The 111,335-nt window shown below is 68.4% G+C and carries 108 protein-coding genes, 1 tRNA gene and 1 riboswitch (1 of these 110 only partly in view); of the genes, 56 read left to right on the forward strand and 53 right to left on the reverse strand.

Features of this window, described 5'->3' with window-relative positions:
- Window positions 1-89: 89 nt before the first annotated feature.
- From urtE to FB547_RS19095, 4 genes are all read left to right on the forward strand, one after another.
- The gene (urtE, locus tag FB547_RS19080) at window positions 90-779 is read left to right on the forward strand and encodes an urea ABC transporter ATP-binding subunit UrtE (RefSeq protein WP_145745216.1); all 690 of its coding nucleotides are present in this window, start codon (window positions 90-92) and stop codon (window positions 777-779) included.
- Window positions 780-806: 27 nt separating this feature from the next.
- On the forward strand, window positions 807-2,039 hold the full coding sequence (gene fmdA / locus FB547_RS19085; RefSeq protein WP_145744930.1) for a formamidase: 1,233 nt from the start codon (window positions 807-809) through the stop codon (window positions 2,037-2,039).
- Between the two features lie 11 nt (window positions 2,040-2,050).
- Window positions 2,051-2,398: an FmdB family zinc ribbon protein gene (locus FB547_RS19090; protein ID WP_145744931.1), complete on the forward strand. Its 348-nt coding sequence runs from the start codon at window positions 2,051-2,053 to the stop codon at window positions 2,396-2,398.
- A 147-nt stretch (window positions 2,399-2,545) separates the two neighbouring features.
- Window positions 2,546-2,896 carry an alpha/beta hydrolase gene (locus tag FB547_RS19095; protein ID WP_145744933.1) on the forward strand — a complete coding sequence of 117 codons (351 nt, stop codon included), beginning with the start codon at window positions 2,546-2,548 and terminating at the stop codon, window positions 2,894-2,896.
- 76 nt (window positions 2,897-2,972) lie between these two features.
- Here FB547_RS19095 and FB547_RS19100 read toward each other — a convergent pair whose 3' ends face one another.
- From FB547_RS19100 to FB547_RS19135, 8 genes are all read right to left on the reverse strand, one after another.
- Entirely contained in the window at window positions 2,973-3,251 is a 279-nt protein-coding gene (locus FB547_RS19100; RefSeq protein ID WP_145744935.1) for a lipocalin family protein, read from the reverse strand.
- 19 nt (window positions 3,252-3,270) lie between these two features.
- Window positions 3,271-5,550 (reverse strand): glycoside hydrolase family 3 N-terminal domain-containing protein, encoded by a 2,280-nt coding sequence (locus FB547_RS19105; RefSeq protein ID WP_145744936.1) that lies wholly within the window; start codon window positions 5,548-5,550, stop codon window positions 3,271-3,273.
- A 69-nt stretch (window positions 5,551-5,619) separates the two neighbouring features.
- The gene (locus FB547_RS19110; RefSeq protein ID WP_145744938.1) at window positions 5,620-6,600 is read right to left on the reverse strand and encodes a tripartite tricarboxylate transporter substrate binding protein; all 981 of its coding nucleotides are present in this window, start codon (window positions 6,598-6,600) and stop codon (window positions 5,620-5,622) included.
- A 91-nt stretch (window positions 6,601-6,691) separates the two neighbouring features.
- On the reverse strand, window positions 6,692-7,918 hold the full coding sequence (tcuB, locus tag FB547_RS19115) for a tricarballylate utilization 4Fe-4S protein TcuB (RefSeq protein WP_145744940.1): 1,227 nt from the start codon (window positions 7,916-7,918) through the stop codon (window positions 6,692-6,694).
- Window positions 7,902-9,329, reverse strand: a complete 1,428-nt coding sequence (gene tcuA / locus FB547_RS19120; protein WP_145744942.1) for an FAD-dependent tricarballylate dehydrogenase TcuA — start codon at window positions 9,327-9,329, stop codon at window positions 7,902-7,904. The genes tcuB and tcuA overlap by 17 nt, the downstream gene beginning before the upstream one ends.
- A gap of 77 nt (window positions 9,330-9,406) precedes the next feature.
- Window positions 9,407-10,333: a LysR substrate-binding domain-containing protein gene (locus tag FB547_RS19125; RefSeq protein WP_145744944.1), complete on the reverse strand. Its 927-nt coding sequence runs from the start codon at window positions 10,331-10,333 to the stop codon at window positions 9,407-9,409.
- A gap of 87 nt (window positions 10,334-10,420) precedes the next feature.
- Window positions 10,421-11,188: a class II aldolase/adducin family protein gene (locus FB547_RS19130; protein ID WP_145744946.1), complete on the reverse strand. Its 768-nt coding sequence runs from the start codon at window positions 11,186-11,188 to the stop codon at window positions 10,421-10,423.
- 23 nt (window positions 11,189-11,211) lie between these two features.
- Window positions 11,212-11,802 (reverse strand): HD domain-containing protein, encoded by a 591-nt coding sequence (locus FB547_RS19135; protein WP_145744948.1) that lies wholly within the window; start codon window positions 11,800-11,802, stop codon window positions 11,212-11,214.
- Window positions 11,803-11,905: 103 nt separating this feature from the next.
- On the opposite strand from FB547_RS19135, the gene FB547_RS19140 reads away from it, so the two are divergent.
- Window positions 11,906-12,625, forward strand: a complete 720-nt coding sequence (locus FB547_RS19140) for a Crp/Fnr family transcriptional regulator (RefSeq protein WP_145744950.1) — start codon at window positions 11,906-11,908, stop codon at window positions 12,623-12,625.
- A 118-nt stretch (window positions 12,626-12,743) separates the two neighbouring features.
- On the opposite strand, the gene FB547_RS19145 is transcribed toward FB547_RS19140, so the two are convergent.
- The 5 genes from FB547_RS19145 to FB547_RS19165 all read right to left on the reverse strand — a co-directional run bounded on the left by FB547_RS19145 (window position 12,744) and on the right by FB547_RS19165 (window position 17,807).
- The gene (locus FB547_RS19145) at window positions 12,744-13,904 is read right to left on the reverse strand and encodes an ABC transporter substrate-binding protein (protein ID WP_145744951.1); all 1,161 of its coding nucleotides are present in this window, start codon (window positions 13,902-13,904) and stop codon (window positions 12,744-12,746) included.
- A 100-nt stretch (window positions 13,905-14,004) separates the two neighbouring features.
- Complete coding sequence (gene trmB, locus FB547_RS19150) at window positions 14,005-14,742, reverse strand: tRNA (guanosine(46)-N7)-methyltransferase TrmB (RefSeq protein ID WP_145744953.1); 738 nt, start codon at window positions 14,740-14,742, stop codon at window positions 14,005-14,007.
- Window positions 14,739-15,665 (reverse strand): tRNA glutamyl-Q(34) synthetase GluQRS, encoded by a 927-nt coding sequence (gene gluQRS / locus FB547_RS19155; protein WP_145744955.1) that lies wholly within the window; start codon window positions 15,663-15,665, stop codon window positions 14,739-14,741. The genes trmB and gluQRS overlap by 4 nt, the downstream gene beginning before the upstream one ends.
- Window positions 15,666-15,672: 7 nt before the next feature.
- Window positions 15,673-16,755 carry an NAD(P)/FAD-dependent oxidoreductase gene (locus FB547_RS19160; protein ID WP_145744958.1) on the reverse strand — a complete coding sequence of 361 codons (1,083 nt, stop codon included), beginning with the start codon at window positions 16,753-16,755 and terminating at the stop codon, window positions 15,673-15,675.
- Between the two features lie 98 nt (window positions 16,756-16,853).
- Window positions 16,854-17,807, reverse strand: a complete 954-nt coding sequence (locus tag FB547_RS19165) for a LysR family transcriptional regulator (protein WP_145744960.1) — start codon at window positions 17,805-17,807, stop codon at window positions 16,854-16,856.
- 177 nt (window positions 17,808-17,984) lie between these two features.
- Between FB547_RS19165 and FB547_RS19170 the strand changes: the two genes are divergently transcribed.
- Genes FB547_RS19170 through FB547_RS19185 form a run of 4 tightly spaced genes read left to right on the forward strand, consistent with a single transcriptional unit; the run spans window position 17,985 to window position 20,722 of the window.
- Complete coding sequence (locus FB547_RS19170) at window positions 17,985-18,686, forward strand: pirin family protein (RefSeq protein ID WP_145744962.1); 702 nt, start codon at window positions 17,985-17,987, stop codon at window positions 18,684-18,686.
- A 15-nt stretch (window positions 18,687-18,701) separates the two neighbouring features.
- Window positions 18,702-19,190 (forward strand): DoxX family protein, encoded by a 489-nt coding sequence (locus FB547_RS19175; RefSeq protein WP_261380337.1) that lies wholly within the window; start codon window positions 18,702-18,704, stop codon window positions 19,188-19,190.
- Window positions 19,191-19,221: 31 nt separating this feature from the next.
- Window positions 19,222-19,773, forward strand: coding sequence for a flavodoxin family protein (locus FB547_RS19180; RefSeq protein WP_145744966.1), 552 nt, complete (start codon window positions 19,222-19,224; stop codon window positions 19,771-19,773).
- 25 nt (window positions 19,774-19,798) lie between these two features.
- Window positions 19,799-20,722: a pirin family protein gene (locus FB547_RS19185; RefSeq protein WP_145744968.1), complete on the forward strand. Its 924-nt coding sequence runs from the start codon at window positions 19,799-19,801 to the stop codon at window positions 20,720-20,722.
- 31 nt (window positions 20,723-20,753) lie between these two features.
- Here FB547_RS19185 and FB547_RS19190 read toward each other — a convergent pair whose 3' ends face one another.
- Window positions 20,754-21,545 (reverse strand): sulfurtransferase, encoded by a 792-nt coding sequence (locus FB547_RS19190; RefSeq protein WP_145744969.1) that lies wholly within the window; start codon window positions 21,543-21,545, stop codon window positions 20,754-20,756.
- Window positions 21,546-21,606: 61 nt separating this feature from the next.
- On the opposite strand from FB547_RS19190, the gene dnaE reads away from it, so the two are divergent.
- On the forward strand, window positions 21,607-25,125 hold the full coding sequence (gene dnaE / locus FB547_RS19195) for a DNA polymerase III subunit alpha (RefSeq protein WP_145744972.1): 3,519 nt from the start codon (window positions 21,607-21,609) through the stop codon (window positions 25,123-25,125).
- Window positions 25,126-25,176: 51 nt separating this feature from the next.
- Here dnaE and tolA read toward each other — a convergent pair whose 3' ends face one another.
- From tolA to ribD, 10 genes are read right to left on the reverse strand one after another with little or no spacing between them, the layout of a single operon-like run.
- Window positions 25,177-26,103, reverse strand: coding sequence for a cell envelope integrity protein TolA (gene tolA, locus FB547_RS19200; protein WP_018904627.1), 927 nt, complete (start codon window positions 26,101-26,103; stop codon window positions 25,177-25,179).
- Window positions 26,104-26,106: 3 nt separating this feature from the next.
- Window positions 26,107-26,544 (reverse strand): ExbD/TolR family protein, encoded by a 438-nt coding sequence (locus FB547_RS19205; protein ID WP_012748215.1) that lies wholly within the window; start codon window positions 26,542-26,544, stop codon window positions 26,107-26,109.
- 15 nt (window positions 26,545-26,559) lie between these two features.
- A complete protein-coding gene (tolQ, locus tag FB547_RS19210) occupies window positions 26,560-27,282 on the reverse strand; it encodes a protein TolQ (RefSeq protein ID WP_012748214.1) in 723 nt (240 codons plus the stop codon).
- Window positions 27,279-27,737 (reverse strand): YbgC/FadM family acyl-CoA thioesterase, encoded by a 459-nt coding sequence (locus tag FB547_RS19215; protein ID WP_145744974.1) that lies wholly within the window; start codon window positions 27,735-27,737, stop codon window positions 27,279-27,281. The genes tolQ and FB547_RS19215 overlap by 4 nt, the downstream gene beginning before the upstream one ends.
- The gene (locus FB547_RS19220; protein WP_145744976.1) at window positions 27,734-28,930 is read right to left on the reverse strand and encodes a pyridoxal phosphate-dependent aminotransferase; all 1,197 of its coding nucleotides are present in this window, start codon (window positions 28,928-28,930) and stop codon (window positions 27,734-27,736) included. Before FB547_RS19220 ends, FB547_RS19215 begins: the two co-directional genes overlap by 4 nt.
- Window positions 28,927-29,472, reverse strand: coding sequence for a transcription antitermination factor NusB (nusB, locus tag FB547_RS19225; RefSeq protein WP_145744978.1), 546 nt, complete (start codon window positions 29,470-29,472; stop codon window positions 28,927-28,929). Before nusB ends, FB547_RS19220 begins: the two co-directional genes overlap by 4 nt.
- Window positions 29,469-29,939: a 6,7-dimethyl-8-ribityllumazine synthase gene (gene ribH, locus FB547_RS19230; RefSeq protein WP_145744980.1), complete on the reverse strand. Its 471-nt coding sequence runs from the start codon at window positions 29,937-29,939 to the stop codon at window positions 29,469-29,471. Before ribH ends, nusB begins: the two co-directional genes overlap by 4 nt.
- Window positions 29,940-29,944: 5 nt before the next feature.
- Window positions 29,945-31,099: a bifunctional 3,4-dihydroxy-2-butanone-4-phosphate synthase/GTP cyclohydrolase II gene (gene ribBA / locus FB547_RS19235; protein ID WP_145744982.1), complete on the reverse strand. Its 1,155-nt coding sequence runs from the start codon at window positions 31,097-31,099 to the stop codon at window positions 29,945-29,947.
- A complete protein-coding gene (locus tag FB547_RS19240; protein ID WP_145744983.1) occupies window positions 31,096-31,761 on the reverse strand; it encodes a riboflavin synthase in 666 nt (221 codons plus the stop codon). Before FB547_RS19240 ends, ribBA begins: the two co-directional genes overlap by 4 nt.
- 55 nt (window positions 31,762-31,816) lie before the next feature.
- Window positions 31,817-32,944, reverse strand: a complete 1,128-nt coding sequence (ribD, locus tag FB547_RS19245; RefSeq protein WP_145744985.1) for a bifunctional diaminohydroxyphosphoribosylaminopyrimidine deaminase/5-amino-6-(5-phosphoribosylamino)uracil reductase RibD — start codon at window positions 32,942-32,944, stop codon at window positions 31,817-31,819.
- A gap of 198 nt (window positions 32,945-33,142) precedes the next feature.
- Here ribD and FB547_RS19250 point away from each other — a divergent pair, with 198 nt between their 5' ends.
- The 6 genes from FB547_RS19250 to FB547_RS19275 are packed head-to-tail and all read left to right on the forward strand — an operon-like array spanning window position 33,143 to window position 39,555.
- Window positions 33,143-33,670, forward strand: a complete 528-nt coding sequence (locus FB547_RS19250; RefSeq protein WP_145744987.1) for a GspH/FimT family pseudopilin — start codon at window positions 33,143-33,145, stop codon at window positions 33,668-33,670.
- Complete coding sequence (gene pilV / locus FB547_RS19255) at window positions 33,616-34,215, forward strand: type IV pilus modification protein PilV (RefSeq protein ID WP_261380338.1); 600 nt, start codon at window positions 33,616-33,618, stop codon at window positions 34,213-34,215. The genes FB547_RS19250 and pilV overlap by 55 nt, the downstream gene beginning before the upstream one ends.
- Window positions 34,212-35,009 carry a PilW family protein gene (locus tag FB547_RS19260; protein ID WP_145744991.1) on the forward strand — a complete coding sequence of 266 codons (798 nt, stop codon included), beginning with the start codon at window positions 34,212-34,214 and terminating at the stop codon, window positions 35,007-35,009. Before pilV ends, FB547_RS19260 begins: the two co-directional genes overlap by 4 nt.
- Complete coding sequence (locus tag FB547_RS19265; protein ID WP_145744993.1) at window positions 35,006-35,692, forward strand: PilX N-terminal domain-containing pilus assembly protein; 687 nt, start codon at window positions 35,006-35,008, stop codon at window positions 35,690-35,692. Before FB547_RS19260 ends, FB547_RS19265 begins: the two co-directional genes overlap by 4 nt.
- Before the next feature lie 2 nt (window positions 35,693-35,694).
- A complete protein-coding gene (locus FB547_RS19270) occupies window positions 35,695-39,084 on the forward strand; it encodes a pilus assembly protein (protein ID WP_261380339.1) in 3,390 nt (1,129 codons plus the stop codon).
- 24 nt (window positions 39,085-39,108) lie between these two features.
- Window positions 39,109-39,555 carry a type IV pilin protein gene (locus tag FB547_RS19275; RefSeq protein WP_145745220.1) on the forward strand — a complete coding sequence of 149 codons (447 nt, stop codon included), beginning with the start codon at window positions 39,109-39,111 and terminating at the stop codon, window positions 39,553-39,555.
- A gap of 12 nt (window positions 39,556-39,567) precedes the next feature.
- Here FB547_RS19275 and nrdR read toward each other — a convergent pair whose 3' ends face one another.
- The 3 genes from nrdR to FB547_RS19290 form a co-directional block, all read right to left on the reverse strand.
- Window positions 39,568-40,011, reverse strand: coding sequence for a transcriptional regulator NrdR (gene nrdR, locus FB547_RS19280; RefSeq protein WP_012748200.1), 444 nt, complete (start codon window positions 40,009-40,011; stop codon window positions 39,568-39,570).
- Window positions 40,012-40,030: 19 nt separating this feature from the next.
- Complete coding sequence (glyA, locus tag FB547_RS19285) at window positions 40,031-41,275, reverse strand: serine hydroxymethyltransferase (RefSeq protein ID WP_145744994.1); 1,245 nt, start codon at window positions 41,273-41,275, stop codon at window positions 40,031-40,033.
- 41 nt (window positions 41,276-41,316) lie between these two features.
- A riboswitch (ZMP/ZTP riboswitch) is annotated at window positions 41,317-41,443 on the reverse strand.
- A 17-nt stretch (window positions 41,444-41,460) separates the two neighbouring features.
- A complete protein-coding gene (locus FB547_RS19290; protein ID WP_145744996.1) occupies window positions 41,461-42,324 on the reverse strand; it encodes a lytic transglycosylase domain-containing protein in 864 nt (287 codons plus the stop codon).
- A gap of 578 nt (window positions 42,325-42,902) precedes the next feature.
- Between FB547_RS19290 and FB547_RS19295 the strand changes: the two genes are divergently transcribed.
- Window positions 42,903-46,721, forward strand: coding sequence for a DUF748 domain-containing protein (locus tag FB547_RS19295; RefSeq protein WP_145744998.1), 3,819 nt, complete (start codon window positions 42,903-42,905; stop codon window positions 46,719-46,721).
- A gap of 129 nt (window positions 46,722-46,850) precedes the next feature.
- On the forward strand, window positions 46,851-49,763 hold the full coding sequence (locus FB547_RS19300) for a DUF349 domain-containing protein (protein WP_225612837.1): 2,913 nt from the start codon (window positions 46,851-46,853) through the stop codon (window positions 49,761-49,763).
- Window positions 49,764-49,849: 86 nt separating this feature from the next.
- Here FB547_RS19300 and FB547_RS19305 read toward each other — a convergent pair whose 3' ends face one another.
- The 6 genes from FB547_RS19305 to FB547_RS19330 all read right to left on the reverse strand — a co-directional run bounded on the left by FB547_RS19305 (window position 49,850) and on the right by FB547_RS19330 (window position 54,124).
- Entirely contained in the window at window positions 49,850-50,143 is a 294-nt protein-coding gene (locus tag FB547_RS19305; protein ID WP_145745002.1) for a GYD domain-containing protein, read from the reverse strand.
- A gap of 231 nt (window positions 50,144-50,374) precedes the next feature.
- Window positions 50,375-51,166, reverse strand: a complete 792-nt coding sequence (locus tag FB547_RS19310) for a zinc-dependent peptidase (protein ID WP_145745004.1) — start codon at window positions 51,164-51,166, stop codon at window positions 50,375-50,377.
- A 269-nt stretch (window positions 51,167-51,435) separates the two neighbouring features.
- Window positions 51,436-52,206 carry a UDP-2,3-diacylglucosamine diphosphatase gene (locus FB547_RS19315; protein ID WP_145745222.1) on the reverse strand — a complete coding sequence of 257 codons (771 nt, stop codon included), beginning with the start codon at window positions 52,204-52,206 and terminating at the stop codon, window positions 51,436-51,438.
- Between the two features lie 102 nt (window positions 52,207-52,308).
- The gene (locus FB547_RS19320) at window positions 52,309-52,821 is read right to left on the reverse strand and encodes a peptidylprolyl isomerase (RefSeq protein WP_012748192.1); all 513 of its coding nucleotides are present in this window, start codon (window positions 52,819-52,821) and stop codon (window positions 52,309-52,311) included.
- Window positions 52,822-52,851: 30 nt separating this feature from the next.
- Window positions 52,852-53,451, reverse strand: coding sequence for a peptidylprolyl isomerase (locus FB547_RS19325; RefSeq protein WP_145745006.1), 600 nt, complete (start codon window positions 53,449-53,451; stop codon window positions 52,852-52,854).
- 82 nt (window positions 53,452-53,533) lie between these two features.
- Entirely contained in the window at window positions 53,534-54,124 is a 591-nt protein-coding gene (locus tag FB547_RS19330; RefSeq protein ID WP_145745008.1) for a tetratricopeptide repeat protein, read from the reverse strand.
- A 191-nt stretch (window positions 54,125-54,315) separates the two neighbouring features.
- Between FB547_RS19330 and cysS the strand changes: the two genes are divergently transcribed.
- The 13 genes from cysS to fae (FB547_RS19395) all read left to right on the forward strand — a co-directional run bounded on the left by cysS (window position 54,316) and on the right by fae (FB547_RS19395) (window position 66,737).
- Window positions 54,316-55,692, forward strand: a complete 1,377-nt coding sequence (gene cysS, locus FB547_RS19335) for a cysteine--tRNA ligase (protein ID WP_145745010.1) — start codon at window positions 54,316-54,318, stop codon at window positions 55,690-55,692.
- A 17-nt stretch (window positions 55,693-55,709) separates the two neighbouring features.
- Window positions 55,710-56,363 carry a DNA-3-methyladenine glycosylase family protein gene (locus FB547_RS19340; RefSeq protein WP_145745012.1) on the forward strand — a complete coding sequence of 218 codons (654 nt, stop codon included), beginning with the start codon at window positions 55,710-55,712 and terminating at the stop codon, window positions 56,361-56,363.
- A 16-nt stretch (window positions 56,364-56,379) separates the two neighbouring features.
- On the forward strand, window positions 56,380-57,360 hold the full coding sequence (locus tag FB547_RS19345; protein WP_145745014.1) for an acetyl-CoA carboxylase carboxyltransferase subunit alpha: 981 nt from the start codon (window positions 56,380-56,382) through the stop codon (window positions 57,358-57,360).
- Between the two features lie 32 nt (window positions 57,361-57,392).
- Entirely contained in the window at window positions 57,393-58,370 is a 978-nt protein-coding gene (gene tilS, locus FB547_RS19350; RefSeq protein WP_145745016.1) for a tRNA lysidine(34) synthetase TilS, read from the forward strand.
- A gap of 70 nt (window positions 58,371-58,440) precedes the next feature.
- Window positions 58,441-59,709: an aspartate kinase gene (locus FB547_RS19355; RefSeq protein ID WP_145745019.1), complete on the forward strand. Its 1,269-nt coding sequence runs from the start codon at window positions 58,441-58,443 to the stop codon at window positions 59,707-59,709.
- A 26-nt stretch (window positions 59,710-59,735) separates the two neighbouring features.
- Window positions 59,736-59,828 (forward strand) — tRNA-Ser (locus FB547_RS19360).
- A gap of 228 nt (window positions 59,829-60,056) precedes the next feature.
- On the forward strand, window positions 60,057-61,100 hold the full coding sequence (locus FB547_RS19365) for a beta-ribofuranosylaminobenzene 5'-phosphate synthase family protein (protein WP_145745021.1): 1,044 nt from the start codon (window positions 60,057-60,059) through the stop codon (window positions 61,098-61,100).
- A 68-nt stretch (window positions 61,101-61,168) separates the two neighbouring features.
- The gene (locus tag FB547_RS19370) at window positions 61,169-62,086 is read left to right on the forward strand and encodes an NAD(P)-dependent methylenetetrahydromethanopterin dehydrogenase (RefSeq protein ID WP_145745023.1); all 918 of its coding nucleotides are present in this window, start codon (window positions 61,169-61,171) and stop codon (window positions 62,084-62,086) included.
- Between the two features lie 14 nt (window positions 62,087-62,100).
- A complete protein-coding gene (locus FB547_RS19375; protein ID WP_145745025.1) occupies window positions 62,101-63,243 on the forward strand; it encodes an ATP-grasp domain-containing protein in 1,143 nt (380 codons plus the stop codon).
- Window positions 63,240-64,247, forward strand: coding sequence for a methenyltetrahydromethanopterin cyclohydrolase (gene mch, locus FB547_RS19380; protein ID WP_145745027.1), 1,008 nt, complete (start codon window positions 63,240-63,242; stop codon window positions 64,245-64,247). Before FB547_RS19375 ends, mch begins: the two co-directional genes overlap by 4 nt.
- Before the next feature lie 2 nt (window positions 64,248-64,249).
- Entirely contained in the window at window positions 64,250-65,200 is a 951-nt protein-coding gene (locus tag FB547_RS19385) for a RimK family alpha-L-glutamate ligase (RefSeq protein ID WP_145745029.1), read from the forward strand.
- Between the two features lie 2 nt (window positions 65,201-65,202).
- On the forward strand, window positions 65,203-66,141 hold the full coding sequence (locus FB547_RS19390; RefSeq protein ID WP_186454208.1) for a triphosphoribosyl-dephospho-CoA synthase: 939 nt from the start codon (window positions 65,203-65,205) through the stop codon (window positions 66,139-66,141).
- An 83-nt stretch (window positions 66,142-66,224) separates the two neighbouring features.
- The gene (gene fae, locus FB547_RS19395; RefSeq protein WP_012748178.1) at window positions 66,225-66,737 is read left to right on the forward strand and encodes a formaldehyde-activating enzyme; all 513 of its coding nucleotides are present in this window, start codon (window positions 66,225-66,227) and stop codon (window positions 66,735-66,737) included.
- Window positions 66,738-66,815: 78 nt separating this feature from the next.
- Here fae (FB547_RS19395) and FB547_RS19400 read toward each other — a convergent pair whose 3' ends face one another.
- Entirely contained in the window at window positions 66,816-67,247 is a 432-nt protein-coding gene (locus tag FB547_RS19400) for a dihydroneopterin aldolase (RefSeq protein WP_145745224.1), read from the reverse strand.
- A 300-nt stretch (window positions 67,248-67,547) separates the two neighbouring features.
- On the opposite strand from FB547_RS19400, the gene FB547_RS19405 reads away from it, so the two are divergent.
- The 5 genes from FB547_RS19405 to FB547_RS19425 are packed head-to-tail and all read left to right on the forward strand — an operon-like array spanning window position 67,548 to window position 73,010.
- Window positions 67,548-69,602: a sigma-54-dependent Fis family transcriptional regulator gene (locus FB547_RS19405; RefSeq protein ID WP_145745033.1), complete on the forward strand. Its 2,055-nt coding sequence runs from the start codon at window positions 67,548-67,550 to the stop codon at window positions 69,600-69,602.
- Between the two features lie 18 nt (window positions 69,603-69,620).
- A complete protein-coding gene (locus FB547_RS19410; RefSeq protein WP_145745035.1) occupies window positions 69,621-70,274 on the forward strand; it encodes a flavoprotein in 654 nt (217 codons plus the stop codon).
- Window positions 70,253-71,731 (forward strand): DUF6513 domain-containing protein, encoded by a 1,479-nt coding sequence (locus tag FB547_RS19415; RefSeq protein WP_145745036.1) that lies wholly within the window; start codon window positions 70,253-70,255, stop codon window positions 71,729-71,731. Before FB547_RS19410 ends, FB547_RS19415 begins: the two co-directional genes overlap by 22 nt.
- Window positions 71,728-72,309: a DUF447 domain-containing protein gene (locus tag FB547_RS19420; RefSeq protein WP_145745038.1), complete on the forward strand. Its 582-nt coding sequence runs from the start codon at window positions 71,728-71,730 to the stop codon at window positions 72,307-72,309. Before FB547_RS19415 ends, FB547_RS19420 begins: the two co-directional genes overlap by 4 nt.
- Window positions 72,306-73,010: a (5-formylfuran-3-yl)methyl phosphate synthase gene (locus FB547_RS19425; RefSeq protein WP_145745040.1), complete on the forward strand. Its 705-nt coding sequence runs from the start codon at window positions 72,306-72,308 to the stop codon at window positions 73,008-73,010. The genes FB547_RS19420 and FB547_RS19425 overlap by 4 nt, the downstream gene beginning before the upstream one ends.
- A gap of 3 nt (window positions 73,011-73,013) precedes the next feature.
- Here the strand turns inward: FB547_RS19425 and FB547_RS19430 are convergent, their stop codons facing one another.
- The 3 genes from FB547_RS19430 to FB547_RS19440 are packed head-to-tail and all read right to left on the reverse strand — an operon-like array spanning window position 73,014 to window position 75,689.
- Entirely contained in the window at window positions 73,014-73,613 is a 600-nt protein-coding gene (locus FB547_RS19430) for an aspartate kinase (protein WP_145745041.1), read from the reverse strand.
- A complete protein-coding gene (locus tag FB547_RS19435) occupies window positions 73,613-74,713 on the reverse strand; it encodes a hydantoinase/oxoprolinase family protein (protein ID WP_261380340.1) in 1,101 nt (366 codons plus the stop codon). The genes FB547_RS19430 and FB547_RS19435 overlap by 1 nt, the downstream gene beginning before the upstream one ends.
- The gene (locus tag FB547_RS19440; RefSeq protein WP_145745045.1) at window positions 74,700-75,689 is read right to left on the reverse strand and encodes an ATP-grasp domain-containing protein; all 990 of its coding nucleotides are present in this window, start codon (window positions 75,687-75,689) and stop codon (window positions 74,700-74,702) included. Before FB547_RS19440 ends, FB547_RS19435 begins: the two co-directional genes overlap by 14 nt.
- A 38-nt stretch (window positions 75,690-75,727) precedes the next feature.
- On the opposite strand from FB547_RS19440, the gene FB547_RS19445 reads away from it, so the two are divergent.
- From FB547_RS19445 to FB547_RS19480, 8 genes are all read left to right on the forward strand, one after another.
- On the forward strand, window positions 75,728-76,462 hold the full coding sequence (locus FB547_RS19445; protein WP_145745047.1) for a HisA/HisF-related TIM barrel protein: 735 nt from the start codon (window positions 75,728-75,730) through the stop codon (window positions 76,460-76,462).
- A 232-nt stretch (window positions 76,463-76,694) separates the two neighbouring features.
- The gene (locus tag FB547_RS19450; protein WP_145745049.1) at window positions 76,695-77,918 is read left to right on the forward strand and encodes a formylmethanofuran dehydrogenase; all 1,224 of its coding nucleotides are present in this window, start codon (window positions 76,695-76,697) and stop codon (window positions 77,916-77,918) included.
- Window positions 77,915-79,597: a formylmethanofuran dehydrogenase subunit A gene (locus tag FB547_RS19455; protein ID WP_145745050.1), complete on the forward strand. Its 1,683-nt coding sequence runs from the start codon at window positions 77,915-77,917 to the stop codon at window positions 79,595-79,597. The genes FB547_RS19450 and FB547_RS19455 overlap by 4 nt, the downstream gene beginning before the upstream one ends.
- Window positions 79,597-80,547, forward strand: a complete 951-nt coding sequence (fhcD, locus tag FB547_RS19460) for a formylmethanofuran--tetrahydromethanopterin N-formyltransferase (protein ID WP_186454204.1) — start codon at window positions 79,597-79,599, stop codon at window positions 80,545-80,547. The genes FB547_RS19455 and fhcD overlap by 1 nt, the downstream gene beginning before the upstream one ends.
- Window positions 80,544-81,374 carry a formylmethanofuran dehydrogenase subunit C gene (locus tag FB547_RS19465; protein WP_145745054.1) on the forward strand — a complete coding sequence of 277 codons (831 nt, stop codon included), beginning with the start codon at window positions 80,544-80,546 and terminating at the stop codon, window positions 81,372-81,374. The genes fhcD and FB547_RS19465 overlap by 4 nt, the downstream gene beginning before the upstream one ends.
- 127 nt (window positions 81,375-81,501) lie before the next feature.
- The gene (gene fae / locus FB547_RS19470) at window positions 81,502-82,035 is read left to right on the forward strand and encodes a formaldehyde-activating enzyme (RefSeq protein WP_145745056.1); all 534 of its coding nucleotides are present in this window, start codon (window positions 81,502-81,504) and stop codon (window positions 82,033-82,035) included.
- A 2-nt stretch (window positions 82,036-82,037) separates the two neighbouring features.
- Window positions 82,038-83,930 (forward strand): chorismate-binding protein, encoded by a 1,893-nt coding sequence (locus tag FB547_RS19475; protein ID WP_145745057.1) that lies wholly within the window; start codon window positions 82,038-82,040, stop codon window positions 83,928-83,930.
- Window positions 83,931-83,967: 37 nt separating this feature from the next.
- A complete protein-coding gene (locus tag FB547_RS19480) occupies window positions 83,968-84,639 on the forward strand; it encodes an HAD family hydrolase (protein ID WP_145745226.1) in 672 nt (223 codons plus the stop codon).
- On the opposite strand, the gene FB547_RS19485 is transcribed toward FB547_RS19480, so the two are convergent.
- The 3 genes from FB547_RS19485 to FB547_RS19495 are packed head-to-tail and all read right to left on the reverse strand — an operon-like array spanning window position 84,636 to window position 87,651.
- Window positions 84,636-85,283, reverse strand: coding sequence for a response regulator transcription factor (locus FB547_RS19485; protein WP_021007691.1), 648 nt, complete (start codon window positions 85,281-85,283; stop codon window positions 84,636-84,638). The two genes, FB547_RS19480 and FB547_RS19485, sit on opposite strands and share 4 nt — an antisense overlap.
- Complete coding sequence (locus FB547_RS19490) at window positions 85,280-86,659, reverse strand: histidine kinase (protein ID WP_145745059.1); 1,380 nt, start codon at window positions 86,657-86,659, stop codon at window positions 85,280-85,282. The genes FB547_RS19485 and FB547_RS19490 overlap by 4 nt, the downstream gene beginning before the upstream one ends.
- Window positions 86,656-87,651: an alpha/beta fold hydrolase gene (locus tag FB547_RS19495; RefSeq protein WP_145745061.1), complete on the reverse strand. Its 996-nt coding sequence runs from the start codon at window positions 87,649-87,651 to the stop codon at window positions 86,656-86,658. Before FB547_RS19495 ends, FB547_RS19490 begins: the two co-directional genes overlap by 4 nt.
- A gap of 171 nt (window positions 87,652-87,822) precedes the next feature.
- Between FB547_RS19495 and pqqA the strand changes: the two genes are divergently transcribed.
- The 6 genes from pqqA (at window position 87,823) to FB547_RS19525 (ending at window position 92,923) form a co-directional block, all read left to right on the forward strand.
- Window positions 87,823-87,897, forward strand: coding sequence for a pyrroloquinoline quinone precursor peptide PqqA (gene pqqA / locus FB547_RS19500; protein ID WP_010100094.1), 75 nt, complete (start codon window positions 87,823-87,825; stop codon window positions 87,895-87,897).
- A gap of 223 nt (window positions 87,898-88,120) precedes the next feature.
- Window positions 88,121-89,044 (forward strand): pyrroloquinoline quinone biosynthesis protein PqqB, encoded by a 924-nt coding sequence (gene pqqB / locus FB547_RS19505; protein ID WP_145745063.1) that lies wholly within the window; start codon window positions 88,121-88,123, stop codon window positions 89,042-89,044.
- Window positions 89,045-89,060: 16 nt separating this feature from the next.
- The gene (gene pqqC / locus FB547_RS19510; protein WP_145745065.1) at window positions 89,061-89,825 is read left to right on the forward strand and encodes a pyrroloquinoline-quinone synthase PqqC; all 765 of its coding nucleotides are present in this window, start codon (window positions 89,061-89,063) and stop codon (window positions 89,823-89,825) included.
- A gap of 61 nt (window positions 89,826-89,886) precedes the next feature.
- Window positions 89,887-90,180 carry a pyrroloquinoline quinone biosynthesis peptide chaperone PqqD gene (gene pqqD / locus FB547_RS19515; RefSeq protein WP_145745067.1) on the forward strand — a complete coding sequence of 98 codons (294 nt, stop codon included), beginning with the start codon at window positions 89,887-89,889 and terminating at the stop codon, window positions 90,178-90,180.
- Entirely contained in the window at window positions 90,177-91,328 is a 1,152-nt protein-coding gene (pqqE, locus tag FB547_RS19520; RefSeq protein WP_145745069.1) for a pyrroloquinoline quinone biosynthesis protein PqqE, read from the forward strand. The genes pqqD and pqqE overlap by 4 nt, the downstream gene beginning before the upstream one ends.
- A gap of 188 nt (window positions 91,329-91,516) precedes the next feature.
- A complete protein-coding gene (locus FB547_RS19525) occupies window positions 91,517-92,923 on the forward strand; it encodes a GAD-like domain-containing protein (protein WP_145745227.1) in 1,407 nt (468 codons plus the stop codon).
- Between the two features lie 50 nt (window positions 92,924-92,973).
- Here the strand turns inward: FB547_RS19525 and FB547_RS19530 are convergent, their stop codons facing one another.
- The 13 genes from FB547_RS19530 to FB547_RS19590 form a co-directional block, all read right to left on the reverse strand.
- Entirely contained in the window at window positions 92,974-93,966 is a 993-nt protein-coding gene (locus FB547_RS19530) for an MxaL protein (protein WP_261380341.1), read from the reverse strand.
- A complete protein-coding gene (locus FB547_RS19535) occupies window positions 93,963-94,514 on the reverse strand; it encodes an MxaK protein (protein ID WP_145745071.1) in 552 nt (183 codons plus the stop codon). Before FB547_RS19535 ends, FB547_RS19530 begins: the two co-directional genes overlap by 4 nt.
- Window positions 94,511-95,518, reverse strand: a complete 1,008-nt coding sequence (locus tag FB547_RS19540) for a vWA domain-containing protein (RefSeq protein ID WP_145745073.1) — start codon at window positions 95,516-95,518, stop codon at window positions 94,511-94,513. Before FB547_RS19540 ends, FB547_RS19535 begins: the two co-directional genes overlap by 4 nt.
- 15 nt (window positions 95,519-95,533) lie before the next feature.
- Window positions 95,534-96,454: a calcium incorporation protein MxaA gene (locus tag FB547_RS19545; RefSeq protein WP_145745075.1), complete on the reverse strand. Its 921-nt coding sequence runs from the start codon at window positions 96,452-96,454 to the stop codon at window positions 95,534-95,536.
- A complete protein-coding gene (locus FB547_RS19550; RefSeq protein WP_145745077.1) occupies window positions 96,451-97,326 on the reverse strand; it encodes a DUF58 domain-containing protein in 876 nt (291 codons plus the stop codon). The genes FB547_RS19545 and FB547_RS19550 overlap by 4 nt, the downstream gene beginning before the upstream one ends.
- Before the next feature lie 4 nt (window positions 97,327-97,330).
- Window positions 97,331-98,350 (reverse strand): AAA family ATPase, encoded by a 1,020-nt coding sequence (locus FB547_RS19555; protein WP_145745079.1) that lies wholly within the window; start codon window positions 98,348-98,350, stop codon window positions 97,331-97,333.
- 22 nt (window positions 98,351-98,372) lie between these two features.
- Window positions 98,373-98,918: an SRPBCC family protein gene (locus FB547_RS19560; protein WP_145745081.1), complete on the reverse strand. Its 546-nt coding sequence runs from the start codon at window positions 98,916-98,918 to the stop codon at window positions 98,373-98,375.
- Between the two features lie 51 nt (window positions 98,919-98,969).
- Window positions 98,970-99,953: a cytochrome D1 domain-containing protein gene (locus FB547_RS19565; RefSeq protein ID WP_145745083.1), complete on the reverse strand. Its 984-nt coding sequence runs from the start codon at window positions 99,951-99,953 to the stop codon at window positions 98,970-98,972.
- Between the two features lie 26 nt (window positions 99,954-99,979).
- Window positions 99,980-100,354, reverse strand: coding sequence for a hypothetical protein (locus FB547_RS19570; RefSeq protein WP_225612820.1), 375 nt, complete (start codon window positions 100,352-100,354; stop codon window positions 99,980-99,982).
- A 38-nt stretch (window positions 100,355-100,392) separates the two neighbouring features.
- Window positions 100,393-101,076, reverse strand: a complete 684-nt coding sequence (locus tag FB547_RS19575) for a hypothetical protein (RefSeq protein WP_145745084.1) — start codon at window positions 101,074-101,076, stop codon at window positions 100,393-100,395.
- A 15-nt stretch (window positions 101,077-101,091) separates the two neighbouring features.
- A complete protein-coding gene (locus FB547_RS19580) occupies window positions 101,092-101,982 on the reverse strand; it encodes a substrate-binding domain-containing protein (RefSeq protein WP_145745086.1) in 891 nt (296 codons plus the stop codon).
- Window positions 101,979-102,383: a c-type cytochrome gene (locus tag FB547_RS19585; protein ID WP_012748141.1), complete on the reverse strand. Its 405-nt coding sequence runs from the start codon at window positions 102,381-102,383 to the stop codon at window positions 101,979-101,981. Before FB547_RS19585 ends, FB547_RS19580 begins: the two co-directional genes overlap by 4 nt.
- A gap of 115 nt (window positions 102,384-102,498) precedes the next feature.
- On the reverse strand, window positions 102,499-104,271 hold the full coding sequence (locus tag FB547_RS19590) for a methanol/ethanol family PQQ-dependent dehydrogenase (RefSeq protein ID WP_370878909.1): 1,773 nt from the start codon (window positions 104,269-104,271) through the stop codon (window positions 102,499-102,501).
- 576 nt (window positions 104,272-104,847) lie between these two features.
- Here FB547_RS19590 and FB547_RS19595 point away from each other — a divergent pair.
- The 6 genes in view from FB547_RS19595 to FB547_RS19620 are tightly spaced (at most 39 nt apart) and all read left to right on the forward strand, a layout consistent with a single transcriptional unit that may run on beyond the window.
- Window positions 104,848-105,561 carry an ABC transporter ATP-binding protein gene (locus tag FB547_RS19595; RefSeq protein WP_145745090.1) on the forward strand — a complete coding sequence of 238 codons (714 nt, stop codon included), beginning with the start codon at window positions 104,848-104,850 and terminating at the stop codon, window positions 105,559-105,561.
- A 39-nt stretch (window positions 105,562-105,600) separates the two neighbouring features.
- On the forward strand, window positions 105,601-106,599 hold the full coding sequence (locus FB547_RS19600; RefSeq protein WP_145745092.1) for a PQQ-dependent catabolism-associated beta-propeller protein: 999 nt from the start codon (window positions 105,601-105,603) through the stop codon (window positions 106,597-106,599).
- Window positions 106,596-107,777, forward strand: a complete 1,182-nt coding sequence (locus FB547_RS19605) for a branched-chain amino acid ABC transporter substrate-binding protein (protein ID WP_145745094.1) — start codon at window positions 106,596-106,598, stop codon at window positions 107,775-107,777. The genes FB547_RS19600 and FB547_RS19605 overlap by 4 nt, the downstream gene beginning before the upstream one ends.
- Entirely contained in the window at window positions 107,759-108,646 is an 888-nt protein-coding gene (locus FB547_RS19610; protein ID WP_145745096.1) for an ABC transporter permease, read from the forward strand. Before FB547_RS19605 ends, FB547_RS19610 begins: the two co-directional genes overlap by 19 nt.
- Window positions 108,643-109,656: a Bug family tripartite tricarboxylate transporter substrate binding protein gene (locus FB547_RS19615; protein ID WP_145745098.1), complete on the forward strand. Its 1,014-nt coding sequence runs from the start codon at window positions 108,643-108,645 to the stop codon at window positions 109,654-109,656. Before FB547_RS19610 ends, FB547_RS19615 begins: the two co-directional genes overlap by 4 nt.
- A gap of 13 nt (window positions 109,657-109,669) precedes the next feature.
- Window positions 109,670-111,335 carry the 5' portion of a TonB-dependent receptor gene (locus FB547_RS19620; protein ID WP_261380342.1) on the forward strand. Its footprint extends 632 nt past the window's final position, so only the first 1,666 of its 2,298 coding nucleotides appear in the window; it begins with the start codon at window positions 109,670-109,672; its stop codon lies off the right edge, out of view.

Genomic DNA, 111,335 nt, shown 5'->3' on the forward strand with positions numbered 1-111,335 from the left:
CGCGGAGGGGAGTACCCGGTGGCCTGTGCACCCGCCCTGGACAACAGCGGCAAGAATCAACAACAGGAGCCTGAGAGATGAGCAACATCATGCTGAAGGTCGAAGACCTGCACGTAGCCTACGGCCAGAGCGAGGCGTTGCATGGCATTTCCTTCGAGGGCCATGCCAACGAGACCGTGGCCATCATGGGCCGCAACGGCATGGGCAAGACCACGCTGTTCAAGAGCCTCATGGGCGTGCTGCCCATCAGGAGCGGGCGCATCGAGGTCGCGGGCCAGGACGTGTCGCGCGACGAGAGCTTCAGGCGCGTCGCCAAGGGCATCGCCTACGTGCCGCAGGGCCGCATGATCTTCCCGACCCTCACAGTGGAAGAGAACATCCAGACCGGCCTCGAGAACTCGAAGACAAAACGCATCCCCGAAGAGATCTACGCCCTGTTCCCCGTGCTCTGGGACATGAAGCGCCGCAAGGGCGGCAACCTCTCCGGCGGCCAGCAGCAGCAGCTGGCCATTGCGCGCGCCCTCGTCACCGATCCCAAGGTGCTGCTGCTCGACGAGCCCACCGAAGGAATCCAGCCTTCGATCATCAAGGACATCGCCAAGGCGCTCAACGAGATCCGCAAGCTGCGCGGCATCACCATCGTCGTGTCCGAGCAGGTGCTGAGTTTTGCGTTGGACGTGGCTGACCGGCTCTTCGTGATCGAAGGCGGTCGGCTCGTACACGAAACGGCGCGCGACAAAACCGATGTCGATCACATCAAAGCCTATCTCTCCGTTTAACCACAACCCAACCAGGAGCCACTGCAAATGACGGACACGCTGATCAAGGTCGACCTGACCAAGACGCCCACCGAGAACGAGATGATCCACAACCGCTGGCATCCGGACATTCCGATGGCCTGCTGGGTCAACCCGGGCGACGATTTCATCCTCGAGACCTTCGACTGGACCGGCGGCTTCATCAAGAACAACGACAGCGCCGACGACGTGCGCGACATCGACCTGAGCACCGTGCACTACCTCTCGGGCCCCGTGGGCGTGAAGGGCGCCGAGCCCGGCGACCTGCTGGTGGTGGACCTGCTCGACATCGGCGCCAAGCAGGACAGCCTCTGGGGCTTCAACGGCTTCTTCTCGAAGAAGAACGGCGGCGGCTTCCTGACCGACCACTTTCCCGAAGCGCAGAAATCCATCTGGGACTTCAAGGGCATGTTCACCAGCTCGCGCCACGTGCCGGGCGTGAACTTCGCGGGCCTGATCCACCCCGGCCTGATCGGCTGCCTGCCCGACAAGCCGATGCTCGACATGTGGAACGAGCGCGAGGGCAAGCTCATTGCCACCGACCCGGACCGCGTGCCCGGCCTGGCCAATCCGCCGTTCGCCGGTACCGCCCACATGGGCAAGATGACCGGCGAAGCGCGCGCCAGGGCGGCGGCCGAAGGCGCGCGCACCGTGCCGCCGCGCGAGCACGGCGGCAACTGCGACATCAAGGACCTGTCGCGCGGCTCGAAGGTGTTCTTCCCGGTGTACGTCGATGGCGCGGGCCTCAGCGTGGGCGACCTGCATTTCAGCCAGGGCGACGGCGAGATCACCTTCTGCGGCGCCATCGAGATGGCCGGCTGGGTGCACATGAAGGTCACGCTCATCAAGGGCGGCATGGCCAAGTACGGCATCAGGAACCCGATCTTCAAGCCGAGCCCGATCACGCCGCAGTACAACGACTACCTGATCTTCGAAGGCATCTCGGTCGACGAGGCCGGCAAGCAGTACTACCTGGATGTGAACGTGGCCTACCGCCAGGCCTGCCTGAATGCCATCGAGTACCTGAAGAAATTCGGCTATTCGGGCGCGCAGGCCTACTCGATCCTGGGCACCGCGCCCGTGCAGGGCCACATCAGCGGCGTGGTCGACGTGCCCAACTCCTGCGCCACGCTCTGGCTGCCCACGCAGATCTTCGACTTCGACATCAACCCGAACGCAGCGGGGCCGATGAAGATGATCGACGGCAGCATCGACATGCCGCTGTCGCACGACCTGGCCTGACGGACGCGCCCATGCCCACCTACGACTACGCCTGCGGCCAGTGCGGCGGCTTCGAGGCGCTGCGGCCTTCGGGCCAGCGCGACGAGCCCGCCGCGTGCCCCGACTGCGGCTGCGCATCGCCGCGCGTGCTTTCGGCGGCGCCGCGGCTCGCGTTGATGGCCTCTGGCACGCGCCGCGCGATGGAGACCAACGAGCGCGCCCGGCACGAGCCGGGCAGCTCGCGCGACTACGCGCGCTTCAAGCATCCGGCGGGCTGCGGCTGCTGCTCGGGTTCGTCGTCGCGGCGCAGTGCGACAGTCACGGCGGCGAACGGCGCCAAGTCGGCGCCTTCGAAGCGGCCCTGGATGATTTCGCACTAATGCCGGGCTAATAATTTGTGGCGTGCAGCGGGCCGGCGCCGGCCGATTGTTTCAATCCCGTGAACGCCGCGATTCCGTTTGCGGCGGTTTTTTTGGGGCCTTCAGGATCACACTTCATTTCACCAACCAACCCATTAGGAGATTGAAATGAATGCCTCGAAAGTCCTCGCTGCTGCTGCCCTCTCGCTCCTGGCTGCCGCCGGTGCGCATGCAGAAACCTACGAAGGCGTGCTGACCGTGAACTCCGGCGTCTCGCGCGCCGAAGTCGCGCCGCAAGCCGTTGCCGCCGCCCGCGCCGGCAATGAATACGGCGACGGTGCCGCCGCTGGCGCACAAGCCTTCACCTCGACCGCCGACCGTGCAGTGATCCAGGCCGAAGCCGTTGCCAAGGCGCATGACCCGCTCGCAAGTCTCGACCGCCGCGCGTTCTACCGCGACGAAGTGCCGCAAGCCTACAAGAAGCCCAGCGTGTCGTTCACGCGCCAGGCCGGCCTCTGAGCCGAAGCTGGCCCTTGATCGGCGCAATGAAGAACGGGCCCTCGACGGGGCCCGTTTTTTTGTTTTTCCGCGCCGGTCATCCGATCCTGAATACCTTGGCCTGGCCGTTGCACAGGGCGCGCAGCTCGTCGCCCTCGATCTCGATGTGCGTCCAGGTGGCGAACACGCCATCGCCGTCCGACAGTTCGATGCTGTCGGCAGACAGCGCGCTCCAGCGAAACAGCGGCGCGCAGGTGGGGCCGTCCCTTTCTCCGAGGACCGCGGCGACGGTGCCGTCCGGATCGAAGCGATAGCTCTCGACCGCCGTTTCGGAGACCAGTGCCAGGCGGCGCGCGGTGGGCACGGGTGGTTTCATCGGCGCTCCCTGCCGCGCATCATTCGCGCGTGAGCGCGAAGCTCTTCCTGATGCCGCCCGTGGCCGAAGGCGCCACCCACAGATCGAACTCTCCGGGCTCCACCGTCGGTTTCATGTCGCGGCCGACGAACTGCAGGTCGTCCGCGCGCAGCGTGAACTCGACCACCTTCGACGCCGCGGGCTCGATGCGCACCTTGCGGAAGTTCTTGAGCTCGCGCACGGGCCGCGTCACGCTCGCGGCGCGTTCGGCGGTATACAGCTGCACCACTTCCTCGGCCTCGCGCCGGCCGGTGTTGGTGACGGTGGCGCGCACACGCAGTGTGCCGCCGATCGGCAGCCGGTCCTGGCTCAGTTCCACACTGTCGTAGCGCACCGGCGCATAGCCGATGCCATGGCCGAAGGGGTAGAGCGCCTGGTTCGTGGTGTCCACGTAGCGGGTCTTGAAAGCCATGGCCTGGTCGTTGTCGGGCAGCGGCCGGCCGGTGCGCTTCTGGCCGTAGTAGAAGGGCACCTGGCCGGAGGCCCGCGGAAAGCTCACCGGCAGCCGGCCCGAGGGATTGAAGTCGCCGAACACCACGTCGGCAATGGCCGTGCCGGTCTGCACGCCCAGAAACCAGGTGACGAGGATCGCGTCGGCATCGCGCACCGCGCCCTTGAGCGCCATCGCGCGGCCGTTGCTCAGCAGCACGACCACCGGCTTGCCGGTGGCGGCCACGGCCTCGGCCAGGTCCTGCTGGGCCTGTGGAATGCCGATGTCGGTTCGCGAGCGGGCTTCGCCCGACATGCGCTCGCTCTCGCCGATGGCGAGCACCACCACGTCGGCATCGCGCGCGGCGGCCACGGCGGCCTCGATGCCGCCGGCCAGCGGCGCATCGATGCCCGAGCCGCGCACCACCGCCAGCGCAGCGGGATCGGCCAGCGCGGCGCGCAGGCCTTCGTCGATGCCGACCGGTGCCGACTGGCCCGGGAACAGGCTCCACGCGCCGAGCAGGTCCTGCGTGCCCGAGGCGAAGGGTCCGATCAGCGCGATCTTCCGGCCCGACCTGGGCAGCGGCAGCACCGCGCGCTCGTTCTTCAGCATCACGATGGAACGGCGCGCATCCTCGCGCGCGAGCGCGATGTGCGCGGGGTTGTCGGCCCGGGGCTTTGCCGGTGCGGCATCGAGCCCGCGAAAAGGTGCATCGAAGAGGCCCAGCCTCTGCTTGACCCACAGCACGCGGCGCACCGCGTCGTCCAGGCGCGCCATCGGCACTTCGCCCGAGGCCACGAGTTCGGGCAGGTAGCGCATGTACAGGCCGCTCTGCATGCTGACGTCGGTGCCGGCCAGGAACGACTGCTTGGCCGCCTGCCGGCCGTCGGCGGCATAGCCGTGCGCGATCAGCTCCTCGTCGGCCGTGTAGTCGGACACCACGAAGCCCTTGAACTTCCACTCGTCGCGCAGCACGCCCGTCAGGAGCGCAGGGTTCGCGATGGACGGAATGCCGGAGATCTCGTTGAAGGCGCTCATGACCGAGAGCGCGCCCGCGTCCAGCGCGGCGCGGAACGGCGGCAGGTAGACCTGGCGCAGCGTGCGCTCGGAGATGTCGGTGGCGGCATAGTCGAGCCCGCCTTCGGCGGCGCCATAGGCCGCGAAATGCTTGGGCGTGGCCAGCAGCGAATCGGCGTGCGACAGGTCTGTGCCCTGGAAGCCGCGCACGCGCGCGGCCGCGAACTGGTTGGCCAGGTACACGTCTTCGCCCGCGCCCTCGATGCCGCGGCCCCATCGCGCGTCGCGTGCAATGTCCACCATCGGCGCGAAGGTCCAGCGAAAGCCGTCGGCGCTGGCTTCCACCGCGGCCGCGCGCGCGGTGCGCTCGGCGAGTTCGGGCTCCCAGCTCGCGGCTTCGGCCAGCGGCATCGGGAAGATGGTGCGAAAGCCGTGGATCACGTCGGCGCCATAGAGCAGGGGGATGCCCAGGCGCGATTCGCGCACGGCCACTTCCTGCAGCACCCGCTTGCGCTCCAGCCCCTCGTTATTGAACAGGCCCGTGAGGCGGCCGGCGCGCACGTCGTCGATCTCCTGCTGGGCATTGCGCTGGCCGGCCTGCGGGTTGCCGGGAATGTTGGTGTTGGCGGGGCCGTAGAGGCTGAGCTGGCCGACCTTCTCCTCGACCGTCATGCGGGCGATGAGCGATTCGACGCGGGCATCCGCGCCCGCGGCGCCCTCGGCGGTGGCCGGGGCTGCTTGGGAGACGGGGGAGAAGGGAAGAAAACAGGCCAGGCCCAGCAGGGCCGCCATGGCGGGGATTCGAACGTGCATGGCCCGCCATTGTCCCGCCAAAGCGAGGCCGCACGGTCTGCTCGGGCTTTTGGCGGTAGGCGCGCAAGCCTATTCGGCAGTCGCGCCGGCGTCGCGGGCCACCTTCACCCACTTGGTGGTTTCGCTGCCGATGAAGGACTTGAGCTCGGCCGGCCGCATGTTGCCTGCTGTTACGCCTTGCTCCTCGAAGCGCCTGGCCACGTCCTGCTGCTGCAGCGCGCGGGCGACTTCGGCGTTCAGGCGCGTGACGAGGTCCGGCGGCGTGCCGTGGGGCGCCATGAGCGCGAACCAGGTGGTCATGTCGTAGCCCTTGAGGCCGGCCTCGTCGAGCGTGGGCACGCCCGGGTAGGCCGGCGATCGCTTCAGCGTGGTCACGGCCAGCGCATGCACTTTGCCGCCGCGCACGTGCGGTGCGGCCGACGGGCTGGTCTCGATGGCCATCTGGATCTGGCCGCCGATCAGGTCCGCCATCATCGGCGCGCCGCCCTTGTAGGGCACGTGGGTGACGTCGGTCCGGGTCATCGAGCGGAACAGTTCGCCCGAGATGTGCTCGGTGCTGCCGTTGCCGGCCGAGCCGAAGTTCACCTTGCCGGGATTCGCCTTGATGTAGGCCACCAGTTCAGCCACCGACCTGGCCGGCACCTTGTCGTTGACCACCAGCACGTTGGGCGTGGAGGCCACGAGCGCCACGGGCTCGAAGTCGCGCTGGAAGTCGTAAGGCAGGCGCTTGTAGAGGCCCGGCGCGATCGAATGCGCGATGGTGGCCAGGAACAGCGTGTAGCCGTCGGCCGGCGCCTTCGATGCGATGGCCGCGCCCACGGTGCCGCCGGCACCGCCGCGGTTGTCGATGATGACCGGCTGCCCGAGCGATTCCGAGAGCTTCTGGCCCACGGTGCGCGCGACGATGTCGGTGGTGCCGCCGGCCACGAAGGGCACGACGATGGTGATGGGCTTGGCCGGCCAGCCGGCCGCGAGCGCGGTCGATGCGGCAGCCGCCGCGAGCAGGGCGGCCATGCCGGCGCGCAGGAAGGAGGAGAGCGTTTTTTTCATCGCGGGAGTCCTGGTGTTGTCGTGGTCTTCGGAAAAAGCCGGTCCCGCTCGCTTGGCTCGGCAGCGGGATGGCTTCGAGTGAGGGGCGATGTCAGTCGGCACCCAGCTGCAGGCGGCTGGGCAGCCGTTTCTCGATCGCGAACTTGAGCAGCGCCGCCGAGCGGAAGATGCCGTGCGCGAACTTGCCGTAGGGCAGCGTGAGGAACAGCGCCATCACCACGCCCAGGTGCACCACGAGCAGCAGCGCCATGAAGGCGGTGTCGCGCCACGCGAGCAGGGCCAGGCCCGTAACGCTGGTGAGCAGCAGCAGCGCGATGAAGCCGCGGTCCATCGGCCGCTGCGCCACGTCGCCATGCGCTGCGTTGCGCCGCAGGTTCATCCACAGCAGCCCGATGGGGCCGATCACCAGGCCGATGCCGCCCGCGGTGCCCAGCAGCACCGGCAGGCTCGTGAGCGCATAGGGCGCGTGCAGGCCAAGCAGGTAGTGGTAGAGCGTTGCCACGCAGGTAGAGGCGAAGCACAGCATGAAGCCGTAGAAGGTGAAGTGGTGCAAGCGGCGCCGCCAGAGCGTGAAGCGGTCGTCCTCGTTGTTGCAGCCGTCGCCGTGGCCGCCGCCCAGGTACCTGAGGCGCAGCACATCGTGTGCAGCCTCGGCGCCGGCCGCGGCGCGCACGCCGCCCACTTCGCCCGGTGCGTTGTCCCGTGCCGGCGACACCTCGCGCCAGAAGCGCCGCACGCCCATCGCCAGCGCGAACACCACGAAGGCGAACACCGCGCCGAACACCAGCGCGAGAAAGTTGTGCGGGAAGATCGCGTAGAAGTTGCCAGCAAGCGGCGCGTGCAGCAGCGCGCCCGTCATCGCCACGGCCAGCACCAGGAACAGCGCGAGCCCGGCGGCCAGTGCCAGCGCGACGGTGAGGCCGGCCTTCCTGTAGAGCGCCCCCATCGCGGGCGGCCACGCGTAGTCGTGGTAGGTCTGCATGCGCACCTGCGCCATCGCCTGCGGCACGTTCACCGCGAACTCGTGCGGCGGCGCGTACTGGCAGGCATGCAGGCAGGAGCCGCAGTTGTGGCACAGGTTGGCAAGGTAGTGCGTGTCGGCCTTGCCGAACTCGAGCCGCCGCGTCATCGCGGGGAACACGGCGCAGAAGCCCTCGCAATAGCGGCAGGCGTTGCAGATCTGCAGGATGCGCGCGACCTCGCCTTCGCTGGCGGTCAGCGGCAGGGCGGGGGCGATGGGAATCACGCGGGCCGAGGCGCTGCCGATGCCGTCGGCATCCGCACGGGCGCGTGCGACCAGATCAGTGAGCTGCTGCAAGGGCGGTCTCCGGGGGATTCTTCGAAAGGTTCTTTGCTGCGCGTGCCGCCTGCGTGCCCGCGATGCGGCCGAAGGCCGTGCCGATGCTCATGCCCACGCCGGCCGTGTAGCCCTTGCCCAGCACGTTGCCGGCCATCATTTCGCCGGCCACGAACAGGTTGGGGCTGGCCCGGCCGCCGAAGCGCACGGCCGCGGTCTCGTCGACCTTCAGGCCCAGGTAGGTGAAGGTGATGCCGGGGCGCACCGGGTAGGCGTGGAAGGGCGCCGTGTCGATCGGCCGCGCCCAGTGCGTCTTGGCCGGCGCGATGCCCTCGGTGTGGCAGTCGTCGAGCGCGGTGTGGTCGAAGCGGCCGACGCGGCAGGCGGCGTTGTAGTCCTGCACGGTGCGAACGAACGTGGCTTCGTCCAGGCCGATCTTCTGCGCCAGTTCGCCCAGCGTGTTCGCCTGCGTGCCGGCGAACACCGGCGGCATGAAGCGCCCGACCGCCTTCTGGTCGATGATCGACCATGCGATCTGCCCGGGCTGCTGCGCCACGAGCCGGCCCCAGATGGCGTAGCGCTTGGGCCAGAAGTCCTCGCCCTCGTCATAGAAGCGCTTCGCCTCGCGGTTGACCACGACGCCGAGCGACACGCAGTCGATGCGCGTGCAGATGCCGCCGTCGTAGAGCGGCGCGCGCGCATCGATGGCCACCATGTGGCCCTGCGACGGATCGCCGATGCTGTCGGCGCCCGCATCGATCATGTACTTCAGCAACACGCCCTGGTTGAAGCGCGTGCCGCGGACGAGGAAGTTGTCGGCCGGCCATTCGCCGCGCTCGTTCCGGCCCCAGGCCTCGCGCAGCCATTCGCGGTTCGACTCGAAGCCGCCGGCGGCCAGCACGCAGCTCTTTGCCGCGATGCGCTCGCCGGCCTCGGTGCGCACGGCCACGAAGCGGTCGCCGTCGAGCTCGACCGAGGCCACGGGCGTGTCGTAGCGGATCTGCACGCCCAACCGTTCGGCGCTGCGGAAATAGGCGTTCACCAGCGCCTTGCCGCCGCCCATGAAGAAGGCATTGGTGCGCGCCACGTGCAGCGCACCCGACAGCGGCGGCTGGAAATGCACGCCGTGGCGGCGCATCCAGTCGCGGCAGTTCGACGAGGCGCGGATCACCAGGCGCGCGAGATGCTCGTCGGTCAGGCCGCCGGTCACCTTCAACAGGTCTTGCCAGTACTCCTCTTCAGGGTAGGCATCGACCAGCACGTCCTGCGGCGCGTCGTGCATGCAGCGCAGGTTGCGCGTGTGCTGCGAATTGCCGCCGCGCCAGGCCTTGGGCGAGGCCTCCAGCAGCAGCACCGAGGCGCCGGCCTCGCGCGCCATCAGCGCGGCGCACAGCGCGGCATTGCCGCCGCCGACAACCAGTACGTCTATCACTCGTGGGTCTCCTTGGAATACGGGAGACTTTAGGCAGCGGTGCCTTGACGCGAAAGGCCGGAACAGGCAACGGGTGTTCAGTTTTCGAGAAGACTGGCGCCGGCCCAGCGCCCTTCGCGCACCAGGGCGCGGGCGGTGTCGGCAAGCACCACGCGCGCCGCCAGCGCGGCCGGCGAAAGCTCGTCGTCGGACAGGCTCACCAGCAGGTTGTGGCGGCCCACGTGCGCATCGCTGATCTGCGTGAGCTGAAGGTCGCCGCGGTCATGGCGGGCGGTGGCAGCGCCGGGCTGGATGGTCGCGCCGTGGCCGGCGCGCACCGCGTCCATCAACAGCGCCAGGCCGTCCACCTCGGCGACGATGCGCGGCGCGATGCGGGCCCGCGCGAAAGCCGCCATCAGCGTGGCGCGCAGGCCGTGGCTGCCGCTGGGCAGGATGAGCGGCAGCTCGGCCAGTTGCGACAGTCGCACCTTGGCGCCAGACGGGCGCTGCGCGAGATTCGGCGATGCGATCACGAACAGCTTTTCCCCCAGCAGCGGCAGCACGCTCCAGCGCCGCGGCGTGTCGGTCTGGAACAGCACCGCCAGGTCGAGCTGGCGCGCATGCAGCATCGTCGTGAGGTGGCCCGAGAGCGCCTCCACCATGTGCAGCCGCACCTCGGGATAGCGCTCCTGCATCGCCCGCATCAAAGGCACGCCGAGCACGGTGGCGGTGGTGGGCGCGAGGCCTACGCTCACATGGCCCGACAGGCGCGCCTGCTGCGCCGCGCGCACCGCGTCGTCGGCATGGCGCAGCGTGAGCTGCGCCTGGTGCAGGAAGGCCATGCCGGCATCGGTGGGCGTGACGCCGGTAGAGCTGCGCTGCAGCAGGCGCGTGGAGAGCTCGCCTTCGAGCCGGCTGATCTGCTGGCTCAGCGCCGACGTGACCACGCCCAGTTCGATGGCCGCACGGCCCATGCTGCGGAGTTCGCAGACCTTGACGAAGTAGCGCAGTTGCCGGAGTTCCATGTACGCATCATCGCGCAGTTAAAAAAAATGGCTGCCGGCACCTGTCGCGCAGGCACTGGCAGCCGTGGAAACCGGGATCGGCGCGGCTTATTGCCTGTAGCTGTCGTCGATGCGGTCGAGCTTGCGGATCAGCGAGGGCCAGACGAACTGCCCGCCCAGGCCGCCGGTCTGCACCTTCATTGCCTGGCCCACGCCTTCGACGATCTTGGGGTTCACCTGCGTGAGTTCGCCGCCGCCGGACTGCGCGGCGATCTGGATCTGGCAGGTGTTCTCGAAGGTGTACATCGAAAGGAAGGCGTCCGCAATGGTCTTGCCGCAAGTCAGCAGGCCGTGGTTGCGCAGCATCAGGAAATTGGCGTGCCCCAGGTCGGCCTGCAGCCGCGGCTTCTCGTCGTCGCGGAAGGCCACGCCTTCGTAGTCGTGGTAGGCCAGCGATGCCAGCACGAAGGTCGACTGCTGGCTGATGGGCAGCACGCCGTTCTTCTGCGCGCTCACCGCGATGCCGGCCCGGGTGTGGGTGTGCAGCACGCACTGGATGTCCTCGCGCGCCGCATGCACGGCGCTGTGGATCACGAAGCCGGCCGGGTTCACGGGGTAGGGCGAGTCGATGACCTTGTTGCACTGCTGGTCGACCTTGACCAGGCTCGAGGCGGTGATCTCGTCGAACATCAGGCCGTAGGGGTTGATCAGGAAGTGGTGCTCGGGCCCGGGAATGCGCGCGCTGATGTGCGTGAAGACGAGGTCGCTCCAGCCGTAGAGCGCCACCAGGCGATAGCAGGCGGCGAGGTCGACGCGCAGCTGCCACTCCTCGGCGGAGACGAGCTTCTGGATTTCGGACTGGGTGTTTGCGTTCATGGTGCGTGGTTTCCTTGTGGGGGTCAGGCCGCGGCCGGTTCCGTCATGGCGGCCTTGTAGATGCTTTGCTTCGGCTGCGCCATCAGGCGCCGCAGCATGGGCTCGAATTCGCTGATGGGCAGCGTCTCGGCGCGGGGGTCGAAGGCCGGGTTGTCGTAGAGCGCGCAGAACTCGGCAGTGCGCTCGTAGTGCGGATGGTCCTTGAAGCCGTCGCGCATGTCGCGGTCCAGGCCGATGTGATGGAAGAAGTAGTGGCCCTGGAAGATGCCGTGGTGCTGCACCATCCAGTGGTTGGCTTCGCTCACGAAGGGCTTGAGGATGGCCGCGGCAATGTCGGGGTGGTTGAAGCTGCCGAGCGTGTCGCCGATGTCGTGCAGGAGCGCGCACACCACGTATTCCTCGTCGCGGCCGTCGCGCAGCGCGCGCGTGGCGGTCTGCAGCGAATGGGTGTAGCGGTCGACCGGAAAGCCGCCGTAGTCGCCTTCGAGGATCTGCAGGTGCCTGATCACGCGCGCCGGCAGGCCGGCCGCGAACTGCCTGAACTCGCCGCCGATCAGCTGCCAGTCTTCGCGCGTGCTCTCCTGCATGCTCCTGAAACCTGCCCGTTCGCTCATCGTGTACGTCTCCGTGTTCTTTGGGGGGAGCGGCCACTGTAGACCCGGGCTTGACGTTCAACTGTCAAGAATTTGACAATGCAAGGCTCTGGTAAACCCCCGCATGCCGCCTTCCAAACCGCGACTTTCCGCCCCGCACCGTGCCGCGATGGAGCGCAATCCATGGTTCACCAGCATGCCGCGCGCGCAGCGCGAAGCACTGCTGGGCGCGGCCGAACTCATTCACGTGCGGCGCGGCGCAATGGTGTTCCGCCAGGGCGATCCGATCCATGCCGCCGGCGGCGGCTTCTATGGCCTCTTGGCCGGCACGATCAAGATCTCGTCGCTGCGGCAGGACGGGCGCGAGGCCATCCTCGCAGTGCTCGAGCCCGGCAACTGGTTCGGCGAGATCACGCTGATCGACGGCTCGCCGCGCACCCACGACGCCACCGCGCTGGAGGCGCTCGACCTGCTCGTGGTGCCGCCCGAGGCCTTTGCCCAGCAGATGCGCGACGTGGTCTTTGCCAACGCGGTGGCCGCCATGCTGGCCGCGCGCGTGCGCATGCTCTACGGCCTAACCGAAGACGCCACGCTGCGCAGCCTGCGTGCCCGTGTGGCGCACCGGCTGCTGGTGCTGGCGCGCGGCGACGCCACGCAGTCGGTGCAACTGCGCCGCACGCTGATGCTGCCGCAGGAGGCGCTGGCGATGATGCTCGGCGTCACGCGCCAGACGCTCTCGAAGGAGCTCAATGCGCTGGCGGACGAGGGCATGCTCGCGCTGGGCTACGGACGCATCGAGCTCCGATCGCTCGATGCGCTGCAGGCGCTGGTGAGTGCAGGATGAGCGCTGTGCTCGCGTCTGTTCGTGAGACACCGAGGAACCGGCTTCGCCGGGCCTCAGGTGTCGCCCCCGGTCGGGGGGTGGCGAAGCGACACGAAGTGCGCGCAGCCTGGGGGCGAGCCTATCTCAACACGCGCCCGTCGGCCGAGATGCTGATCAGGTCGATGGTGCGCGAAGCATCGCGCAGGCCCGGACGCAGGTTGACGCGGAAGCCGCCCACGTCGTAGTCGGTCATGGCGGTCATCACGCGCTGCAGGCTCGCGGTGGTGAAGCCGCGGCCCGCGCGGCGCACCGCTTCGCCCGCCACCTTGACCGCGATGAAGCCTTCGAGGCCTTCGTAAGAGGGCGTCTGGTCGGAGTTGTCGACTGCGGCGCGGTACTCCTTGACGATCGGGATGGCCGAGGGCCGCGGCGACGGCACCACCTGCGAGATCACGATGCCGCCGATGTCCTTGCCCAGTTCGGCATAGAGCGGGTCGATGCCCACGATCGAGAAGGCCATGAAGCTGCCGCTGTAGCCGCTCTTGCGCAGCTTGCGGATCGCATTGGCCGTGGTGCCTGAGAGCGACACCAGCACGATGGCCTGCGGCGCCTGCTGCAGAACCGTCTTCAGCGCCGCGTCGAGCTTGTCGGCGCCGGCCGGCACCATCGCCGAGGCCACCAGCGCGGGCAGCTTCAGCTCGGTGATGGCCTGCTGGACGGCGGCGAGGCCGGCTCGGCCCATGGCGTCGTCATCGCCCACCAGCGCGATGCGCGTCTGGCCCACGGTGGCGCACTGGCGCACGATCTTCAGCGCCTCGTCGATCATGCCGGGGCGCACGTGGAACACATGGGGATGGCTGGCCTCGCGCAGCGAGTCGGCGGCGGCAAAGGGCGCGAACAGCAGGCTGCCCTGCTGCGCGGCGACGTTGGCGCCGGCATCGCTGCTGGCGGTACCCACGAAGCCGAACAGCATGTCGGCCTTGTCGGCACCGAGCAGGGTGCGCGCATTGGCGGCCGCCCGGCCCGCGTCGTAGCCGTCATCCAGCTGCAGCAGCTTCAGCTGCAGGCCGCTCGCGGCATTGCGCTCGTTGAAGTCGGCCACCGCGAGCCGGCTGCCGGCCGCAAACGCCAGCCCGATCTCGCCGGCCGCGCCCGTCAGCGGCACCGACTGGCCCAGCACGACCACCCGGGCGCCCGCTGCGCGGTTCGATGATTGCGACAGCGCCGGAAGATGAACGCCGCTGCCCAGCAGCAGCGCCCCGCACGCCTTGCCCAGCCATTCCCTGCGAGAACTGTCCATGGCTCACCTTTTTTAACAGTAGTAAAAAAGTGTAGCAATTTCGGTGCCCAGGGGGAAGGCTGCGGCGAAAGATGCCGGCCGGCTTGCCGATGGCGCGGCTTCAGGCGCGCCGGAACACCAGGTCCCAGACCCCGTGGCCCAGCTTGATGCCGCGGTTCTCGAACTTGGTGAGCGGCCGGTACGCCGGCTTGGGCGCATAGCCTTCGGCCGTGTTGCGCAGCAGCGGCTCGGCGGACAGCACCTCGAGCATCTGCTCGGCGTAGGGCTGCCAGTCGGTGGCGCAGTGGATGTAGCCGCCCGGCTGCAGGTGCTCGGCAAGCTTTTTCACGAACTCGGGCTGGATCAGGCGGCGCTTGTTGTGGCGCTTCTTGTGCCACGGGTCGGGGAAGAACACATGCACGCCCGCCAGCGAACCGGGTTGCAGCATGTGGTCGAGCACGTCGACCGCATCGTGCGCGCAGATGCGGATGTTGGGGATCGACTGCTCGCCGATGCGCTTGAGCAGCGCGCCCACGCCGGGCTCGTGCACTTCGCAGCACAGGAAGTTGGTTTCGGGCAGCACGGTGGCGATGTGCGCGGTGGCCTCGCCCATGCCAAAGCCGATCTCGAGCACGGTCGGGCCGGCGCGGCCGCCGAAGGCCGCCGTCAGGTCGAGCGGCTCGGGCTTGTAGGGGATGAGGAACAGCGGACCCAGTTCGGCAAAGGCGCGCGCCTGGCCTTCGGTGGTGCGGCCGGCGCGCTTCACGAAGCTCTTGAGGCGGCGGTGCAGCGGATGCGGTTTGTCGGCGGCGTCGTCGCTCGGCGGGGAATCGTGGGGCACGGTGTCGGAAGAGGTCATTGCGGCCGCGAATTGTAGAGATCGCGCCATTCGGGCACCCAGCCGGCCAATGCCGACGCGCAGGAAGCCGCCGTGGTGGCGCGCAGCCCGAGCACGCGCGCGGCCGCGTCGAGCGCGGCCAGGGCGGCTTCGGGCGCGGCGGTGTCGATGGCGGTGGCGCCGTTCTGCTTGGAGAGCTTGTCGCCGTCGGCGCCGCGCACCAGTGGCGTGTGCAGGTAGCTGGGCGTGGGCAGGCCGAGCGCGCGCTGCAGCAGGATCTGGCGCGCGGTGTTGTCGGCCAGGTCCTCGCCGCGCACCACGTCGGTCACGCCCTGTTCCGCGTCGTCGACCACCACCGCAAGCTGGTAGGCCCAGGGGCCGTCGGCGCGGCGCAGCACGAAGTCGCCGACTTCGCGGCTCACGTCCTGGCACTGGAGGCCAAGGCGGCGGTCGGTCCAGCAGAGTTCGCCGGAGGCCAGCGCCGGCTGGGCGGATTCGAACCTCTCGGTGGCGAAGCGCCAGGCGCGTGCGGGCTTGCCGTGCAGCCCCTCGCGGCAGGTGCCGGGGTAGACCCGCTCGCCATGGCGCGTGTGCGGCCGGCCGAGCCCTGCCAGCGCCTCGTCGATGTCCTTGCGCGAACAGCCGCAGGGGTAGGCAAGGCCGAGGGCCTGCAGCCTTGCCAGCGCGGCTTCGTAGCGCGCGGTGCGCTGCGTCTGCCATACCGGCGCTTCGTCGGGCAGCAGGCCGCAGTCGGCCAGCTGCCCAAGGATGTGCTCGCCCATGCCGGGCAGGCAGCGTTCGGTGTCGGCGTCCTCGATGCGGACCAGCCAGCGCGCCTGGGGGCCGCGCGCGCGCACGTCGAGCCAGCTTGCGAGCGCGGCCACCAGCGAGCCGGCGTGCAGCGCGCCGGTGGGCGAGGGCGCGAAACGGCCGGTCTCACGCATCCGCGGATCAGATCACTGCGAGCGCCAGCGAAAGGCCCGAGAGGAACGCGTCTTCGACCCGGTGCCCGGTGCACCAGTCGCCGGCCACGCCGATGCGCGCTTTGGCGTCCCACAGGTGGCTCTTGCCGACCGGCACCTGGGTCTGGGCTTCGGTCCAGCAGCGTGCCCGGGCGTGCGTGGGCGCGGCATGGATGCCGGTGATCTCGGCGAAGGCGCGCAGCAGCTTGGCTTCGACGCGCGCGGCGTCGTCACGCAGGTGCTCCTGCGACCAGGCGGCGCTGGCCTGCAGCGTCCAGCGCTCGACGCGTTCGCGGCCGGGCTTGGACGATTCGCGCGCGAGCCATGCCACGCGGTGGTGCGTGCTGCGCGCCGCATTCCATTGCGGGCCGAGGTGCGACATGTTGGCCTGGTTGGCCTGCGGGAACGCGATCATCAGCGTCCAGCAGGGCGCAATGCGCACCGGCTCGATCTTCTGGCTGATGGAAGCGGAAAGCTTGCCGTCGCCCAGCAGCACCCGCGTGCGCGAGGGCGGCACGGCCAGCAGCACGGCGTCGAAGCCCGAATACACGTGCTGCGAATCGTCTTCGCCCGCGGTGCGCAGCTGCCAGCGCCTGGGGTCGAGCGCATCGGGCTCGATCTGCGTGACCTGCGTGTCGAGCACGAGGCTGTCGCCCAGCGGCGCGGCCCAGTGGGCCACCAGCGCGTCCATGCCGGGCTGCGCCACCCAGTGCGATTCGCGCCCGGGCAATGCGGCCTCGGCCACGCGGCCGTGCGCATCGAGCACGCGCACGAGGTTGGCGCTCCAGGGACGGCAGAGGCTGGGCGTGGCTTCGAGCGCCAGCGCAAAGCGCGGATCGCGCACGGTGAAATACTGCGCGCCGCTGTCGAAGCGGCCGAAGGCGGTGTCGACGCTCGCCATGCGCCCGCCGGGTGCGGATTCGCGTTCGAACACCGTGACCTTGTGGCCGGCCTGCACCAGCGTACGGGCGCAGGCCACTCCGGCAATGCCGGCGCCGACGACGGCGTAGTGGCGTGGAGTGGCGGGGGTTCGGTGGCGGTCGGCCGCCTTTGCAGTTGCGCGAGTGGTCATGAGGGACTCTTTTCTTGTGTACGGGAGACGGATGGATGTGTCCGGACTCTACAACGGTCTGCAAACGGGCTGCCCGCGCGGCGGCAAGGCGATGGCTTTCAACGCCCCCGGTGCCGCTCCAGCAGCGCCCGCCGCGTGGCCTCGTGCTCGAACTGCGCGAGCCACCATTCGAGCGCGCGGCCCGGACCGCCCGCGCTGCGCACGCGCCAGGCGCAGTGCATGGTGGCCAGGGGCGGCTGGCGTTCGGTCTTGCGCTCGACCAGGTGGCCGGCCTCGATGTAGGGCCGCGCCATCGGCTCGGGCAGAAAGCCGCCGCCCAGACCGTGCAGCTGCGCGTTCAGCTTGGCCTGCATGCTCGGCACCGTGAGCACGTCCTGCCCGCCGACCAGGTTGACCGTCATGCTCGGCCCGCTGCGCACCGAGTCGGCCGCCGCCACCGCGCGATGCTGGCGCAGCACCGCATCGGTCAAGGGCTCGGGCAGGCGCGCGAGCGGATGGTGCGGCGCCACGGCATAGACAAAACACAGCTCGCCGATCGGCCGGCTGCGGATGCCGGTGGCGGTGAAGGCCAGGCTCGCGGCATCGAGCACGGCGCCGATGGCCAGGTCGGCCTCGCCGCTGGTCAATGCCTCGATGGTGCCCAGCAGGGTTTCGTCGCGCAGCTTGAGCCGCGTCGGCGGATCGAGCGCGAAGAAGGCGGTGGCCAGGTCGAGCAGCGGATCGCGCGCGATCACGCTGTCGACCGCGATGGTGAGCATCGGCTCCCAGCCGGTGGCCACGCGCTTGACGCGGTTGGCCACCGCGTCGATCTCGCCCAGCAGCCGCGCCGCCTCGCGCAGCAGCTCGGCGCCGGCCTCGGTGATGCGGGCCTGGCGCGCGCTGCGGTCGAACAGCAGCACGTCGAGCGCGTCCTCGATCTGGCGCACGCGGTAGCTGAGCGCGCTGGGCACCAGATTGAGCTCGCGCGCCGCGCCGGCAAAGCTGCCGGTGGCGGCCACCGTCTGCAGCATGGCGAGCGCGTCGGGGGTCAGTACGTCTCTGGCGCTGGGCATCTCGGCTCCTGTCGATCGACCGATCGATTGATCAAAAAATTTGAATGATGCCATCAAAACCCGGCGCTTTTGCTGCGGGGGTGCGGGCCTAAAGTTCTTCACATCCGCTGCGCATCCGGCGCGGCATACGAAGAAGGCCCGAACGTCCCCACGGGGCAGGGCCGAAGGAGTTTGACGATGTTGCAAGTCCGTAAATCACAGGAACGCGGTTATGCCGACCATGGCTGGCTGCGCTCGTTCCACAGCTTTTCCTTTGCCGGCTACTACGACCCGGCCCACATGGGTTTCGGCAACCTGCGGGTGATCAACGAAGACCGCGTGGCCGCGGGCGCCGGCTTCGGCACCCATGGCCACAAGGACATGGAGATCATCAGCTACGTGCTCTCGGGTGAACTGGCGCACAAGGACAGCATGGGCAACGTGGAATCCATCCCGCCGGGCGACGTGCAGCGCATGAGCGCCGGGCGCGGCGTGATGCACAGCGAGTTCAACCACAAGGCAGACGAGACCACGCACTTCCTCCAGATCTGGATCGAGCCGAACGTGCGCGGCATTGCGCCCGGCTACGAGCAGAAGAAGTTCAGCGACGCCGAGAAGCGCGGCAAGCTGCGCCTGGTGGCCTCGCCCGACGGCGCTGACGGCTCGGTGACGGTGCATGCCGATGCGCGCCTGTTCGCCGGGCTGCTCGACGGCGACGAGAAGGCCAGCCTGGCGCTCGACCCCCAGCGCAAGAGCTACGTGCACCTGGTGCGCGGCGAGCTCGAAGTGAATGGCCAGAAGCTCGCTGGCGGCGACGCCGCGATGCTCGAAGGCGAAACGCAGCTCACGCTCGGCGCCGGCAAGGATGCCGAAGTGCTGGTGTTCGACCTGGCGGCATGATCCTGGGCCGGGCGCATGCCGCCCGGCCTTCTTTTCCTTTTTCCTGTTCCTTTCCAATTTCAACAACCCGAGGAGTTTTCACACATGGCAACCACAACCAACACCCCCAATGCAGCCCAGGACACGCTGGCGCTGGCCGGCCGCATCCTGATCGCGTACCTGTTCATCCCGGCCGGCATCGGCAAGCTCATGGGCTTTGCGGGCACCGTGGGTTACATCAACTCGGTGGGCCTGCCGCTGCCGGAAGTGGGCGCCGCGATCGCCATCCTGGTCGAGCTCGTCCTCGGCATTGCGCTGCTGGTGGGCTTCAAGACCCGCTGGACCGCCATTGCGATGGCGATCTTCACCGTGGCCACCGCGCTGTTCTTCCACAAGTACTGGGCCGTGCCCGACGCGATGAAGATGATGCAGCAGATCAACTTCAACAAGAACATCGCCATCGCAGGCGGTTTGCTCGCCTTCGCCGCCTTCGGCCCCGGCCGCTTCAGCATCGACAAGCGCTGATTCCACAACCCGAACAAAGGAGTCCCTGAACATGGCAAACATCGTTGTCGTCTTCCATTCCGGCTACGGCCATACCCAGCGCGTGGCGCAAGCCGTGGCCGATGGCGCGGACGCGCAGCTGCTCGCCATCGACGCCGATGGCAACCTGCCTGAAGGCGGCTGGGAGACGCTGGCCGCGGCCGACGCGATCATCTTCGGCTCGCCGACCTACATGGGCGGCGTGAGCTGGCAGTTCAAGAAATTCGCCGATGCCTCGTCGAAGGTCTGGTTCACGCAGGGCTGGAAGGACAAGCTCTTCGCGGGCTTCACCAACAGCGCCACCATGAACGGCGACAAGGTCGCGACCATCGCCTACCTGTGGACGCTCGCGATGCAGCACAGCGGCCTCTGGGTCAGCATGGGCATCCTGCCGACCAACAACAAGGCGGCCACGCGCGATTCGATGAACTACGTGGGCGGCTACGGCGGCTTGCTGACGCAGTCGCCTTCGGATGCAAGCCCGGCCGAGATGTTCAAGGGCGACTTCGACACAGCAAGGGCATTCGGCGAGCGTATTGCCACAGTGGCAAGATCACGCGGATAAAACCCAGCCACCCACGGAGCCCCCGATGACCGATACCACCGCCCAGACCCAATTGCTTCAACCGCACGACAAGGACCTCGGCGGCGGCTTCAAGGTGCGGCGCCTGCTGCCGGCGGCGCAGCGCCGTTCGGTCGGGCCCTTCGTTTTCTTCGACCACTTCGGCCCGGCCACCGAGCAGCCCGGCACGGAGCACGACGTACGGCCGCACCCGCACATCGGCCTGTCCACGGTCACCTATCTTTTCGAGGGCGCGATGATGCATCGCGACAGCCTCGGCAGCGTGCAGGAGATCCTGCCCGGCGCCATCAACTGGATGACCGCGGGGCGCGGCATCGTGCACTCCGAGCGCAAGCCCGAGCGCCTGAAGGCCGACACCTACGTGAACCACGGGCTGCAGCTCTGGGCTGCGTTGCCGCGGGCGCATGAAGAAGCCGAGCCGAGCTTCGAGCACACGCCGGCCAGTGCCATTCCCGAGGTGGTGGAGCAGGGCGTGACGGTGCGCGTGCTGGTGGGCGAGGCCTTTGGCGCGCGTTCGCCTGTGAAGACACTGTCGCAGACGATCTATCTCGACATCGCATTGCCCGCGGGCGGCCGCTTCGAGCTGCCCGCGCTGGCGCCCGAACTGGCCGTCTACGTCGTCGATGCCGATGCGCGCGTCGATGGCGAATCGATCCCCGCGCACACCATGGCTGTTCTGCCCGATGGCCAGGGCGCGGTGCTGACTTGCGACACCGCCGCGCGCCTGATGGTGATCGGCGGCGAGCCGCTCGACGGCCCGCGCTACATCACCTGGAACTTCGTCTCGAGCCGGCGCGAGCGCATCCTCGAAGCCGGCGCCGACTGGGCTGCGCAGCGCATGGGCCATGTGCCTGGCGAGACCGAATTCATTCCGCTGCCGGGCAAGCCTTTCGGCGTGCGCGAGCCGGACGTAGGCACGACGCCGGTCTGATCTCCGGAGCGCGCGGCCGGTAACCCGCCGGCTATTTCTTCAGGCCGCGACCGAGGTCGATGTCTTCCGACGCACGCGCGCTGGCATCGGCCGCACGCGCGCTCAGGTCGGGCGCCAGCGCGCGCCGGCCGTCGAACACGAAACAGTCGCCGTGGTAGTGCGCGCCGCCGACTTCTTCGAAATATTTCAGGATGCCGCCTTCGAGCTGCAGCACGTTCTCGACGCCTTCCTCGCGCATCAGGATCGCGGCCTTCTCGCAGCGGATGCCGCCGGTGCAGAAGCTCACCACGGTCTTGCCAGCGAAATCGGCGCGGTGCTGTTTCAGCGCGGGCGGGAATTCGGTGAACTTGGTGATGCGCCAGTCGATCGCGCCGTCGAAGGTGCCTTCGTCGACCTCGAAGTCGTTGCGCGTGTCGAGCAGCGCGATCTCCCGGCCCTGGTCGTCGTGGCCCTGGTCGAGCCAGCGCTTGAGCGTGGGCGCGTCCACGCCGGGCGCCCGGCCTGCCGCCGGCTGGATGGCCGGATGGTCCATGCGGATGATCTCGCGCTTGAGTTTCACCAGCATGCGGCGGAAGGGCTGCGCGGCGGACCAGCTTTCCTTGGTTTCGAGGTCGGCGAAGCGCGCGTCGCAGCGCAGGCTGGCCACGAAGCTGCGGATGGCATCAGGCAGCCCCGCCAGGAACAGGTTGATGCCCTCGGGCGCCAGCAGGATGGTGCCCATGAGGCCCAGGGCCTGGGCGCGCCCGCGCAGCTCTTCGCGCAGCATGGGGCTGTCGTCTATGGCCACGAATTTGTAGGCCGCGATATTCAAAATCTCTTGCACGGGGCGTAATTGTAGGGATCGCCACCCCACATCGTGGAGTGCGGCTTTCTACAATGGAAGGATGTTTGTTCACCTGCGCCTGCACACCGAGTTTTCCGTCGTCGACGGCACCAACCGCATCGACGAAGTCGTCAAGGCCGCCGCTGCCGACAAGCAGCCCGCACTGGCCATCACCGACCTGAACAACCTGTTCGGGGCGGTCAAGTTCTACAAGCAGGGGCGCGGCAAGGGCGTCAAGCCCGTCATCGGCGCTGAAATCTTCATCGAGGGGCTGGGCAAGGAGCCCGGGGTGCTCACCCGCATCGTGCTGCTGGTGCAGAACATGGAAGGCTACCTGCACCTGTCCGAGCTGCTGGCGCGCGCCTGGACGCAGAACGTGGGCCGCGGCCAGTCGCAGGCGGCCTGCAAGCTCGAATGGCTCCAGGAGCTGCAGGGCGGGCTGATCGCGCTGTCGGGCGCGCAGGCCGGCCCGCTGGGTGCGCCGCTGCTGCAGGGGCAGGAAGAACGCGCCGCCGAGCTGGCGCTGCAGCTGGCGGGGATGTTCCCGCACCGCTTCTACATCGAACTGCAGCGCGCGGGCCGCCCCGACGACGAGCCGCACGTGATCGCCGCCGTGAAGCTCGCGGCCCGGCTGCGCCTGCCGGTGGTCGCGACGCATCCGGTGCAGTTTGCCGAACGCCAGGACTACGAGGCGCACGAGGCGCGCGTCTGCATCTCGGAAGGCGAAATCCTGGGCAACCCCCGCCGCGTGCGCAAGTTCACCGAGGAGCAGTACTTCAAGTCGAGCGCCGAAATGGAGGCGCTCTTTGCCGACGTGCCGAGCGCGCTGGCCAACACGGTCGAGATCGCCAAGCGCTGCAACCTCACGCTGGTGCTCGGCAAGCCGCAGCTGCCCGACTTTCCGACGCCCTTCATCAGCGAAGGCGTGCGCATGCCGATCGACGAGTTCTTCCGCCAGGAGTCGTTCGTGGGCCTGGAAGAACGCCTGGCGCACCTCTACCCCGACGTCGCCAAGCGCGATGCCGAGCGGCCGCGCTATGTGGAGCGGCTGGAGTTCGAGATCAACACGATCCTGAACATGGGCTTCCCGGGCTACTTCCTGATCGTGGGCGACTTCATCAAGTGGGCCAAGAACAACGGCTGTCCGGTGGGCCCGGGCCGGGGCTCGGGCGCGGGCTCGCTGGTGGCCTACGCGCTGAAGATCACCGACCTCGATCCGCTCGAATACAAGCTGCTGTTCGAACGCTTCTTGAACCCCGAGCGCGTCTCGATGCCCGACTTCGACATCGACTTCTGCCAGGGCAACCGCGACCGCGTGATCGACTACGTCAAGGACAAGTACGGCCGCGATGCCGTGAGCCAGATCGCCACCTTCGGAACCATGGCCGCGCGCGCCGCCATCCGCGACGTGGGCCGTGTGCTCGACATGAGCTACATGTTCTGCGACGGCATCAGCAAGCTCATTCCCAACAAGCCCGGCCAGCCCGTCACCATTCAATATCCGCCCAACCCCAAGGTGGAAGGCGACAAGAACAACTACGCCATCGAGATGGAGCCGCAGCTCGCGGCGCGCATCGAGAAGGAAGAAGAAGTGCGCATGCTGGTGGAGCTCGCGCAGAAGCTCGAGGGCATGACCCGCAACATCGGCATGCACGCGGGCGGCGTGCTGATTGCGCCCGGCAAGCTCACCGACTTCTGCCCGCTCTACCAGCAGCCCGGCAGCGACTCGGCCGTGAGCCAGTACGACAAGGACGACGTGGAGGCCATCGGCCTCGTGAAGTTCGACTTCCTGGGCCTGGCCACGCTCACCATCCTCGAGATTGCGAAAGAGTTCATCGTCAAGCGCCATAAGGGCCAGGAGAACTTCGCGTACGAGAACATCAAGCTCGACGACCGCGAGACCTACAAGCTGTTCTCCGAAGGCAAGACGGAAGCGGTGTTCCAGTTTGAAAGCCGCGGCATGCAGGGCATGCTGAAGGATGCGCGGCCGACGCGCCTGGAGGACCTGATCGCGCTCAATGCGCTGTACCGTCCGGGTCCGATGGACCTGATCCCGAGCTTCGTGGCGCGCAAGCATGGCCGCGAAGAGGTGGAGTATCCGCACCCGGCCGTGGCCGAGATGCTCTCCGAGACCTACGGGATCATGGTCTACCAGGAGCAGGTGATGCAGACCGCGCAGATCCTGGGCGGCTACTCGCTCGGCGGCGCCGATTTGCTGCGCCGCGCCATGGGCAAGAAAAAGCTCGAGGAGATGGCCGAGCACCGCGAGAAATTCCGTGCGGGTGCGCTCAAGACGCACGGCATTCCCCAGGACAAGGCCGACGAGATCTTCGACTTGATGGAGAAGTTCGCGGGCTACGGCTTCAACAAGTCGCACGCCGCCGCCTACTCGCTGCTGGCGTACCACACGGGCTGGCTCAAGGTCCACTACACGGCCGAGTTCTTCTGCGCCAACATGACCGTGGAAATGGACGACACCGACAAGCTCAAGGTGCTGTTCGAGGACGCGCAGAAGAATTTCGGCATCACCTTCGAGCCGCCGGACGTGAACCGCGGCAACTACCGTTTCGAACCGGTCACCGACAAGGTGATCCGCTACGGCCTGGGCGCCGTCAAGGGCACGGGCCAGCTCGCGGTCGAGGCCGTGGTGCGCGCACGGGAGGAGGGCGGCCCGTTCAAGAGCCTGTTCGACTTTTGCGTGCGCATCGACCGCCAGCGCATCAACAAGCGCACGGTCGAAGCGCTCATCAAGGCTGGTGCCTTCGATTCGATCCAGCAGAACCGCGCCTCGCTCATTGCCTCGGTCGACCGCGCCTTCGAGTTCGCGGCCGCCACCGAGGCCAATGCCGCGCAGGTCGACATCTTCGGCGACAGCGAGCACGGTTCGGCCACGCAGGAGCCCGAGCTGGTCGACGCCACTCCCTGGGGCGTGAAGGAGCGGCTCACCTTCGAGAAGACGGCCGTCGGCTTCTATCTTTCGGGCCACCTGTTCGACGAGGTGGCGCACGAGGTGCGGCGCTTCTGCAAGCGCGAGATCGGCGACCTGATGGACACGCGCGAACAGCAGGTGATCGCGGGCATCGTGAGCGATTTCCGCGTGATCAACGGCCAGCGCGGCCGGCTGGCGATCTTCAAGCTCGACGACAAGTCCGACGCCATCGACGCCACCGCCGACGAGGCGCTGATCAATGCGAACCGCAACACCCTGAAGGACGACGAGCTGGTGATCGTGAGCGGCCGGCTCCAGCCGGGCCGCGGCGGCTTCGAGGCCCGCTTCCAGGTGCAGCAGGTGTGGGACCTGGCCACCGCGCGCTGCCGCTTCGGAAAATTCCTGCGGGTGGCCGTCAATGGCAAGGCGCCCGACATCGCGCGCCTCGTGAAGGACTTTCCGCCGCGCACCGAGCAGAGCGAGCACGGCGACCTCGTGCAGGGGCTGCCGGTGCGCCTGTCGATGGCGCGCGGCGGCGCGCAGGTCGAGCTGCAGCTCGGCGAGCGCGCCAGGTTCTTCCCGACCGACGCCGCGCTGGCGAGTTGGACCGCGCAGGCGGAGGCCGGCAAGGCCTCGGTCGTCTACGAATGAGAAGGATGAGCGGCGAGGCGGCCGGGCGCGTGTAGCGCCTGGCCGGCCCTGCTATCGCTTGGGCCGCAGCGAAACGATCAGCGACGGGAAGATGCGCCCGTCGGTGTCGCGCGGCAGCTTGTCGGTCTTGTGCAGGCCGCGCTCGGCGGCTTCGTCCCAGCTGGGCAGTCCGCTCGACTTGGTCAGCTTGACGCCGACGATGGTGCCGTCCGGTGCCAGGTTCACTTCGAACTCGGCGGCCGGATTGCCGTTGACCGTCTCGGCATCGGGGAAGGTGATGTTCGGTCGCACGGCGGCCGCGATGCGTCCCGCATAGCCGCTCGACGGCCCTGACGAGCGCATGGCCGTGCCCTTGGAATCGTCGCTGCCGCTCGCGCCCGCAAGGCCCTGCATGCGCTTGAGCGTTGCGGCGCGGTCGGCCGCGGCCTGCTTGGCTGCGGCTTCCTGCTGCTTCTTCGCTTCGGCCTGCTTGGCCTCGGCTTCCTGCTGCTGCTTCTTCTGCTGCTCGGCGAGCTTTTGCTGCTGCGCCTTCTTGCGTTCGGCTTCGTCTTCGGCGCGCTGCTTGGCCTCGAGCTCCTTCTTGCGCTGTTGTTGCTGGCGCTCGAGCTCGCGCTCCTTCTGTTCCTTTTCTTCCTTGAGCTTTTTCTCGCGCTCGAGCGCGATATCCGGCGCACGCGGCGCCGGTGCGGGCTCGGGGGCCTTCACCTGGGGCGGCGGCGGTGGCGGCGGAGCAGGCGGCGGCGGCGCGGGAGCCGGCGTGGGTGCCTGCGGCGCCGACAGCCGCGGCGCGGCCTGCTGCACCGTGGACGACCACAGCTCCGCATCGACGGCGCCTTCGTCGGCATCACTGCGCCAGCGCACGCCCCACGTCAGCGCGGCAATCAGCAGCGCATGCGCAACCAGCGCGAGCAGCACCGCGCGCGGCGTGCCGCGCTGCGGCGGTGGTGCGAACTCGGGGCGATCCAGTGCGAGGGACATGCCTTATTTGCCGCCCGTGGTGGTGACGGACAGGCCCACGCGCTCGATGCCGCTGCGCTTGAGCTGGTTCATCGCCTTCACGACGGTTTCGTACTTCACCGACTTGTCGGCGCTGATGACCACGGGGCGCTGGTCGTCGCCGCCCTGGGCGGTCTTGGCCGCGGAGCCGATCTGGGTCATGGGAACGGACGTGCCGCCGCTGCCGGTGGACGGGTCCTTCTTGATCTGCGCTTCGTCGTCGCTCTTGATGACGATCTCGATCGGCTTGTCGGGCTGCTTGTTGGCGCGGTCGACCGAGGGCAGGTTGATCACGCTCGGCGTGATGAGCGGCGCGGTGACCATGAAGATGATCAGCAGCACCAGCATCACGTCGATGAACGGGACCATGTTGATCTCGTTGATCGTGCGGCGGCCTCGGCCCCGGGATGAAACGGCGGGCATGCGCTGTAACCTCGCTCAGCGGTTGGCCGGAGCCGCCGAAGTTGCCGACGCCACCGCGGCCGGATTGGCCGAGAGGTTGCGCTGCAGGATGTTGGAGAACTCCTCGATGTAGGTTTCGAGGGCAATCGCGATCTTGTCGATCTCGCGCGCGAAGCGGTTGTAGCCCACCACCGCCGGAATGGCGGCGAACAGGCCGATGGCGGTGGCCACCAGCGCTTCGGCAATGCCGGGCGCCACGGTGGCCAGCGTCACCTGCGCGAGCGCGGCCAGGCCGGTGAAGGCATGCATGATCCCCCAGACCGTGCCGAACAGGCCGACGTACGGCGACACCGAGCCCACGGTGGCCAGGAACGACAGGTTCTGCTCGGCCGCGTCGAGTTCGCGCTGGAAGCTCGCGCGCATCGCGCGGCGGGCGCCGTCCAGCAGCGTGGGGGCGTCGCTTACGTGGCGTTCGCGCAGCTTCTGGTACTCGCGCATGCCCGAGGCGAAGATGCGCTCCATGGGCCCCGCGAACTTGGCGTTCTGCGCGGCCGAGGCGAACAGTTCGTTCAGGCTGGTGCCCGACCAGAACTCGCGCTCGAAGTCGTCGTTGAGCGCGCGCATGCGGCGCAGCGCGAAGTACTTGCGGATGATCGCGGCCCAGCTGGCGATCGAGACGATCACGAGCAGCAGCACGACCAGTTGCACCACGAAGCTCGCATGGAGCAGGAGATTGATGATGGAGAGGTCTTGGTTCATGGCTTGAAAGGTTGAGTCATGGAGCCGCCGCAGCGCTCGAGGGTTCCCGCAACTTGGGCTGGTATCCGCGCAGGACGCAGTGTGGAGGCATCCACCCAGCCGATGCGGATCGTGCCTTCGCACAGCAGAACCGGCGCCGCGGCCCCCATTCGTTCCTGCTCTGTTTTTGATAGCACGCGTTGACCGATTATCAACGACGCCGTGCCCAGTTGTCGGAGATCGGCTGTAACCAGCAGTTCGTCGTCGAGCCGCGAGGGGCGATGGTATTTGAGCTGCGTTTCGCTCACCACGAACTGGCCGCCGGTTTCCTCGCGCAGCTTTCGCTGCTCCACGCCCAGCGAACGTAGCCACTCGGTGCGGCCGCGCTCCATGAACTTGAGGTAGTTGGCGTAGAACACGATGCCGCCGGCGTCGGTGTCTTCCCAGTAGACACGGATCGGAAACGCGTAGCTCATCGGGCGGGGTTCGCGATCATGGCGCGCAGGCGCTCGACCGATTCCTGCAGATGTGCCATCGAGCTCGCAGTGGAGAAGCGCACGAACCTGGCCGTCTCGGCGGTGCCGAAATCGCGGCCCGGCGTCACGGCCACGTGAGCGCGCTTCATGGTTTCGAAGGCGAAGTCCCAGCTGCCCGAGATGCCCAGCTTCTCGGCGACGGCGGTGCAATCGGCCCAGGCGTAGAAGGCACCGTCGGGCACCACCGGCACGTTCAGGCCCAGCGCATTCAGCTGCGGAATGAACCAGTCGCGTCGCGCCTTGAACTCGGCGCGGCGGCGCTCGTATTCGGCAATGCTCTCGGCCTCGAAGCAGGCCAGCGCCGCGTACTGCGACACGGTGCTCGCGCAGATGAAGAGGTTCTGCGCCAGCCGCTCGACCACGGGCACCAGCGCCTCGGGCACCACCAGCCAGCCCAGGCGCCAGCCGGTCATGTTGAAGTACTTGCTGAAGCTGTTGATGCTGATCACGTTGTCGTCGATGGCGAGTGCCGTCTGGCCAAACGCGTCGTCGTACGAAAGCCCAAGATAGATCTCGTCGATCAGCGTGATGCCGCCGCGCCGCGACACCACCTCGTGGATGCGGCGCAGTTCATCGGGCGCGATCGAGGTGCCGGTCGGGTTGGACGGCGAGGCGAGCAGTACGCCGCGCGTCTTGTCGGTCCACGCGGCCTCGACCTTGGCGGCCGTGAGCTGGAAGCGCTCTTCGGCGGTGGTGGGTATCAGCACGGCCTTGCCATCCGCGGCGCTCACGAAGTGGCGGTTGCAGGGATAGCTGGGGTCGGGCAGCAGGATCTCGTCGCCGGACTCGATCAGCGCCAGGCAGGCCAGCTGCAATGCGGCCGAGGCCCCCGCGGTCACCACGATGCGGCGGGCCGGCACGTCGACGCCGAAGCGCTGCGCATACCAGCCGCTGATGCGTTCGCGCAGCAACTCGAGGCCGGTGGCCTGGGTGTACTGCGTGGCGCCGGCGCGCACGGCGCGGGCGGCGGCTTCCTGCACCAGCGGCGGGGCCGTGAAGTCGGGCTCGCCGATGTTCAGGAAGATCATCGGCCGGTCGGTGTGGGCCACCTCGCGTGCGAGCACGCCGGCGGCCTTGGCCACCTCCATCACGTAGAAGGGTTCGATGCGCTGTGCGCGCGCCGAGATCCTCATGCCTTCGCTTTCCCCGAAGCCCGGTCGGCTTCCACTTCGAGCGGGCGAAGTTGCGGCGCCAGGCCATTGAGTACGGCGTTCACGTACTTGTGGCCGTCGGTGCCGCCGAACTCCTTGGCGAGTTCGATGCACTCGTTGAGCACCACGCGCCATGGCACGTCCAGGCAGTGCTGGAACTCGTACACGCCGATCCACATCACGGCGTGTTCGATCGGCGAGATCTCCTCGAACTTGCGGTCCAGCAGCGGGCGGATCAATGCGTCGAGCTGCTCGGCGCCCTCGATCGAACCGTGCAGCAGCGCGTCGTAGTGCGCGGCGTCGGCCTTGTGGAAGCCCGCGAGGTCGCGCGTGAAGTGGTCGATCTCGGTCGGGTCGTTGCGGCCCACCAGGTGCTGGTAGAGCGCCTGCAGCGCGAACTCGCGCGCGCGGCTGCGGTTCGACTTGGCCGAGGCCTTGCGCGCGCCGGTGCTGGTGAGGCCGGTGCGCACTTGCCGCGCCGGGCGCGGCTTGGCGCCGGCTGCCTTGTTGTTGTCTTCGGTCATGTGAGGGAGGCCAGCAGCCGCGCCATCTCGACAGCCACCTGGGCCGCATCGCGGCCCTTGTCGGTCTGCCTGGCGACGGCTTGCTCGAGGTTTTCGGTCGTGAGGATCGCGTTGGCGATGGGAAGGCGATGGTCGAGCGCCACGCGGCTCGCGCTCGCGCCCGATTCGTTGGCCACCAGTTCGAAATGGTAGGTCTCGCCGCGGATGATGCAGCCCAGCGCCACCAGCGCGTGGTAGCCGCCGCGCACGGCCATGGCCTGCAGGGCCACCGGCACTTCGAGCGCGCCCGGAACCTGCACATGATGGATGTCGTCAGCGGCCACGCCCAGCCTCTCGAGCTCGGCCAGGCAGGCGGCGGCGAGCGCGTCGGTGATGTCGGCGTTGAAGCGCGCCTGCACGATGCCGATGCGCAGGCCTTTTCCGTCGAGCGGCGTGTTGTTGTCAGCGCCCTTGTTTGCACCTTGCATGGTGGTCAGTCTTTCGTGAGGTAGCCGGCAATTTCGAGGCCGTAGCCTGCGGCCATGCTCGGCATGCGGCGGGGCGTGCCGAGCAGGTTCATCTTGTGCACGCCGCATTCGCGCAGGATCTGCGCGCCGATGCCGTAGCTGCGTAGGTCCATGCGGCCGCGTTCCGGGGCTTGCGCGGGCCGTGCGGTGCCGTCGAATTGCGCGAGCAGTTCGCCGGCCGTTTCGCCGCAATTGAGCAGCACGGCCACGCCCTTGCCTTCGTTCGCGATGTGCGCGAGGCTGGCGTCCAGGCTCCACGAGTGCAGCGAGCGGTTGATCTCGAGCGCGTCGAGCACCGACAGCGGCTCGTGCACGCGCACCGACACCGTGTCTTCCGGCGCCCACTTGCCGCGCACCAGCGCCAGGTGCACGCCACGGCTCGGCTTGTCGGTGAAGGCATGGGCGGTGAAAGTGCCCCAGGCCGTCTGGATCTCGCGGCAGCCGACTTTTTCGACCAGCGATTCGGTGCGGCTGCGGTGCTCGATGAGCGCGGCGATGGTGCCGATCTTCAGGCCATGCTCGGCCGCGAAGATCTGCAGGTCGGGCAGGCGCGCCATGGTGCCGTCTTCGTTCATTACCTCGCAGATCACCGAGGCGGGCGAGCAGCCGGCCATCGCGGCCAGGTCGCAGCCGGCTTCGGTATGGCCGGCGCGCATCAGCACGCCGCCGTCCACCGCCTGCAGCGGGAAGATATGGCCGGGCTGCACCAGGTCGCTGGCCACGGCGTTGCGCGCCACGGCCGCCTGCACGGTGCGCGCGCGGTCGGCGGCCGAGATGCCGGTGGTCACGCCTTCGGCCGCCTCGATGGAGACGGTGAAGGCGGTCGAATGCTTGGCGCCGTTGCGCGACACCATGGGCGGCAGCTGCAGCCGCTCGCACATCTCGCGCGAGAGCGTGAGGCAGATCAGCCCGCGCGCATGGCGCGCCATGAAATTGATGGCCTCGGGCGTGATGTGATCGGCCGCAATGACGATGTCGCCTTCGTTCTCGCGGTCTTCCTCGTCGACCAGGATCACCATGCGGCCGGCGGCGAGCTCGGCCACGATCTCCTCGACGGAAGAAATCGGCGCGGGCGCCCGCGTGCCGCGGGGAGCGCCGATGGGCGTGACGGAAGCGTTCATTCGGCGGTGTCCTTGGAGTATGTGGAAGAGGGCGGCACCAGAACGCCGGCCTGGAGCATGCGCTCCACGTAGCGCGCCACGGTATCGATTTCTAGATTGACCTTCGAGCCGGCCTGGAGGCTGCCCAGCGAAGTGTTGTCGACGGTGTGCGGGATCAGGTTGATGCTGATCTCGGCGCCGTCTTCGATGTCGCTCACGCTGTTGACGGTCAGGCTCACGCCATTGACCGTGATCGAGCCCTTGTAGGCCAGGAAGCGCGCCAGCGCGGGCGGCGCCACCACGCGCAGCTCCCAGCTTTCGCCGACCGGCGCGAAGTGGCTGACCGTGCCGATGCCGTCCACGTGGCCGGAAACGATGTGGCCGCCCAGCCGGTCGCTGGCGCGCAGCGCCTTCTCGAGGTTGATGCGGGCGCCTTCCTCGGTCAGCCCCGCGGTCTTGTCGAGCGATTCGGCCGAGATGTCGATGGTGAACTGCTGCCGCGCGGGGTCGAGCGTGGTCACGGTCATGCACGCGCCATTGAGCGCAATGCTGTCGCCGAGCCCGACGTCGTCGAGATAGCCGTCGGGCACCGCAATGCCGAGTCTTTTGCCGTAGGAGGAGGAGGGGCCGAGGTCGTGGATGGCGGCGATGCGCCCCACGCCGGTGATGATTCCGGTGAACATCCGCGCATTTTCGCAGACATCCTGGGTCCGCCCGGCGGGCGCCTGCATTCGCCCGCTAGAAAGCGTCCCTTCCCGCGACCCGGGCCACGATCCGCAGGTCCGGCCCGATCCGCTCGATGGTCCTGAATTCCAGCGGCAGGGCGCCGGCCAGGTCGGCCAGCGGCCCGCCGGTGTGGATGCCGGAGGCCATGTCCAGGCCGTCGCCGATGAGCTTGGGCGCCAGGTACACCAGCAGCTCGTCGACCAGGCCCTCGCGCAGCAGCGAGCCGTTGAGCTTGTGGCCGGACTCGACGTGGAGTTCGTTGACCTCGCGCTTGGCCAGATCCCGCAGCATCGCGGCCAGATCGACCTTGCCCTGCGCATTGGGCAGGCAGGTGATGGTGGCGCCGCGCGCTTGCAGCGCGGCAGCCTTGGCGCTGTCCTGTACCGCGGCGTAGATCCAGACGGGGCGGCCGGCCATGAAGATCTGCGCGCCGGGCGGCGTCTGCAATTGGCTGTCGACCACCACCACGTGCGGCTGGCGGCTGGTTTGCACCAGCCGCACGTCGAGCCGGGGATCGTCCTCCAGCACCGTGCCCACGCCGGTCAGCACCGCGCTGGCCCGGGCCCGCCACGCGTGGCCGTCGGCGCGCGCCGGTTCCGAGGTGATCCATTGGCTCACGCCGTTGCGCAGGCCGGTCTTGCCGTCCAGCGAGGCCGCGGTCTTGAGCCGCACCCAGGGCGTCTTGCGGACCATGCGGCTGAAAAAGCCGATGTTGAGTTCGCGTGCTTCCTCCGCGCCCGGCCCCACCTCGACCGCAATACCCGCGGCGCGCAGCCGCTCGAAGCCCTGGCCGGCCACGAGCGGGTTGGGGTCGGCGATCGATGCCACAACCCGGCCGATGCCGGCCGCGGCCAGCGCCTCGCAGCAGGGCCCGGTGCGGCCGTGGTGCGCGCAGGGCTCGAGCGTGACGAAGGCGGTGGCACCGGCAACCGAAAGGCCCCGCGCCGCGGCATCGCGCAGCGCCATCACCTCGGCATGCGGGCCGCCGACCTGCTGGGTGTGCCCTTGGCCGATCACGGCGCCGTTGGCGTCCACGAGTACGCAACCGACGCGGGGATTGGGGTCGGTCTCCGGCCCGGCCTGGCGCGCGAGGTCCAAGGCTTGGGCCATGAAATTCACAATTTCATTTGCATTTGTCATTTTTTATTAAATTAAATCTATTTGAAAATCAATTTAAAACAATTGAAGCCAATGATCCATTGATCCGTTTATTTCGACCGCTCGTCGTTCAACAGCTGGTCAATAGAAATTTGCCAAATAGAATTTTTGAAAAATTGCAATCAGGGAGAAAAACGTCCGCCGCTCCAGCCACTTCGGCGAGGCGGCGGACGGTACGGCATGAAAAACGGATTCTGCGCGTCCGCGAGGACGCATTTCCGCCGACCCGGAACGCCACGCGGCTTCACGCTGGTCGAAATGATGGTCGTCATCGTACTGATGGCCATCCTGCTGGCGCTGGCGCTGCCCAGCTTCAACAGCCTGGTCGAAAAGTACCGCGTCGAGGGCATGGCTTCGGCCCTGATGGCGAGCGTGAGCCACGCGCGCGCAGAGGCGGCTCGGCGCGGGCAGGCCGTGACCATCCGGCAGCGCGCGGAGTGCAGCGGCGCAGACTGGAGCTGCGGCTGGGAAACAGTGGTCGGCAGCGGCGACGGGTTCGAAATCCTCCAGCGGCAAGACCCCGACACGCGCGTTGCGGTCGAGAAAAGCGCCATGGGGCCCATGGCCTTCGATCCCATGGGCCATTTTTCGAGCGTCGCCCGCATCAGCTTCCACCCGGCGGGGAGCGCCAGTTCATCCAACGATGTTGCCGTATGCCTGTCGCTGGGCTGGCGTACCCGAGTGGTGAAGGGGGGCAGCGTGTGCTGAGCTGCCTGATTCGCGAGCCACGCAAGCTGCGCAGGGGTCAGGCGGGCTTCTCGATGCTCGAGGCCCTGGTGGCCATTCTCGTGCTCTCGTTCGGCCTGCTCGCGCTGGCCGGCTTCCAGCTGCGTGTGCTTTCCGACAGCGTGGGCGCGAGCAACCAGAACATCGCTGCGCAGTTGGCCGGCGACATGGCCGATCGCATCCGTGCGAATCCCGTGAGCGGCGCCATGGCCGCCAGCCCCTATGTGGCCGACTGGACGGCGGCGGGCGCCACCGAACCCACCCTCGCGTGCGCAGGGGCCAAGGCCAGTTGCACCGCCGCTCAGCTGGCGGCTCACGATCTGTGGACCTGGAAGCAGCGGGTGGCGAGTGCATTGCCGGGCGGCGTGGCCGACGTGCAGAGCAGCAAGGCCGCCGGCGGCCTGCTGTTCGTGCACATCGCCTGGGAAGAGCCTGCTGCAGTCAACCCGATCGCACCGGATTCGGCCTGGAGCTGCCCGACCGGCAAGGCCTGTCAGGAAGCCATCGTCGCGGTGCCACAGCCATGAACAACAAAGCCTTCTCCTTGCGCCAGGTCGGCTTCACGCTGGTCGAGATCCTCGTCGCGCTGATCATCGGCATGCTGGTGGTGCTGGCTGCGATGGCCAGCATGCTCGGCACGCGCAGCACCGCCATGACGGGTGATGACGTCAATGCGCTGCACCAGTCGTCGGCGCTGGCATTCAGGCTGCTCGGGCAGCAGATCCGGCAGGCCGGCTACTTTCCGATCGATGCCAACGGGCCGCTGTATTACTTCGACGTCAATGCGGACACCAAGCTCGGGAGCGAGCCGGCCTTCTTCGCGATCAAGGGGCAGGAAGCGGCCGCCGGTTCGGTGAACGACACGCTGAAGGTCGGCTATGCGCCGAACCCGGATTTCTTCCACGACTGCCTCGGCCAGGTGGCCAAGAGTTCGGCGGGCGCAGCGTACACCCCCGGCAATCCCGCGGATCCCGCGAACGTGCGCCTGATCACCAGCGAGTTCTACGTGGTCAACGGCACCTTGCGGTGCATGGGCAGCGGCAATACCACGCCAAAGCCGATCATCGACGGCGTCGAGCGCTTCGATGTCATGTACGGCATCGGCGATGCCGGAACCGAACGCGTGGTGCGCTACGTGACGGCCGCAAACGTCGCGAGCTTCGATCAGGTTCGAACGGTGCGCGTGTGTCTGCAGCTTGCCGGTACTTCCAGGAGCAACCCGGGCGGCAGCTACGTCGACTGCGACGGCTCGTCGCGGACCAGCAGCGACGGCAGGCTGCGTCGCGTCTACACGGCGGTGTTCGCGCTGCGGAACCTATGAAACATATTCAGGTCCCCGGCAGATGCGCGGCGCAGCAGCGCGGATTCTCGCTGTTCATCGTGCTCATCATGCTGCTGCTCTCGGCGCTGCTCGCGGTGGGCGGTGCGCGGACGGCCCAACTACTCGAATCGATGGCGGGCAACCAGCGCGACTACCAGCGCGCCTTCGAAGCCGCCGAAGCCGCATTGCTGGATGCCGAGCGCGACATCCGGCAACTGGCCTTCGATGCCGCGACGCAGACCTACGTGGCGTGTTCTGCGCTCGTGGACTCGCCTTGCCGCAAGGCCGCGGACAGCCGCGTCTTTCCCGATCGGGATACCGGCTGGGTCACCGCCTACGTGGGCAAGGGCGCCAACAGCTGCGAGCGTGGCATCTGCTACTTCGCCGGGACGGACTCCGTGGGCGCTGCTTCGGGCAGCGAGGCCTACCGGTTCTGGATCCGTGCCGCGTACGTGGACCAGTACGCCGCCTATGGTCGATTCACGGGCGCGCCGACGGCTGGCAATCCAGCCCTGGCCAGTGCCAGGTACTGGATCGAGGTGATCGACCGTCCCCGGAGTGACGAGCCGCTGTACCGGATCACTGCGCTCTCCACCGGCGCGCGCACGGCCGGCACGGGCGGCGGCACGCGGGTCCTGTTGCAGATGTCCTTCGACCCGGCCGCGGTCAGGAAAGTGAATTGAGCATGGCAAGAAAAATCGAGATGAGCATCCACAGGTTTTCGAGGAGCGCCGTGCTGTGCGGCCTGGTGCTGGCGCAGGCCGCGGGGCACGCCGCGCAATATCCGCTGGCCCAGGCGCCGCGCAACACGGCGGTCAAGGAGCCCGCGCCGAACGTGATCGTGTCGGTCGACAACTCGGGCAGCATGGCGTGGTCGTCGCGGGCTTCGGATGGAAGCTCGGAACCACCGGCTGGCATACCCACGCGGCTGGAAGCGCTGAAGACCGCGCTCAGGGACAACTTCTCGGCGGCCAACATCCCCAACGACCGGATCCGCCTTTCCTGGCAGGCGATGAACAACAACAAGGTTGGCGGCTGCGTCGGCTTCTTCGGCGACACCGCCGCGGGCGCCTATCAAGCCGGCAGTTGCCTCGTCAATGGCCGGGCCAATGCGAACCTGATGCGTTCGCTCGATGACACGCATCGCGCCAACTTCATGAGCTGGGTCGATGCCCTGGCGGCGGCCGGCGGAACACCCTTGCACGCCATGATGACCCGCGCCGGCGAATACATGAAGACGACAGGCCAGTTCAATCCCTATTCGGATGACCCGGGGGTGGAAGGGGCGACCCAGTCGAGCTGCCGCAAGTCTTTCCACATCTTCATGACCGACGGCGACTACAACCTGTTTGGATTCAACCCCGACCCCGCGGCACTCGGCATGCCTGCCATCGGCAATGCGGATGGAACGGGCCGCACCTTGCCCGATGCTGTGGCCTACGTGCCGCGTGCACCCTTCAAGGACGATGCAGGGGCGGTCAACATCGGCCTCAACTGGGAAAAAGACGCCTCCGGCAACTGGAGGCCGAAGGCGGAATACCGGCCCACACTGGCCGACATGGCCTTCCACTATTGGGCCAGCGACCTGCAGCCCGCCGTGTCGAACAACCTCAAGAAGGTCGTTGCAGAGCCCGGCGACGTGAGCGTGGGAACGGCGACGGTCCCCGAGTACTGGAATCCCAAGAACGATCCCGCCACCTGGCAGCACCTGAGCACCTACACCATCGGCTTTGGCGCTGCCTCGTCGTGGACGGGCACGCCGGCCATCTCGGCGAATGCGCCGCAGCCGACCTACAGCGGGGACTACGCGCGTTTGGCCGATGGCTCGATCGCCTGGAAGGATCCGCTGGCGAGCACCTTGGCGGCGAACGGAGGATGGTATTCCGCAAGCGGCGCCTATGGCTACTACCACGAGCTCACCGACAACGCCGCCGCCGTGCGCATGGACCTCTGGCACGCCGCGCTCAACAGCCGGGGCACCTTCACACCGGCCGCGAACGCGCAGGCCCTCGGCGATGCCTTCCGATCGATCCTCTCGCAGATCCTGTTCAACACCAGCACCCCGCTGACCTCGATCTCGGCCAGCGGCAGCAGGATATCGAGCGCCACCTCGGCCTACCAGGCCGGCTACGACACGGCCGACTGGTCGGGCAAGCTGACGGCCACGCCGTTTGGCAGCAACGGCAAGCTGGCCGCCACGCCCGCGTGGTCGGCGCGCGAACTGCTCGATGCGCGCATGTCCGTGGCCGGCGCGCACGACAGCGATCGCAAGATGCTGAGCTTCTCTGGAACCACCGCGGCAACACCCACCAGCGCCGCGGCCGCCGGTGCCGGCGTGCCATTCCGATGGGCCAACCTGAGCGACGCGCAGAAGGCGGCGCTCAAGGGCAGCACCGGCACCGACACGGCAAGCACCGCCCTCGGGCAGGGCGTGCTCGACTTTCTTCGCGGCGACCGCAGCAACGAGGGCACCGGCCTCGGCCCGCGCAGGCGCGGCCACGTGCTGGGCGACATCGTGGACTCCAGCGTCTGGTACACGGGCAAGCCCAGCAGCGGCTTCACCCATGACGGCTACGCCGCGTTCGCCTCGACCATCGACCGCAAGCCGACGGTCTATGTCGGCGCCAACGACGGCATGCTGCATGCGTTCAACGCCGGCACCGGCCAGGAGGCGTTCGCCTATGTGCCCGAAGGCGTCTATGGCACGGCGGCGGCGCCCCAGCTCAAGAAGCTCAGCGAGAGCACCTACTCGCACAGGTACTACGTCGACGGCAGCCCCTTCGTGGCCGACATCTACATGGGTTCGGCCGCCGACGCCATGGCCACCGACACCGAGAAGGCGAAGCTGTGGAAGTCCTTCCTCGTGGGCACGCTGGGGGCGGGCGGCAAGGGCTACTTCGTGCTCGACGTCACCAAGCCCGAGAACATCGGCGAGACCCATGCCGCCGACGTGGCCGTGATCGACACCACCGCGCTCGCCGACGACGACCTCGGCCACCAGTTCCAGCAACCCGTGCTCGATTCCTTTTCCAGGCGCGCGCTGCAGGTGGCGCCGCTCAACAACGGCCGCAGGGCCGTGATCCTGGGCAACGGCTACAACAGCACGAGCGAGAAGGCGATGCTGTGGATCCAATACCTCGACGGCGACAAGTCCGTGCTGAAGATCCCCGCGCCCGCCACGCAGGCCACCGGCACCGGCAACGGGCTCTCGGCGCCGCAGGTTGTGGACAGCAACGGCGACGGCAAGGTCGACTACGTCTATGCCGGCGACCTGCTCGGCAACCTCTGGAAGTTCGACCTGAGCAGCGGCAAGAGCAGCGACTGGAAGGCTACCTTGGGCTCCGGCACTGCAGCATCGAGCCTGGACGGCACGCCGCTGTTCGCCGCCGGCGCCACGCAGCCGATCACGGCCGCGCCGCTGGTCGCCGACCATCCGCGCGGCGGCTACATGGTGATGTTCGGCACCGGCCGGCTGTTTGCCGCCGGCGACGAAAGCAGCAGCGCCAGGCAGTACCTGTACGGCGTCTGGGACCGCGCCAACGGCAGCACGGGCACCGCGGTGCTGGCCGACCTGGTGGCGCAGACCATCGGCGCCGGCACGGTGAAGGAAGGCGACGTGGAATTCCGCACCGCGTCGAGCCACGGCGTGAGCTACAGCGGCTCAGGCGGCAAGCGCGGCTGGTACCTGGAACTGGGAACCGCCGGCGAGCGCATCGTCTACCCGGGCGACGCGCTGAGCGGCAGCGCGGGCCTGTTCTCGTCCACCATTCCCGGCTCGGCGAGCAATTCGCTCGACTGCGCGCCGGGCACCAGCGACGAGGGCTGGTCGATGGTGATCGACTTCTTCAGCGGCGTCGTCCCCGACGGCATCGCCTACAACGGGTCCACCAGCGCGCTGGGCGGCTATCTCGGCTTCCGCAACCACTCGGGCCGGGACGACATCGTCTTTCGGCCGCAGAACGCCGCGGAAAAAGGCAAGCACGTGATCTGCAATGCGGCCGGCGGCTGCAACGAGACCGAGCTGCCGCAAGCCGTGCGCCGCTTCGGCTGGCGCAACCTGATCTCGTGGAATTAAGGCCGCATGAACAAACATCTTGAAATGCAGGCCCGCAAGGAGCGGATTCGCCCGCGCGGCTTCACGCTGGTCGAACTCATGATCGTGGCGGCGGTGATTGCCATCCTGGCCGCGATTGCCTATCCGAGCTACACGCGCTATGTGCTGCGGGCCAAGCGGGCCGATGCCAAGCAGCAACTGCTGCAGGCGGCGCAGTGGACCGAGCGCTACCTGACGGCCAACGGGCAATATCCACCTGCGACCGTCCCGCTGCCGGCCGGGCTGCAGCAGGCGCCATCGTCCGGCACGGCGAACTACGCCATCGGCTACGCCGCAAGAACGGCAACCACCTACACGCTGCAAGCCGTGCCTCAGGGCGCATCGAAAGCCGACGAGTGCGGAACGCTCACGGTGAACCAGCAGGGCGTCAAGCTGGCGGCCGGCCAGACCAGCGCTTCGAATGCGTTGGTGCAGGCCTGCTGGAACCGCTGAGCGCGCGGCTCTTCAGATGTCCCGCAGCAGCTGCCGGAACTCGTCCACGTCCTCGAAGCTGCGGTACACCGAGGCAAAGCGCACGTAGGCCACCTTGTCGAGCTTCTTGAGCTCACGCATCACGAGTTCGCCCACCTTGGTCGAATCGATTTCGCGCAGGCCGCTGGCAAGGAGCTTCTGCTCGATGCGCAGCAGGGCGTTGTCGATCTGCTCGATGCTGACCGGCCGCTTGCGCAGCGCCAGCATCATCGAGGCGCGGACCTTGCCCGATTCGAAGTCGGCGCGGCTGCCGTCCTTCTTGACGACCACCGGAAAGTTGACGTCGGGCCGCTCATAGGTGGTGAAGCGCTTGTCGCAGGCGCTGCACTGGCGGCGCCTGCGCACGAAGTCGGCGTCTTCCGAAACGCGGGTCTCGACGACCTGCGTTTCGAGATGACCGCAAAAAGGGCATTTCATGCGGCCACTTCTTGCGGGATCAGCGGTAGACCGGGAACCGGCTCGTCAGCGCGTGCACCTTGGCGCGGACCGCGTCGATGTTGGCGGCGTCGCGCGGGTTCTCGAGCACGTCGGCGATCAGGTTCGCGGTGATGCGCGCCTCTTCGTCCTTGAAGCCGCGCGTGGTCATGGCGGGGGTGCCGATGCGCACGCCGCTGGTGACCATCGGCTTTTCAGGGTCGTTGGGGATCGCGTTCTTGTTGATCGTCATGTGGGCGCTGCCCAGCACGGCTTCGGCTTCCTTGCCGGTGATGCCCTTGGCGCGCAGGTCGACCAGCATCACGTGGCTTTCGGTGCGTCCGCTCACGATGCGCAGGCCGCGCTCGGTGAGCGTGTCGGCCACGATCTGGGCGTTCTTGACCACCTGCTGCTGGTAGGCCTTGAACTCGGGCGACATGGCTTCCTTGAACGCCACGGCCTTGGCGGCGATCACGTGCATCAGCGGACCGCCCTGCAGACCCGGGAAGATCGCGCTGTTGATGGCTTTCTCGTGCTGCGACTTCATCAAAATGATGCCGCCGCGCGGGCCACGCAGGCTCTTGTGGGTGGTGGAGGTGACCACGTCGGCGTGCGGCACCGGGTTGGGATACACGCCCGCGGCCACCAGGCCGGCGTAGTGGGCGATGTCGACCATGAAGATCGCGCCCACGTCCTTGGCCACCTTGGCGAAGCGCTCGAAGTCGATGCGCAGCGAGTAGGCCGAGGCGCCCGCGATGATCAGCTTGGGCATGTGCTCGTGCGCCTTGCGCTCCATCGCGTCGTAGTCGATGGCTTCGTTGGCGTCCAGGCCGTAGCTCACCACGTTGAACCACTTGCCGCTCATGTTCAGCGGCATGCCGTGCGTCAGGTGGCCGCCTTCGGCCAGGCTCATGCCCATGATGGTGTCGCCGGGCTTCAGGAAGGCCAGCATGACGGCCTCGTTGGCCGAGGCGCCGCAGTGCGGCTGCACGTTGGCGGCGTCGGCGCCGAAGATCTGCTTGATGCGGTCGATGGCCAGTTGCTCGGCCACGTCGACGTGCTCGCAGCCGCCGTAGTAGCGCTTGCCGGGGTAGCCTTCGGCGTACTTGTTGGTGAGCTGCGAGCCCTGGGCGGCCATGACGGCCGGCGAGGCGTAGTTTTCACTCGCGATCAGCTCGATGTGGTGTTCCTGGCGCGCGTTTTCGGCCTGGATGGCAGCCCAGATTTCAGGATCGGTCTGTTCGACCAGGATGTTGCGGTGGTACATGGCAGTCCTTTGAAGACGAGGTCCTTGTTCTTCAACCAAACAAGGGCTGCCCAGGCGAACGGCTGAACGCCTGAATGGATGCCAGGCGGCACGCTTCCCAGTGGTATTCCACGTCAGCGCAGGGCACCTTGCGGGGTGCTGCGCCTATCGCCAGTCGCGTACGGGGTGGAGTGTAGCGCAGGGGCTCAGGAAACGCCCGACAGCAGGGCCACTTTCTGCGGGTCCGCGGCCGGCTCGGCCGCCTGTTGCGGCTTGGGCGGCACGGCAACCGGGATCGGCTGGGCCTGCGCCCGCACGACCGGCGCCGCGGGCGTTGCCATCGTTGGCGGATTGCGGCCGTTGGCCACTTGCACCAGCCGTTCGTGCTCGGCCAGGACCTTGCCGGCATAACCGCCGTCGTCGTCGAGGTTGGCCGCGCCCACGTAGTAGCGCAGGCCGCCTTCGAGCGATCCGGCGCGGGCGATGCATTCCTGCAGCACCTTCACGCCGACGCGCATGTTGGTCACCGGGTCGAACGCGGTGAGCGTGCCGCCGGCGCTTTCGTACTTGTCGCCGTGCACGCGCGTCATGACCTGCATCAGGCCCTGGGCGCCCACCTGGCTCTGGGCGAAGGGATTGAAGCTCGATTCGACGGCCATGATGGCCAGGATCAGCGTCGGGTCGAGCTTGGTGCGCTTGCCCAGGTGGTAGGCCTCCGCAACCAGCACGCTCAGCGGTTCGGCCGCCACGCGGTACTTCTTGCTGAGCCAATAGGCCACGGCGGCCTGCTGCTTGGGCAGGTCGCCGGGGCTCGCGGCCGTGGTGCGCACGATGGCGGTCGGCTCCAGGTCGGTGGCTTCGGGCGCGGGCTTGCGCGACTCTAGCCAGCCCATGAGCTGTTCCTCGCCGGTCTTGCGCAGATCGGGCCGCGCCACAAGCGCGAGGACCGCGAACACGATGGCCAGGCCAACCAGCGCAAACCCGTTGTGGGTGATTTCAAAAAAGCCGTCTGCCACATCGGACACAAAGGTCCTCAGCCCGCGGGCTGTGGCATCAAACGCCTTGTTCATCGCTCTTCCTTTCTGTGCGGCACCTGTTCGCAGCGCCGCGGGGGCGAATGGAATGAAGGCAACGGCGCTTGGATTGGTACGAATCAGGCTCCGCGCATGGAGGTGTAGGGGTAGAGCGCGGCGGCCTGATCAAGCCGGGGGAACTCGGCAGCGGATTCAGGTGGCCCCTGCTGGGTCTGGGGCAGCCAGGGGCAGGCGGGATTCTAGCGCGGCTAAATACCCGGTCAAGTATAAGAGCCTATTCCCTTATGTGATTACACATTTAAACAATATCTATGGGAAAACCCTTGGAAGACGGCATTGCAATGCAAGGGTGCGGCGCCTAATCTGAACACGCCTGAGTTCTCAGGCGGTTTTCCGAAATCCTACGGCCCGAGGTGCAAGTCAAGGGTCGGAACGATGGAGGATCCATGGCGGCAATCTCTTGCTGCCAGCACGGCAGGAACCATTGACTTCCGGTCGCGCGAAACGATGGCATGGGTTTTGTGCCCGCCATCAAGCCCGGTAATGAGACATTTCGTCGAATTGCCGGGCTTTCTTGTTTCTGGCGGCCTGCGTCTTTGCGGCACACTCCCGCGATGGATGTAGCTTCGCTCAAACAAAACAAATGGGTGCGACGTGGGATCGTCGCGTTGCTGGTTCTGCTGGCTCTCTGGGTCATCGCCTGGCTGGCGGTGCCGCCGATTGCCAAGAGCCAGCTCCAGAAGATCGCGAGCGAAAAGCTGGGCCGGCAGGTTACCGTCGGCAAGATCGATTTCAAGCCCTGGACGCTTGAGCTCGCGCTGCACGACCTGCGCATAGCCACGGCCGACGGCAGCCGGCCCCAGGTGGCGGTCAAGCGCATCTATGCCGACGCCGAACTGCAGTCGATCCTGCGGCTGGCGCCGGTGATCGATGCGGTGACGGTCGAGGCGCCGGCCATCCTGCTCACGCACCTGGCCGACGGCAAGTACGACATCGACGACGTCCTGGCCAAGCTCGCAGCCGGCCCGCCGCCCGATCCCAAGGCCGAGCCGGCGCGCTTTGCGATCTACAACATCTCGCTCAGGGACGGCGCGGTCGATTTCGACGACCAGACCGTCAAGCGCAGGCACGAACTGCGCGGCTTCGTTCTCAACGTGCCGTTCCTGAGCAACCTGGCCTCCAAGCGCGACATCAACACCGAGCCCAAGCTGGCTTTTGCGCTCAACGGCAGCAAGTTCGATTCGGCAGCCCTCACCACGCCGTTCGCGAAGAGCCGCAAGACCGATGCCCATGTGCAGTTCAAGGGCCTCGACCTGTCGCCGTACCTGGGCTACATCCCGGGCGGCCTGCCCGTCCAGCTGCAGGCGGGCAGCCTCGATGCCGACCTGAAGATCGACTTCGAGCAGGCCGCCACCGCCGGCCTCAAGATCACCGGCACCGTCGAAGCGCACAAGGCAAAGCTCGGCGATGCCCGGGGGCGGGACCTCCTGGGTTTCGATTCGCTCAAGCTGGCGCTGGCCGACGTGCGGCCGCTGGAAGCGGTGTTTCACCTGAGCGAAGTCGCGCTGGCCAATCCGCAGCTTGCGGTCGCACGCGATGCCAAGGGCCAGTTGAACCTGCTGGCCACCGATCCGGCCACCGGAGCGGCAGAGAAGGTGGCACAAGCCCCCGCCGCCGTCGCAAGCGCGCCGGACGGCAAGGCCCCCGAAAAGCCGAAGCTGAAGGTCCAGGTCGACAAGGTGGCCCTCAGCGGCGGGCGCATCGGGTGGCGCGATGAAACCGTTCAGCCGGCCGCGGCCATCGAGACGACCGCGCTCGGCCTCGACCTGACCGGGCTCACCTGGCCCATGGAGAAGCCGGCCCGGTTCAGCGGCAGCACCGCCCTTGCCGGCGCCACGCTCAAGTTCCAGGGCAGCGCCACCGACAAGGTGGCCGAGGTGCAGACCGAGGTCGATGCGCTGCCGCTGTCGCTGGCGGCTCCGTACCTCGCGCACAGCCTGGAGCCCACGCTCGACGGCAAGCTCAGCGGGCAGATCGACATCGCCTGGGCCCAGCCCGATCTCCGGTTCAAGGCGCGGCGCCTGGCCGTCGATGGCCTGGCGCTCACCCAGGCGAAGACCGCGCTGGCAAGCGTCGGCCGCTTCGAGCTGGTCGATGCCGAGGTCGACATGACCAGGCACACGCTCGACGTCGCCTCGTTCACCGCCACCAACCCGAAGGTGCAGGTCGAGCGCGACAGCGAAAAGCGCTGGATGTTCGAGCGCTGGCTCAAGACGCCGGCCGGCGGCGGCGCACAGGCCAAGGCGGCCGCGCCCAAGCCCGCCGGCTCGGGCCCCGAGGCGGCACCTCCCGGCGCCAACACCAAGCCCTGGGGCTTGACCATCGGCACGCTGGCGGTCGACAACGGCACGCTTTCCTATGCGGACAAGGCCAGCGCGACGCCGGTCGCGGTCGAGATCACGGCATTCACCCTGAAGGCGCAGAAGGTCGCGCCCGAAACCGCCACGGTCTCTCCCTTGCAGGTTTCGGGGCGCATCGGGTCGCGCCGCTCGGAGCCGGGCCGTTTCGATTACAAGGGCAACGTGGTGCTCAAGCCGCTCTCGGCCGAGGGCCGGCTCGAAGTGGCCTCGTTCCCGGCCCATGCCTTCAAGGCCTACTACGCCGACGCGCTCAACGTCGACATCCGCCGCGCCTTCGCCAGCTACAAGGGAACGGTGCGCTACGCGAGCGCGCCGGCCGGCATGACGATCAAGCTGGCCGGGGACACGGCGCTCGACGACTTCCGCGCCAACAGCATCTCGCTGACCCAGTCGCCCGGCTTCGACCGCAACACCAACCAGCTGCTGAGCTGGAAGACGCTGAGCCTGCGCGGCCTGCAGGTGAGCATGGCGCCCAATGCCGCGCCGGCGGTGGACGTGCGGGAAACCACGCTGACCGATTTCTTCGCCCGCGTGATCGTCGACCCGACCGGCCGGCTCAACCTGGTGAACCTCACCAAGAAGGGCGAGGCGGACGCCAACGCCGCCGCCGCGGCCAGCGCAGAGGTCAAAACCCGCCGCAGCCTCGGCGGAACCACCACCACGACGCGCGGCGGACCGCAGCAGCCTTCGGGCGGCGGCGGTGCGCCGGTGTCGGCCGAAGCCATGGTCGGCGGCGGCCCCGAGCCCGCCAAGCCGGCCGCGGCGCCTGCTGCGACCGCGCAGGCCGAAGCCGATTCAGGGCCCAGGCCGGTCATCAACTTCGGCCCGATGAGCCTGGTCAACGGCCGCATCGACTTCACCGACCTGTTCGTGAAGCCCAACTATTCGGCCGACCTGAGCGAGCTGACCGGCAAGCTCAGCTCCTTCTCGTCGAATCCGCCCCAGGGCGAGGGCGGGCGCCCCGCGCTGGCCGACCTGGAACTGCGCGGCAAGGCGCAGCAGACCGCCGCGCTGGAAATCACCGGCAAGCTCAACCCGCTGGCCAAGCCGCTCGAACTCGACATCACGGCCAAGATGCGCGACCTCGACCTGGCGCCGCTGTCGCCGTACTCAGTGCGCTACGCCGGCCACGGTATCGAGCGCGGCAAGATGAGCATGGACGTCAACTACAAGATCGCGCCCGATGGCCAGCTCACGGCCTCCAACAAGCTGGTGCTCAACCAGCTGCAGTTCGGCGACGAAGTGCAGGGTGCGCCCAACAGCCTGCCGGTGCGGCTCGCGGTGGCGCTGCTGGCCGACCGCAACGGCGTGATCGACGTGGACCTGCCGCTCAGGGGCTCGCTCAACGACCCGCAGTTCAGCATCGGCCCGTTGATCTTCAAGGCGGTGGTCAACCTGATCGTCAAGGCCGTGACCTCGCCGTTCAGCCTGCTGACCGGCGGGCTCGGCGGCGGCAGCGGCGAGTCGAGCACCATCACTTTCGAGTCCGGAAGCGCCGTGCTCAGTACCACTGCCAAGGAGAGCCTGGACAAGGTCGTCAAGGCGCTGACGGAGCGTCCGAGCCTGCAGATGACGGTGGTCGGCACGGCCAGCCTCGAAAAGGAGCGCGACGCCTACCAGCGCCAGCGCCTGCGCCAGCTCGCCCAGGCCGAGAAGCGGCGCGTGGCGGTGCGCGGCGGCCAGGCGGGCACCGAGGTGCCGCCGGTGACCGATGCCGAATACCCCGAGCTGCTGACTGCCGTGTACAAGCGCGCGGACATCACCAAGCCGCGCAACATGGTCGGCCTCGCCAAGGACCTGCCGGTGAAGGAAATGGAAAACCTGCTGCTCGCGAGCATTCCGGTCGACGAGGAGTCGATCCGGCAGCTGGCCGTGGAGCGCGGCGCCGTGGTGCGCGACTACCTGCTGGCCCAGAAGCTGCCGAGCGAACGCCTGTTCCTCGGTGCCGTGAAGACCAAGGCGAGCGGTGGCGACTGGAAGCCCGGCGCCGAGCTCGACCTGGCCATGAAGTGACAAACACCCACTTGGTTTTCCGCCCCGTCTCGCCATATAGGTAGCCATCCCGCGTCCGCTTCCGGCAGCCATTTGGCTGCGGTTGCGGCATGGAATTCAACCGCCCGCCACAACTGGGTGAAAATGTCGATGTGCGCCGGCCTTTGCCGGCGCCTTCGCTTTCTCTCTTCAGACAACGATTTCGCGCAAGTGACCTCTACTTCTTCCAAGCCACACGACCTCCAGGCCCTCGACACGCTCACCGGCGGCGCCTTCACCGCGCCAACTTCGGGCGAGCGCGCCGCGCGCATCCGCGACTGGCTCGCCGGCAACCCCGCGCCCGAGCAGATGCAGGAAGTCTTCAAGGAGCTGAGCGGCCGCGACAAGGGCGCGGCGCGCCTGCTGCGCGAAAAGCTCGACGAACTCAAGCGCGCCAAGAGCCAGGAGGCCATCGCCGCCGAATGGGCGCAAAAGGCCGAAGCGCTGCTGGCCCAGCCCAAGCTCAACATCGCCGATGCGCTCGCCTGGCAGCGCGACGCCGCCAAGGCCGGCGCGCCCCTCTCGCGCGAGCCGCTGGCGGGTTTCAAGGTGCAACTGGCCGAACGCGTCAAGGGCATCGAAGACCTGCAGCACCGCGCCCAGGTGCACCGCGAGGCCGCCGTGCTGCTGGCCCAGCGCTTCGAAGTGCTGTCGACCAAGGGCTGGCAGGACGCCCAGGCCGCCGAGGAGTCACTGCGCGCCGACGTGGCCCACTGGCAGCAGCAGGCCGCCGACATCACGGCCGATGCCAACTGGAGCAGCCTGGACGCCAGGTTTGCGCCGCAGCTCGAATCGTCGAAGGCGCAGTTGCTGGTCGTCTCGGATGCCTTCCATGCGGCATTGGCCCAGGCGCAGGCCGCGGCCGCCGACGCTGCGGCCCCCTTGCCGCCGGTGCCGGTGTGGGCCGACGAGCTTCGCGCCGCGCGCGGCGAGGTCGTCGCACCCAAGGCGGCACCCGCCAAGCCTGCCGCGCCCAAGGTCGATCCGTCCGTGCGCGCAGCAGCGCAGGACGCCGTGCAGGCGGCCCTGGCCAAGCTCGAACAGGAAACCGCCGAAGGCCACGGCAAGGCCAGCGCCGGCGCGGCCGCCGCCTTGCGCGCGGTGCTGAAGGAACACGGCAAGCTGGTCGAGGCGCCGCTCGAAGCGCGCGTGCATGCGGCGCTGGTCGCAGCCGGCGAGCTCGAAGGCTGGCAGCGCTGGAGCGCCGACAAGGTGCGCGAAGACTTGGTCGCCAAGGCCGAAGGTTTGCTCAAGCGCCCCGAAGGCCAGGCGCTCGGCGGCCGCAAGATGCAGGAAACGCTGCGCTCGCTGCGCGACCAGTGGAAGCAGGCCGACCAGGGCGGCGTGCCCAACCACGCGCTGTGGAAGCGCTTCGACGAAGCCTGCAACGAAGCCCACAAGGTGGTCGAGGCCTGGCTCGAAAAGGTTCGTGCCGATGCGGCGGAGCATCGCGCCCATCGCGTGGCGCTGATCGAAGAAGTGCGGGCCTGGGCGGCCGAACACGCCAACCCCACCGACCTGAAGGCGCACAACCGCGCGCTGCACCAGTTTGCCGACCGCTGGCGCGATGCCGGCCACGTGGGCGAAAAAGTCTTTGCCGAACTGCAGCCGCAGTGGAACGAAGCCTTCGGTGCCGCGCGCGCACCCTTCGAGGCGGCGCAAAAGGCCAGCATCGAACGGCGCCAGGCCATGATCGCGGAGGCGGCCGAGCTCGGCGCCCAGCCCATGCTGCGCATCGATGCCGTCAAGGCGCTGCAGCAGCGCTGGCAGGCCGAGGCCCAGAGCGTGCCGCTCGACCGCCGCCACGAGCAAAAGCTGTGGGACGCGTTCCGCGCACCCATCGACGAAGCCTTCAACCGCAAGACGGCCGAGCGCGAGAAGGTCTCTTCCGCAATGAGCGAGCACGACCGCCATGTGCTCGAGGCCTCCAAGGCGCTGGACGCGGCCAATGCCGGCGGCGACGTGCAGAAGATCCGCGCCGCCATCGCGCGGCTCGAAGCCGCGCTGCGTGGCGAAGCGCCTCCGCCGGCACCTGCCGCAAAGCCCGAGCCCTCCAGCGACGGCCCCGCCGTGGGCGCCACCGAAGTGGTCGCGCCCGGACAGGCCGCAGCCGAGTTCGGCGAAAGCGCCGAGCAGGCGCCGGGTTCCAGCGATGCGGAAGCGCAGCCGGGCACGCCCGCTCCGGCACATGCCGCGGCCACTCCGGACCTCGTTGCACCGGCCGACGGTGCCGATGCATCGGCACGCTCCGACGTTGCGGCACACGACGCCGGCGAAGCTGCCGTGGCCGAGGAAGCCAAGGCACCGCCCACGCCGCCGAAGCCCGCTCCCAAGCCTGTGGTCGCGGTGCGCGGCGACGACCGGCCCGGCAACAAGAAGGCCGAGGCCGTGCCTGCGGGCCGTGCAGGCGGGCGCTTCGGCGACCGGCGCGACGGTGCCCGTCCGGGACCGGGCGGCCCGGGCCGCCCAGGCGATCGCGGTGCAGCGCGTCCCGATGGTCGCGGTGCACCGGCCGGCCGCTTCGGCGACCGTCCGCCTCGCTTCGAGGACCGTGGTCCGCGGCTCGGCGACGCCGCTTTCCGCGCCCAGCGCGAGGCGCTCGAGCGCGCCGACCTCGCGCTGCGCAAGCTCGCGGCCCAGGCCCACGGCGAAGCGCTCACGCAAGTGCTTGGCGCATGGGAGCAGCGCGACGCCTCGCGGCTGCCCAGCGTGCAGGAACTCGGACGCGCGGTCACGCCTGCGGTGCGCAGCGGCTGGTCCCAGGCGATCGGCGCGGCGCCCAAGGCTGCGCCCGACGAAGCCGCAGAAGCACTGCTGCGCCTCGAAATGGCCGCTGAAGTGCCGACGCCTGCCGAGCAGCTCGATGCGCGCCGTGCGCTGCAGCTCAAGCTGCTGACCAAGCGCGGCGATCCCGCGCCGGCCCAGACCTGGGGCCAGGATGCCGGCAAGGTGCTGGCGGCGGCCCATGACCCCGCGAGTGCGCGCCGGCTGCAGAACGCGTTGAAGGCCTTGCTGCGTAAATAAGGCGCCAGCGTGCGTTCACGAGAAAGGGCCCGCCGCGCGCGGGCTTTTTCATTTCCCTGATCCGTCCTGAAAAAGTCCAGCCCGGCTCAAGGCAGCTTGGCCAGGATCCCGTCCATTTCCCCGGCGGTGTAGGCGCGCAGGGAGCGCGTGCGCACATTGCCCTGCATGGCGACAGCCAGACTGAATGCGGCCAGCGCCTGCTCATCGTCGGCCTCCAGCACGCAGACCACATCGCAGTCGCCCATGGTCCAGTAGATATCGCGCATATTGACGCCGAGTTTTTGGGCGGTTTCCTTGGCGGCAGCGGCGCGCTTGGTGGTTTCCTTGACGCTCTGAATGCCCTTGTCCGTGAAGTTCAGCATACCGATATAGGTCACCATTTTTCGCTCCTGTGTTATCCGCGGGGGACGAATCACATGAGGCAACGCCGCCCCCGACGGCGACGCTTCACGTCATCACGCGCGCAGCGATGCTGTGGAAGGCGATGGCGGCAGCGATGCTACGCCCGGGGCCCGCAAAGGCAAGGCACCCCGCGGCCGACTCTTACCCTGGACAGGGTATGCGGGCCGGTATCGTGCGCGTAAGCAAGGAAACGCAGGCGTGATGGGCGATCAGGCCCGTTCAGGCCGGAAGAACGCATCGAAGAGAACCAGCACCGCGGGGAAGTCCCGGGCGAAGTTCGGACGGTTCACGAAGTAGGCCTCGCAGGCCACAGCGAAGAATTCGCTGATCGACACGGCCCCATAGTCGTCCAGCCAGGGCGGCTCCGCGCCGAAGCGCTCGGCCAGGATGGTCTTCTCGCGAAAGTCTTCATAGGCCGGCTGCAGCACCGCGAGCCAGGCGGCGCGGGCCTCGCGCGCGCTGCGCTTGCCCGCAAAGCCGGGCGGCAGCGGCGGGCAGCCGTCGGCGTCGCCCGCGCGCATGTCGATCTTGTGGGCGAATTCGTGGATCACGACGTTGTAGCCGCCGCCCGTCGTGATGCCGCTCGCGAGCACGTCCTGCCAGCTCAGCATCACCGGCCCGCGGTCCATGGCCTCGCCGGCCACCACCTCGTCGTATTCGTGCACCACCTGCGCTTCGTCGACGATCTTGCGCCGTGCGACGACCTCGGACGGATGCACCACGATGCCGACGAAATCGTCGTACCAGTCCAGGCCGCCCTTCAGGTTGAGGATCGGCAACACCGCCTGTGCGGCAATGGCCAGCGCGACCTCGTCGGTGATGACGAAGCCTTGCGTGCCGTGAAACTCCTTGTCGCGCAGGAATTCGGCCGACAGCGTTCGAAGCCGCAGTTGCTGGTCCTGCGGAAGCTCGCCAAGAAAGGCATAGCGCGCCAGCGTGGCCTGCCAGGCGTCTTCAGGGATAGGGGGCAGGGCGCGCAACCGGCGCAGCCACTTGAACATCGGCTAGGGCCTGTTGACGCTATGGAAGGGGATCGCGTTGCTTCGCCAAGGGGCTGGCTGCAAGGCGCCCGGGCGCAGCAAGGCTTTGGCCTTGCAAGCGCGGGCAACGCCGCAGACGGCCCCTTGGCGAAGCAACCCGAAGGGAAGCTCGCCACAGCCCGCCCCTCGGCGTTGCGTTCCTTGCGCGTGCGGACGCACGCACGGCGTCGCGCGCCTTGATGGGCGGGCTGTGGCGAGCTTCGCGACCCCTTCCATAGCGTCAACAGGCCCTAGCGCAGATCGACGCGCTGCGCGCCGCCGGGAGAAAGGCACAGCAGCTGCGCGCGCGGCGGATGGGCCGCGGCGTCCCAGTCGCTGAGCACGATGCGCCTGAGGCCGTCACCCAGGTCGTGATCGGCCGGGCGATGCGTATGGCCGTGCACCAGCGTGTGCGCGCGCGCCTGCTGCAGCCACTGGCGCGCGGCGCCGCCGTCCACGTCGGCCCAGACGGCCGAGGGATTGCGCTTGCGGTCTTCGCTTTGCGCGCGCATGGAGCGCGCGAGCGCGCGGCGCTCGGCCAGCGGCCTGGCCAGGAACGCGGCCTGCCATTCGGGCGTGCGCACCTGGGCGCGGAACTTGAGGTAGTCGGTGTCGTCCAGGCAAAGGATGTCGCCGTGGGTCAGCAGCCAGCGTTCGCCGTGCAGCACCAGCACCGTGGGGTCGTCCAGCAGCGTGAAGCCGCACCGGGCGGCCAGCGCCGGGCCTACGAGGAAGTCGCGGTTGCCGTGCATGAAGTACACCGGCAGCCGCTCGGCCGTGCGGCGCAGCAACTCGGCGCATTCGGCCTCCAAGCCGGGCAGGGCGGCCGCGTCGTCGCCCACCCACACCTCGAACAGGTCGCCCAGGATGACGAGTGCATCGGCCGGCGTGGTCTGCAGATAGCCGCGCCAGGCCTCGAAGGTGGCGGGCTCGTCGGCCTGCAGGTGCAGGTCGGAGATCAGGTCGACGGTGCGCCACGCGGGCGGGGCGAGCAGTTCCTTGAAAACCGGATGTTCCGCCATGTTCACTGATGCACCCTTGGCGCTGCGCGCCTTCCCGCCAAGCGGGAGCGAGCTTGCTTGGGGCGGCCCGGCGCTGCGCTCATGCCGCGTGGCATCCGTTCGTTATTCCGCGACGAGGACGGCCTTCTCGATGACCACGTCCTCGAGTGGCACGTCGTCGTGGAAGCCCTTGCGGCCCGTCTTCACGGCCTTGATCTTGTCCACCACGTCGGTGCCGCCGGTGACCTTGCCGAACACCGCGTAGCCCCAGCCCTGGGCCGAGGGAGCAGTGTGGTTCAGGAAGCCGTTGTCGGCCACGTTGATGAAGAACTGGGCGGTCGCCGAGTGCGGTGCGCTGGTGCGGGCCATGGCCACCGTGTAGTTGTCGTTCTTGAGGCCGTTGTTGGCTTCGTTCTCGATCTCGGCGCCGGTGGGCTTTTGCTTCATGCCGGGCTCGAAGCCGCCGCCTTGCACCATGAAGCCCGGGATCACGCGGTGGAACACCGTGTTGTCGTAGTGACCGTTCTTCACATAGTTGACGAAGTTCTCGGCCGACTTCGGCGCCTTGGCGCTGTCGAGTTCGAGCGTGATCACGCCGTAGTTCTTGATGTGGAGTTCGACTTTGGGGTTGCTCATGAGGGAGTCCTTCCTTCGGATGTTCGGAAATTATTTCGCCAGTGTGGCGGACTTGATGATGATGGGTTCGAGCGGCACGTTCTGCATGCCGCCCTTGTTACCGGTTTGCACGGCACGGATCTTGTCGACCACCTCGGTGCCGGCCACGACCCGGCCGAACACCGTGTAGCCGTAGCCGTCGGGGCTGGGCGCGTTGAGCGAGTCGTTGTTCTTCACGTTGATGAAGAACTGCGAGGTGGCCGAGTTCGGATTGCCCGTGCGCGCCATTGCGATGGTGTAGCGGTCGTTCTTCAGGCCGTTGCCGGCTTCGAGCGGGATGGGCGCGCGCGTGGGTTTTTGCTGCATGTCGGCCGTGAAACCGCCGCCCTGGATCATGAAGCCGTCGATCACGCGGTGGAACACGGTGCCGTCGTAGTGCTTGTCCTTGACGTACTGCAGGAAGTTCTCGACCGTCTGGGGCGCCTTGGCCTGGTCGAGCTCGACCAGGATGTCGCCGGCCGAGGTGGCGAGCTTCACGCGCGGGCCGGGCTGCTGCGCATGGACGGCGCCGGCAAGCGCGAGCGAGGCGGCCAGCAGGAGCGCGCCGCGGCGGCTGAAGCGGGTGGACAGGGAAGGGGCTTGGATCTTCAAGGATGGCTCCGTGTGCGAATGATGTGGGGCACGGACCGGGCAATGCAAGCGGCCGCGGCCGGGATGCTGCCGACGGTTGTTGCTATTTGCTGGCGCGGCCGACCGGCTTGCGCACTTCAGGCGGTGCCGCCGGCAGGGCTGCGGCATCGGCCTCGGCCTTGGGCGTGAAGATCTGGCGGATCAGCGAGAGCTTGGGCGCCACGCTGGCGTTGGTGCTGGCGAATTGCTGCGCTCGCACATATTCCTGGGCCGCCAGTCGGGCGTACACGTCGCCGAGGTTCTCGTGCGCGGTGGCGTAGTTGGGGTTGAGCCTGAGCGCCTGCTCCAGCGCGGCGCGCGCCTGGTCGAACTTGCTTTGCGCTGCGTAGAGCGCCGCCAGGTTGTTGTAGGGCTCGGGCAGTTCGGGGAAATCCTGCGTCATCTGCGTGAACGCGGCAATGGCCTCGTTCTGCTTCTTCTGCTCGGTGAGGATCACGCCGCGCAGGAAGCGCATCTGCGGATCGCGCGGCTTGCCGGCAATGTAGGCGTCGGCCTTGACGAGCGCCTCGTTCGACTTGCCCTGGCGCAGCAGCTGGTTGACGTCGTCGTAGTCGTTGGCGTAGGCAGCCGAACCCCACAGGCTGAACAGCAGTGCGAAGGCGATGGAGAGTTTGGAGAACGCGACGTGCTTCATGAAGCCTCGGCAGGAGTGGGAAATGCGGGCTTCGAAAACACCCGGAATGAGACGGCAGCAGCCGTTTATACTGCGGTGCATTGTAGCCGAGGGGCCATGTCCAACCCCTCGTGGCCACTGTCCCGTCACCCCTGAAATACACCGTCGTTCGCCCGTACCGCACGAGCGCGAAGCGACGCTTTCCGAGCCTCATGAGTCTGCGCATCTACAACACGCTTTCGCGTGAACTGGAGGAGTTCTCCCCATTGCAACCGGGCCGGGTGCGCATGTACGTGTGCGGCATGACGGTCTATGACTTCTGCCACATCGGCCATGCCCGCATGATGATGGCCTTCGACGTGGTGCAGCGCTGGCTGCGGGCGAGCGACTACGCCGTGACCTACGTACGCAACATCACCGACATCGACGACAAGATCATTGCGCGCGCGGTGCAGCGCGGCATCACCATCCGTGAGCTGACCGACGAAGTGATCGCGGCCATGCACCAGGACATCGGCGCGCTCGGCATCGAGCCTCCCACCATCGAGCCGCGCGCCACCGAATACGTGCCGCAGATGCTGGGCATCATCGAGAAGCTCGAGCAGAAGGGCCTGGCCTATCGTTCGGACAACGGCGACGTGAACTACGCGGTGCGCAAGTTCCCGGGCTACGGCAAGCTGTCGGGCAAGTCGCTCGACGAGTTGCATGCGGGCGAACGTGTGGCCGTGCTCGACGGCAAGCAGGATCCGCTCGACTTCGTGCTCTGGAAGGCTGCCAAGCCGACCGAGCCTGCCGACGCCAAATGGGAAAGCGCCTACGGCACCGGCCGGCCGGGCTGGCACATCGAGTGCTCGGCCATGAGCTGCGCCACGCTCGGCGAAACCTTCGACATCCATGGCGGCGGCGCCGATCTCCAGTTCCCGCACCACGAGAACGAAATCGCGCAGAGCGAAGGCGCCAATGGCAAGCCGCTGTCGCGCTTCTGGGTGCACAACGGCTTCGTGCGCGTGGACAACGAGAAGATGTCCAAGAGCCTGGGCAACTTCTTCACCATCCGCGAGGTGCTGCAGAAGTACGACGCCGAGAGCCTGCGGTTTTTCCTGGTGCGTACACACTATCGCAGCGCGCTCAATTACAGCGACGCACACCTGGACGACGCCCGCAATTCGCTGAAGCGCCTGTACACCGCGCTCGATCTGGTCGCTCCGGCCGAAGCAGTGATCGACTGGACGCAGCCCCATGCCGCGCGCTTCAAGGCCGCCATGGACGAAGACTTCGGGACGCCCGAGGCCATCGCCGTGCTGTTCGAGCTGGCCGGCGAAGTCAATCGCACCAAGTCCGCAGAAACAGCCGGCTTGCTGAAGGCGCTGGCCGGTTCGCTGGGCCTGCTGCAGGGCGACCCGCGTGCTTTCCTGCGCGCAGGCGCCACGCTGGACGAAGCCGCCATCCAGGCGCAGATCGACGCGCGCGCGGCTGCCAAGGCCGCCAAGAACTTTGCCGAGGCCGACCGCATCCGCAACGACCTCCTCGCGCAGGGCATCGTGCTCAAGGATTCGCCCACCGGCACAACCTGGGCCGCAGCGCAGTGAACGGAACCACGAATCCCATGCCTGCTTCCTCGAAAAATCCGGCGGTCCAGATCTATACGCCGGACTATTGGGAAGAGGCCTGCAAGCACCTGTCCAGGAAGGACCGCGTGATGAAGCGGCTGATCCCGAAGTTCGGCGACGCCTGCCTCGAGTCGCGCGGCGACGCGTTCACCACGCTCGCGCGCAGCATCGTGGGCCAGCAGATCTCGGTGAAGGCCGCGCAGACCGTGTGGGACAAGTTCGCGCTGCTGCCGCGCAAGCTCACGCCGGCCAACGTGCTCAAGCTCAAGGTCGACGACATGCGCGCGGCAGGGCTGTCGGCGCGCAAGATCGAGTACCTGGTCGACCTGGCCATCCATTTCGATTCGGGCGCGGTGCACGTCGACGCCTGGAAGGACATGGCCGACGAGCTCATCATCGATGAACTCGTGGCCATCCGCGGCATCGGCCGCTGGACGGCCGAGATGTTCCTGATCTTCCACCTGATGCGGCCCAACGTGCTGCCGGTCGACGACCTGGGCCTGCTCAACGGCATCAGCGTCAACTATTTTTCGGGCGATCCCGTGAGCCGAAGCGATGCCCGCGACGTTGCCGTGGCCTGGGCCCCGTATTGCAGCGTGGCGACTTGGTATATTTGGCGATCGCTCGACCCGGTACCGGTCGCATATTGAACAACAGGAGAAGACGTTGGCGAAACGAACCTTCCTCGACTTCGAGCAGCCCATTGCTGAACTCGAAACCAAGATCGAAGAACTGCGCTATGTACAGACCGAATCGGCGGTCGACATCTCGGAGGAAATCGACCAGCTCGGCAAGAAGAGCCAGCAGCTCACCAAGGACATCTACAGCGACCTGACGCCCTGGCAGATCACCAAGATCGCGCGGCATCCGGAGCGGCCCTACACGCTCGACTACGTCAACGAGATCTTCACCGACTTCGTCGAACTGCACGGCGACCGGCACTTTGCCGACGACCTTTCCATCGTGGGCGGCCTGGCGCGCTTCAACGGCACGCCCTGCATGGTGCTCGGCCACCAGAAGGGGCGCGACACGAGGGAGCGCACTGCGCGCAACTTCGGCATGAGCAAGCCCGAGGGCTACCGCAAGGCGCTGCGCCTCATGAAGACGGCCGAGAAGTTCAAGCTGCCGGTCTTCACCTTCGTCGATACGCCCGGTGCCTATCCGGGCATCGATGCCGAGGAGCGCGGCCAGTCCGAGGCCATTGGCCGCAACATCTACGAGATGGCGCAGCTCGAGGTGCCGATCATCGTCACCATCATCGGCGAAGGCGGCTCCGGCGGCGCGCTGGCCATTTCGGTGGGCGACCAGCTCGTGATGCTGCAGTATTCGATCTACTCGGTCATCAGCCCCGAAGGCTGTGCCTCCATTCTCTGGAAGACCAGCGACAAGGCGCAGGAAGCGGCCGATGCGCTCGGCATCACCGCGCACCGCCTGAAGGCGCTGGGCCTGGTCGACAAGATCGTGAACGAGCCGGTCGGCGGCGCGCACCGCGACCATCGCCAGATGGCCGCCTTCCTCAAGCGCGCGCTCAACGACGCCTTCCGCCAGGTCAGCGACCTGAAGCCGAAGGAACTGCTCGAGCGCCGCTACGAACGCCTGCAGAGCTACGGGCGCTTCAACGACACCAAGGCCGACACCGGCAGGTAAAGAACAAGCCAGCCCAGCGCGCTGCTCCTTCCATGAACGAAGCCTTCGAACGCGCCATGGCCGCGTTCGAGCCGGCGCATCTGCCGCTGGCGGTGGGCTTCAGCGGCGGGGCGGATTCCACGGCCCTGCTGGCCGCTTGCGCTTCGGCCTGGCCAGGGCAGGTGCTCGCGTTTCATGTGCACCACGGACTGCAGGCGGCAGCCGATGAATTCGAACGCCATTGCGCGGCGGTGTGCGAACGCCTGGGCGTGCCGCTGGTGGTGCACCGCGTGGACGCACGCCATGCGCAGGGCGACAGCCCCGAAGATGCGGCGCGCCGCGCCCGCTACGACGCCTTTGCAGCCATGGCGCGCATGGATACGGCGCTCGGCGCTATCGAATCGATAGTCCTCGGGCACCATGCCGACGACCAGGTCGAAACCCTTTTGCTGGCGCTCTCCCGGGGCGCCGGTCTGCCGGGCCTCGCGGCCATGCCCGCGCATGCGCGGCGCAACGGACTGGACATCTACCGGCCGCTGCTGGCGGTGCCTGGGGCCGACATCCGGGCGTGGCTGAAGGGCGTCGGCCTGCCCTGGATCGAGGACCCGACCAACGAGGACGAGCGCTACACCCGCAACCGGATCCGCGCCGTGCTGCTGCCCGCGCTGGAGCGGACCTTCCCGCAGTTCCGCGCCACCTTCGCCCGCAGCATCGGCCATGCCGCGCAAGCGCAGGAACTGCTGGGCGAACTCGCGGCGCAGGACCTGGCGGTGGTGGGCAACCCGCCCCGCATCGCCGCGCTGCAGGCGCTTTCACGCGCGCGGCAGGCCAATGTGCTGCGGCACTGGCTGATGCAGGCACACGGCTGCGCGCCCAGCGCGGCGCAGCTCGACCAGCTGCTGGACCAGGTTCGCGCCTGCACCACCCGCGGCCACCGGATCCACCTCAAGGTGGCCAATGGATTTGCCCAGCGCAGGGGCGATCTGCTGCATTGGTACAATTCCGGGCCCTCGCCCAAGGCTTCGCGCTGACGGCTTGCAGGGCGCCGCGCTGGCACTCGGGGGTGCAGCACCGGCCCTTTCTTATTCTCTGAATTCATCCATGGCATTGATCGTTCACAAATACGGCGGTACGTCGATGGGCTCGACCGAGCGCATCAAGAATGTCGCCAAGCGCGTCGCCAAGTGGGCGCGCGCCGGCCACCAGATGATCGTGGTCCCGAGTGCCATGAGCGGCGAGACCAATCGCCTGCTCGGCCTGGCCAAGGAACTGGCGCCGAGCAAACCGAGCGAGGCCCACGGGCGCGAACTCGACATGCTCGCCTCGACCGGCGAACAGGCTTCTTCCGCGCTGCTCGCCATTGCGCTGCAGGCCGAAGGCATGGAAGCCGTGAGCTACGCGGGCTGGCAGGTGTCGGTGCGCACCGACAACTCCTACACCAAGGCGCGCATCGAAAGCATCGACGACGAGCGCGTGCGTGCCGACCTCGACGCCGGCAAGGTGGTGGTGATCACCGGCTTCCAGGGCGTGGACGACGACGGCAACATCACCACGCTGGGCCGCGGCGGCAGCGACACCTCGGCCGTGGCCATTGCGGCGGCGATGAAGGCGCACGAGTGCCTGATCTACACCGACGTCGACGGCGTCTACACCACCGACCCGCGCGTGGAGCCCGATGCCCGACGCCTCTCGACCGTGAGCTTCGAAGAGATGCTCGAGATGGCGAGCCTGGGCTCCAAGGTGCTGCAGATCCGCTCGGTGGAATTCGCCGGCAAGTACAAGGTGCCGCTGCGTGTGCTCTCGAGCTTCACGCCGTGGGACATCGACATCAATGAAGAGGCCAAGTCCGGCACGCTGATCACTTTCGAGGAAGACGAAAACATGGAACAAGCCGTCGTATCCGGCATCGCTTTCAACCGCGACGAAGCCAAGATCTCGGTGCTCGGCGTGCCCGACAAGCCGGGCATCGCGTATCACATCCTCGGTGCCGTGGCGGATGCCAACATCGAGGTCGACGTGATCATCCAGAACCTCAGCAAGGACGGCCGGACCGACTTCAGCTTCACCGTGCACCGCAACGAGTACGCGAAGACGGTCGACCTGCTGCAGTCGAAGGTCATGCCCTCGCTGGGCGCGACCGAGATCGTGGGCGACACCAAGATCTGCAAGGTCAGCATCGTGGGCATCGGCATGCGCAGCCACGTGGGCGTTGCCAGCAAGATGTTCCGCGTGCTGAGCGAAGAGGGCATCAACATCCAGATGATTTCCACCAGCGAGATCAAGACCTCGGTCGTGATCGACGAAAAATACATGGAATTGGCCGTGCGCGCCCTGCACAAAGCCTTCGATCTGGACCAACCGGCCGCCTGATGGTGGCATAATCTCGGCTTCTTTCAGGAACTGTGACCGAGTGGCCGAAGGTGCTCCCCTGCTAAGGGAGTATGGGGTGTAGAGCCTCATCGAGGGTTCGAATCCCTCCGGTTCCGCCAGATAGCAAACAAAAACGCCCCTCACGGGGCGTTTTTCATTTGGGGCGCTGCGCCGCAGCCGCGACTCCCGCCGCGGCCCCGCGCGCCGTGACACATTGTCCCGCTCCTGGGACATCGGCGGCCTCCTGAACGCGCCCTGGCCCCGGTGCTCCCTCTGGGCGCATGGACGGAACGGCCCTTGCTATGACAAGCGGGTCCATGACCTCGCCTCGTCGCACACCGCCGCCCATGACTTCCGCCGACCTCGCCTTTGCTTCCAGGCTCGACCAGAGCGTTCGCACGGTGGACGTGAGCGCGCCCGGGCGCCTGCACCTGGGCTTTCTGGACCCCTCGGGCTCGCTCGGGCGCGCGTTCGGCAGCCTGGGGCTGGTGATCGACGGCTTCACCACCGACGTGGAACTGTCGGCGTCCGCGGTGGACCACCTGGCGGCCGACACGCCGGCCGGCGAAGCGGAACTGGCCCGCGCGGCGGACTATCTGGCGGTGTTGAAGCAGCGCAGCAGCCGCCACGCGCCGCTGTCGCTGCGGCTGCGCCATGCGCTGCCGCCGCATGCGGGCTTCGGCTCGGGCACGCAGCTCGCGTCGGCCATCGGGCGGGCCTTTGCCGAATGGCATGGGCTCGGTCTGGACACGGGCACGCTGGCGCACTGGCTCGGGCGTGGCCTGCGCTCGGGGATCGGCATTGCGGGTTTCGACAGCGGCGGCCTGCTGCTCGATGGCGGCCCGGGCGCCGACGGGCTGCCCGCGCCGCTGCTGTCGCGCATCGAGTTTCCGGAGGAATGGCGCGTCATCGTGGTCCAGGATCCCACGCACAAGGGCCTGTCGGGCGGCGCGGAGAAGAAAGCCATTGCGGCCTTGCCGCCCCTGCCGCAGGCAGGCGCGGCCGAGATCTGCCATCAGGTGCTGATGCGGGTGCTGCCCGGCGCCGCGCGCGCAGAGTTCGCGCCGTTTGCCGCGGGCATCAACCGCATGCAGCAGCTGCTCGGCGAGCACTTCGCGCCCGCGCAGGGCGGCATCTACACGAGCGCGGCGGTCGGGCGGCTGATGCACTGGTTCGCGGATGCGAGCCGCGGGCACGATGTGGCCATCGGCCAGAGTTCGTGGGGCCCCACGAGTTTTGCGATCGTGCCTTCGCACGTGCGGGCCGAGATGCTGGTCGATGCGGCGCGTGCCTCCGGACAGCTCGACCCGCGGCTCGAGCTGCGCATCGTCTCGGGCCGCAACCGCGGGGCGGTGGTGCGGGGCCGTGCCGCCGAGCCGCGCAACCGCTGAATCCTGCTGGCGCAGGCCACCCGACGCCTCAACCTTCCACACATCAACATCAACCAACGCAGGCCCTCATGGAACGTCCCCGCATCCTCCACATGTTCACCCCCGGCCAACAGATGAGCCCGTTCGACATCAACATGGCGGCGGACGCCGGCTACCAGATCATCGTGCCCTACTGCGAAGTGGGCCTGGACCGCATCACCGGACTGACGCAGGACACCATCTTCTCGCGTGGGCCCAAAGGCGTGGCACGCACCGGCATCTTCATCGGCGGACGCGACGCGCAGCTGGCGGCCGACATGCTAGAGCGCGCGCGGACGTCGATGGTCAAGCCCTTCGTCGTCTCGGCGATGGCCGATCCGAGCGGCGCCTACACCACGGCCGCGGCCATGGTGGCCTGCGTCGAGGCCGCGCTCAAGCGCCACCATGGGCAGGGACTGGAAGGCCAGCGCGTGGTGATCCTGGGCGGCACGGGCCCGGTGGGCCGCGTGGCCGGTGTGATCGCGGCGCAGGCTGGTGCCGAGGTGTACCTGTCCAGCCGCAACGGCATCGACGCGGCGCAGGAAGCGGCCGACGAAACCGGGCAGCGCTTCGGCGTGAAGCTGCACGGCCTCTCGGGCGGCGACCCCGACGCCGTGCGCCGCTCCATCGCCGATGCCGACGTACTGCTGGCCTGTGCGGCCGCGGGCGTGCAGGTCGTATCGAGCGAGGCGCTCGGCGCCGCGACGCGGCTCAAGGTGGCGGCCGACGTGAACGCCGTGCCCCCCGAAGGCATTGCCGGCGTCGGCGTGATGGACGACGCCAAGCCATTGGCCGGCACGCAGGCCGTGGCCATCGGCGCGCTGGCGGTGGGCAACGTCAAGTACCAGACGCAGCATCGGCTGCTGGTGCAGATGTGCGAGGCTGAAAAGGCGCAGGTGCTGAGCTTTCCCGAAGCCTTTGCGGTGGCCCGCGCGTTCCTGGTCGAGCAGGCCGGAAAGACGGCTTGAAGCCCGCGGGCACCATGCAGACGATCGTCGTTGCCGCCATCTCTGCGCGCGCCATGGCCGAGGCGGCGGCGAGCGATGGCTTCCAGGTGGTCGCGCTCGACCTGTTCGGCGATGTCGACACGCGCCGCGCGGCCTCACGCTGGCTGCCCATTGGCGCGCCCGGCAGTTTGCAGATCGATGCGGCCAGCGTCCTGGCCGCGCTGCGCACGCTCGCAGAGGCTGGCGAACCGGTGCTGGGCTGGATCGCAGGCAGCGGCTTCGAAGGCGAGCCCGAATTGCTGGAAGAGGGCGCGGCCGTGCTGCCGCTGATCGGCACCGCGCCCGCGGCCGTGCGCCGCCTGCGCGATCCGGCCGCCTTCTTCGGCTTTCTTGCGGCGCAGGTCATACCCTTTCCGCAAGTGCTGCTGCAGCCGCCCGAGGATCCCGCCGGATGGCTGATGAAAGACGCGCACGGCTGCGGCGGCTGGCATGTGCGCCATGCGCCGTGGTCGATGGACGAGCCGCCGTCCTCGCACCACTACTTCCAGCGCGAAATGGCCGGGCTGCCGATGTCGGCCACCTTCATCGCCAACGGCCGCGATGTGCACGTGCTCGGCTTCAACGAGCAGACCGTACGCCGCTTCGGCACGCGGCCTTTCGTGTTCTGCGGCGCCGTCGGGCCGGTGCCCGTGGCAGAGGCCATCGCGCGCCGCGTGACGGCCATCGCGCGCACGCTGACTGCGGAGTTCGAGCTGCGCGGCCTGTGCAGCCTCGACTTCATGCGCGACGGCGACGCCATCGGCGTGCTGGAGGTCAACCCGAGGCCGCCAGCCAGCATGAGCCTCTACAAGGCGCCCGCCGGTTCGCCGGGCGTGATGCAGGCGCATCTGCGTGCCTGCCTGCATGGCGAACTGCCGCCGCCGGTGCCATCGCATGCGCAACAGGTCGAAGGCCTCGAGATCGTGTTCGCGCGGCAGCCGCTGCAGCTCGACGCGGCCTTGGCGCAGCGCCTTGCCGCATGGCCCGGCATCCGCGACCTGCCCGAAGCCGGCCAGCGCTTCGACATCGACGACCCCGTGTGCACCCTGACGGCGAGCGGAAGCAGCGCGCAGCAGGTGCGCACCCGCTTGGACGAAGGCCGCGAGCGGCTGCTGCAATCACTGGAGACCAAGGCATGAGCAACACTTCCCCGCCCGCGGCCGCGTCGGGCCTGAGCGTCAACCTGCTGGCCCGCCCGCTGGTCGAGCGCCTGCTGGCCGATGCCGATGCGCTCGGGCTGCAGCTGCGCCGCGACGACAGCGGCGCGCGCATCGTCGATGCCGGCATCGAGGCACGCGGCAGCGTGGCGGCCGGCTTGCAGATCGGCGAGATCTGCATGGGCGGGTTGGGGCATGTGAACCTGCGCAGCGGCGGCAGCGCCGAGGGCTGGCCCACCTGGCTCGACGTGCGCAGCTCGCAGCCGGTGCTGGCCTGCCTTGGCAGCCAGTACGCCGGCTGGAGCCTCGCGGCCACCAAGGAAGAGACCGGCGGCAAGAAGTTCTTTTCGCTTGGCTCGGGGCCGGCGCGCGCGCTGGCGGTCAAGGAAAAACTTTTTGCCGAACTGGGCTACCGCGACCATGCGCCCTGCGGCGTGCTGGTGCTGGAAGTCGATCGCGCGCCGCCGAAGATCGTGATCGACAAGCTGCTGCGCGATTGCGGCCTGGCCGCCGAAGCGCTGACCTTGATCCTCACGCCCACCACCAGCTTGGCGGGCACCACGCAGGTGGTGGCGCGTGTGCTCGAGGTGGCGCTGCACAAGGCGCACGAGCTGGGCTTTGCGCTGGCCAACATCGTCGACGGCGCCGGCACCGCGCCGTTGCCGTCGCCAAGCGCCGATGGCGTCGAGGCCATGGGCCGCACCAACGACTCCATCCTGTACGGCGGCCGCGTGCACCTGACGGTGCGCGGCGACGACGGCGCGGCGCGCGAACTGGCGCGTGCGCTGCCGTCGCGCAATTCACGCGATCACGGGCGCTCGTTCGCCGAGATCTTCAAGGAGGTCGCGTACGACTTCTACAAGATCGATGGCGCCTTGTTCGCTCCGGCCGAAGTGTGGGTCAGCAACATCGACAGCGGCAACACCTGGCATGGCGGCGCACCCGACATGGCGCTGCTGCAGCGGCTGTGGCTGCAGGAGGCCTGACCATGCGCATCGTCATCATGACGGACGAGATCGGCTGGCACACGCGCCAGCTGCAGGCCGCGCTGCGCGCACGCGGCGCGGTGGGGCGCTGCGTTGACCTGGCCGACTGCAACATCGACACCACCGCGGCATGGCATGGCCTGGTCATTCCCGGCTACGGCCGCGAGCTGCCCGATGCGGTGCTGGTGCGCGGCATCGCCGGCGGGAGCTTCGAGCAGGTCACCAAGCGCCTTGGCGTGCTGCATGCGCTGCGCGAACTGGGCGTGCCGGTCTACAACGATGCGCGCGCCATCGAGCGCACAGTCGACAAGTCGATGACCAGCCTGCTGCTGCATGCCGCGCACATTCCCGCGCCCGCCACCTGGGCCACCGAATCGGCGGCGCAGGCGCGTCGCATCGCCATGCGCGAGATGGCCGCGGGCCATGCGCTGGTGCTCAAGCCCCTGTTCGGCTCGCAGGGCAAGAACCTGCAGCTGGTGGGCGAGGTCGACGGCGTTCATCATCCGATGCCCGACATCGATGCGCGCTACGCGGGCCTGGCCTATCTGCAGCGCTTCGTGCCGCCCATGGCCTCGCCGGGTTTCGACTGGCGCGTGATGGTGGTCGGCGGGCGCGCCGTCACCGCGATGCGGCGCGTCAGCATGCACTGGATCCACAACGTGGCCCAGGGCGCGCGCTGCGAGCCGGCCGTGCTGGAGCCCGCGCTCGCCCAACTGGCCGAAGGCGCGGCGCAGGCGCTCGACATGGACTACGCGGGCGTGGACCTCATCGCCGCGGCCAGCGGGCCGAAGATCCAGGTGCTCGAGGTCAATGGCGTGGCCGCCTGGCAGGGGCTGCAGCGCGTGACGGGCTTCAACATCGCGCGCGCCATCGTCGACGACCTGCTCGACCGCAAGCTCGCGCAGGCGCGCCGCCGCGCGCAAGAGAGCCTGCCGCCGGAGCGCCGCGCCTGATGATGAACGCGCGGCAGCTGGCCATCGAGCGTGCGCGGGCCTGCTTCCTGCGCGCGTGCTGGCTCGACGTTGCCGTGCGCAAGCCCGGCAACGTCAGCCAGGCCTCGCCCGGCCATGGCATGCAGGCGTCGATGTTCATTGCCAGCGCCCAGGCCGCGGCCGGGGCGCTGTTCGAGCCGGGCCTGCGCGTGGGCGAGCGCATCGAGGCCGCGGTAGAGGCCACCTGGGCGGTGGCCGGGTGCAACACCAACCTCGGCATCCTGCTGCTGTGCGCGCCGATTGCGCTGGCGGTGGAGCAGCACCCCCACGCCGGAACCCCCGCGGCCCTGCGCGCGGCCGTCGAGGGCGTGCTGGCCACGCTCGACATCGACGATGCCCGCGCCGCCTATCGCGCCATTGCGCGCGCCCATCCCGGCGGACTGGGGACAGCACCGACCGAAGACGTGCGCGATGCACCCAGCGTCGATCTGCGGGCCGCCATGGCCCTTGCTGCGGACCGCGATCTCATCGCGCGGCAGTACCGCGACGGCTTTGCGGATCTTTTCGCCCTGGCGTTCCAGGCGCCAGTCCACCCGGCGGGCTGCAGCGAAGCGCCGGCCGATGCCGAAGCGCCGCCCGATGCGGCCACTGTGGCTTCGGTCCAACGGCTTTACCTGGCCTGCCTGAGCGCCTTTCCTGATTCACACATTGTTCGAAAACACGGCGAGCGCGTGGCACAGACTGTCATGACGGCGGCGCAGGCCTGGCAGGGGTGCGCCGGTGCCGGCGTCGCGCTCGATGCCGACCCCGGCTTCGCCGCCTGGGACCTCTCCCTCAAGGCCGCAGGCGTCAACCCCGGGACCAGCGCCGATTTCACCGTGGCGGCGCTTCTGCTGTCAGGCTGGATCCGCTCGTGCGCGGCGCCCGCGCGCGAGGCGGCGAACGGATGGCACGGATCGTGATACCCATGGCTTTGCGCTGGTCTTCCTGACCGGTGTCGTATTGACCCTAAACACCTTGGACCTCTGAGAGGAGACTCGAAACCATGGCAAAAATCGATCGACTGATGGTGGGCGAATCGCTCGTTGGCGACGGCAATGAAGTCGCCCATATCGACCTGATCATCGGACCGCGCGGCAGCGCTGCCGAGACAGCCTTCGCGAACGCGTTGACGAACAACAAGGACGGCTTCACTTCGCTGCTCGCAGTCGTGGCTCCCAACCTGCTGACCAAGCCGGCCACCGTGATGTTCAACAAAGTGACCATCAAGGGCGCCAAGCAGGCGGTGCAGATGTTCGGGCCGGCGCAGCGCGCCGTGGCGCTGGCGGTGGCCGACAGCGTCGAGGATGGCACCATCCCCATGGCGGAGGCGGACAACCTGTTCATCTGCGTCGGCGTGTTCATCCACTGGCTTGCCGACGACGACAAGAAGATCCAGGACTACAACTACCAGGCCACCCGCGAGGCCATCCAGCGTGCCGTGGCCGGCTCGCCGACCGCCGCGGAAGTGGTGGACAAGAAGGGCACCACGGCGCATCCGTTCGCTGCCCACCTCTGAGCCGCAAAACAAAAAAACCGACGCGTGGACCGCGTCGGTTTTTTTGCTGCTGCCGCATGGTGCGGCGAGTGTTCGTGTTCAGTGCTTGGCGGGCACCATGCCGCTCGCAAGGAAGTTGAGTACGGTGGCGCCGTGCCCCAGCTTCGAGGCGCGATGCGTGGGCGCATGGCGCTCGATCTGCACGCCCACGGCCTGCACGTCATCGAACTTGCGCGGCTTCACCACCTTCACGCGAACCCAGCTGGCGCCGAACTCGTCGATGAGGATGTCGGCAATGGCTTCTGCAAAGGCTTCGAGCAGTTGCAGCCGGTGCTCGGCCATGAGCCGCACCAGCCGTTCGCGCACCATGCCGTAGTCGATGGTGTCGCCGATGCGGTCGGTGTCGCAGGCACGTGCGCGGGGCACGCCGGCATGCACGTCGATCAAGAGGGGCTGCGGATGATGCAGTTCGGAGTCGTGGATGCCGATCACCGTCTGGCCGCTGAAGCCCTCGATGAAGATCAGGTCCATGGGCGCGGCTGCCTCGGCGGCGTCGGGCGATGCGTTCGACGCATTCGGGGAGGAAAGGCGGGCGATGGAAGGACGCGGGCTGGTGTTCAAGTGGTGTCTCCAGTGATCGAATATGTTTGAAAGTGTGTCTGGCGGCATGCAAGCCCACCCCAGCGAGATTCGTCAACGCAAAATGCAGGCCAGAGACCGGACCCGCTCCGGCATTGCCAGTGCTTGGTGTTTCACCGGGTGCGCGGCAGGCCGGCAGGCACAACAATGGGCCGAACAAGGAGACACGATGGAACGCGCCGGAGAACTCCAATGACATTGACGCTGAGGCAAGGCGATCGACACGCTGACCGTGTGCTCGACGTGGTGAGGCGAGGCTTTCACGAAGAGGGCAACGACCTGGTCACGCGCTCGTGGAGCCGCTGCCTGAACCAGTACCAGCTCGATCCGGGCCGCCCGCGCGAACCAGTGGTCATTGCATCGTCTGCGCTGCAGAGTCGGCGCAACCAGCATGCCGACGTCATCGAGTGCGCGCGCTACGAGATGACCACGCTCTACCAGCAACTCGCCGACGCCGAGTCCGCCGTGGTGCTGACCGATACCGATGGCGTGATCGTGCACATGGTGTCCTCGCCCGAGTTCGCCGCCGAAGCGGAGCCCATGGGCCTGCGCGCCGGCGGCATGTGGGGCGAGGCCGAGGCCGGCACCAACGGCATGGGCACCTGCCTGGCCGCGGCGCATCCGATCTCCGTGCGGCGCGAAGAGCATTTCTTCAGCCACTTCACGCAGCTCACCTGCTCGGCGGTGCCGGTGTTCGATCCGTCCGGCGAGATCATCGCGGTGCTCGACGTGACCAGCCGCTCCAGCCTCATGCAGCAGCACGTGCTGGTGCTGCTGGGCATGACGGCGCGCATGATCGAGAACCGTCTCATCGACAAGCGCTTCTCGAATGCGCATCCGCTGCACTTCCACAGCCGGCCCGAATTCGTCTACACGCTGCACGAGGGCAAGCTCGCCGTCGGCGACGACGGGCGCATTCTTGCCGCCAACCGCAGCGCCTTGTTCCAGCTCGGCCTGCAGTCGATGGACGAGATCCGCACGCAGCGCATCGACGACCTGTTCCAGACCTCGCTCGAGGACATCGTCCAGCGCAGCCTTTCTTCTTCATTCCATCCGGTGGTGGCCTACCGGGCCAATGCGGCGCTGCGCTTCTTCGCGGTGGCGCGGCGGCCGGCCTCCGATGCCGCCACGCCGGCCCGTGCGCGCGTGGCGGGTGCGGCAGGCACGGCATCGATGGTGTCAGAGACGGGCGCCGACTCCTTCCGTGCGCCATTGCGGCCAGCGGCCGCGCGTGCACCGAGCGTTCGCACCTTCAAGGACGCGCGGCTCGTCGCGCACCTGGACACCGCGCGGCGCGTGGTCGCGCGCCGAACCCCGGTGCTGCTGTGCGGCGAGACCGGTTCGGGCAAGGAAGTATTCGCGCGCGCCATCCACGAAAGCAGCCCGCATGCAGAAGGCGCCTTCGTCGCGGTCAATTGCGCGAGCCTGCCCGAGACGCTGATCGAATCCGAACTCTTCGGCTACAAGGCCGGCGCCTTCACCGGCGCACAGCGCAGCGGCCGGCGCGGCAAGATCCTGCAGGCCGATGGCGGCACGCTGTTCCTCGACGAGATCGCCGACATGCCGCTGGAGCTGCAGGCCCGCCTGCTGCGCGTGCTCGACGAGCGCCAGGTCACGCCGCTGGGCACCGAGGACACCCATCCGGTGGATTTCCAGCTCGTGAGCGCGAGCCACCAGCACCTGCCGAGCCTGGTGCGCGAAGGCCGCTTCCGCGAAGACCTCTACTACCGGCTGGCCGGCATCGAGCTCGACCTGCCCGCGCTGCGCGACCGCACGGACAAGCGCGATCTGATCCACGACGTGCTCAAGGACGAAGGCGGCAGCGACAGCCGGCTCGGCGAAGAGGCCGAGCGCCTGCTCATGGCCTATTCATGGCCCGGCAACCTGCGGCAGCTGCGCCACGTGCTGCGCAGCGCCGCCGCGCTGGCCGACGGCAAGACCATCACGCGGGAGCACCTGCCTTCGCTGGCGGTGCGCACGGCGCCGTCGCCATTGCCCGCGCTGGCCCATGCGGCTGCAGCGTCCTCCGAACCGGCCGATACGGCCGCGGACGCAGCGCCGTCCGATGCGGCGCCCGCCATCAAGCAACTCAACCCGATCCAGGCCAACGAGCGGCAGGTGCTGCTGCAGATGCTCGAGCAGCATCGCTGGAACGTGAGCAACGTCGCCAAGGCGCTCGATGTCAGCCGCAACACCCTGTACCGAAAACTCCACAAGCTTCACATCGAGATCTCTCCACCCGATTGAGCCTCAAGGCTCGCAGACATGACGAACGGGGAGCCGACGGGCACGGGCAAGATCGATCCACGCGGCGCCGCGCTGGCTGCCGAAGACGGCGAGGCGCCCATGCCCGCATCGCCGCCGCGCTCGCGGTTGGCGTGGTGCATCACGGGCTCGGGCCATTTCCTCGAGGAATCGCTTGCCATTGCGGCGCGGCTGCCCTCGGTCGACCTGTTCCTCTCGGCTGCGGCCGAGGAGGTGCTGCCCATCTACAAGCTGCAGATCGAGGCGCTCAAGCCGCGTTTTCGCGTGTTCCGCGACAAGACCGCCAGCGGCGTGCCGGTGGGCATGCTCTATGACGACGTCTATCACACGGTGGTGGTGGCGCCGGCCACCAGCAACACGGTGGCCAAGTGCGCATTCGGCATCAGCGACTCGCTGCCGACCAACATGTTTGCCCAGGCCGGCAAGCTCGGCATTCCTGGCATCGTGTTTGCATGCGATACGGAACCGGTGGTGGTGACCAAGTCGCCGCACGACTGGGTCACGCTGCGTCCGCGGCGCATCGAACTGGACAACGTGGAGCGGCTGCGCGGCATCGACTTTTGCCAGGTGGTCTGTTCACCGACCGAACTGGAGACCGCGCTCGACACGCGCCTGAAGGAACTTTCTCTCGCATGGAACACATCGTCTTCCTGACCGGGCGTCTCGCCCAAGCCAGCCTCACGCGGGTGCTGGCCGGGATCGAGGCGGCACCGTTCACATGGGAAGTGCGCGAGATCGGTCTGCAGGTGGCGGCGCTGATGACGGCCGACATGATCCGCCGCCGCGTTGCGGCCCCCGTGTTCACCGAGGCCGAAGGCGAGGGCGCCGCACCGCGCCGCGCCGACCGCATCATGGTGCCGGGCCGCTGCCGCGGCGACGTCGAGGCGCTGAGCCTTCACTTCGGCGTTCCGGTGGAACGCGGCCCGCAGGAGCTGAAAGATCTGCCGCGCCACTTCAACCGCAGCGCGCGCGCGGTCGACCTGAGCGAGTACGAGGTCGCCATCTTCGCCGAGATCGTCGACGCGCCGCGGCTCTCGGTGGCACAGATCATCGAGCGCGCGCAGCAGCTTGCGGCCGACGGTGCCAACGTGATCGACCTGGGCTGCCTGCCCGAGACGCGCTTCGACCACCTGAGCGAAAGCGTGCAGGCGCTGAAGGCCGCGGGCTTCCAGGTCAGCGTCGATTCGAGCGACGCGCAGGAACTGCTGCTCGGCGGCAAGGCCGGCGCCGACTACCTGCTGAGCCTCACGCTCGACACGCTGTGGATCGCCGATGAGGTTGCGGCCACGCCGGTGCTGATACCGCGCGTTCCGGCCGACGAAGCGTCGCTGTATGCGGCCGTCGAACAGATGCAGCGGCGCGGCCGCGCCTTCCTGGCCGATTCGATCCTCGACCCGATACCTTTCGGCCTGACCGCCTCCATCGTGCGCTACCACCGGCTGCGCGAGCGCTTTCCCGATGCGCCGATCATGCTCGGCGTAGGCAACCTCACCGAGCTCACCGAGGCCGACACCAGCGGCATCAACGCAGTGCTGTTCGGCATTGCCGCCGAGCTCAACGTGGCGGCGGTGCTGACCACGCAGGTGAGCCAGCATGCGCGCCGCGCGGTGAGCGAGGCCGACTGGGCGCGCCGCATCATGCATGCCGCAGCGCGCAACGCCACGCTGCCCAAGGGCATGAGCGATGCGCTGATGACGGTGCACGCCAAGCATCCGTTCCCCGACACGCCGGAAGAAATCGGCGAGATCGCCTCGCAGGTGCGCGACCCCAACTTCCGCGTGCAGATCTCGCCGCTGGGCCTGCACGTCTACAACCGCGACGGCATGCGGCTCGCGCAGGGCGCCTTCGAGCTCTGGCCGCAGCTCCGGCTGCAGGACGATGCCGACCATGCGTTCTACATGGGCGTGGAGCTGGCGCGGGCCGAGATCGCCTGGCAGCTCGGCAAGCGCTACGTGCAGGACCAGCCGCTCGACTGGGGCTGCGCCGCGCCGCGGCCCGCCGAAGACCTCGCGCGCTGGTGCGCGCCGGGAACCACCATGAAGACATCGAAGAAGAGCAGCGCGGCCGAGACCGGCGCCACGAGCACCACCGCTGCGCCATCCCCCTCATGAACGACCAGATCTTCGAAGCCGTGGTGACCACCGTGGCCCCCGGCGGCAAGCCGCACGTGGCGCCGATGGGCATCCGCTACCAGGAGGGCGGCATCCTGCTGATGCCGTTCAAGCCCTCGACCACGCACGACAACATCGTGGCCACCGGCCATGCGGTGCTCAACATCGTCTGCGACACCCGCGTGTTCGCGGGCTGCGTCACGGGCCGCAAGACGTGGCCCACGCTGCCGGCCGAGCGCATCGAAGGCGTGCGGCTGGCCGCTGCGCTGCGGCACGTCGAACTCGAACTGGCCGAGCAGCGCGACGACGTGCAGCGGCCGATGCTGCGCATGGTGGCAGTGCACGAGGCCACGCATGCGCCGTTTGCCGGCTTCAACCGCGCGCAGGCCGCGGTGATCGAAGGCGCCGTGCTGGTGAGCCGGCTGCACATGCTCCCTCCCGAGAAAGTGGAAACCGAAATGACCTACCTGCAGATCGCGATCGACAAGACCGCCGGCCCCGAGGAACGCGAGGCCTGGGAGTGGCTGCGCGCCGCGGTCGCGCAGCACCGTGCCGCCGACCGGGAGCGCACATCATGACGACGCGCATGCTGGTGAGCGTGCGCAGCGTGGACGAGGCCCTGCTCGCGGCCCGCGGCGGCGCCGACTTCATCGACCTGAAGGAACCCAACGAAGGCGCACTGGGCGGCCTGCCGACGGCAACCATCGGCGCCATCGTGGGCGCGCTGCGTGCGCATGGCATCGACCTGCCCGTGAGCGCGACGATCGGCGATCTGCCGATGCATGCGCTCGACGTCATCCTGGCGCAGGTGGATGCGGTGGGTGCCTGCGGCGTCGACTATGTGAAGGTCGGCATCGAGCGCGGGCCCGAGGCCCTTGCGGTGCTCGATGCGCTCGCGGCCTGCGATTGGCCGGTGGTGCCGGTCTTCATCGGCGACCACGGGCTCGATGCCGCGCTGACCGCGCATGCCTGCACGCTGGGCTTTCCGGGGCTCATGGTCGACACCGCCGACAAGCAGGCCGGCAGCCTGTTCGATGCCGTGCCGATGGCCGACCTGCGCGCCTTCCTGGCCCAGGTGCGCGCCGCAGGGCAAATGGCCGGCGTGGCGGGCGCGCTGCGCACAGCCCATGTTCCGCTGCTGCAGTCGCTGGCACCGGACTTCGCGGGGTTTCGCAGCGCGGTGTGCGTGGGCGACCGCAAGGCGGCCCTCAGCCCCGAGCGGCTGGCGGCACTGGCCGCGCTGCTGCACGGCGAGGCGGTGGAACCTGTGGCGGTCTGAACTTCAGCGCGGGGCGAAGGTCGCCTCGCCCAGCAGCAGCGCACGCATGGTCGCGAGCTGGTTCTTGTGAAGCAGGGTGATCGGAAACGCAGCATCGCCGGAACGCTCGGAAAACTGCCGGTCGACCACGCCCGCGTCGCCAAGCTCATTGAGCGTCATCTGCGGATCGATGGTGCACGACTTCACCAGCACCAGCTGCTCCGCGTTGAGATGCTTGGCGAGGTCGAGCGCGATGGTGTCGGACGTGGCGTCCCAGCTGGTGCGGCCGTCCGGCTTGTCGCGCCGCAGTTCGAGCGGCAGCCACAGCGCGGTCTTTCCGCGCCGCAGAAGGTCGGGGATTTCGGTCTTGCGCGCGGCCAGCTGCAGCGCCGGGTTCAGCGCATGCAGCTGGTAGGCCGTCTGCGCCATGGCCAGCACCGCCATGTTGTGCGCGGCCAGGTCGTTGAACTGCCAGTGCGCCTGCACGCGCCGCACTTCGTCTGCAAATGTGCCGCCACCGCAGACCACCGTGACGCGGCCGCCGCCGATCTGCGCCAGCAGATCGAGCCACTGCGGCAGCACAGGGTCGGCGCAGAGGCTGCCGCCAATCTTGACCACCCACATCAGTCGTGCTCCCTTTCGAACAGCGCGGCCACCGCCACGCTCGGTGCGCACACCTGCGCCCAGCCGGCGGTGCCCGCGGGCGCATGGCGGGCGACGTTTGCCACGTCGCTGCCATAGGCGGCAAAGTGGCGCGGCACGGCTCCCGCGCCTTCGCCCTCCGCAGCGACCGCGGCCAGGCCGGGCACCAGGAAGGCGCCGCAGCCCGCGCTCACCGCCACGGCATCGCGCGAGAGCGCATGCGCCGCCAGCACACCGCGCAGCTGCGCACCGATGGCCTCCACCTGTGCCGCGCGCCAGGCGCGTGCGAGTTGAAGCCATTCTTCGGCGGATGCATCGCGCTCGTCCAGCCCCACCATGCGCGCAAGGCGCTGGCGCGTGGCTGGCAGGCTCTTGGCCGCGTTGTCGGCGCTGGGGTGCAGGTCGTGCGCGGGATCGAGTTCGCCGCACAGGCGATAGACGTCGGCCGTGGTGGCGAAGAACTCGTTCATCACGTGCCTTGCCTGGCCGCGCCATTCGATGCGCTGGGCAAGCGCGCACACCGGCGTGCGCACCACGCCGTGGTAGGCGAGTTCGCCGGTCACCAGGCGCTCGGCATCGCTGCGGCTGGTGGTCAGCACGCGCCGGTTGCCGAAGGCGATCAGGTCGGTGGTGGTGCTGCCGATGTCGACCAGCACGCCTTCGGCAAACACCAGCGCGGCATGCCGCGCGGTCGCGAGCCAGTTGGCCGAGGCGATGTGCTCCCAGTGCCGTGCCACATCCGCGGCGGCGCACCAGCCGGCATCGCCGGCAAAGAAGTGCAGGGCGCCCGATGGCGCGGGAAGCGATGCCGCCAGCGCCGCGGCAATGCCGCGCACGCCGGCTTCGCGGTCGGGAAACAGGTCGACCATCTCGCCCGTCATGGTGACGGCATGCTGCGCGGATGCAAGCGCGGGCCAGCGCGTGCTTGCGGCCTGCAGCGCACGCGCCAGATGGTCGAGGCCCTGCCAGAGCGGACAGCCCCACTGCGCCACGTCGACCACCTCGCCGCCTTGCAGCAGGCAGGCCTTGACATGGGCGCCGCCGATGTCCCAGCCGATGGTGGTGCGTTCAGGCGTCGGCACGCGCAAGTTCCCGTTCTGGAGTGCCGCCGCCGTGCCGGCGGTCTGCCAGCAGCTCCGCTGCGAGGTTGCGGCCCAGCGCCGCGGAGAGCCCGACGTAGGCACAGGTGACACGCGGATTGACCTCGATCACCACCGGCCCGCGCTGCGGGTGCCAGACCAGGTCGATGCCCGCGAAGCCGCGCAGCCCGGGGATGGCGCGCGCCACCTGCATGGCCAGCGCGGCCAGGTCATGCCGGCGCGGATCGCCGCGGCCCACCGCATCGACGGTCACGCCATCGAAAGACAGCCTGCCGTGCGCATCGATCGAAATGCATTGGCGGTTGATGCTCAGCATTTCGGCATTCTGCTCCGTGCACAGCAGCGAGAGGCTCAGGGCTTCACCCTCGATCCAGGGCTCGAGCGTCAAGGTGGCGCCGGCCTGCGCGCGCAGGGCCTGGTCTTCGAGCGCATCGGCGTGGTGGGTGTGCACGTGGGTGGCCACGCCGCCGGCGCCATCGTCGGGCTTGACCACCCAGCGTGCGATATCGAGTGCTTCGGCAAAGGCCAGCGGTGTCTGCACGCCGTGCGCGGCCAGGTGCGCGAGTGTCGCTTTCTTGCCGGCCGTGAGCTCGATGGCTTCGGCGCTGCAGCCGAGCCAGCGTGCATCACCCACCGTGCGCTGGAAGCGCGCGAGCAGGCCGTCCGTCTCGGGTGCGACCAGCCACACCAGGTCGTGCAGCAGGCTCTGCCGCGCGACGAAGTCGAAGGCCGATTCGTTGGCGCGGGCCCGCAGTGGCACGGCACCTGCGGGCAGGGTGTTTCCCGGTTCGCAGACCGCCGCGGAGACCGAACAATCGGCGGCGCGCACCAGGTCCGCCACCATGGCATCGCGCATCGACAGGCCCAGCGGCAAAAGCTCGTCGGCTGCGGCGTCGTCGCCGTAGTCGCTCCAGCCGCCGCCACTGAGATACTCGTAGACAAAAACGCGTTGGGTCATTTCATCATCCACTTTCCGGGCTCTTCCCCATCTTTCCCATGACTTCCGAACTGAACCTGATCCCTGTCGTCGACCTGCTGAAGGGCCAGGTGGTGCGGGCCGTGCGCGGCGACCGCAAGGCCTACCGGCCGATCGTGTCGGCGCTGTGCGCCAGCAGCGATCCGGTGACGGTGGCGCGCATCCTGTGCGAACACTGCGCGGCGCGCCAGCTGTACGTGGCCGACCTCGATGCCCTGCAGGGCGGGGCGGTGCAGACCGGCGTGCTGGCCGATCTGCTGCAGGCACTGCCGGACATCGAGCTGTGGCTGGATGCCGGCCTGGCGGACGCATCGGCCGGCCAGGCGCTGCGCGAGCAGCTGGCGCCGTACGCGTCGCGCATCGTGCTGGTGTTCGGCAGCGAATCGCTGCGTTCGCGCGAGGCGCTGGAGCGCTGTTTCGAGGCCACGGCCGCCGATGGCGCCGGCGATTCCGGAGCGGCGCTGTCGCTGGACCGGCGCGATGGCCAGCGGCTCGATGCCGCCGGCTGCTGGGACGCGGTGGAACTGTGGCCGAAGCGGCTGATCGTGATGACGCTGGAGCGCGTCGGCTCCGGCGCCGGCCCCGACCTGGAAACCCTGCAGGAGGTGAGGCGCCTGGCGCCGGGCGCCATGGTGATGGGTGCCGGCGGGATCCGCAGCGAGGACGACCTGGCGCGGGCGAGTGCCGCCGGCGCCGACGCCTGGCTGGTGGCCAGCGCACTGCACGACCTGCAACTGCCACGCGTGCGCCGCTGATCTGCCGAAGCCGGTGCGACGAGGGTGGGTGAGGCGTGCCATCAGCCCGCTGTACACACGAACCGTGCCATCCATCGGCGCACTCGCTTGCCCGGCCGCGGGCCGCTGCCGGCACGCATTGACCGCCAAAAGCGCAACACTCTGTCTCACATTGTGTGTGTCATCCGGGCCCCGTCCCAAGGCGCGGCGGCCCTGCGGGTGAATGGCACATGGCTTGCGTGGTGGCCTGCCCATGAATGAACCCGACACTGCCGTGCCAACCGGCAATGCCCCCTGGACCTGCCCCTTTTGCCCGCTGCTGTGCGACACCTTCGGCGTCGAGGCGGGCACGCCGTTGAAGCTCGTGGGCGGCGACTGCCCGCGCGCGCGCAAGGCGCTCGCCAACTTCGACGCCTCGGGTGGCGCGGCGCAGCCCCAGGTCGGTGGCCAGGACTGCGATCTGGACACGGCGCTCGGCAAGGCCGCCTCGCTGCTCGCGGCCAGCCGCCAGCCCCTGTTCGGCGGCCTCGGCACCGACGTCGCGGGCGCCAGGGCGCTCTATGCGCTGGCCTGCGAAACCGGTGCCATCTGCGATCCGGCCCAGGGAGCGGCGCTGATGCACGGCCTGCGCGCGCTGCAGGACCGCGGCGGCTTCAGCACCACGCTGGCGGAAGCGAGGACGCGGGCCGACCTGATCGTCTGCATGACCGAGGAGCCGGCGGCGCACTACCCGGAGTTCTTCCGGCGCATCGGCGTGGGCGAGCGGGAGGGCGTGGCCGTGGAAACGCTGCCGCTGCACGGCGACCTCTTCGACACCGTGGCAATGCTCGCCGCACTCGTGGCGGGCCGTGTTTCGAAAGACGATGCCCGCGTGCCGGCCGATCTGGCGGCGCTCGCGGCGCGGCTGCAGGCGGCGCGCTATGCGGTGCTGGTGTACGAATCGGGCCGGCTGCCGGCGCAGGGCGCGCTGATCATCGAGGCGATCCAGCGCATCGTCGCCACGCTCAACCGCAGCACGCGCGCGGCCTCGCTGCCGCTGGGCGGCGGGGACGGGGCTTCCACCGTGAACCAGGTGTTCGCCTGGCTCTCGGGCCTGCCGTTGCGTTCGCGCGCCGGGCCGCTGGGCCTGGAGCATGAGCCGCTGTGCTTCGATGCCGAGCGCCTGCTCGCCGACGGCGCGGCCGACACGCTGCTGTGGGTGTCGAGCTACGGCCCCGAGCCAGCGCCGCCAGCCGCGGGCATGCCGCGCATCGTGCTCGGCCATCCGGGCATGCCCCTGCTGCGGGACGCGCACGAGCTGGTGTTCATTCCCGTGTCGACGCCCGGCATCGGTTCCGCCGGCCATCTGTTCCGCACCGACGGCTCGGTGCTGCTGCCGCTGCGGCCTGTGTACGACGACGGGCTGCCGGGCGTGGCCGAGGTGGTCCGGCGCCTGACGCAGGCAGTGCAGGCGCTGAAGAAGGGGCGTGTGCAATGACGGCGACGCTACGCTTGCGCGGCGGCCGCGTCATCGATCCCGCGAATGGCCGCGACGAGGTGCGCGACCTGTACGTGCGCGATGGCCGCATGGTCGAGCTCGCACCGAACGAAGCCGCCACCGAGGAGATCGACATCGGCGGCTGCATCGTGATGGCCGGCGGCATCGACATGCACACCCACATCGGCGGCGGCAAGGTCAACCTCGCGCGCATGCTGCTGCCTGAAGACCACCGCGCCAACGCCAACCCCATTGCGCTGCCCGACAATCTGCTCGAGCTTGCCTCGTGCGGCACCTGCACGCCGGGCACGCTGGCCACCGGCTACCGCTATGTCGAGATGGGCTACACGGCGGCCTTCGAGCCGGCCATGATGGCCTGCAATGCGCGCCACGCGCACATGGAGATGGGCGACACGCCGATCCTCGACCACGGCGCCTACGTGATGCTCGGCAACGACGAGCTGTTTCTGCGCATGCTGGCCGAGGGCTGGGACTTCGAGCGCATCCGCGACTACGCGGGCTGGACCATCAACGCCAGCAAGGCGATGGGCGTGAAGGTGGTGAACCCCGGCGGCATCTCGGCCTTCAAGTTCAACCAGCGAAAGCTCGACGTCGACGAGAACCATGTGCACTGGCAGGTCACGCCGCGGCAGGTGGTGCACACGCTGGCGCGCGCGCTGCGCGAGCTTGGGGTGCCGCATCCGCTGCACATCCACGGCAGCAACCTGGGCGTGGCCGGCAACATCCAGTCCACGCTCGACACCATCGCCGCGCTCGACGGCCTGCCCGGGCACCTGACGCACATCCAGTTCCACGCCTATGGCACCGAGGGGCCGAAGAAGTTCTCCTCGGCCGCGCTGCAGCTCGCCGAGGTGGTGAATGCGAACAGGAACGTCAGCATCGACGTCGGCCAGATCATGTTCGGCCAGACCGTCACGGCCTCGGGCGACACCATGCGCCAGCATGCGCAGTCGGGCCTGGCCGATCCGCGCAAGTGGATCGGCGCCGACATCGAGTGCGAGGCCGGCTGCGGCGTGGTGCCGTTCCGCTACCGCGAGCAGAGCTACGTGAATGCGCTGCAGTGGGTCATCGGGCTGGAGATCTTCCTGCTGGTCGACGATCCGTGGCGCGTGGTGCTGACCACCGACCATCCCAACGGCGGCCCGTTCACGAGCTATCCGCACCTGATCCGCCTGCTGATGGACCGCAGCTTTCGCGAGGAACAGCTCGCCAAGCTGCATCCCGAGGTGGCGGCCCAGGCCGCGCTGCGCTCGATCACGCGCGAGCTCTCGCTCTACGAGATCGCGATCATGACCCGCGCCGGCCCCGCGCGGCTGCTGGGCCTGCGCGACCGCGGCCACCTGGGCGCGGGCGCGGCAGCCGACATTGCGGTGTACCGCGAGAACGCCGACCGCGAGGCCATGTTCGCGACGCCCGAATACGTGTTCAAGGACGGCGTGCTGGTCTCGCGCGCGGGCCGCGTCACGGCGGCGCCGGTGGGCGGCACGCACTTCGTCGCGCCCGACTACGACCGCGGCATCGAGAAGCGGCTGCGCCGGCACCTGGCGGCGCAGGGCTCGGTCAACTTCGACCACATCGCCATCGGGCACGACGAGCTGTGCCAATGCTGCAACGGCGGGCGCCTGCTGCCGGCCGAGTGCTTCAAGGAGTCGTCGTGATGGGTCTGGAGCGCAACGGCGTCGTCATCGACGAAACTTTTGCCGAGGCCTTTCCGATGAAGGCCACGCGCATCCTCATCACGGCGCACAACATGGCGTGGGCGCGCCACGCGGCGGTGTCGGCCACGGGCTTTGCGACCTCGGTGATCGCCTGCGGCTGCGAGGCCGGCATCGAGCGCGAGATATTGCCGGACGAATCGCCCGACGGCCGGCCTGGCGTGAGCGTGCTGATGTTCTCGATGTCGGGCAAGGAGCTCGGCAAGCAGCTCGAGCGCCGCGTCGGCCAGTGCGTGCTGACCTGTCCCACCACCGCGGTGTTCGCGGGCCTGCCGCGCGGCGCGCCCGGCAGCGACGTGGCCGCGCTCGGCAAGAACCTGCGCTTCTTCGGGGACGGCTGGCAGATCTCGAAGGTGATCGATGGCGTGCGCTACTGGCGCGTGCCGGTGATGGACGGCGAATTCGTCGCGCAGGAAGACACGCCCGTGGTGAAGGCCGTGGGCGGCGGCAACCTGCTGCTGCTGGCGCGCGACACCGATGCCGCACTGGCGGCCGCCGAGGCCGCCGTGGCGGCGATGAAGCGGCTGCCCAATGTGGTGATGCCGTTTCCGGGCGGCGTGGTGCGATCGGGCTCGAAGGTCGGCAGCCGCTATGCGAACCTCAACGCCTCGACCAACGATGCCTTCTGCCCGAGCCTCGTGGGGCTGGTGGCGCACAGCGAACTGGCGGGCGGCGCCTCCGCCCAGGCGATCGGCTGCGTGATGGAAATCGTGATCGACGGCCTGACCGAGGCCGACGTGGGTGCCGCCATGCGCGTGGGCATGGAAGCCGCCATTGCCATCGGACCGGCGGGCGGCCTGCTGCGCATTTCGGCCGGCAACTACGGCGGCAAGCTGGGGCCGTTCCATTTCCATCTGCACAGGCTGCTGGGCGCGGCGGGGGATGCACCATGAGCGGATGGCATTTCAGGTTGCGGCAGGTGCCGGCGTTGCGCGTCGATCTGCGTGGCGTCACGCCGACCGCGCTGGCGGAACTCTCGGCTGCGCAGATTGGGCAGCTGCCCGTGGGCCATGGCAACGCGATGCTGCCGCTGGCCGAACTGTTCGATGTTGCGAAGGGCACGGAAGAGGGCACGCTTCGCTTCGAAGGCGTTCTCGAGCGCTTCGACCGCATCGGCTGGCAGATGGACGGCGGGCGCATCCACGTCGAAGGCCATGCCGGCCACTATGCGGGCGGCTGCATGCGCGGCGGCGCGCTGCAGATCGATGGCAGCGCCGGCCTGCTGGCCGCCTGCGAAATGGCCGGCGGCAGCATCGAGGTGAAGGGCGACGTCGGCGATTTCGCGGCCAGCACCTTGCCCGGCAGCATGGACGGCATGCGCGGCGGCACCTTCGTGGTCCATGGCCATGCGGGCGAGCGCTTCGGCGACCGCATGCGCCGCGGGTCCGCGCTGGTCCATGGCGATGCGGGCGCGTTCCTGGGCTCGCGCATGGTGGCGGGCACGATCGCCGTGGGTGGCAAGGCCGGCGCGCATGCGGGCTACGGCATGCGCCGCGGCAGCATCGTCTTCGCAGCGACGGGCGCGGCGTTGCCTGCGGGCATCGAGACGGCGCTGACCTTCGTGCCGAACCGGACTGCAACGCCGGTCTTCTGGGCCCTGCTGTCGCGCGATCTCGCGCGCCACGGCGGAGCTTTTGCGGCCTTGCCCAGGCGCCGAATCGAACGCCACCTCGGCGATCTCTCGGCCGACGGCAAAGGCGAACTCATCGCGTGCCTATGACTCGCCCCCAAGCTTCGTGTCGCTTCGCCAACCCCCTACCGGGGGCAACACCAGCGGCCCGGCAAAGCCGGTTCCGCGGTGTTTCTGGAATGGTTCTCGGTTTCTTCTAACCTCGTTTGTTTTGTTTATGACGCATCCCTATCTTTTCCACGCCGGCGAAGCCACCGTCCTCGCCAAGGAAGGCCAGTTCACCGATGCCATGCCCGAGATCCTGATCGGCGCCACCGATGGCCCCGTGGGCCAGGCCTTCGCCAACATGATGGCGCAGAGCAAGGGCCACACCGCGATGTTCGCGATCCGCGCCTGCAACCAGCTCGTGCGGCCCGCGACCATCATGGTGCCCAAGGTCACGCTGAAGGACGCGGCCAACATCGACCTGTTCGGCGGCGTGGTGCAGAGCGCAACGGCCGATGCGGTGGTCGATTGCCTGATCGATGGCATCATTCCCCGGGAACATGCCAACACGCTGTGCATCATCAGCCTGGTGTGGATCGATCCGCGCTGCGCCAAGGACCAGAACCTCGACAAGAAAGACATGTACCGCACCAACTACGAAGCCACCAAGCTCGCGATCCGGCGTGCGCTGAACAACGAGCCGTCGGTGGACGAGCTGATCGCCAATCGCCACCGCATCAAGCACGACATGGACGACTGGAGCTGACCTTGCCTTCGTTCGCGCTTCTCGACGACTGCGGCTCGACGCCCGCGCGGCCCACCAGCCGGCTGCACACCGGCTTCGTGCGCGAGCACCGCTGCGCCGACCCGGCCGATCTCGATGCCGCCTGGGCACGCGTCGACGCCGATCTGCGGCAGGGCCTGCATGCGGTGCTGCTGGCCGACTACGAATGGGGCGCCAGGCTGCAGCGCGCGGGGCATGCGCGGCTTGCGGCCAGCGATGCATCGGCGCTGCGCGTGCTGATGTTCCGCGACTGCGCCATGCTTTCGTCGGACCAGGTTGCCAGCTGGCTGGAGCAGCTCGAGGCGAGCGAGGCCAGCCCGCCGCAGCCCGTCGGCGTGCTGGACCTGCAGCCCAGCATCGACGAGCCGGCCTTCACCGCAGCCATCGCGCGCATCCACGACGCCATCGCCGCGGGCGAAACCTACCAGGTCAACTTCACCTACCGGCTGCACGGCCAGGGCTATGGCTCGCCCGTGGCGCTGTACCGGCGCCTGCGCGAGCGGCAGCCGGTGGCCTATGGCGCGGTGATCGCCCTGCCCGAAGGCGGCCAGAACGCGGGGGAGGGCGACATCACCCACGTGCTCTCGTGCTCGCCCGAACTCTTCCTGCGCCACGACGCGGGCGTGCTCACCGCACGCCCCATGAAAGGCACTGCGGCCCGCGCCGATGCGCCCGAGGGCGACAGCGAGATGGCGCGCCGGCTTTCGGTCGACGCCAAGAACCGCGCCGAGAACGTGATGATCGTCGACCTGCTGCGCAACGACATCGGCCGCGTGGCGTGCATCGGTTCCGTCAAGGTGCCGACGCTCTTTGCCATCGAGCCCTACGCCACGGTGTTCCAGATGACCTCGACCGTGCAGGCGCGGCTGCGCGCCGGCGTCGGCATGCCCGAGCTGCTGCGCGCGGTGTTCCCCTGCGGCTCCATCACGGGCGCACCCAAGCACCGCACCATGGAATGGATCGGCGAACTCGAGAGCACGCCGCGCGGCCTCTACTGCGGCGCGATCGGCTGGGTCGATGCGCCGCCGGACGGCGCGGCCGTCGGCGACTTCTGCCTGTCGGTGGCGATCCGCACGCTCACGCTGGGCGCACAGCAGAAGGGCCTGCGGCCGCTGCGGCTGGGTATTGGCGCGGGCATCGTGCAGGACAGCATTGCGGCCGACGAATTCGAGGAATGCCTGCTCAAGGCGCGCTTCCTCACCGCGCTCGATCCGGGCTTCGAACTCTTCGAGACCATGCTGGCCACCCCCGGCGAAGGCATCCGCTACCTGGACCGCCACCTGGCGCGGCTGGCGCGCAGCGCGCGTGCGCTGGGCTTCCGGTTCGACCGCGATGCCGCGATGCAGGCGCTGCGGGAAGCCTTGCCCGCGCTCGCGCCCGGCCAGCCCTCGCGCCTGCGGCTCGCGCTGGCGCACGGCGGGCGCATCGGCATCACCCATTCGCCACTGCCACCCTTGCCGCCGGGCGCGGTGAAGCTGCTGATTGCCGACCAGCGGCTGCCCGATGCGAACCCGCTGGCCGCCCACAAGACCACCGTGCGCCAGCACTACGACGCCGCGGTGCGCGCGGCCGAACGCGCCGGGGCCTTCGACAGCCTGTTCTTCACCGAAGACGGCCGGCTCGTCGAAGGCGGGCGCAGCACCGTGTTCGCACGCATCGACGGACGCTGGTGGACGCCGCCGGTTGCCGACGGCGCGCTGCCCGGCGTGATGCGCGGCGTGCTGATCGAGGATTCGATCTGGGAGGCCACCGAACGCAGCCTGTACCGGCAAGACCTGGAGGCTGCGCAGAAGCTCGTGGTGTGCAATGCGCTGCGCGGCGTGCTGCCGGCGCGGCTGGTTCAGCAAGCGCAGCCGCACGAGGCGGCCGCCGCTTGAGAAGCAGGGCCCGCCCCTTCCTCGACCGGGCTTGCCGATGAAGCTGGCGCTGTTCGACCTGGACCACACGCTGATTCCGTTCGACAGCGGCATGGCGTGGACGCGCTTCCTGGTGGCGCGCGGCGTGCTGCCGGCCGAAGCCGAGACCGTTTACCTGGGCTACTGCCAGCAGTACGTGGACGGCACGCTGGACATCCGCGAGCTGCATCGCGCCAGCGTCGCGCCGCTCGCGAGCTTCGGCATGGCCGCGCTGCGCCAATGGGCGGCGGAGTTCGAGGCCGAGATCGCGTCGCAGGTGCCCGAGCCGATGCGAGCGCTGGTGCGCCAGCACCAGGATGCGGGCCATGTCTGCGCCATCGTGACCGCCACCACCCGCTTCATCGCCGAGCCCTTCGGCCGCCTGTTCGGCGTGGCCGACGTGCTGGCGACGCGCTCGCTGGTGATCGACGACACGCTCGACGGCGCCATCGACGGCGACCCGTGCTACGGCGTGCACAAGCTGATGCACGTGAATCAGTGGCTCGCCACGCGCGGCACGCGGCTCGAGGCGCTCGAGCAGTCGTGGTTCTATTCCGATTCGGCCAGCGATCTGCCGCTCCTGTGCGCCGTGTCCGATCCGGTGGCGGTGGCGCCCGACGATCGCCTGCGCGCCCGGGCCGCCGAGGCCGGCTGGCCGATCATCGAACGGACGCCGCCGGCGGCTGGCTAGACCTGGATCAGCCCCCAGCGCAGCGCCACCCAGGTGAGCTCCGCCTGATTGGTGGCGCCCAGCTTCTGCTTGACGCGGTACAGGTGCGAGCCCACCGTGCTGAGCGAAAGGTTCAGCGTGCTGGCAATCTGCGCCACCGTCATGCCGCGCGCGAGCTGGATGAAAACCGAGAACTCGCGCTCGCTGAGCAGGTCGGCCGGGTTGGCTTCGCCCTCGATCTGCGCCGTGGCCAGCGCCTGCGCGGTGTTGGCGTCGATGTAGCGGTCGCCGCGCGCCACGGCCTTCACCGCGGCAATCAGCGCATCGGGCGCGCTGCGCTTGGCCAGGTAGCCGAGTGCGCCGGCGCGCAGCACGCGGCGCGGATGGATCGTGTCCTCGTGCGCCGACAGCGCCAGCACGCGCGCCTTGGGGTCGTGCGCCAGCAGGCGGCGCAGCGCTTCCAGGCCGCCCATGCCGGGCATCGACAGGTCCATCACCACCACGTCGGGCCGCACCTGAGGATAGTCCTGGCAGGCCTGCTCGCCGGTGTCGGCCTCGGCCGCCACCTCGATCTGCGCGTCGGCCAGCAGCATGCGAAAGCCCATGCGCACCAGCGCATGGTCGTCCACCAGCATCACTCGAATCGGCTGAATCGCCTGGGTCATGTGTTCTCCGCGGCGGCCGCCGGCAAGGGCAGGCGCACCGTCAATTGGGCGCCGCTGGGCGCGGCGGGTTCAAGGCGCAGGTCGCCGCCCAGGCTGTCGATGCGTTCGGCAAGCCAGCGCAGGCCATAGTGCCCTGTGCTGGTTTCCCTGGCGGCATCAGGGCCGGGCAGGCCGCGCCCGTCGTCGGTCAGCGTGAGCTTCACGGTCTCTTCGTCGCCCTGCAGCGCCAGCACGATGCGGTGCGCCTCGCCATGGCGCAGCGCGTTGGTGATGCCTTCCTGCGCGGCGCGGTACAGCACCAGCGCGGTGTCGGTGTCGAGCCGCAGGCGGTCGAGCTCGATCTCCAGGTGCCATTCGACCTGCACGCCGCCGTGGCTGTTGCGGGTTCGCTCGACCAGGTCCTCGAGCGCGGCCACCAGCCCGAACTTGTCGAGCACCAGCGGCGTGAGGCGCGGGATCATGCCGTGCATGGCGGTGTAGAGCCGCCCCGATTCCTCGGCGATCAGCCGCGCCGCCTGCTCGGACTGCGGATCGAGCGCCTGCACGCGCTGCGCGATCGACAGGGCCATGCTGCGCATCGCGGTGACCGACTGGCCCAGCTCGTCGTGCAGCTCGCGCGCGATCAGGCGGCGCTCCTGCTCGATCTTCTGGTCGACCCAGCGGCCCAGTTCGCGGCTTTCAGACAGGCGGCTCTCGGCGCGCACGGCACGCCGTTCGGTCTCGATGTGCTGCTGCAGCATGCCGACCATGCGGTTGAAGGCGGCGCCGATGGCCGCCGCCTCGGTGCCGGGCAGCGCGCGCAGCGAAACATCGAAGCGCCCGCTTTCGAGCTGGTTGAGCGCATCGACGATGTCCGCGAACGGGCGTGTGGCGCGGCCGACCAGCCAGAACACGCCCGCGTTCACCACCAGCAGCAGGCCCAGCGCGCTGAGGGTCAGCAGCGCGGCATCGTCCCAGGCATCGAGCACCGCGCGCGAAGCGTTCGAGCTCACGATCAGCTTGCCGCCGGGAAAGGCGATCGACATCTGCGAAGGCGGCGGCGAGACGAGGCGGTCGAACCAATCGGGCGCATCGCGGCCGGCCTTGTAGACCGAGTTGGGCGAGCTGTAGAGCACGTGTTCCTCGGCATCGAGCAGCGTGATGTCGTTGGAGCGCACGCGGCCGACGCCCTGCAGGAACGACAGCATGGCCGGCGTGCCCTGGGCCGCGTAGAGCCAGGCGGTGCGGTTCAGCAGCTGCGCGGCCACGCGGTTGGCCGCGACGACTTCCTCCTGGATCGACTCGCGCATCGCACGCACTTGCAGCGCGAGCATGGCCGCGACGAACAGCAGCGTCAGCAGGCTGACGATGAGGTTGATCTTCAGGCGCAGGGTCATGGCGTGGGCGCGTTGCCGAAGTGGCCATGCCGCGCGTAGCTGTCGAGCGCGGCAACCATCGCCGAGGCCATGGCCGGGTGCGCGGGGTCGTGGCCCGCGCCGTCGATCCATTGCAGCCGGCTGTGCGGAATGCGGTCGTGCACGGCTTCTGCGCCATGCGGCGCGCAGATGCGGTCGTCGCGGGAATGCAGCAGCAGGGTGGGCACGCGGGGCAGTGCGGCCAGCCGGTCCGGCAGCGGGGGCGCATCGAGCCAGCAGCGGTGCAGCAGGTAATGGCTCTGCACGCGGTAGCGGTCGACCAGTGCGTCGAGCGTTTCGCGGTCCGGTCGGGCTTGGGCGGGCATCGGTTCGCCAGCTGGCACACCCGTGCCGCGCGCCAGCGCTTGCTCCCAGTGCCACCAGGCGAGCGCGAGCTGGCGGGCGCCATCGGCCGGCGCCTGCTGCAGGCCGCGGGCCAGGAAGCCCAGCATGTCGTGGCGCTCGCCGGCCGGTGCCACGGACGCGAACCGCGCCCATGCGGCGGGTGCGCGGCCGGCGCTGTCCTGGAAGAAGGCGCCGATCTCTTCGGCGTTCGGCAGGAACACCGCACGCAGCAGCAGCGCCGCCACCGCTTGCGGCTCGAAGGCCGCATGGGCCAGCGCCAGCGTGGCGCCCCACGAGCCGCCGACCACCAGCCAGCGCGGCACCCCGAGTTGTTCGCGCACGCGCTGCAGGTCGCCGAGCAGGTCGGCCGTGCGGTTGTGCATGGTCGCGCCGCGCGGGCGGCTGCGGCCGGCGCCGCGCTGATCGATGCTGATCACGCGGTATCGCGCCGGATCGAAGAAGCGGCGCAGCAGCGGCGAGCTGCCCGAGCCGGGCCCGCCGTGCAGGACCACGGCGCAGGCGCCTTCGGGATTGCCACCTTCTTCTACATGCAGCACATGGCCGTGCGGCACCTCCAGTGCGTGGGTGCGCCAGGGAGGAGATTCGGGGTACAGGCCGGTGGGAAGCACGAGGGCGATGGTACGCGGTGGCCCTGTTGCCGCTATTCATGAAAATCATGAAGTGCGAATCATGATTTCATGGCTGGGTCTCGGTGGTTCATGGGTTCAAGATGGGGACCGGAGCACACGAAGTTCCCGCAGCCGCCACATGGCGCTGTGCAACCTTGCAGGAGACACCCTATGAAGTGGGAAACCCCGACGGCCACCGATCTTCGCTTCGGCTTCGAGATCACGATGTACGTCAGCGCTCGTTGATTGGACGCCCCCCGTTGCTTGCTCACTTCGTGTAGCAGCCTCCCCCCACTGGGGGGCGCACCCGGCGGACTGGCAGAGCCAGTTCCGCGGGTGCACCGGGCTGGTTGCGTTGGGTTCGGGCGATGGGAAAGCGTACAACGCGGCAACTCCTCGACAGCCTGCCCCGGTGCGTTCCGGGGCGGGTTGTTTTCATCCGACCGACACGTCATCCATTTCTCTCCCGATGCGCATCACCGTCCTGGGCTCGGCCGCTGGCGGCGGCTTCCCGCAGTGGAACTGCAACTGCCCCAATTGCGCCGGCGTGCGCAACGGCACGGTGCGCGCCAAGCCGCGCACGCAGTCGTCGATCTTCGTGCGCCCCGACGAGGGCGAGGACGGCGTGTTGTTCAACGCATCGCCCGACATCCTGGAGCAGATCCGCAGCAGCCCCATATTGCAGCCGGCGCGCGCAATGCGCGACACCGCCATCGCGGGCGTGGTGCTGATCGACGGCCAGGTCGACCATGCCACCGGCCTCTTCATGCTGCGCGAGCGCGGCACGCCGCTGCCGCTGTGGTGCACCGATCCGGTGGCCGAAGACCTGAGCGAGGGTAATCCCGTGCTGCGCGTGCTGTCGCACTACTGCGGCGTGGCGCGCCACGCGATCACGCTCGACGGCAATTCCTTCGAGGTGCCCGGCGTGCCCGGCCTCGTCTTCCGCGCGATGGCGCTGACCGGCAAGGCCGCGCCGTACTCGCCGCACCGCGAGCAGCAGGTGCCGGGCGACAACATCGGCGTGGCCATCCTCGACCGCAGGAGCGGCAAGAGCCTGTTCTATGCGCCGGGCCTGGGGGCCATCACGCCGCCCGTGTTCGATGCCATGGCCAGCGCCGATGCGGTCATGGTCGACGGCACCTTCTGGACCGACGACGAGATGCTTCGCCTGGGCGTGGGCAGCAAGCGCGCGCGCGAGATCGGCCACCTGCCGCAGTCGGGCGAGGGCGGCATGATCGAATGGCTGTCGAAGCTGCCCGCCACCACCACGCGTCGCATGCTGATCCACATCAACAACACCAACCCCATCCTCAATGAGGACTCCGAAGAGCATGCGGCGCTGCGGCGCGCAGGCATCGAGCCCTGCGAGGACGGGATGACGATCCAACTCTGAAAACATCGAGCCCGCCATGCATGCCGACAGGATTCAAGATTCATCGCGCCCAGTCACGGGCAGCGAGAAAACCGCCCCGGCATGGAGCCGCCAGGAGTTCGAAGCCAAGCTGCGCGAGCGCGGCCGCAGCTACCACATCCATCACCCGTTCAACGTCATGCTCAACAGCGGCCGGGCCACGCCCGAGCAGATCCGCGGCTGGGTGGCGAACCGCTTCTACTACCAGATCGCGATCCCGATCAAGGACGCGGCCGTGCTCTCGAACTGCCCCGACCAGCAGGTGCGCCGCGGCTGGGTGCAGCGCATCCTCGACCACGACGGCTTCGAGCTCGGCGGCATCAAGGACGAAGGCGGCGTCGAGGCCTGGCTGCGGCTGGCCGAGGCGGTGGGGCTCACGCGCGAAGAAGTGCGCGACCTGCGCCACGTGGTGCCGGCGGTGCGCTTCGCGGTCGATGCCTACGTGAACTTCGCGCGCCGCGCGCCCTGGCAGGAGGCCGTGTGCTCCTCGCTCACCGAGCTCTTTGCGCCCGAGATCCACAAGCAGCGCCTGGCCACCTGGCCCGAGCACTATGCGTGGATCGAATCGGCAGGCCTCGACTACTTCCGCAACCGCGTGAGCCAGGCTCGGCGCGACGTGGAGCAGGGTCTGGCCATCACGCTCGACCACTTCGACACCCGCGCACTGCAGGAGCGCGCGCTCGAGATACTGCAGTTCAAGCTGGACATCCTGTGGGCCATGAACGATGCGATGGCGACGCGCTACGGGGTGAACGGCGCATGAGCGCTGCGCCGGGCCGCCCCAAGCAAGCTCGCACCGCAGTGCGAAGCACGAAGGTACTCCAATGACCGCGAACAAGCCCGTGCTCACCGCCGAAAGCAAGCCCCGCGTCGGCCCGGGTTTTCGCCTGCAATGGGAGCCGGCGCAGGAATGCCATGTGCTGCTGTACCCCGAGGGCATGGTCCGGCTCAACGGCAGCGCGGGCGAGATCATGAAGCGCTGCGACGGCGAGCGCAGCGTCGCGGCCATCGTGGCCGACCTGGAGCAGGCCTTCGACACCACCGGGCTCGAACCCGAGGTGCGCGGCTTCGTCGAACTGGCGGCGCAGCAGAACTGGCTGCGCTGGGACGCCCAATGACCGCCGCGCCGCCGCGCCCCGGACCGCCGCTCTGGCTGCTGGCCGAGCTGACCTACCGCTGCCCGCTGCATTGCGTGTTCTGCTTCAACCCGGTCGACTTCGCGCAGCAGGAGAACGAACTCGGCACCGACGACTGGCTGCGCGTGCTGCGCGAAGGCCGCGAGCTCGGCGCGGTGCAGTGCGGCCTCTCGGGCGGCGAGCCGCTCCTGCGCGACGACCTGGAGATCATCATTGCCGAGGCCGCGCGCCTGGGCTACTACACCAACCTGCTGACCTCCGGCGTCGGCCTCACGGCGCAGCGCGCCGCCGCGCTGAAGGCCGCGGGCCTGGACCACGTGCAGCTGTCGTTCCAGGACTCCACGCGCGAGATGAACGACTTCCTCTCGCACACCAAGACCTTCGAACTCAAGAACCGGGTGGCGAAGATCATCAAGGACCAGGGCTGGCCGATGGTGCTGAACGTGGTGATCCACCGCATGAACATCGACCACATCGACCGCATCATCGAGATGGCGCACGAGATGGGGGCCGAGTACCTCGAGCTGGCCAACACCCAGTACTACTCGTGGGCCTTCGTGAACCGCGACCAGCTGCTGCCCACGCACGAGCAGCTGCGCCATGCCGAGGAGGTGACCGACGCCTGGCGCAAGCGGCTCGGCGAGCGCATGCGCATCTTCTTCGTGGCGCCTGACTACCACGAGGGCAAGGCCAAGAAATGCGTCAACGGCTGGGGCAGCATGTTCCTCACCGTGGCGCCCGACGGCACCGCGCTGCCCTGCCACACCGCGAAGATGCTGCCGGGCCTCGAATTCCCGAACGTGAAGGCGCACGGCCTGCGCGAGATCTGGTTCGATTCCGAAGGCTTCAACCGCTACCGCGGCACCGGCTGGATGAAGGAGCCCTGCGCGAGCTGCGACCAGCGCGAGCAGGACCTGGGCGGCTGCCGCTGCCAGGCCTACCTGCTGGCGCAGGATGCGGCCGCGGCCGATCCGGTGTGCGCGAAGAGCCCGGACCACCACCGCGTGGTCGAGGCGGTGGAGCGTGCGGCCGCGCGCGATCCGGCGGCGCCGGCCGAGCATCCGCTGGTGTTCCGCGATCCCGCCAATTCGCGGCGGCTTTCTGCCGCAATCGTCACGCCGCACGCGTGAGGCGAGGGGCCGCCTCGGGCCGGCGCCACGGCACGGTTGAATTGCCCGGCGGCATGTGCACCGTCAAGCGGTTGACGCTGGCACGCGCCCCTGGCTACATTCCCGGACGAGCCCTTGGAGAGGCTGCCGCGTTGGCCGGCAGGCGCGTGCCTCTGCGAAATTCAACCCTGTTTCCGAAATCGAAATCCATGTTCGGCCGAATCAAGCTCCATCCATTCATCAAGGCGAACCCTCCGCACGCAGGCTGCACACCGGCGGCGAAGACACTGTTGGACAGGTACGAGGGGCAGTTGTCTGCCGCGCTGCTCGAGTTGTGGCGCAAGCACGGCCTCGGGCTCTACGGCCGCCGGCAGATCTGCCTGATCGATCCGCAGGCGTGGCAATCCACGCTCGATCGATGGATCGTTTCGCCACCCAGCGCCACCTTGCGCGTGCCCATTGCGCTGACGCCGTTCGGCACGCTTCTTTTCTACCGAAAGCTCACGGCCGTGGACGAGGACGTTGCGGCGCTGAACCCCGTGACCCGCAGCATCAGCATCCTGACCTGGGACCTGGCGGATCTGTTCAACAACGTTCTGAGCGACCCGCGCCAAGCCGATGAATTCATCCAGCCGGCCATGCTCGAAACCGCGCAGCAGCAAGCAGGCACGCTATCGTCCGGCGAGGCGTATCACGTCGATCCCATGCTGCTGTCCATGCAGATGCTGAAGATTGCCAGGACGGATGCGCTCGCGCTTCACCAGAAGCTTCGCGCACAGGTCGATCACGAGCAGGCGCCGCCCGCGCCGCCGCCGGGCACCATCCGCGCAGCCTTGCCCGCCGGATATCGCGAGGCGTTCAAGGACCTGGAAAGACAAGATGGCCATCCGAGCGGGCTTTATCTTTCCACCTATATCGATTGGCGCCGGCTGGTCGCCCTTCACGCGGATGGCAACTATCAGCTGCTCTTCTGGAGGAACGATCACAAGACGGGTGAAGCATCGGGCATACGGCATTACGACGGGCGGTATCGGACGCTCGAAACCGATGAGGGCGACTGCCTGCTGCAACTCGACCTGGTGCTGACCGGCAAGTCGCTGGGCAGCGATGCCAGCGATGACGGCTTGTACCTGATGCGCAGCGGTGGACAGCCGCTGCTGTTGCAGGCTGCCCGCCTCGAGGACATGGCAACGGCCATCGGCGGGCGTTCGACCATGGGCAGCTCCGAACACTACTTCCGGCCCGTGCGGCTGGACGATCCCTTTCCTGCCGAGAACTCCGGTGGCATGGAGGCCCCACCTTTCGAGGACCTGCCGTCCGCGCTGCAGGCTCTGGTGCACCGCAAGCCTCTCCGGGCCACGATCGTCGAGGTCGACGCCCACAGCGACCCCGAAGATTCCACCGTGATGGTCTGGGTGGATCTGGGAAGCAACGACGGGCTGCGCAAGAACATGCCGCTCATGTCGCCCAAGGACAGCCCGCGCGCGCTCTACGGCTGGGTATGGCAGATGGATCCGAAGCGTTGCGGCGTCGGCATCAAGGTGCGGCGTGACGCGGCAGGCGCCGTGGTCAACGGCCCTGAGACGGGCGACGTCCTTGTGAGCCGGGCGGATTGAGTCCACCGGCGACAGCGCGAACCCGCGTTGCAGACCGAATTTCGCGAGACCTACCAGTCGACCTGAGGCCACCGTGGCATTGCCGGCCGAGCCGGAGCCGGCATCCGCCATGGCCGCCAGTCCCGCATCAGGCCGAGCTCCGGCGCGAACCGCCATGCCAGCAGCGCCAGCGCGAGCAGCGCGGGAATCCACCGCAGGTCCGTATCCGCCGGCAGATATTGCGCGTAGCGGCGGTCCAGCATGGCCGTCTTCAGGGCCTCGGGCGTGTTCAGGCGCCGGTAGTTCACGCCGACCAGCTCGGCCAGCGCGCGCAGATGGTCCTGCCGCAGCTCGGAAAGATGTTCGTGGTTGAGCGCGCTGCCGATCGCCGAGCCCTGCACCACCTCGTCGGCCCGCCAGTAGCCGGCGGGCTCGCCGTTGCTGCCGGTCTTGGGAATCGGCACCGGCACGTCGCCGCCCACGCCGATCAGCCAACCCTGGACTTCGCCGGGCTTGATGTCCGTCATCGGCGGTGTCTCGTTGATGCGCAGCGGCGGCGATTCCTGCCCGTCGCTGATGAAGACGAAGTGGGTATCGGGCCCCACGCTGCGCGCGCCGCGCACGGCCCAGGTCACGCCTTTGCTCACGTTGCTCGCATTGGCCCAGCGCATGCGGCCGTCGATGCGCTCGAGCGAGGCCAGCAGTTCCTCATAGTGGCTGCAGACCTCGACCGGCGAGAGGATCACGAGCGAGCGGTAGTCCGCGAAGACGCTCCAGCCCACCTTGGAGCCGCAGGGCAGTGCACCGAGCACCTCGCGCATGGCGGCGCGTGCGAGCGTGAGGCGGCTGACCGCCGTGTGGTCGAGTTCCACGTCCTCGACGTTCATGCTCTGCGTGATGTCGAAGCTGACCTGCCAGTTGAACACCGGGCGCTGTAGCTGCACGCGCGGCGGCCAGACCGCGAGCGCCAGCAGCAGCAGGGCCAGCACCAGCGGCCAGCTGCCGGTGCCGCCGCCGATGCGCCGCCAGGCGATGCGCCACTGTTGCCGCAGCGGCGGTTTCACGGCAGGTCTCCGGCGACGAAGCCCGGCACCCGGACCCGGCGCTGCTCGTGCGCCGGCTGCTGCTCGGCGGAGAAGGCTTCCTGGTCCTCGGGCGCGAGCCGCAGCGCGCGCTCCAGGTTGTAGCGCGCGTCCCAGTCCTCGGGCGCGGCGCGCAGCAGGTCGCGCAGCCGCTGCTTGCCGAGTTCGAACAGCGGCAGCGCGCCGGCCTCCTGCGCCATGCCCTGGCGCAGGTACATGTTGCCGAGGTTGAACAGCGCCTGCTGCGCGACCGGGTCGCGCTCGCCGGCCTGGATCAGGCTCGCATAGCCCTTGAGCGCGGCATCGTGCGCGCCGGCTTTCGAGAGGGCCAGCGCCTGGGCCAGTTGCAGTTCGCGCGGGGCCGAGATCGGCGCCGTCGTCGCGTCCTTGCCGACCGGCGTGGCGGCGATGCGGGCGATCTCGGCATTCAGGCCCATGGTGTGGCGCAGCCGCAGCCCACGCTCCAGTGCCACGCCCACGCAGCACAGGCTCAGCATGCCGAAGACCAGGTGAATCGTGCGTCGCTTCATGAAGCGCTTTCTTTCCGCCAGCTCTGCAGCTGCACGGCGCGGCAGGCGAGCAGGCCTGCGCAGCACAGCATCGCTGCCAGGTAGAACGCGGCGCCGTGGTCGCGCCGCGGGACCCGCTCATGAATGGTGAGCGGAAAATTCTGCTGCCGGTCGATCTCGGCCATGGCGGCGGCCATGGCATTGGAGTCGTCGACCTGGTAGAGCCGGTAGGGCGTGCTCAGCGTCTTGAAGAACTGGTGCAGCGCCAGTTCCTCGCCGAGGCCGTAGGCTGAAACCGTCTCGGTGTTGAGGTTGGGCGAGTTGGGGCCGCTGCGCACGTAGATCCAGTACAGGCCGATCTTCTCGCGCGCAAGGCCGACGTGGATGCGCTGCCGCGTCGGCTCGTCGAGCTGGGCGCCGCCGTCCGAAACGATCAGGATCACGCGGCTGCCCGAATAGCTGCGGCCTTCGAATTCCTCGATGGCCGCGAGCAGCGCCACGCCCATGCGGGTTTCGGGCAGGCCGCGGCCGATGGCGGTGGCGGCAAGCGCGGCCTGCACCGTGTCGGTCTTCTGCGTGAACGGCACCACCGCGATAGGCACCGTGCTGAAGGTCATGAAGGCAAAGCGGTTGTCGGGCCGCTTGGCGACGAATTCGCTCAGCAGGTCGCGCACGACCTTGGCCTTGGGCTCCTGTGACATGCGGCCCGCGGTCTGCAGGCCGTTGGTGTGCACCGTCGCATCCATGCTGCTGCTGCGGTCCATCAGGATCAGCACCTCGGCGCCGCGCCCGGCGCGCTCGACCACGGCGCCCGACTGCCCCGGCCCCGCGAGCCCGAGCACCGTGAAAGCCATGGCGCCGACCGCGAACGCGCGCCACAGAAAGCCGACCAGGCGCCCGACGCGGTCGGCCGGCAGCCAGCCCACATACGAGAAGCCCAGCGTGTCGCTTCGCTTGCGCAGCAACGGCAGCAGCGCAAGCGGCAGCAGCACGAGCATCCAGGGCTGGGCGAGGTCGAAGCGCATGGCTCTGTCTGCCGGTCAGTGCCGGTGGCGCTTTTCCGCATTGCGCAGCGCGCGGCACAGCGGCTTGAGCGGGTAGGCGGCCTGGGGCTGCGCCGGCGCGGCGGCGCTTTCGGCGAAGAAGAAGCGCCGGGTCGATTCGCGGTAGAAATCTTCCAGCCGCGGCTGCAGCGGGCGCAGGTAGGGTGCATCGGCCAGCAGCTGCGGCAGGCTGGCGCCGTGCACGACACGGCCGGCGCTCCGGTTGAGCGCGCGGTGCAGCACGCGCCATGCCTCGGGGCTTGCCGGGTCATCGATGCGCTTGAGCTCGCGCCAGGCATGCGCGAACGGCAGCTGCTGTGCCTCGCGCATGTTGCGCCAGGCCCACCAGGCGAGCCAGGCCAGCAGCACCGCGAGCAGCGCCAGGAGCGAGAGCTTCAGATGCTGTTCGATGGCGTAGGTCGGAAGCGCCGCGACCGGCCGGTCCGGCCGCAGCGGCTGCAGGTCGCCCTGGCCGAAGGTTTCCGCCGGCGCCAGCGGCCCGATGCTGACCGGCCAGGCGGGCAAGGCGAGCGCAGGGCCCGCGACGGTGGCGATCGTCAGGGCCGGCAGCGAGATGGCGGTCAGCGCGCGCGGCGCATTGATGAGCTGGTACTCGATGGCGAGCCAGCGCCTGCCCTGTGCATCGGTCTCGATGCGCGATGGCCTGCGTTCGAGCCAGAGATCGATGCGCGCCGCGGCGGGCAACGCACCGGGCTCGAGCGGCCGGCCTTGGTGCTCGAGCAGCACGCGCTGCGTGAGCAGGTCGCCGAGCACGTGGCCGAAGCTGCGCGGCTGCTCGATGGTGGCCGCAGCGGCTGGCGTGGCGGGATCGGCGGCGCGCGCAAAACCGGCGGGCACGGCGGTCAGAAGCAGCGCCAATGCCAGCGCCGCGGGATGAACGAGGTTCGTTGCGCTCATGCCGCCGTCTCCAGGAAATAGCGCGTGAGCGCTTCGGCGTCGAAGCGGCCCTGCAGGTGAAAGGGCGGCATGCCGTGCGCATTGAACAGCGCGCTGAGTTCGGCGCGGCGCGCCGCGACCGATTCGCGCCACCGCGTGCGCAGCGAATCGCGCATCCACAGGCTGCGCCGCGCGCCGGTTTCGGCGTCGCGCAGGGCGACCAGCGCGCGGGCCTCGGGCGGTTCGACCTCGGCCGGGTCCCAGACCACCAGCGGAACGACGCACGCCGGAGAGAACTGTTCGAGCAGCTCACCCAGCGCGGCGATCGGCCAGTGAAAGTCGGACGCGAGAAACACCAGTCCGCCGCGGCCCACCAGGCGTTCGGTGGCGCGGCGCAAGCCTGCCAGCGCGCTGCCGTCGGTGGGCGCCGGGCCCGCGGCAGCTTGGCAGTCGCGCAGCATCGTCGCCATCAGGCTGCCGTTGCCGCGGCTGTGGCGCGCCGGCACGAAGAGGTCCTGGCGCTCGCGCTGGTCGAAGGCCAGCAGGCCGACCGTGTCGCCGGCGCGAAAGGCGCTGTAGCCCAGCGCCTCGACCAGGTCGGCCACCACGTCGAGCTTGCGGCGCTCGGCGCCGAAATGCATCGAGGCCGACACGTCGACCACCACGTGCACCGGAATCGCCACGCGCAGCCGATGGATGCGCACCAGCCAGTCGCCGCGGCCTTCGCGCACGCTCGCGCGCAGGTCGATGCGGCGCGGGTCGGGATGGTCGAACAGCCGCCGGTGCGCAGCGAATTCCTGTCCGCTGCCCTGGCTCAGCCCGCGCTGCGCACCCGGGCGCCAGCCGCCGAAGCGGCGCGGCAGCTGGTAGTGGAATTCGTCGACGCGGTCCATGGCATCAGGGGGCGGCGATCTTGTCCATGATTTGCGTGACCAGCGCTTCCGACAGCTCGGCCCGGCGCAGTTCGTAGACCGGCGTGAAGAAGACGCGGTGCCCAAGCACCGAGGGCAGCACCGCCGCCAGATCGGCGGGTTCGAGGTGCGAGCGGCCTTCGAGCCAGGCCACGGTGCGCGCCGCGCGCAGCAGCGCGCTCATGCCGCGCGGGCTGGCGCCAGCCAGGATCAAGCGGTCCATGTCCACGCCATCGATCCGGATACCGAACTTCTGCGGCGCTTCGGTGGCCTCCCACACGTCGAGCACATAGCGCTCGATGGTCTCGCTGGCGCGCACGCTGCGCTGCACCTGCGCGCCGATGGCGTTGAGCCGGTCCCAGGGCAGGATGGCCGGCGCCACCTTGTCGATCAGGCTTTCGGTGTCGTGGTAGGCGGTGTCGAACACCAGCGACTGGCGGATGCCGCGGTCGGCCGGCTTGGGCATGTTCAACTCGAACATGAAGCGGTCGCGTGCCGCCGAAGCCAGTTCGAAGGTCTCTTCGCGCTCGACCTTGTTGCGGTCGGCGAACACCGTCATGTGCGGAAAGCTGTACTCGCGGTCGAAGGCCGACACCGTGCGCTCGGCCATCGCGCGCAAGAGCAGCGACTGCACCTGCGGCCGGGCCCGGTTGATCTCGTTGAAGAAGAAGGTGACCAGGCGCTCGCCGTGGCGCAGCAGCGGCCCCGGGTCGATGCGCGGGCGGCCTTCGGCGTCCACGTAGGTGTGATAGACCAGGTCGCCGGGCATCAGGTCGACCGTGCCCTCGACGCGCTCGAAATCGCCGCCGATGGCGCGCGAGAAGGCACGCAGCACCGTGGTCTTGCCGACGCCCACGTCGCCTTCGAGCAGCACATGGCCACGCGCGAACAGCGCCACGTTGATGAGGCGAATCGTTTCGGCCTGGCCGATCACCGCTTTCGCGACTTCGCTTTCGACGCGCAGCGCGAGGCGGCGCCAGTCTTCGAGTTGTTCTTCGGTGCCCATGGTGGTGTCCGGTGCCCCGGGGCTACTTCGACTCCATCATCTTCTTCAGGTGGGCGAGCCCGTCGCGGTAGACGCCGGTCACGGCCTTGATGGCGGCTTCGTCGTTCTTGTCCGGCGGCGGATCGTTGTTGGGATAGCCGCGGTAGAAGGCGCCGCGCCATTCGACGACGGACTTGCCGCCGTCGGCCACCACCGAGAGCACGGAGGTGTAGTTGGTGACCGGCAGTGCGCCGCCGTCCTTGGCGCGGTAGTTGTATTTCATCTTCGCGTCGTCGTAGCCCTCGAGCGTCTCGACCAGCGTGCCGCCGGCCTTGAGCTTGACGGTGCGCACCGAGCCTTCGGTATTGCCCTTGTCGGCCGGGCTGTCGGCCACGGCCGGATGCCAGTCCTTCAGCGCGTTGAAGTTCTTGATCCTGGCCCAGACGGCATCGGCCGGTGCCTCGATGGTGACTTTCTCGCTCACCTTCTGGCGCGTCGGCCCGTGGGCCTGGCTCGGCGCCGATGCGGCAAGCAGGAACGATGCGAGAAGAACGGACAGCGCCCGTCGGCCGGAGGGATGTGTCAGCATGGAAATATCCGTGATGAGGTGAGAAGAAAAAAGGTCGTTCCGAAAAAAAGGTCAGGGCTCCATCGGCGTGCCGATGAAGGCGCCGAAGCCGCGGCTGTTCTGCCCCGTGGCGATGGTCTTGAGCTTCTGTCCGCTCGCGGCGTCCAGCACCTGCACGTTGTCGTCCATCCAGTTGACGACGTAGACGCGGCCGCCGTGCGCGGCAATGCCTTCGGGGTAGGCAAAGCCGGGGAGGGTGCGCAGCAGCTTCAGCGAGGCGGCGTCGATCACGCTGACCGAGTCTTCGTGCTGGTTGGTCACGTAGAGCAGCGCGCCGCCCTCGGCCAGCGCCGCGCCGTAGGGCGCCTTGCCGGCCTTCACGGTGGCAATGACGGCTGGGCGGCGGATGTCGCGCATGTCCACCACCGAGATGTCGTTGCTCTGCACGTTGAGCGCGTAGAGGCGCGAGCGCGGCGCGTCGTAGAGCAGCGCGAACGGATGGCTGCCGACGCGCACGCGCGCCAGCACGCGCTGCGCGGCAGTGTCGACCACGGCCACGCTGTCGTCGTCGCGCTCGGCCACGAAAACGGTGGCGCCGCCTGGATGTGCGGCCACGCCGGCAGGCGCGCGGCCGACCGCGATCGAGGCCAGCGGTTTCGCGGCCCCGGTGGCTTGTGCGTCGAGCACCAGCAGCCGGCGGCTGTACCAGTCGGCCACGTACAGGCGCCGGCCGTCGGGAGAGATGTCGATGCCCACCGGCCCGTCGCCGGCCGGCAGCGTGTCCACGACCTTCTGCTGGCGCATGTCGATGACCGAGATGGTCTTGCTGTCGGGGTTGGAGACGAAGGCCCGGCCCGCGCGGCTCGATGCCACCACGCCGGCCGGCGAGCGGCCCACCGGCACCGTGGCCACCACCTGCTGCGAGGCGAGGTCGATCACCGACACGTCGTGGCTGCCCTGGTTGGTGATGTAGGCGAACGGCGCAGCCCAGGCCGAAGTGCACAGCAGCAGCAGGGAGGCAACCCCGGCGTGCACAGGTGTCGCGATACCCGTCATGGCGATCGACCGGCCCGGGACGCGGCTCAGCGCGCGGTCGGCGGGCCGATGAAGCAGCCCTTGTTGGCCTTGGCCTGCAGCGCCTTGTATCGCTTGATGTCGGCCTGCAGCTTTTCCGAGTCGCGGATGTAGCCGCCGCGCTCGCCGCCGATGGTGGTGGCCTTGGCGGCGGTGCTCAGGTCCACGTATTCCGAATACCTGATCTCCCTGGCCAGTGCGTCGACCGCGCAGGAGCACTTGCTGGCCATTTCGAAGTGGCCCGCATCGGGGTGGGCCGCGATGCATTCCTGCACGTACAGCACGCGGTCCAGCGTGGGAAAGTCGTTGTTGGCATGCGTCGCGCCATGCACGGCCATCGGCAGGCCGAGAAGACAAAGAAGAAGTCGGACTGTTTTGTTCATGGCGTTCGCTGGAAGAATTTCGTGAGCGGCAACAGGCGCTAGCGCGCCGGCGCCTTGGCTCCGTCGATCAGGAGCTCCTCGACCATGAGGGGCTGGGCCGCGGCGCTGTCGCCCGGAATGGAGGTGCGAATGCCATAGACGCCGCCCGGCACCGCGTCGGACAGCGTGAAGCGGTAGGTCTTGGTCGCGAACTTTTCGTACTTCGGCCGGTTCGGGTCGTCCAGGAAGGGGCTGAAGACGATTTCCTTGCCCTTGATGGCGCGGCCCTGGTAGCGCAGCGACACGTCGCGCACTTCGGCGTCCTGGTAGATCCCCATGCGGATGCGCTTGCGGAAGTGGTATTCGGAGCCGCGCGTGAGGCGCTTCATCTCGCGCACGTCGTGCTCCAGGAAATAGAGGATCACGGGATTGCCTTCGGCGGCCGGCACGTCGGGCACCGGGAGCTTGTGCGCACCGCTCAGGAACACGCCCTTGGCGTCGCAGCAGCGGCCGTCTTCCTTGGCGCTCAGGGACACGGTCACGCTGTCGGCAAACGCCTCCTCGAAGCTGCCGGTCTTGCCGAAGGTGTAGCGCAGCAGCATGGGCGCCTGCAGGTCTTTGAGCTGCGGCGTCATGAACAGCAGGCGTTCGGCGGGCGAGAAGTCGCGCTTGTCGGGCTCGGCATGCGAGGCCGGGGGAGACAAGAGAAGAACGCAGAGCGAAGCGGCGATGGCGAAGCGCATGAGGAAAACGGCAACTCAGTTGGTGGGAACCCCGAACGATGCATCGACCAGCGGCACGCCGAACTCCTTGAGGATGGCCTGGATCTCGGGTGCCTTGGACTCGATCAGTCCTTCGACCTGCTGCTTCCATTCGCGCTCGCCGTAGCGCACGCCCATGGCCATCTGGTAGTCGAGGCGAACGCCCTTCTCGGACTTGAGCGGCACCACGACGAGGGCCGGGTTTTTGACGCGCCGCGCAAAGTAGCCCGCGATCGGGCCCCAGACCACCACGGCGTCGAGCTTGCCTTCGGCCAGGTCCTTCTCGACGATCTCGCCCGGGTACTGCGCGGGGTCGGCGCTCATGAGCTTGTAAGGCACACCCTGCTCCAGCAGGCCGTGCTTGTTGAGCCATTGCGAAGCCGGCGAGCGGTCGTAGATGCCGATGCGTAGCGACTTGAGCTTGGCCGGGTCGAGCTTGAGGAAGTCTTCCGCCGAGGCCACGTTGTCCATGCCCTTGCCCTTGGGAAAGACCAGCGCGTAGGTCGAGCGGTAGTAGGGCTTGGTGACCGAGACTTCGTCGAGCCCGACGGGCACGCCCATCACGATGTCGCAGGGGTAGTCCTGCCCCGGCAGCTTGAAGCGCAGCGTGTTGCGGAAGAAGGCCAGCCGCTGCGGGAACGAGTAGTAGGTGACCGGCAGGCCGAGCGCCTTGCCGAACACCTCGGCGATGCGGTTCTCGATGCCTTCTGCCTTGGTGTTGGAGAAGGGCATGTTGTTGGGATCCTGGCAGACGCGCAGCGCCTTGCGCGGCGGTGTTTCCTGGGCCAGCGCCGGCACCAGCGCGCAGCAGCAGGCTGCGCCCAGGAGGCCCGCCCGCAGGCGGGCGCCGATGGAAAGCGGCTTGGCAGCAGGCTGCCGCGTCGTCATTTGTTTTCTTCCACTCGGGCGCGGGTGATGGCGCCGTCGGACCGGCCCTTGAGGTAGGCGTAGAGCTGGTTGATGTTCTCCATCACCGCCGGGTTGTTGCCGAAGCTCTGCATGCCCTTGTCGAGCCTGCCGTCGCGCACGGTCTTGATGAAGTCTTCCTTCTTCATCGTCTTGAGGCTGTTGATGAGGGACGGTCCCACCATCCCTTCCTGGTTGGGTCCATGGCAGCGGTCGCAGGCCGCGGAGCGCCAGGTGCGGAAACCCTTCATGGTTTCGGGATCCACCTTGTAGCCGTCGGTGACCTTGTAGGGCGCGGGGTCTGGCGCGGCAATGGCCAGTGTGCAGGCCACGCCGGCGAGCAGGACGAGGGAAGGCAGCAACGTTGACTTACGAAATTTCATGGCTCCTGGGTCTCCGGGTATCTTTTGAAAGTGCGCGGGGGAGAGCCCTCGAGCGAGTGCTCTCCCGGTTCGCATGTTGCGTCCATCTGTCCGATGGCGCCTCGGTAGTAACGCTTCAGTTGGGCAGCGCGAAGACAGTCAGCGAGCCGCCGAGCTCGGTGTACTGGGCGAGGTCCTTGTAGCCGCCGACGGCGCCCAGGCCTTCGGTGCTCTTCTCGGGGTCGATGCCCGCAGCCATGCCGATGCCGGCCCAGCCGCCGATGCCCGAGAACACGCCGACGTACTGCTTGCCCTTGTGCTCATAGGTGAACACGTTGCCGATGATGCCGGACGGGGTCTTGAACTTGAACAGCTCCTTGTTGATGTCCTTGGCATCCACGCACTTCAGGTAGCCTTCCAGCGTGCCGTAGCAGGAGATCCCGCCCGCGGTGTTCAGCGAACCGCTCCACACCGAGAACTTCTCGGCCTTGGTCTGCACGATCTTGCCGGTGCCCGCATCCCAGGCGATGAAGTTGCCCATGCCGCCATGGCTGCCCGGTGTGGGGTACATCGAGAGCGTGGCGCCCACGTACGGCTGGCCTGCCGTGTACTCGACCTTGAACGGCTCGTAGTCCATGCAGACGTGGTTCGTCGGCACGTAGAAGAGCTTGGTGTTGGGGTCGTAGGAAGCCGGTTGCTGGTCCTTGCTGCCCAGTGCCGCCGGGCAGATGCCCTTGGTGTTGACGTCGGCGCCGTTCTGCGCGGTCGAGTACTTGGCCACCACCTGCGGCCGGCCGGTCTTCATGTCGACGTGCGTGGCCCAGTTCACCTTGGGGTCGTACTTCTCGGCCACCAGCAGCGCGCCGGTCACACGGTCCAGCGTGTAGGCGAAGCCGTTGCGGTCGAAGTGCACCAGCGCCTTGGTCGGCTTGCCCTTGACGTTGATGTCCGCCAGGATCATTTCATTGATGCCGTCGAAGTCCCACTCGTCGAACGGCGTCATCTGGTAGACCCAGTTGACCTTGCCGGTGTCGACGTCGCGCGACCAGATGCTCATGGACCACTTGTTGTCGCCGGGCCGCTGCGAGGGGTTCCAGGTCGACGGGTTTCCGGTGCCGTAGTACACGGCATTGGTCGCCTTGTCGTAGCTGTACCAGCCCCAGGTGGTGCCGCCGCCGATCTTCCACTGGTCGCCCTTCCAGGTCTTCAGCGAAGAGTCCTTGCCCACGGGCGCCATCTTGCCGTCGGTCCAGGTCATGGTCTTGGCCGGGTCCATCAGCATTTCTTCGTCCGGGCCGGTGCTGTAGCCCTTCCAGGCCAGCTTGCCGTCCTTGATGTTGTAGGCTGCAAGGAAGCCGCGCACGCCGAACTCGCCGCCGCTGATGCCGGTGATGACCTTGTCCTTGAAGACGTGGGGTGCGTTGGTGTTGGTGGCACCGACCTTCGGATCGCCGTTCTTCACGGTCCACACCACCTTGCCGGTCTTGCTGTCGAGCGCCACCAGGGTGGTGTCGGCCTGTTGCAGGAAGACCTTTCCTTCCGCATAGGCGAGCCCGCGGTTCACCGTGTCGCAGCACATGACCGCGATCACCGACTGGTCCTGCTTGGGTTCGTACTTCCACAGGATCTTCTGGGTTTCCACGTCGAGCGCGAACACCTTGTTCGGGAACGGCGAGTGCAGGTACATGACGCCATCGACCACCAGGGGCGAACCCTCGTGGCCGCGCAGCACGCCGGTGGAGAAAGTCCACGCGACCTGCATCTTGCCCACGTTGCTCTTGGTGATCTGATTCAACTTGCTGTATCGCTGGTTGAACATATCGCCCGCTTGCGTGGCCCAGTTCTTGGAGTTGGCGATGTTTTTCTCGACGTCGGCATTGGCGAGCGCCAAGGCCGGAAGAGCCAACATCGCGACGCCGATATGCCGTACGAGACGGCCGGCGATCTGCCTGGAAAACTTCATAGATGTCTCCTCACATTTCAGTGGGTTTTGAACATGGTCATGGCGGCAGCCTGCGGATCTTTCGATCACCTTGGCGAATGCTGCGGTCCGCAACATCCATGCCTGCCAGTTCCAGCGTGGAGCACTTCGGCAGCCGGTGCGCGCTTCATGCGAAGACAGGTGGCGCCACTCGGAACAGGCGTGCGCGAGGCGGCCTTCGCGCAGTGCGCGGCGGCGTGCTGCAACGCGATCCGGACCTAGGGAAATCCCGGGCGTTCGGTGTGCCGGCCGGAGCCTCCCGCCACGCATTGCCGTAGCCCTGCATCATGTGCGCATCAAATTTGACGCAAAGTGTCTCGTGCGACGTGACGAATGTCGGGCGGCCATGGCTTGCAGCGGGCTGGCAGGCCTTCGCGCGAGCCAACGGACGGCGACGCATCACGGTGAAAACCCTCGAATTCCAGAGGCACGGAATTTGCGGCTCGAAGGCAAACGGCCCATACCATTGAGACACCCAAAGCCCGGCGAATCCCATCGATCTACATGCTGCGAACCATCGACTTAACCAAGCGCTATGGCACGCGCACGGCGCTGCAGTCGTTGTCGCTGCATCTGCCTGCGGGCCAGTTCGTGGCGCTGCTCGGACCCAACGGCGCGGGCAAGTCGACGCTGTTCCAGGTGCTCACGGGCATGTTCGCGGCCGACGAAGGCGAGGTCGAGGTGGCCGGCCATTCGCTGCGCCGTTCGGCGACTGCGGCGCTGCGGCAGATCGGCGTCGTGTTCCAGCAGATGTCGCTCGACCTGGACCTGAGCATCCGGCGCAACCTGCTGTTCCAGGCCGACCTGCACGGCCTGCCGCGGCGGCTTGCGGCCGAGCGCATTGCGTCGGCCTGCGAGCGCCTGAACATCGACGCCGACCTCGACCGCAAGGTGCGCGAGCTGTCGGGCGGCAACCGGCGCAAGGTCGAGCTGGCGCGCGCAGGGCTGCACCGGCCTGCCGTGCTGCTGATGGACGAAGCCACCGTCGGGCTCGATCCCAGATCGCGCCAGGATCTGCTCGCGGCCCTGCATGCGGATGTGCGCGAGCGCGGCGTGTGCGTGCTGTGGGCCACGCACCGGGTCGAGGAGGCCGAGGAGGCCGACCGCGTGCTGGTGCTGCACAAGGGACAGCTGCTGGCGGACGGAACGCCGGCGCAGGTGGGCCAGAGCCTTGGCGGCGCCACGCTGGAGGCGGGCTTCATCGCACGCACCGCCTGAATCAAGAACTATCCGAGCCAAAAAGAATGGAGACATCGCATGCCGCAACCTTTCCTGCCCCCGCTTGCGCGCGCCCGGTTCCGCGCGGCCGCTAGCGCGTTCGCGCTGGCCGCCGCAAGCGCCGCCGCGCTGGCGCAGGGCACCGCCTATGTGTCGAGCGAGAAGGACAGCGCGCTGACGATGATCGACCTGGCAACCCTGGCCGTGAAGGGCACGATCCCGACCTGCAAGCGCGCGCGCCACATCCAGCTCACGCCCGAGCGCCAGATCATGGTGGCCTGCACTGATTCCAACCAGGCCGACCTGATCGACCCCGCGAGCGGCAAGTCGGTGCGGCGCATTCCGCTGGGCGATGAACCCGAGGCTTTCGACCTGTCGCCCGACGGCAAGGTCATCTATGTCTCCAACGAGGATGCGGGCGAGGCCAGCTTCATCGACGCGGCCAGCGGCAAGAAGCTGCGCTCGGTCAAGGTGGGCGCGGAGCCGGAGGGCGTCAAGGTCAGCGCCGACGGCAAGACGCTGTACGTCACGTCGGAGGTGGCAAGCCTGGTGCACGTGATCGACACGGCCAGCGGCAAGGTCGTGAAGAACATCAAGGTCGGCAAGCGCCCGCGGCGCATGGCCATCACGCCCGACGGCAAGGAGCTCTGGGTCACCAACGAGCTGGGCGCGAGCGTCAGCATCGTCTCCACTGCCACCAACGAGGTGATCGACACGCTCAAGTTCGAAGTGAAAGGCGCGCGCGCCGAGGACATCACGCCCGTGGGCATCCAGATGACGAGCGACGGCAAGCGGGCCTTCGTGGGCCTTGGTCGCGCCAACCACGTGGCCTTCGTCGACGTGCCCGGCCGCAAGGTCGGCTCGCTGGTGCTGGTCGGCAAGCGGGCCTGGAACGTCACGCTCGACAAGGCGCAGGCGCGGCTCTACGTCGTCAACGGCCTGAGCGACGACGTGACGGTGGTCGACGTGGCCGGCGCCAAGGCCGTCAAGAGCGTTCCGGTAGGGCGCGTGCCCTATGGGCTCGTGATCGTCGAATGAGGACGCGCGCAACGGCTTCCTGCTTCGCGGGCGCGTGGTTGATGGCCGTGGCGCTCGTGGCGCCGGCGGCGGCGGGCGCGGCCGTGCTCAAGGCCACGCTGATCACGCCGGACGACGATCCGCGCCTGGAGCGCTCGCGGCTGGAGCGTGCCTACCTGGGACACCCGGGCGGCCGGCTTTCCGACGGGCTCGAGGTCGCGCTCGAGGAGACGAAGTTCGAACTGGAGGCCGCGGGTGCCGAGGTGGCGCTGGCCAGCGCGCCGGCCGCGACCCTCGAGGCGGCGCGCGCCGCCGCGGTGGCGGCCGAGAAGAACGGCGCGGCGGTGCTGCTGACCGACCTGCCGGCCGAATGGACGCTGGCCGTGGCCGATGCCGTGAAGCTGCCGGTGCTGAACCTGGGCGACGCCTCCGACCGGCTGCGCCAGCAGGATTGCCGCGCCCGCATGTTCCACCTGATTCCGAGCGAACGGATGCGCAGCGATGCGCTGGCGCAGACGCTGGTGTCGCGCAAATGGAGCAAGCTGCTCCTGCTGGTGGGTGGCAGCCCGCAGGACGCGCTGCGTGCGGCCACCGTGCAGGCGTCGATCAGGCGCTACGGCCTGCAGGTGGTGGCCAGCAAGCCGTTCAAGCTCTCGGCCGACCCGCGCGAGCGTGATCTCGCCAACCCGCTGCTGCTCACGGCCGGCAACAGCTATGACGCCGTGTGGGTGGTCGACAGCGACGGCGAATTCGCGCGCATGCTGCCCTACCGCACGGTGCTGCCGCGGCCGGTGGTGGGCGACGGCGGGCTGGTGGCGCTGGCCTGGCATGCGCAGTTCGAGCGCTACGGCGCGCCGCAGGTCTCGCGCCGCTTCGCCAAGGCCGCGAAACGCCCGATGACCGCGCAGGACTGGGCCGCATGGATGGCCGGCAAGACCCTGGCGGCCGCCGCCATTGCCGCGCCCAAGGGGCCGAACGCGGCCTGGGCCCAGGCCATCGGCAAGAGCACGCTCGACGGTTCCAAGGGCACCAGCCTGAGCTTCCGCGCCTGGGATGGCCAGCTGCGCCAGCCCATGCTGCTGACCGACGGGCAGGGCGTGATCGCGCAGGCGCCGGCCGAAGGCGTGCTGCACCCGCGCAACGTGCTCGACACGCTGGGCGCCGATGCACCGGAGAAGCTATGTCCGATCGCGCGCTAGAAACCCCAAAGCCTGCGGGCGAACAGGCCGAACCGCTGGCACGTCGCGGGCTGGGCCACGCGCTGCAGGCGATGCGCGCCATCATGCTGCGCGAGCTCTACAAGTTCTCGCAGCAGACCGGGCGACTGGTGTCGGCGCTGGTGCGGCCGCTGCTGTGGCTGGCGGTGTTCGCGGCCGGTTTCCGCAACGTGTTCGGCGTCGCGATCGTCGAGCCCTACGACACCTACATTCCGTACGACGTCTACATCGTGCCGGGGCTGGTCGGCATGGTGCTGCTGTTCAACGGCATGCAGTCGTCGCTGGCCATGGTCTACGACCGCGAGATGGGCCTGATGCGCCTTTTGCTCACGGCGCCGCTGCCGCGGCCGTGGCTGCTGTTCTCCAAGCTCTGCGCCACCGCGCTGCTGTCGGTGCTGCAGGCGCTGGTGTTCGTGGTGGTGGCGGCGCTGATCGGCACCGAGCTGCCGCTGCTGTCGCTTGCCGGGCTGCATGCGCTGGTGGCGCTGGCGGCCGGCGCGCTCATGCTGGGCGCGCTCGGGCTGCTGCTGTCGGTGCACATCAAGCAGCTGGAGAACTTCGCGGGCACGATGAACTTCGTCATCTTCCCGATGTACTTCCTTTCGACCGCGCTCTACCCGCTGTGGAAGCTGCAGGAATCGGGCGCCGAATGGGTGTACCAGCTGGCGCGCTTCAATCCCTTCACCTACGCGGTGGAGTGGATCCGCTTCGCGCTCTACGGCAAGGACCCGGGCCTGGCGCCCTATGTGGTGCTGGGCTGCCTGGTCGTTTTCTTCGGGCTCGCCTGCTGGGGCTACGACCCGCAGCGCGGCTTCGGCGGCCTGACCAAGCGCGGCGGAGGCGGGCCATGAGCCGGAGGCAGGCCGCGGGCGGGCAGGGCGGCGCCACCCGGCGCGGCTGGCTTCGCGGGGCCGGCGTGCTGGCACTGGGCGCATTGCCCTTGGCCCGGGCGATGGCGTCGACCGAGCCCTTTCCTTCGCGGCCCGTCACGCTGTGGGTGCCCTGGCCCGCGGGCGGCGCCACCGACATCTCGCTGCGGATCCTGGCCGAGCTGGCCTCGGTTGCGCTCGGGCAGCCGGTGCTGACCGAAAACCGCGGCGGCGCCGGCGGCACGCTGGCCATGCCGGTGCTGCAGCAGGCGCGGCCCGATGGTTACACCATCGCCCAGATGCCGCAGCCGGTGTTCCGCGCGCCGCACACGCAGAAGGTGCTGTGGGACCCGATCCGCGACGTGACGCCGATCATCCAGGTGTCCAGCGTCACCTTCGGCGTGCTGGTCGCGGCCGGCAGCCCAATGCGTTCGCTCGAAGACATGTTCGCATTCGCGCGGGCCCGGCCCGGCGAACTGACCATTGCCACCAACGGCATCGGCACCACGCCGCACATGGTGCTGGAGACGCTGTTCACGGCGCGCGGCCTGCGCTACATCCATGTGCCGTACAAGGGCACGGCCGAGCAGCTCAATGCGATTGCGGGCGGGCAGGTGATGGCCGGCGTCAATTCCACCGGCTTCGGGCCCGCGGTCGACGCGGGCACGCTGCGGCTGCTGGCGATCTTTTCCGGCGAGCGTTCGAAGCGCTGGCCACAGGTGCCCGTGCTGCGCGAGCTCGGCTTCGACATCGTGGCCAAGTCGCCCTATGGGCTGGCCGGCCCGCGCGGCCTGTCGCGCGGCGTGGTGGCGGTGCTGCACGACGCTTTCAAGAAAGCCATGTTCGACCCGCGCTTCAGGGACGAACTCGCCAAGTACGACCAGGAGGTCGACTACCTCGGTCCGGAGGCCTACGCGCAGTCGTGCCGCGAAATCTTCGCGCAGGAGCGCGCCATCGTCGAAAAGCTGGGCCTCGCGCGCACCGGCACTTGAGGGGGAGAACGCCGTGAGCCGACCGAAATTGCCCACCGCCCGCCGGCTGATCGGCCTTGCCGTGGCGGCCGCTGCCTGCCCCCTGCCCGGACAGGCGCAGGAGGCCGGCGCGGCCCAGCCGGGCAGTCTGCCGGCCGTCGAGGTGGTCGCCACCACGCCGGTGCCGGGCATCGAGGTACCAAAGGACCAGATCCCGTCCAACGTGCAGACCGCCGACGACCTGCACCTGCGCCGCGCGCAGAGCCTGAACCTGCCGGACTTCATGGCCACGCAGCTGCCCAGCGTGAACGTGAACGAGATCCAGGGCAATCCGTACCAGGTCGACGTGAACTACCGCGGCTTCAGCGCGAGCCCGGTGCTCGGCACGCCGCAGGGCCTGTCGGTGTACCAGGACGGCGTGCGCATCAACGAGCCCTTCGGCGACGTGGTGAACTGGGACCTGATCCCGAAGGCCGCCATATCGAGCATCACGCTGCTGCCGGGCTCCAACCCGCTGTTCGGCCTCAACACGCTCGGCGGTGCGCTGTCGCTGCAGACCAAGCGCGGCGACACGCACCCCGGCACCGAGCTGGAGCTGCAGGCCGGCTCCTTCGGCCGCGTGAGCACCGAACTCACGCATGGCCGCAAGCTGGCCGAAGGCGGGCACCTGTTCCTCGCGCTCGGCGGCCTCAACGAAGACGGCTGGCGCAATTTCTCGCCCTCGCGCGTGCGCCAGCTGTTTGCCAAGGTCGGGCAGGACAGCGGAAGGCTTTCCTGGGACCTGAGCTTCACCCATGGCGACAACCGGATGATCGGCAACGGCCTGCTGCCCGAGTCGATGCTGATGCAGAACCGCAAGCAGGTCTACACGCGGCCCGACCGCACCAACAACCGCATGTCGATGCTCACGCTCAACGCCAGCTACCGCCTGAGCGACCAGCAGACGATTTCCATGACCGCCTACTCGCGGCGTTCGCGCTACAGCACGCTCAATGGCGACCTCAACGACGATTTCAATCCGCCGGACAACGAGGCCACGGGCGTGGAGAACCGCACCTACACGCGCCAGCATGGCGAAGGCGTGGCGCTGCAGTCGACCTATGCCGCGGGCATTCACCAGCTCACCTTCGGTGCCTCGGTGGACCGCGCGCACACGCACTTCCGCCAGACCGAGGCCGAGGGCCTGCTGGACTCCACGCGCGCGGTGGTGCCGCAGGAAGAAGCCGAAGTCGATGCGCTGCTCGCGGGCAGGAGCCGCACTGCGAGCCTCTATTTTTCCGACCTGGTGAGCCTGCGGCCGAACCTGCAGCTGAGCCTCTCGGGCCGCTACAACGACACCCGCGTGAGCACCCGCGACGAGGGGCGCGCCTTGCTCGGGCTGTCCACGCAGCTCGACGGCGAAGGCCGCTACAAGAAGTTCAATCCCGCCATCGGCCTCACATGGCAGGCCACGCCGCGGCTCACGGCCTACGCGGGCTGGAGCCAGGGCAGCCGCGCGCCGAGCCCGATCGAGCTCGGCTGCTCCGACCCGGCCAACGCTTGCGTGCTGCCCAACGCGCTGCAGTCCGATCCGCCGCTCAAGCAGGTGGTGTCGCAGACATTCGAAACCGGACTGCGCGGCACGCTCGACTCCGGCATGCGCTGGAATGCCTCGGTGTTCCGCACCGTCAACAAGGACGACCTGCTGTTCGTGAGCAGCG

This window comes from Variovorax beijingensis, assembly GCF_007828835.1.
GTDB lineage: Bacteria > Pseudomonadota > Gammaproteobacteria > Burkholderiales > Burkholderiaceae_C > Variovorax > Variovorax beijingensis_A.

Coding starts and splice junctions, on each gene's coding strand:
- urtE (WP_145745216.1), top strand. CDS start 90: ATGCTGAAGGTCGAAGACCTGCACGTAGCCTACGGCCAGAGCGAGGCG.
- fmdA (WP_145744930.1), top strand. CDS start 807: ATGACGGACACGCTGATCAAGGTCGACCTGACCAAGACGCCCACCGAG.
- FB547_RS19090 (WP_145744931.1), top strand. CDS start 2,051: ATGCCCACCTACGACTACGCCTGCGGCCAGTGCGGCGGCTTCGAGGCG.
- FB547_RS19095 (WP_145744933.1), top strand. CDS start 2,546: ATGAATGCCTCGAAAGTCCTCGCTGCTGCTGCCCTCTCGCTCCTGGCT.
- FB547_RS19100 (WP_145744935.1), bottom strand. CDS start 3,251: ATGAAACCACCCGTGCCCACCGCGCGCCGCCTGGCACTGGTCTCCGAA.
- FB547_RS19105 (WP_145744936.1), bottom strand. CDS start 5,550: ATGCACGTTCGAATCCCCGCCATGGCGGCCCTGCTGGGCCTGGCCTGT.
- FB547_RS19110 (WP_145744938.1), bottom strand. CDS start 6,600: ATGAAAAAAACGCTCTCCTCCTTCCTGCGCGCCGGCATGGCCGCCCTG.
- FB547_RS19125 (WP_145744944.1), bottom strand. CDS start 10,333: ATGGAACTCCGGCAACTGCGCTACTTCGTCAAGGTCTGCGAACTCCGC.
- FB547_RS19130 (WP_145744946.1), bottom strand. CDS start 11,188: ATGAACGCAAACACCCAGTCCGAAATCCAGAAGCTCGTCTCCGCCGAG.
- FB547_RS19135 (WP_145744948.1), bottom strand. CDS start 11,802: ATGAGCGAACGGGCAGGTTTCAGGAGCATGCAGGAGAGCACGCGCGAA.
- FB547_RS19140 (WP_145744950.1), top strand. CDS start 11,906: ATGCCGCCTTCCAAACCGCGACTTTCCGCCCCGCACCGTGCCGCGATG.
- FB547_RS19145 (WP_145744951.1), bottom strand. CDS start 13,904: ATGGACAGTTCTCGCAGGGAATGGCTGGGCAAGGCGTGCGGGGCGCTG.
- trmB (WP_145744953.1), bottom strand. CDS start 14,742: ATGACCTCTTCCGACACCGTGCCCCACGATTCCCCGCCGAGCGACGAC.
- gluQRS (WP_145744955.1), bottom strand. CDS start 15,665: ATGCGTGAGACCGGCCGTTTCGCGCCCTCGCCCACCGGCGCGCTGCAC.
- FB547_RS19160 (WP_145744958.1), bottom strand. CDS start 16,755: ATGACCACTCGCGCAACTGCAAAGGCGGCCGACCGCCACCGAACCCCC.
- FB547_RS19165 (WP_145744960.1), bottom strand. CDS start 17,807: ATGCCCAGCGCCAGAGACGTACTGACCCCCGACGCGCTCGCCATGCTG.
- FB547_RS19170 (WP_145744962.1), top strand. CDS start 17,985: ATGTTGCAAGTCCGTAAATCACAGGAACGCGGTTATGCCGACCATGGC.
- FB547_RS19175 (WP_261380337.1), top strand. CDS start 18,702: ATGCCGCCCGGCCTTCTTTTCCTTTTTCCTGTTCCTTTCCAATTTCAA.
- FB547_RS19180 (WP_145744966.1), top strand. CDS start 19,222: ATGGCAAACATCGTTGTCGTCTTCCATTCCGGCTACGGCCATACCCAG.
- FB547_RS19185 (WP_145744968.1), top strand. CDS start 19,799: ATGACCGATACCACCGCCCAGACCCAATTGCTTCAACCGCACGACAAG.
- dnaE (WP_145744972.1), top strand. CDS start 21,607: ATGTTTGTTCACCTGCGCCTGCACACCGAGTTTTCCGTCGTCGACGGC.
- tolA (WP_018904627.1), bottom strand. CDS start 26,103: ATGTCCCTCGCACTGGATCGCCCCGAGTTCGCACCACCGCCGCAGCGC.
- FB547_RS19205 (WP_012748215.1), bottom strand. CDS start 26,544: ATGCCCGCCGTTTCATCCCGGGGCCGAGGCCGCCGCACGATCAACGAG.
- tolQ (WP_012748214.1), bottom strand. CDS start 27,282: ATGAACCAAGACCTCTCCATCATCAATCTCCTGCTCCATGCGAGCTTC.
- FB547_RS19215 (WP_145744974.1), bottom strand. CDS start 27,737: ATGAGCTACGCGTTTCCGATCCGTGTCTACTGGGAAGACACCGACGCC.
- FB547_RS19220 (WP_145744976.1), bottom strand. CDS start 28,930: ATGAGGATCTCGGCGCGCGCACAGCGCATCGAACCCTTCTACGTGATG.
- nusB (WP_145744978.1), bottom strand. CDS start 29,472: ATGACCGAAGACAACAACAAGGCAGCCGGCGCCAAGCCGCGCCCGGCG.
- ribH (WP_145744980.1), bottom strand. CDS start 29,939: ATGCAAGGTGCAAACAAGGGCGCTGACAACAACACGCCGCTCGACGGA.
- ribBA (WP_145744982.1), bottom strand. CDS start 31,099: ATGAACGCTTCCGTCACGCCCATCGGCGCTCCCCGCGGCACGCGGGCG.
- FB547_RS19240 (WP_145744983.1), bottom strand. CDS start 31,761: ATGTTCACCGGAATCATCACCGGCGTGGGGCGCATCGCCGCCATCCAC.
- ribD (WP_145744985.1), bottom strand. CDS start 32,944: ATGACAAATGCAAATGAAATTGTGAATTTCATGGCCCAAGCCTTGGAC.
- FB547_RS19250 (WP_145744987.1), top strand. CDS start 33,143: ATGAAAAACGGATTCTGCGCGTCCGCGAGGACGCATTTCCGCCGACCC.
- pilV (WP_261380338.1), top strand. CDS start 33,616: ATGCCTGTCGCTGGGCTGGCGTACCCGAGTGGTGAAGGGGGGCAGCGT.
- FB547_RS19260 (WP_145744991.1), top strand. CDS start 34,212: ATGAACAACAAAGCCTTCTCCTTGCGCCAGGTCGGCTTCACGCTGGTC.
- FB547_RS19265 (WP_145744993.1), top strand. CDS start 35,006: ATGAAACATATTCAGGTCCCCGGCAGATGCGCGGCGCAGCAGCGCGGA.
- FB547_RS19270 (WP_261380339.1), top strand. CDS start 35,695: ATGGCAAGAAAAATCGAGATGAGCATCCACAGGTTTTCGAGGAGCGCC.
- FB547_RS19275 (WP_145745220.1), top strand. CDS start 39,109: ATGCAGGCCCGCAAGGAGCGGATTCGCCCGCGCGGCTTCACGCTGGTC.
- nrdR (WP_012748200.1), bottom strand. CDS start 40,011: ATGAAATGCCCTTTTTGCGGTCATCTCGAAACGCAGGTCGTCGAGACC.
- glyA (WP_145744994.1), bottom strand. CDS start 41,275: ATGTACCACCGCAACATCCTGGTCGAACAGACCGATCCTGAAATCTGG.
- FB547_RS19290 (WP_145744996.1), bottom strand. CDS start 42,324: ATGAACAAGGCGTTTGATGCCACAGCCCGCGGGCTGAGGACCTTTGTG.
- FB547_RS19295 (WP_145744998.1), top strand. CDS start 42,903: ATGGATGTAGCTTCGCTCAAACAAAACAAATGGGTGCGACGTGGGATC.
- FB547_RS19300 (WP_225612837.1), top strand. CDS start 46,851: ATGTGCGCCGGCCTTTGCCGGCGCCTTCGCTTTCTCTCTTCAGACAAC.
- FB547_RS19305 (WP_145745002.1), bottom strand. CDS start 50,143: ATGGTGACCTATATCGGTATGCTGAACTTCACGGACAAGGGCATTCAG.
- FB547_RS19310 (WP_145745004.1), bottom strand. CDS start 51,166: ATGTTCAAGTGGCTGCGCCGGTTGCGCGCCCTGCCCCCTATCCCTGAA.
- FB547_RS19315 (WP_145745222.1), bottom strand. CDS start 52,206: ATGGCGGAACATCCGGTTTTCAAGGAACTGCTCGCCCCGCCCGCGTGG.
- FB547_RS19320 (WP_012748192.1), bottom strand. CDS start 52,821: ATGAGCAACCCCAAAGTCGAACTCCACATCAAGAACTACGGCGTGATC.
- FB547_RS19330 (WP_145745008.1), bottom strand. CDS start 54,124: ATGAAGCACGTCGCGTTCTCCAAACTCTCCATCGCCTTCGCACTGCTG.
- cysS (WP_145745010.1), top strand. CDS start 54,316: ATGAGTCTGCGCATCTACAACACGCTTTCGCGTGAACTGGAGGAGTTC.
- FB547_RS19340 (WP_145745012.1), top strand. CDS start 55,710: ATGCCTGCTTCCTCGAAAAATCCGGCGGTCCAGATCTATACGCCGGAC.
- tilS (WP_145745016.1), top strand. CDS start 57,393: ATGAACGAAGCCTTCGAACGCGCCATGGCCGCGTTCGAGCCGGCGCAT.
- FB547_RS19355 (WP_145745019.1), top strand. CDS start 58,441: ATGGCATTGATCGTTCACAAATACGGCGGTACGTCGATGGGCTCGACC.
- FB547_RS19365 (WP_145745021.1), top strand. CDS start 60,057: ATGACTTCCGCCGACCTCGCCTTTGCTTCCAGGCTCGACCAGAGCGTT.
- FB547_RS19370 (WP_145745023.1), top strand. CDS start 61,169: ATGGAACGTCCCCGCATCCTCCACATGTTCACCCCCGGCCAACAGATG.
- FB547_RS19375 (WP_145745025.1), top strand. CDS start 62,101: ATGCAGACGATCGTCGTTGCCGCCATCTCTGCGCGCGCCATGGCCGAG.
- mch (WP_145745027.1), top strand. CDS start 63,240: ATGAGCAACACTTCCCCGCCCGCGGCCGCGTCGGGCCTGAGCGTCAAC.
- FB547_RS19385 (WP_145745029.1), top strand. CDS start 64,250: ATGCGCATCGTCATCATGACGGACGAGATCGGCTGGCACACGCGCCAG.
- FB547_RS19390 (WP_186454208.1), top strand. CDS start 65,203: ATGAACGCGCGGCAGCTGGCCATCGAGCGTGCGCGGGCCTGCTTCCTG.
- fae (WP_012748178.1), top strand. CDS start 66,225: ATGGCAAAAATCGATCGACTGATGGTGGGCGAATCGCTCGTTGGCGAC.
- FB547_RS19400 (WP_145745224.1), bottom strand. CDS start 67,247: ATGGACCTGATCTTCATCGAGGGCTTCAGCGGCCAGACGGTGATCGGC.
- FB547_RS19405 (WP_145745033.1), top strand. CDS start 67,548: ATGACATTGACGCTGAGGCAAGGCGATCGACACGCTGACCGTGTGCTC.
- FB547_RS19410 (WP_145745035.1), top strand. CDS start 69,621: ATGACGAACGGGGAGCCGACGGGCACGGGCAAGATCGATCCACGCGGC.
- FB547_RS19415 (WP_145745036.1), top strand. CDS start 70,253: ATGGAACACATCGTCTTCCTGACCGGGCGTCTCGCCCAAGCCAGCCTC.
- FB547_RS19420 (WP_145745038.1), top strand. CDS start 71,728: ATGAACGACCAGATCTTCGAAGCCGTGGTGACCACCGTGGCCCCCGGC.
- FB547_RS19425 (WP_145745040.1), top strand. CDS start 72,306: ATGACGACGCGCATGCTGGTGAGCGTGCGCAGCGTGGACGAGGCCCTG.
- FB547_RS19430 (WP_145745041.1), bottom strand. CDS start 73,613: ATGTGGGTGGTCAAGATTGGCGGCAGCCTCTGCGCCGACCCTGTGCTG.
- FB547_RS19440 (WP_145745045.1), bottom strand. CDS start 75,689: ATGACCCAACGCGTTTTTGTCTACGAGTATCTCAGTGGCGGCGGCTGG.
- FB547_RS19445 (WP_145745047.1), top strand. CDS start 75,728: ATGACTTCCGAACTGAACCTGATCCCTGTCGTCGACCTGCTGAAGGGC.
- FB547_RS19450 (WP_145745049.1), top strand. CDS start 76,695: ATGAATGAACCCGACACTGCCGTGCCAACCGGCAATGCCCCCTGGACC.
- FB547_RS19455 (WP_145745050.1), top strand. CDS start 77,915: ATGACGGCGACGCTACGCTTGCGCGGCGGCCGCGTCATCGATCCCGCG.
- fhcD (WP_186454204.1), top strand. CDS start 79,597: ATGGGTCTGGAGCGCAACGGCGTCGTCATCGACGAAACTTTTGCCGAG.
- FB547_RS19465 (WP_145745054.1), top strand. CDS start 80,544: ATGAGCGGATGGCATTTCAGGTTGCGGCAGGTGCCGGCGTTGCGCGTC.
- fae (WP_145745056.1), top strand. CDS start 81,502: ATGACGCATCCCTATCTTTTCCACGCCGGCGAAGCCACCGTCCTCGCC.
- FB547_RS19480 (WP_145745226.1), top strand. CDS start 83,968: ATGAAGCTGGCGCTGTTCGACCTGGACCACACGCTGATTCCGTTCGAC.
- FB547_RS19485 (WP_021007691.1), bottom strand. CDS start 85,283: ATGACCCAGGCGATTCAGCCGATTCGAGTGATGCTGGTGGACGACCAT.
- FB547_RS19490 (WP_145745059.1), bottom strand. CDS start 86,659: ATGACCCTGCGCCTGAAGATCAACCTCATCGTCAGCCTGCTGACGCTG.
- pqqB (WP_145745063.1), top strand. CDS start 88,121: ATGCGCATCACCGTCCTGGGCTCGGCCGCTGGCGGCGGCTTCCCGCAG.
- pqqC (WP_145745065.1), top strand. CDS start 89,061: ATGCATGCCGACAGGATTCAAGATTCATCGCGCCCAGTCACGGGCAGC.
- pqqD (WP_145745067.1), top strand. CDS start 89,887: ATGACCGCGAACAAGCCCGTGCTCACCGCCGAAAGCAAGCCCCGCGTC.
- pqqE (WP_145745069.1), top strand. CDS start 90,177: ATGACCGCCGCGCCGCCGCGCCCCGGACCGCCGCTCTGGCTGCTGGCC.
- FB547_RS19525 (WP_145745227.1), top strand. CDS start 91,517: ATGTTCGGCCGAATCAAGCTCCATCCATTCATCAAGGCGAACCCTCCG.
- FB547_RS19535 (WP_145745071.1), bottom strand. CDS start 94,514: ATGAAGCGACGCACGATTCACCTGGTCTTCGGCATGCTGAGCCTGTGC.
- FB547_RS19540 (WP_145745073.1), bottom strand. CDS start 95,518: ATGCGCTTCGACCTCGCCCAGCCCTGGATGCTCGTGCTGCTGCCGCTT.
- FB547_RS19545 (WP_145745075.1), bottom strand. CDS start 96,454: ATGAGCGCAACGAACCTCGTTCATCCCGCGGCGCTGGCATTGGCGCTG.
- FB547_RS19550 (WP_145745077.1), bottom strand. CDS start 97,326: ATGGACCGCGTCGACGAATTCCACTACCAGCTGCCGCGCCGCTTCGGC.
- FB547_RS19555 (WP_145745079.1), bottom strand. CDS start 98,350: ATGGGCACCGAAGAACAACTCGAAGACTGGCGCCGCCTCGCGCTGCGC.
- FB547_RS19560 (WP_145745081.1), bottom strand. CDS start 98,918: ATGCTGACACATCCCTCCGGCCGACGGGCGCTGTCCGTTCTTCTCGCA.
- FB547_RS19565 (WP_145745083.1), bottom strand. CDS start 99,953: ATGACGGGTATCGCGACACCTGTGCACGCCGGGGTTGCCTCCCTGCTG.
- FB547_RS19570 (WP_225612820.1), bottom strand. CDS start 100,354: ATGAACAAAACAGTCCGACTTCTTCTTTGTCTTCTCGGCCTGCCGATG.
- FB547_RS19575 (WP_145745084.1), bottom strand. CDS start 101,076: ATGCGCTTCGCCATCGCCGCTTCGCTCTGCGTTCTTCTCTTGTCTCCC.
- FB547_RS19580 (WP_145745086.1), bottom strand. CDS start 101,982: ATGACGACGCGGCAGCCTGCTGCCAAGCCGCTTTCCATCGGCGCCCGC.
- FB547_RS19585 (WP_012748141.1), bottom strand. CDS start 102,383: ATGAAATTTCGTAAGTCAACGTTGCTGCCTTCCCTCGTCCTGCTCGCC.
- FB547_RS19590 (WP_370878909.1), bottom strand. CDS start 104,271: ATGTTGGCTCTTCCGGCCTTGGCGCTCGCCAATGCCGACGTCGAGAAA.
- FB547_RS19595 (WP_145745090.1), top strand. CDS start 104,848: ATGCTGCGAACCATCGACTTAACCAAGCGCTATGGCACGCGCACGGCG.
- FB547_RS19600 (WP_145745092.1), top strand. CDS start 105,601: ATGCCGCAACCTTTCCTGCCCCCGCTTGCGCGCGCCCGGTTCCGCGCG.
- FB547_RS19605 (WP_145745094.1), top strand. CDS start 106,596: ATGAGGACGCGCGCAACGGCTTCCTGCTTCGCGGGCGCGTGGTTGATG.
- FB547_RS19610 (WP_145745096.1), top strand. CDS start 107,759: ATGTCCGATCGCGCGCTAGAAACCCCAAAGCCTGCGGGCGAACAGGCC.
- FB547_RS19615 (WP_145745098.1), top strand. CDS start 108,643: ATGAGCCGGAGGCAGGCCGCGGGCGGGCAGGGCGGCGCCACCCGGCGC.